Origin of the sequence: Nocardia sp. NPDC047654 (genome assembly GCF_043205035.1) — a bacterium.
Taxonomy (GTDB): Bacteria; Actinomycetota; Actinomycetes; order Mycobacteriales; family Mycobacteriaceae; genus Nocardia.
In genome coordinates this window covers 1,300,404-1,414,119 of sequence record NZ_JBIDDF010000001.1, presented here as the reverse complement: position 1 = coordinate 1,414,119, position 113,716 = coordinate 1,300,404, and the positions used below count along the sequence as shown (strand labels likewise).

General features: G+C 69.9%; 100 protein-coding genes and 1 pseudogene (1 of these 101 running past the window's edge). 49 read left to right on the top strand and 52 right to left on the bottom strand.

Annotated features, from left to right (window positions below; genetic code table 11):
• Window positions 1–93 precede the first annotated feature (93 nt).
• Both ACGF7Y_RS06655 and ACGF7Y_RS06650 read left to right on the top strand, forming a co-directional pair.
• Window positions 94–1,248 (top strand): acyl-CoA dehydrogenase family protein, encoded by a 1,155-nt coding sequence (locus ACGF7Y_RS06655; protein WP_393229993.1) that lies wholly within the window; start codon window positions 94–96, stop codon window positions 1,246–1,248.
• 34 nt (window positions 1,249–1,282) lie between these two features.
• Window positions 1,283–2,512, top strand: a complete 1,230-nt coding sequence (locus ACGF7Y_RS06650) for an acyl-CoA dehydrogenase family protein (protein ID WP_393229990.1) — start codon at window positions 1,283–1,285, stop codon at window positions 2,510–2,512.
• A 118-nt stretch (window positions 2,513–2,630) separates the two neighbouring features.
• On the opposite strand, the gene ACGF7Y_RS06645 is transcribed toward ACGF7Y_RS06650, so the two are convergent.
• Window positions 2,631–3,230 (bottom strand): TetR/AcrR family transcriptional regulator, encoded by a 600-nt coding sequence (locus ACGF7Y_RS06645; protein WP_393229989.1) that lies wholly within the window; start codon window positions 3,228–3,230, stop codon window positions 2,631–2,633.
• Window positions 3,231–3,244: 14 nt separating this feature from the next.
• Between ACGF7Y_RS06645 and ACGF7Y_RS06640 the strand changes: the two are divergent.
• Window positions 3,245–3,932, top strand: a pseudogene (locus ACGF7Y_RS06640) (zinc-binding dehydrogenase); the annotation flags it as partial.
• An 85-nt stretch (window positions 3,933–4,017) separates the two neighbouring features.
• On the opposite strand, the gene ACGF7Y_RS06635 reads toward ACGF7Y_RS06640, so the two are convergent.
• The 4 genes from ACGF7Y_RS06635 to ACGF7Y_RS06620 form a co-directional block, all read right to left on the bottom strand.
• Entirely contained in the window at window positions 4,018–4,329 is a 312-nt protein-coding gene (locus ACGF7Y_RS06635) for a 2Fe-2S iron-sulfur cluster-binding protein (RefSeq protein ID WP_393229986.1), read from the bottom strand.
• Window positions 4,330–4,486: 157 nt separating this feature from the next.
• The gene (locus ACGF7Y_RS06630; RefSeq protein WP_393229983.1) at window positions 4,487–5,254 is read right to left on the bottom strand and encodes an enoyl-CoA hydratase/isomerase family protein; all 768 of its coding nucleotides are present in this window, start codon (window positions 5,252–5,254) and stop codon (window positions 4,487–4,489) included.
• Entirely contained in the window at window positions 5,254–6,525 is a 1,272-nt protein-coding gene (locus ACGF7Y_RS06625; RefSeq protein ID WP_393229980.1) for an acetyl-CoA hydrolase/transferase family protein, read from the bottom strand. The genes ACGF7Y_RS06630 and ACGF7Y_RS06625 overlap by 1 nt, the downstream gene beginning before the upstream one ends.
• Entirely contained in the window at window positions 6,522–7,697 is a 1,176-nt protein-coding gene (locus ACGF7Y_RS06620; protein WP_393229978.1) for a CaiB/BaiF CoA transferase family protein, read from the bottom strand. Before ACGF7Y_RS06620 ends, ACGF7Y_RS06625 begins: the two co-directional genes overlap by 4 nt.
• 106 nt (window positions 7,698–7,803) lie before the next feature.
• Here ACGF7Y_RS06620 and ACGF7Y_RS06615 point away from each other — a divergent pair, with 106 nt between their 5' ends.
• The 7 genes from ACGF7Y_RS06615 to bfr all read left to right on the top strand — a co-directional run bounded on the left by ACGF7Y_RS06615 (window position 7,804) and on the right by bfr (window position 15,128).
• The gene (locus ACGF7Y_RS06615; protein ID WP_393229976.1) at window positions 7,804–9,342 is read left to right on the top strand and encodes a class I adenylate-forming enzyme family protein; all 1,539 of its coding nucleotides are present in this window, start codon (window positions 7,804–7,806) and stop codon (window positions 9,340–9,342) included.
• The gene (locus ACGF7Y_RS06610; protein ID WP_393229974.1) at window positions 9,339–10,115 is read left to right on the top strand and encodes an SDR family NAD(P)-dependent oxidoreductase; all 777 of its coding nucleotides are present in this window, start codon (window positions 9,339–9,341) and stop codon (window positions 10,113–10,115) included. The genes ACGF7Y_RS06615 and ACGF7Y_RS06610 overlap by 4 nt, the downstream gene beginning before the upstream one ends.
• Window positions 10,116–10,262: 147 nt before the next feature.
• Complete coding sequence (locus ACGF7Y_RS06605; RefSeq protein WP_393229971.1) at window positions 10,263–11,246, top strand: MDR family oxidoreductase; 984 nt, start codon at window positions 10,263–10,265, stop codon at window positions 11,244–11,246.
• Window positions 11,247–11,259: 13 nt separating this feature from the next.
• Window positions 11,260–12,453 carry a MaoC family dehydratase N-terminal domain-containing protein gene (locus tag ACGF7Y_RS06600; RefSeq protein ID WP_393229968.1) on the top strand — a complete coding sequence of 398 codons (1,194 nt, stop codon included), beginning with the start codon at window positions 11,260–11,262 and terminating at the stop codon, window positions 12,451–12,453.
• A gap of 29 nt (window positions 12,454–12,482) precedes the next feature.
• Window positions 12,483–14,192 carry a class I adenylate-forming enzyme family protein gene (locus ACGF7Y_RS06595; protein ID WP_393229966.1) on the top strand — a complete coding sequence of 570 codons (1,710 nt, stop codon included), beginning with the start codon at window positions 12,483–12,485 and terminating at the stop codon, window positions 14,190–14,192.
• Between the two features lie 206 nt (window positions 14,193–14,398).
• Entirely contained in the window at window positions 14,399–14,590 is a 192-nt protein-coding gene (locus ACGF7Y_RS06590) for a bacterioferritin-associated ferredoxin (RefSeq protein WP_040871767.1), read from the top strand.
• 58 nt (window positions 14,591–14,648) lie between these two features.
• The gene (bfr, locus tag ACGF7Y_RS06585) at window positions 14,649–15,128 is read left to right on the top strand and encodes a bacterioferritin (RefSeq protein WP_393229963.1); all 480 of its coding nucleotides are present in this window, start codon (window positions 14,649–14,651) and stop codon (window positions 15,126–15,128) included.
• 37 nt (window positions 15,129–15,165) lie between these two features.
• Here the strand turns inward: bfr and ACGF7Y_RS06580 are convergent, their stop codons facing one another.
• Genes ACGF7Y_RS06580 through ACGF7Y_RS06560 form a run of 5 tightly spaced genes read right to left on the bottom strand, consistent with a single transcriptional unit; the run spans window position 15,166 to window position 20,416 of the window.
• Window positions 15,166–16,293 (bottom strand): acyl-CoA dehydrogenase family protein, encoded by a 1,128-nt coding sequence (locus ACGF7Y_RS06580; protein WP_393231002.1) that lies wholly within the window; start codon window positions 16,291–16,293, stop codon window positions 15,166–15,168.
• Window positions 16,293–17,489, bottom strand: a complete 1,197-nt coding sequence (locus ACGF7Y_RS06575) for an acyl-CoA dehydrogenase family protein (protein WP_393229961.1) — start codon at window positions 17,487–17,489, stop codon at window positions 16,293–16,295. The genes ACGF7Y_RS06580 and ACGF7Y_RS06575 overlap by 1 nt, the downstream gene beginning before the upstream one ends.
• Window positions 17,486–18,262: an enoyl-CoA hydratase/isomerase family protein gene (locus ACGF7Y_RS06570; RefSeq protein WP_393229958.1), complete on the bottom strand. Its 777-nt coding sequence runs from the start codon at window positions 18,260–18,262 to the stop codon at window positions 17,486–17,488. Before ACGF7Y_RS06570 ends, ACGF7Y_RS06575 begins: the two co-directional genes overlap by 4 nt.
• Window positions 18,263–18,266: 4 nt before the next feature.
• A complete protein-coding gene (locus ACGF7Y_RS06565; RefSeq protein WP_393230999.1) occupies window positions 18,267–19,208 on the bottom strand; it encodes an acyl-CoA dehydrogenase family protein in 942 nt (313 codons plus the stop codon).
• A 32-nt stretch (window positions 19,209–19,240) separates the two neighbouring features.
• Window positions 19,241–20,416, bottom strand: a complete 1,176-nt coding sequence (locus ACGF7Y_RS06560) for an acyl-CoA dehydrogenase family protein (RefSeq protein ID WP_393229955.1) — start codon at window positions 20,414–20,416, stop codon at window positions 19,241–19,243.
• A 121-nt stretch (window positions 20,417–20,537) separates the two neighbouring features.
• Between ACGF7Y_RS06560 and ACGF7Y_RS06555 the strand changes: the two genes are divergently transcribed.
• From ACGF7Y_RS06555 to ACGF7Y_RS06520, 8 genes are all read left to right on the top strand, one after another.
• Entirely contained in the window at window positions 20,538–21,344 is an 807-nt protein-coding gene (locus tag ACGF7Y_RS06555; protein WP_393229953.1) for a FadR/GntR family transcriptional regulator, read from the top strand.
• 464 nt (window positions 21,345–21,808) lie between these two features.
• Window positions 21,809–23,419: an SMP-30/gluconolactonase/LRE family protein gene (locus ACGF7Y_RS06550; protein WP_393229950.1), complete on the top strand. Its 1,611-nt coding sequence runs from the start codon at window positions 21,809–21,811 to the stop codon at window positions 23,417–23,419.
• Window positions 23,420–23,426: 7 nt separating this feature from the next.
• Window positions 23,427–24,287 carry an SDR family NAD(P)-dependent oxidoreductase gene (locus ACGF7Y_RS06545; RefSeq protein WP_393229948.1) on the top strand — a complete coding sequence of 287 codons (861 nt, stop codon included), beginning with the start codon at window positions 23,427–23,429 and terminating at the stop codon, window positions 24,285–24,287.
• Between the two features lie 29 nt (window positions 24,288–24,316).
• A complete protein-coding gene (locus tag ACGF7Y_RS06540) occupies window positions 24,317–25,693 on the top strand; it encodes an SRPBCC family protein (RefSeq protein WP_393229945.1) in 1,377 nt (458 codons plus the stop codon).
• Between the two features lie 56 nt (window positions 25,694–25,749).
• Window positions 25,750–27,579, top strand: coding sequence for a flavin-containing monooxygenase (locus tag ACGF7Y_RS06535; protein ID WP_393229943.1), 1,830 nt, complete (start codon window positions 25,750–25,752; stop codon window positions 27,577–27,579).
• Window positions 27,580–27,624: 45 nt separating this feature from the next.
• Entirely contained in the window at window positions 27,625–28,551 is a 927-nt protein-coding gene (locus ACGF7Y_RS06530; RefSeq protein WP_393229940.1) for an SDR family NAD(P)-dependent oxidoreductase, read from the top strand.
• The gene (locus tag ACGF7Y_RS06525) at window positions 28,541–30,247 is read left to right on the top strand and encodes a thiamine pyrophosphate-binding protein (protein WP_393229938.1); all 1,707 of its coding nucleotides are present in this window, start codon (window positions 28,541–28,543) and stop codon (window positions 30,245–30,247) included. Before ACGF7Y_RS06530 ends, ACGF7Y_RS06525 begins: the two co-directional genes overlap by 11 nt.
• 2 nt (window positions 30,248–30,249) lie before the next feature.
• The gene (locus ACGF7Y_RS06520; protein WP_393229936.1) at window positions 30,250–31,686 is read left to right on the top strand and encodes an aldehyde dehydrogenase family protein; all 1,437 of its coding nucleotides are present in this window, start codon (window positions 30,250–30,252) and stop codon (window positions 31,684–31,686) included.
• Window positions 31,687–31,786: 100 nt separating this feature from the next.
• Here the strand turns inward: ACGF7Y_RS06520 and ACGF7Y_RS06515 are convergent, their stop codons facing one another.
• The 3 genes from ACGF7Y_RS06515 to ACGF7Y_RS06505 all read right to left on the bottom strand — a co-directional run bounded on the left by ACGF7Y_RS06515 (window position 31,787) and on the right by ACGF7Y_RS06505 (window position 34,149).
• Complete coding sequence (locus ACGF7Y_RS06515; protein ID WP_393229933.1) at window positions 31,787–32,632, bottom strand: patatin-like phospholipase family protein; 846 nt, start codon at window positions 32,630–32,632, stop codon at window positions 31,787–31,789.
• A 340-nt stretch (window positions 32,633–32,972) separates the two neighbouring features.
• A complete protein-coding gene (locus ACGF7Y_RS06510; RefSeq protein WP_393229930.1) occupies window positions 32,973–33,395 on the bottom strand; it encodes a hypothetical protein in 423 nt (140 codons plus the stop codon).
• Window positions 33,396–33,723: 328 nt separating this feature from the next.
• Entirely contained in the window at window positions 33,724–34,149 is a 426-nt protein-coding gene (locus ACGF7Y_RS06505; RefSeq protein ID WP_393229928.1) for a DUF4383 domain-containing protein, read from the bottom strand.
• A gap of 446 nt (window positions 34,150–34,595) precedes the next feature.
• Between ACGF7Y_RS06505 and ACGF7Y_RS06500 the strand changes: the two genes are divergently transcribed.
• On the top strand, window positions 34,596–34,778 hold the full coding sequence (locus ACGF7Y_RS06500) for a hypothetical protein (RefSeq protein ID WP_357128799.1): 183 nt from the start codon (window positions 34,596–34,598) through the stop codon (window positions 34,776–34,778).
• Between the two features lie 149 nt (window positions 34,779–34,927).
• On the opposite strand, the gene ACGF7Y_RS06495 is transcribed toward ACGF7Y_RS06500, so the two are convergent.
• Together ACGF7Y_RS06495 and ACGF7Y_RS06490 are read right to left on the bottom strand one after the other, a co-directional pair.
• Window positions 34,928–35,233: a hypothetical protein gene (locus tag ACGF7Y_RS06495; RefSeq protein ID WP_040871783.1), complete on the bottom strand. Its 306-nt coding sequence runs from the start codon at window positions 35,231–35,233 to the stop codon at window positions 34,928–34,930.
• A 174-nt stretch (window positions 35,234–35,407) separates the two neighbouring features.
• A complete protein-coding gene (locus tag ACGF7Y_RS06490; RefSeq protein WP_393229924.1) occupies window positions 35,408–35,998 on the bottom strand; it encodes an HdeD family acid-resistance protein in 591 nt (196 codons plus the stop codon).
• A gap of 214 nt (window positions 35,999–36,212) precedes the next feature.
• Here ACGF7Y_RS06490 and ACGF7Y_RS06485 point away from each other — a divergent pair, with 214 nt between their 5' ends.
• Window positions 36,213–37,199, top strand: a complete 987-nt coding sequence (locus ACGF7Y_RS06485; RefSeq protein WP_393229921.1) for a glycosyltransferase family 9 protein — start codon at window positions 36,213–36,215, stop codon at window positions 37,197–37,199.
• A 59-nt stretch (window positions 37,200–37,258) separates the two neighbouring features.
• On the opposite strand, the gene ACGF7Y_RS06480 is transcribed toward ACGF7Y_RS06485, so the two are convergent.
• Window positions 37,259–37,579, bottom strand: a complete 321-nt coding sequence (locus ACGF7Y_RS06480) for an ArsR/SmtB family transcription factor (RefSeq protein ID WP_393229918.1) — start codon at window positions 37,577–37,579, stop codon at window positions 37,259–37,261.
• Window positions 37,580–37,763: 184 nt separating this feature from the next.
• Here ACGF7Y_RS06480 and ACGF7Y_RS06475 point away from each other — a divergent pair, with 184 nt between their 5' ends.
• On the top strand, window positions 37,764–38,474 hold the full coding sequence (locus ACGF7Y_RS06475) for a M23 family metallopeptidase (RefSeq protein ID WP_393229916.1): 711 nt from the start codon (window positions 37,764–37,766) through the stop codon (window positions 38,472–38,474).
• A 254-nt stretch (window positions 38,475–38,728) separates the two neighbouring features.
• Window positions 38,729–39,811, top strand: coding sequence for a hypothetical protein (locus ACGF7Y_RS06470; protein WP_393229913.1), 1,083 nt, complete (start codon window positions 38,729–38,731; stop codon window positions 39,809–39,811).
• Here the strand turns inward: ACGF7Y_RS06470 and ACGF7Y_RS06465 are convergent.
• Complete coding sequence (locus ACGF7Y_RS06465; protein ID WP_040870108.1) at window positions 39,783–40,103, bottom strand: hypothetical protein; 321 nt, start codon at window positions 40,101–40,103, stop codon at window positions 39,783–39,785. The two genes, ACGF7Y_RS06470 and ACGF7Y_RS06465, sit on opposite strands and share 29 nt — an antisense overlap.
• 245 nt (window positions 40,104–40,348) lie before the next feature.
• On the opposite strand from ACGF7Y_RS06465, the gene ACGF7Y_RS06460 reads away from it, so the two are divergent.
• Window positions 40,349–40,684, top strand: a complete 336-nt coding sequence (locus ACGF7Y_RS06460) for an RNA polymerase-binding protein RbpA (protein ID WP_040779429.1) — start codon at window positions 40,349–40,351, stop codon at window positions 40,682–40,684.
• A gap of 70 nt (window positions 40,685–40,754) precedes the next feature.
• Here the strand turns inward: ACGF7Y_RS06460 and ACGF7Y_RS06455 are convergent, their stop codons facing one another.
• The 9 genes from ACGF7Y_RS06455 to ACGF7Y_RS06415 form a co-directional block, all read right to left on the bottom strand.
• The gene (locus ACGF7Y_RS06455) at window positions 40,755–41,537 is read right to left on the bottom strand and encodes an ABC transporter permease (RefSeq protein WP_393230996.1); all 783 of its coding nucleotides are present in this window, start codon (window positions 41,535–41,537) and stop codon (window positions 40,755–40,757) included.
• An 89-nt stretch (window positions 41,538–41,626) separates the two neighbouring features.
• A complete protein-coding gene (locus tag ACGF7Y_RS06450) occupies window positions 41,627–42,619 on the bottom strand; it encodes an ATP-binding cassette domain-containing protein (RefSeq protein ID WP_393229909.1) in 993 nt (330 codons plus the stop codon).
• On the bottom strand, window positions 42,616–56,259 hold the full coding sequence (locus tag ACGF7Y_RS06445) for an amino acid adenylation domain-containing protein (RefSeq protein ID WP_393229906.1): 13,644 nt from the start codon (window positions 56,257–56,259) through the stop codon (window positions 42,616–42,618). The genes ACGF7Y_RS06450 and ACGF7Y_RS06445 overlap by 4 nt, the downstream gene beginning before the upstream one ends.
• A 379-nt stretch (window positions 56,260–56,638) precedes the next feature.
• Window positions 56,639–58,288, bottom strand: coding sequence for an apolipoprotein N-acyltransferase (gene lnt, locus ACGF7Y_RS06440; protein WP_393229903.1), 1,650 nt, complete (start codon window positions 58,286–58,288; stop codon window positions 56,639–56,641).
• Between the two features lie 924 nt (window positions 58,289–59,212).
• Window positions 59,213–60,811 (bottom strand): amidohydrolase, encoded by a 1,599-nt coding sequence (locus ACGF7Y_RS06435; protein ID WP_393229901.1) that lies wholly within the window; start codon window positions 60,809–60,811, stop codon window positions 59,213–59,215.
• A 40-nt stretch (window positions 60,812–60,851) separates the two neighbouring features.
• Complete coding sequence (locus ACGF7Y_RS06430) at window positions 60,852–61,106, bottom strand: ribbon-helix-helix protein, CopG family (protein WP_040870117.1); 255 nt, start codon at window positions 61,104–61,106, stop codon at window positions 60,852–60,854.
• Window positions 61,107–61,163: 57 nt separating this feature from the next.
• Complete coding sequence (locus ACGF7Y_RS06425) at window positions 61,164–61,646, bottom strand: FxsA family protein (RefSeq protein WP_393229898.1); 483 nt, start codon at window positions 61,644–61,646, stop codon at window positions 61,164–61,166.
• Window positions 61,647–61,738: 92 nt separating this feature from the next.
• The gene (locus tag ACGF7Y_RS06420; RefSeq protein ID WP_043698749.1) at window positions 61,739–62,398 is read right to left on the bottom strand and encodes a response regulator transcription factor; all 660 of its coding nucleotides are present in this window, start codon (window positions 62,396–62,398) and stop codon (window positions 61,739–61,741) included.
• A gap of 135 nt (window positions 62,399–62,533) precedes the next feature.
• Window positions 62,534–63,706: a sensor histidine kinase gene (locus ACGF7Y_RS06415; RefSeq protein ID WP_393229895.1), complete on the bottom strand. Its 1,173-nt coding sequence runs from the start codon at window positions 63,704–63,706 to the stop codon at window positions 62,534–62,536.
• 239 nt (window positions 63,707–63,945) lie between these two features.
• On the opposite strand from ACGF7Y_RS06415, the gene ACGF7Y_RS06410 reads away from it, so the two are divergent.
• The gene (locus tag ACGF7Y_RS06410; protein WP_393230993.1) at window positions 63,946–64,713 is read left to right on the top strand and encodes a TSUP family transporter; all 768 of its coding nucleotides are present in this window, start codon (window positions 63,946–63,948) and stop codon (window positions 64,711–64,713) included.
• On the opposite strand, the gene ACGF7Y_RS06405 is transcribed toward ACGF7Y_RS06410, so the two are convergent.
• Entirely contained in the window at window positions 64,714–65,361 is a 648-nt protein-coding gene (locus ACGF7Y_RS06405; RefSeq protein ID WP_245660173.1) for a TetR/AcrR family transcriptional regulator, read from the bottom strand.
• A gap of 180 nt (window positions 65,362–65,541) precedes the next feature.
• Here ACGF7Y_RS06405 and ACGF7Y_RS06400 point away from each other — a divergent pair, with 180 nt between their 5' ends.
• Complete coding sequence (locus ACGF7Y_RS06400) at window positions 65,542–67,065, top strand: TldD/PmbA family protein (protein WP_393230990.1); 1,524 nt, start codon at window positions 65,542–65,544, stop codon at window positions 67,063–67,065.
• Window positions 67,062–68,450 (top strand): metallopeptidase TldD-related protein, encoded by a 1,389-nt coding sequence (locus ACGF7Y_RS06395; RefSeq protein ID WP_393229892.1) that lies wholly within the window; start codon window positions 67,062–67,064, stop codon window positions 68,448–68,450. The genes ACGF7Y_RS06400 and ACGF7Y_RS06395 overlap by 4 nt, the downstream gene beginning before the upstream one ends.
• 10 nt (window positions 68,451–68,460) lie before the next feature.
• On the opposite strand, the gene ACGF7Y_RS06390 is transcribed toward ACGF7Y_RS06395, so the two are convergent.
• Window positions 68,461–68,844 carry a PPOX class F420-dependent oxidoreductase gene (locus tag ACGF7Y_RS06390; protein ID WP_393229890.1) on the bottom strand — a complete coding sequence of 128 codons (384 nt, stop codon included), beginning with the start codon at window positions 68,842–68,844 and terminating at the stop codon, window positions 68,461–68,463.
• 68 nt (window positions 68,845–68,912) lie between these two features.
• Window positions 68,913–69,461 carry a PadR family transcriptional regulator gene (locus tag ACGF7Y_RS06385; protein WP_393229887.1) on the bottom strand — a complete coding sequence of 183 codons (549 nt, stop codon included), beginning with the start codon at window positions 69,459–69,461 and terminating at the stop codon, window positions 68,913–68,915.
• Between the two features lie 115 nt (window positions 69,462–69,576).
• On the opposite strand from ACGF7Y_RS06385, the gene ACGF7Y_RS06380 reads away from it, so the two are divergent.
• Window positions 69,577–70,293 carry a glyoxalase gene (locus tag ACGF7Y_RS06380; RefSeq protein WP_393229884.1) on the top strand — a complete coding sequence of 239 codons (717 nt, stop codon included), beginning with the start codon at window positions 69,577–69,579 and terminating at the stop codon, window positions 70,291–70,293.
• A gap of 16 nt (window positions 70,294–70,309) precedes the next feature.
• On the opposite strand, the gene map is transcribed toward ACGF7Y_RS06380, so the two are convergent.
• Entirely contained in the window at window positions 70,310–71,074 is a 765-nt protein-coding gene (gene map, locus ACGF7Y_RS06375) for a type I methionyl aminopeptidase (RefSeq protein ID WP_393229881.1), read from the bottom strand.
• Between the two features lie 103 nt (window positions 71,075–71,177).
• Between map and ACGF7Y_RS06370 the strand changes: the two genes are divergently transcribed.
• A complete protein-coding gene (locus ACGF7Y_RS06370; protein WP_040870129.1) occupies window positions 71,178–71,441 on the top strand; it encodes a helix-turn-helix transcriptional regulator in 264 nt (87 codons plus the stop codon).
• Here ACGF7Y_RS06370 and ACGF7Y_RS06365 read toward each other — a convergent pair.
• Window positions 71,438–71,833 carry a PPOX class F420-dependent oxidoreductase gene (locus ACGF7Y_RS06365; RefSeq protein WP_393229879.1) on the bottom strand — a complete coding sequence of 132 codons (396 nt, stop codon included), beginning with the start codon at window positions 71,831–71,833 and terminating at the stop codon, window positions 71,438–71,440. The two genes, ACGF7Y_RS06370 and ACGF7Y_RS06365, sit on opposite strands and share 4 nt — an antisense overlap.
• Before the next feature lie 128 nt (window positions 71,834–71,961).
• Entirely contained in the window at window positions 71,962–73,128 is a 1,167-nt protein-coding gene (locus tag ACGF7Y_RS06360; RefSeq protein WP_393229876.1) for an epoxide hydrolase family protein, read from the bottom strand.
• A 124-nt stretch (window positions 73,129–73,252) separates the two neighbouring features.
• Between ACGF7Y_RS06360 and ACGF7Y_RS06355 the strand changes: the two genes are divergently transcribed.
• Complete coding sequence (locus ACGF7Y_RS06355) at window positions 73,253–74,032, top strand: histone deacetylase (protein ID WP_393229874.1); 780 nt, start codon at window positions 73,253–73,255, stop codon at window positions 74,030–74,032.
• On the opposite strand, the gene ACGF7Y_RS06350 is transcribed toward ACGF7Y_RS06355, so the two are convergent.
• Entirely contained in the window at window positions 73,966–75,237 is a 1,272-nt protein-coding gene (locus ACGF7Y_RS06350; RefSeq protein WP_393229871.1) for a PucR family transcriptional regulator, read from the bottom strand. The genes ACGF7Y_RS06355 and ACGF7Y_RS06350 overlap by 67 nt on opposite strands.
• A 208-nt stretch (window positions 75,238–75,445) precedes the next feature.
• Here ACGF7Y_RS06350 and ACGF7Y_RS06345 point away from each other — a divergent pair, with 208 nt between their 5' ends.
• Window positions 75,446–75,823: a hypothetical protein gene (locus ACGF7Y_RS06345; RefSeq protein ID WP_393229870.1), complete on the top strand. Its 378-nt coding sequence runs from the start codon at window positions 75,446–75,448 to the stop codon at window positions 75,821–75,823.
• 10 nt (window positions 75,824–75,833) lie between these two features.
• Here the strand turns inward: ACGF7Y_RS06345 and ACGF7Y_RS06340 are convergent, their stop codons facing one another.
• Window positions 75,834–76,784, bottom strand: a complete 951-nt coding sequence (locus ACGF7Y_RS06340; RefSeq protein ID WP_393229867.1) for an FAD-dependent oxidoreductase — start codon at window positions 76,782–76,784, stop codon at window positions 75,834–75,836.
• Window positions 76,785–76,894: 110 nt separating this feature from the next.
• On the opposite strand from ACGF7Y_RS06340, the gene ACGF7Y_RS06335 reads away from it, so the two are divergent.
• Complete coding sequence (locus ACGF7Y_RS06335; RefSeq protein WP_393229864.1) at window positions 76,895–77,998, top strand: glutamate--cysteine ligase; 1,104 nt, start codon at window positions 76,895–76,897, stop codon at window positions 77,996–77,998.
• 41 nt (window positions 77,999–78,039) lie between these two features.
• Here the strand turns inward: ACGF7Y_RS06335 and ACGF7Y_RS06330 are convergent, their stop codons facing one another.
• The gene (locus ACGF7Y_RS06330) at window positions 78,040–78,765 is read right to left on the bottom strand and encodes an anti-sigma factor domain-containing protein (protein ID WP_393229862.1); all 726 of its coding nucleotides are present in this window, start codon (window positions 78,763–78,765) and stop codon (window positions 78,040–78,042) included.
• A 371-nt stretch (window positions 78,766–79,136) separates the two neighbouring features.
• Between ACGF7Y_RS06330 and ACGF7Y_RS06325 the strand changes: the two genes are divergently transcribed.
• The 7 genes from ACGF7Y_RS06325 (at window position 79,137) to ACGF7Y_RS06295 (ending at window position 84,112) form a co-directional block, all read left to right on the top strand.
• The gene (locus tag ACGF7Y_RS06325) at window positions 79,137–79,685 is read left to right on the top strand and encodes a TerD family protein (RefSeq protein WP_393229859.1); all 549 of its coding nucleotides are present in this window, start codon (window positions 79,137–79,139) and stop codon (window positions 79,683–79,685) included.
• Window positions 79,686–79,866: 181 nt separating this feature from the next.
• Complete coding sequence (locus ACGF7Y_RS06320; protein WP_357954060.1) at window positions 79,867–80,283, top strand: phage holin family protein; 417 nt, start codon at window positions 79,867–79,869, stop codon at window positions 80,281–80,283.
• Window positions 80,280–80,675 (top strand): DUF3618 domain-containing protein, encoded by a 396-nt coding sequence (locus tag ACGF7Y_RS06315; protein ID WP_393229856.1) that lies wholly within the window; start codon window positions 80,280–80,282, stop codon window positions 80,673–80,675. The genes ACGF7Y_RS06320 and ACGF7Y_RS06315 overlap by 4 nt, the downstream gene beginning before the upstream one ends.
• A complete protein-coding gene (locus tag ACGF7Y_RS06310) occupies window positions 80,672–80,929 on the top strand; it encodes a DUF4235 domain-containing protein (RefSeq protein ID WP_393229853.1) in 258 nt (85 codons plus the stop codon). The genes ACGF7Y_RS06315 and ACGF7Y_RS06310 overlap by 4 nt, the downstream gene beginning before the upstream one ends.
• 336 nt (window positions 80,930–81,265) lie before the next feature.
• Window positions 81,266–81,634 (top strand): STAS domain-containing protein, encoded by a 369-nt coding sequence (locus tag ACGF7Y_RS06305; RefSeq protein WP_357129869.1) that lies wholly within the window; start codon window positions 81,266–81,268, stop codon window positions 81,632–81,634.
• Window positions 81,635–81,750: 116 nt separating this feature from the next.
• Window positions 81,751–83,103 carry a cytochrome P450 gene (locus tag ACGF7Y_RS06300; RefSeq protein ID WP_393229851.1) on the top strand — a complete coding sequence of 451 codons (1,353 nt, stop codon included), beginning with the start codon at window positions 81,751–81,753 and terminating at the stop codon, window positions 83,101–83,103.
• A 49-nt stretch (window positions 83,104–83,152) separates the two neighbouring features.
• On the top strand, window positions 83,153–84,112 hold the full coding sequence (locus tag ACGF7Y_RS06295; RefSeq protein ID WP_393229848.1) for a helix-turn-helix transcriptional regulator: 960 nt from the start codon (window positions 83,153–83,155) through the stop codon (window positions 84,110–84,112).
• Window positions 84,113–84,205: 93 nt separating this feature from the next.
• Here ACGF7Y_RS06295 and ACGF7Y_RS06290 read toward each other — a convergent pair whose 3' ends face one another.
• The 3 genes from ACGF7Y_RS06290 to ACGF7Y_RS06280 all read right to left on the bottom strand — a co-directional run bounded on the left by ACGF7Y_RS06290 (window position 84,206) and on the right by ACGF7Y_RS06280 (window position 89,295).
• Entirely contained in the window at window positions 84,206–84,730 is a 525-nt protein-coding gene (locus ACGF7Y_RS06290) for a hypothetical protein (RefSeq protein ID WP_357031569.1), read from the bottom strand.
• A 172-nt stretch (window positions 84,731–84,902) separates the two neighbouring features.
• A complete protein-coding gene (gene cobN / locus ACGF7Y_RS06285) occupies window positions 84,903–88,478 on the bottom strand; it encodes a cobaltochelatase subunit CobN (RefSeq protein WP_393229846.1) in 3,576 nt (1,191 codons plus the stop codon).
• A 133-nt stretch (window positions 88,479–88,611) separates the two neighbouring features.
• Window positions 88,612–89,295, bottom strand: a complete 684-nt coding sequence (locus ACGF7Y_RS06280) for a TetR/AcrR family transcriptional regulator (RefSeq protein ID WP_393229844.1) — start codon at window positions 89,293–89,295, stop codon at window positions 88,612–88,614.
• 104 nt (window positions 89,296–89,399) lie between these two features.
• Between ACGF7Y_RS06280 and ACGF7Y_RS06275 the strand changes: the two genes are divergently transcribed.
• On the top strand, window positions 89,400–90,956 hold the full coding sequence (locus ACGF7Y_RS06275) for an MFS transporter (protein ID WP_393229842.1): 1,557 nt from the start codon (window positions 89,400–89,402) through the stop codon (window positions 90,954–90,956).
• 127 nt (window positions 90,957–91,083) lie between these two features.
• Here the strand turns inward: ACGF7Y_RS06275 and ACGF7Y_RS06270 are convergent, their stop codons facing one another.
• From ACGF7Y_RS06270 to ACGF7Y_RS06260, 3 genes are all read right to left on the bottom strand, one after another.
• Complete coding sequence (locus tag ACGF7Y_RS06270; RefSeq protein ID WP_393229839.1) at window positions 91,084–91,524, bottom strand: nuclear transport factor 2 family protein; 441 nt, start codon at window positions 91,522–91,524, stop codon at window positions 91,084–91,086.
• A gap of 9 nt (window positions 91,525–91,533) precedes the next feature.
• Window positions 91,534–92,334, bottom strand: coding sequence for an SAM-dependent methyltransferase (locus tag ACGF7Y_RS06265; RefSeq protein WP_393229837.1), 801 nt, complete (start codon window positions 92,332–92,334; stop codon window positions 91,534–91,536).
• 122 nt (window positions 92,335–92,456) lie between these two features.
• Window positions 92,457–93,509, bottom strand: coding sequence for a hypothetical protein (locus tag ACGF7Y_RS06260; RefSeq protein WP_393229834.1), 1,053 nt, complete (start codon window positions 93,507–93,509; stop codon window positions 92,457–92,459).
• Window positions 93,510–93,650: 141 nt separating this feature from the next.
• On the opposite strand from ACGF7Y_RS06260, the gene ACGF7Y_RS06255 reads away from it, so the two are divergent.
• The 3 genes from ACGF7Y_RS06255 to cobG all read left to right on the top strand — a co-directional run bounded on the left by ACGF7Y_RS06255 (window position 93,651) and on the right by cobG (window position 96,311).
• The gene (locus ACGF7Y_RS06255; RefSeq protein WP_393229831.1) at window positions 93,651–94,112 is read left to right on the top strand and encodes a hypothetical protein; all 462 of its coding nucleotides are present in this window, start codon (window positions 93,651–93,653) and stop codon (window positions 94,110–94,112) included.
• Window positions 94,113–94,189: 77 nt separating this feature from the next.
• Entirely contained in the window at window positions 94,190–95,074 is an 885-nt protein-coding gene (locus ACGF7Y_RS06250; protein ID WP_393229829.1) for an alpha/beta hydrolase, read from the top strand.
• 49 nt (window positions 95,075–95,123) lie between these two features.
• Window positions 95,124–96,311 carry a precorrin-3B synthase gene (cobG, locus tag ACGF7Y_RS06245; protein ID WP_393229826.1) on the top strand — a complete coding sequence of 396 codons (1,188 nt, stop codon included), beginning with the start codon at window positions 95,124–95,126 and terminating at the stop codon, window positions 96,309–96,311.
• 21 nt (window positions 96,312–96,332) lie between these two features.
• Here cobG and ddaH read toward each other — a convergent pair whose 3' ends face one another.
• On the bottom strand, window positions 96,333–97,178 hold the full coding sequence (gene ddaH, locus ACGF7Y_RS06240; RefSeq protein WP_393229823.1) for a dimethylargininase: 846 nt from the start codon (window positions 97,176–97,178) through the stop codon (window positions 96,333–96,335).
• A 136-nt stretch (window positions 97,179–97,314) separates the two neighbouring features.
• Between ddaH and ACGF7Y_RS06235 the strand changes: the two genes are divergently transcribed.
• The 5 genes from ACGF7Y_RS06235 to ACGF7Y_RS06215 all read left to right on the top strand — a co-directional run bounded on the left by ACGF7Y_RS06235 (window position 97,315) and on the right by ACGF7Y_RS06215 (window position 101,069).
• Window positions 97,315–97,752: an Lrp/AsnC family transcriptional regulator gene (locus ACGF7Y_RS06235; protein ID WP_040867149.1), complete on the top strand. Its 438-nt coding sequence runs from the start codon at window positions 97,315–97,317 to the stop codon at window positions 97,750–97,752.
• A gap of 100 nt (window positions 97,753–97,852) precedes the next feature.
• Complete coding sequence (locus ACGF7Y_RS06230) at window positions 97,853–98,488, top strand: precorrin-8X methylmutase (protein WP_393229820.1); 636 nt, start codon at window positions 97,853–97,855, stop codon at window positions 98,486–98,488.
• Entirely contained in the window at window positions 98,485–100,053 is a 1,569-nt protein-coding gene (gene cobJ / locus ACGF7Y_RS06225) for a precorrin-3B C(17)-methyltransferase (RefSeq protein ID WP_393229817.1), read from the top strand. The genes ACGF7Y_RS06230 and cobJ overlap by 4 nt, the downstream gene beginning before the upstream one ends.
• A 32-nt stretch (window positions 100,054–100,085) precedes the next feature.
• Complete coding sequence (locus ACGF7Y_RS06220) at window positions 100,086–100,481, top strand: hypothetical protein (RefSeq protein WP_393229814.1); 396 nt, start codon at window positions 100,086–100,088, stop codon at window positions 100,479–100,481.
• A 57-nt stretch (window positions 100,482–100,538) separates the two neighbouring features.
• Entirely contained in the window at window positions 100,539–101,069 is a 531-nt protein-coding gene (locus tag ACGF7Y_RS06215) for a PadR family transcriptional regulator (protein WP_393229812.1), read from the top strand.
• 16 nt (window positions 101,070–101,085) lie between these two features.
• Here the strand turns inward: ACGF7Y_RS06215 and ACGF7Y_RS06210 are convergent, their stop codons facing one another.
• The 4 genes from ACGF7Y_RS06210 to ACGF7Y_RS06195 form a co-directional block, all read right to left on the bottom strand.
• Window positions 101,086–101,835, bottom strand: a complete 750-nt coding sequence (locus tag ACGF7Y_RS06210) for a cobalt-precorrin-6A reductase (RefSeq protein WP_393230987.1) — start codon at window positions 101,833–101,835, stop codon at window positions 101,086–101,088.
• On the bottom strand, window positions 101,832–102,449 hold the full coding sequence (locus ACGF7Y_RS06205; RefSeq protein WP_040867153.1) for a hypothetical protein: 618 nt from the start codon (window positions 102,447–102,449) through the stop codon (window positions 101,832–101,834). The genes ACGF7Y_RS06210 and ACGF7Y_RS06205 overlap by 4 nt, the downstream gene beginning before the upstream one ends.
• A gap of 78 nt (window positions 102,450–102,527) precedes the next feature.
• Entirely contained in the window at window positions 102,528–103,811 is a 1,284-nt protein-coding gene (gene cbiE, locus ACGF7Y_RS06200; protein ID WP_393230984.1) for a precorrin-6y C5,15-methyltransferase (decarboxylating) subunit CbiE, read from the bottom strand.
• Window positions 103,790–104,545, bottom strand: coding sequence for an SDR family NAD(P)-dependent oxidoreductase (locus ACGF7Y_RS06195; protein WP_393229809.1), 756 nt, complete (start codon window positions 104,543–104,545; stop codon window positions 103,790–103,792). Before ACGF7Y_RS06195 ends, cbiE begins: the two co-directional genes overlap by 22 nt.
• A gap of 101 nt (window positions 104,546–104,646) precedes the next feature.
• Here ACGF7Y_RS06195 and ACGF7Y_RS06190 point away from each other — a divergent pair, with 101 nt between their 5' ends.
• On the top strand, window positions 104,647–105,078 hold the full coding sequence (locus ACGF7Y_RS06190; RefSeq protein WP_393229806.1) for a PPOX class F420-dependent oxidoreductase: 432 nt from the start codon (window positions 104,647–104,649) through the stop codon (window positions 105,076–105,078).
• Between the two features lie 33 nt (window positions 105,079–105,111).
• Here ACGF7Y_RS06190 and ACGF7Y_RS06185 read toward each other — a convergent pair whose 3' ends face one another.
• Window positions 105,112–106,239 (bottom strand): M24 family metallopeptidase, encoded by a 1,128-nt coding sequence (locus tag ACGF7Y_RS06185; RefSeq protein ID WP_393229804.1) that lies wholly within the window; start codon window positions 106,237–106,239, stop codon window positions 105,112–105,114.
• 84 nt (window positions 106,240–106,323) lie between these two features.
• On the opposite strand from ACGF7Y_RS06185, the gene ACGF7Y_RS06180 reads away from it, so the two are divergent.
• Window positions 106,324–107,289: a 5'-3' exonuclease H3TH domain-containing protein gene (locus tag ACGF7Y_RS06180; RefSeq protein ID WP_393229802.1), complete on the top strand. Its 966-nt coding sequence runs from the start codon at window positions 106,324–106,326 to the stop codon at window positions 107,287–107,289.
• Between the two features lie 555 nt (window positions 107,290–107,844).
• On the opposite strand, the gene ACGF7Y_RS06175 is transcribed toward ACGF7Y_RS06180, so the two are convergent.
• From ACGF7Y_RS06175 to ACGF7Y_RS06155, 5 genes are all read right to left on the bottom strand, one after another.
• Entirely contained in the window at window positions 107,845–108,537 is a 693-nt protein-coding gene (locus ACGF7Y_RS06175; RefSeq protein WP_040867164.1) for a DUF4333 domain-containing protein, read from the bottom strand.
• Window positions 108,538–108,700: 163 nt separating this feature from the next.
• Complete coding sequence (locus tag ACGF7Y_RS06170; protein WP_393230981.1) at window positions 108,701–111,382, bottom strand: DEAD/DEAH box helicase; 2,682 nt, start codon at window positions 111,380–111,382, stop codon at window positions 108,701–108,703.
• 24 nt (window positions 111,383–111,406) lie between these two features.
• Window positions 111,407–112,360: a twin-arginine translocase subunit TatC gene (gene tatC, locus ACGF7Y_RS06165; protein WP_393229799.1), complete on the bottom strand. Its 954-nt coding sequence runs from the start codon at window positions 112,358–112,360 to the stop codon at window positions 111,407–111,409.
• Window positions 112,361–112,458: 98 nt separating this feature from the next.
• On the bottom strand, window positions 112,459–112,716 hold the full coding sequence (tatA, locus tag ACGF7Y_RS06160) for a Sec-independent protein translocase subunit TatA (RefSeq protein ID WP_393229797.1): 258 nt from the start codon (window positions 112,714–112,716) through the stop codon (window positions 112,459–112,461).
• Window positions 112,717–112,780: 64 nt separating this feature from the next.
• Window positions 112,781–113,716, bottom strand: the 3' portion of a protein-coding gene (locus tag ACGF7Y_RS06155) for a 2-dehydropantoate 2-reductase (protein WP_393229794.1). The gene runs 114 nt beyond the window's last position; the window shows 936 of its 1,050 coding nt (coding positions 115–1,050); the start codon falls outside the window, past its right edge — the gene reads right to left on this strand; its stop codon occupies window positions 112,781–112,783.

Genomic DNA, 113,716 nt, shown 5'->3' with positions numbered 1-113,716 from the left:
GCCGGTCGACTTCCGTGATTGAGAATAAGCCTCTCATCTGTGAGTATGAGATTTCCATACCCAGCGCTGCGCGTCAACCGAAGGACCGGAACCATGAGCCTCGAACCCACCGCCGATCAGCGGTTTTTCCAGTCGACAACCCGTGATTTCCTCGCGGGCACCGTCCCGGTGGGTACCGTGCGAGCGCTCGGCGCGTCCGGAACCGGATTCGACCGGACCTGGTGGCGGCGCGGCGCGGAACTGGGATGGACGGCCATGCTGGTGCCCGAAGAATTCGGCGGCGGAACGGTTTCCGGGCGGCCGATGACCGAACTCGCTTTGGTGGCCGAAGAACTGGGCCGCGCCTGCGCGCCCGGGCCGTTCGTCACGACCAACGCGGTCCTGGCCGGGCTCACCTCGGACGCGAGTCGTTTCGCCGAGGCCCTCACCGCCATCGCCGCAGGCGAGACGATCGCCACGTGGGCGTTCTACGAACCGGGCCGAGGCTTCGACGCGCTCTCCCCCGGCTCCGGCGCCACCGGCCGGGCCGCGCGCACCAGGGCCGAACCGGACGGCCACGGTTACCGGCTCAACGGTGTGAAAGACCGCGTGGAGTCGGCCGACCAGGCGGACCTGTTCCTGGTAACCGCCGAGAGCGCCGACGGCCCGGTTCAGCTGCTGGTGCCCGCAGACACCCCGGGTGTGGGCGTCACACCGGCGTGGACCCTGGATCTCGTCCGCCGCACGGCGCGTGTCACGTTCGAGGACGTCGCGGTGCCCGCCGACGCCGTGCAGGTGGGCGCAGGCGCCGCCGACGCGATCCGAGCACAGGCGCGCACGGCGGCCGCGCTCACCGCGGCCGAGATGGTCGGGGCCACCGACACCGCGCTGGCCGCGACGTTGACCTGGTTGTTCGACCGCTACACCTTCGGCAGGCAACTGGCCTCCTACCAGGCGCTCAAGCACCGGATGGCCGACAACAAGACGTGGCTGGAAGCGTGCCGAGCCACCGCGACCGCCGCCGCGGCGGCCTGGGACGACGACCCGGCGAGCGCGGAGGAGGCGATCAGCATCGCGAAGTCGTACGTGGGAGCCAAGGCCCCCGTGATCGCCCAGGACTGTGTGCAACTGCACGGCGGCATCGGCGTCACCTGGGAACACGACCTGCACCTGTATCTGCGCCGCATCACCCTGGGCCGCACCCTCTACGGCACTCCCGAAGAGCACCGGCGCCACATCACCGATCTGCTCGACACGGCAGCCGCGTGAACCGAATCGAACTCGCTTGGAAGGCACCGACGCTATGACCACGGATCTGGAGCCCGTCGAAGACTTCCGCGCACGTGCGCGGACCTGGTTGCGCGACAACCTGCCCCCGGCTTCCGCCGCGGAATACAAATCCGACACCGAGGAGGCGTGGGACCGCGCCCGGCAACTGCAACGGATTCTCCACGACGGCGGCTTCGCCGGGATCCGCTTCCCCGCGGAGTACGGCGGACTCGGCCTCACCACCGCCCACCAGCGGGCGTTCACCGAGGAATCGCTTCCCTACGAGATGCCGCTGCTGCTGAACGTGCCGACGCTGGCCATCTGCGCGGCGAGCCTGCTCGATCTCGGCACCGAGGAGCAGAAGCGCGCGCACCTGCCCGCCGTGCTGCGCGGCGAGGAGATCCTGGCGCAGTTCCTGTCCGAGCCGCGCGGCGGATCGGATCTGGCCGGGCTCACCACCCGCGCGGAGCGCGACGGCGATCGCTGGATTCTCAACGGATCCAAGATCTGGAGCTCCGGCGCCTACGCCGCCGACTACGGCCTTTGCCTGGCTCGAACCAACTGGGATGTCACCAAGCACCGCGGGCTCACCATGTTCCTGGTGCCGGTGCACGCCCAAGGCGTGACGGTCCAGCGGATCAAACAGGTGACCGGCTCGACCGAGTTCTGCCAGGAGTTCTTCGACGACGTCGCGCTGCCCGAGGAGGCGGTGCTCGGCCAGGTGGACGGCGGCTGGGACGCCGCGTCCCGGCTGCTCTACCACGAGCGGGCCGCACTGGGCGGCACCTCGCCGTACACCAGCGGCGCCCGCCCGCATCTGGGCGGCGAGGCCGACCGGTTGCTCGAGCTCGCCCGCGCCACCGGCCAGTGGAACGACCCGCGGACCAGGGAGGACATCGGCGAGGCGCGGGCCATGAACGTGGTACGCGACCAGCTCATCGCGCACATCTCGCGGGCGATCGCCGGCGGCGAGCTGCCACCCTCCGCCGGCGCCATCACCCGGCTGTTCACCGCCGAGAATGCCTGGCTGCAGACGGATCTCGCGGTGCGCATCGCCGGGCCCACCGCGGCCACCCACAGCCCCGGGGACGCGGCCGACACGACCGACGTCGGCCTCGACTACCTGTTCCGCTCGGCGTGGAGCCTGGCGGGCGGCAGCACCGAGATGGCGCGCAACGTCATCAGCGAGCGCGTGCTCGGCATGCCCCGCGAGTTCGCCGCCGATCGCGACGTCCCGTTCAACCAGGTCAAGCACGGCCGATGACCCGCGCGAAGCGATACCCGCGGGGTGCGACGGCGACGATCACCCCGACGGCGGAGCCTTCCCGATCCCGGGGAGGCTGGTGCGATCACGCACCACGACGAATGCCGCGCGACGACGACTAGGGACGGATCGACTCCGGCCCCGGCGAGGTCAAGGCGCGCAGGCAGAAGGCCGTGATGCGCTCGACGTCGCCGGCAGCCGGTTCACTGCGCTGCCGCAACCGCTCGGCCAGCGTGCCGATGGTGGCGTGGGCGATCAGCGCCGCGTCCGAATCCGGTGCGGCGCTGCCCAACTGCGCGAGCGTGTCGCGCAACAGGACGGCCAGCGCGGCGTCCACCATGCCCGGGCCCGCCGCCGGCGCCGGTCCGGGCCCCGCCGCGTTCCAGAGGACGGCGAGCGTCGCGGCCGCGGTCTGCCCTTCGGCCTGCGCCAGGATCGCCGCGACCCAGCGCCGGACGCGCGCTCGTGGGTCGGCTTCCTTGCCCATCTGGTGCGCCACGTAGCGGGTCAGCCGCTCCGCTCCGTCTTCCAGCAGGGCGGCCACCAGCGCGTCCTTGGACGGGAAATGCCGATAGAACGCGTCGTTGGACAACCCCGCCGCGGCGACGATGTCGGCGACCCGCGGACGGCCCGTGGTTCCGGCCGCGCTGATCACCGCCGGCGCCGCGTCCAGTAGCTTACGGATCTCCACGGCGTAGTCGGCGCCGCGTTTGGCCAACGTCCGCCGGGCGATCCGGGCGGTTCGGCGCTTTCGCCGATGAGGTGGCGGTAGCCCACGCGACGCTGACCCGGGTACCGCAAGGCGTGGATCTGCGGACCGCCGCCGCCTTCGGTGTCGCCTACCACACCCTCCGCTCGATGGCGCGAGTCGGCGCGGGCGACCGGCTGATCGTGCTCGGCGCGGGCGGCGGTGGGACTTACCGCCGCGCAATCGGCCGCGCGGCTGGGGGTCGAGGTCACCGCGGTCGCCTCGTCATCGGCGAAGCTCGCCGCCGCGGAACGGTACGGCGCGCGGCGGCTCATCGATCACACCGCGGGGCCGTTACGCGCGGCACTGCGCGACGCGCTGCCCGATGGCGCCGACGCCGTCATCGACCCGGTCGGCGGTGACGTCGCCGAACCCGCCTTGCGATCACTGACGCGCCGCGGGCGTTTCGTCACGGTCGGCTACGCCTCCGGCGTCATCCCGCGCATCCCGCTGAATGTCGTGCTGATCAAGGGCGTACAGCTGGTGGGTTTCCAGTTCCGAGATCTCGATCCCGCCGAATACCGTCGCAACGAGGAGGAACTCGCGGCTCTGCCGGCCGGTGGCCACATCCGGCCGCACATCGGCGCGGCGTACCCGCTCGAACAGGCGGCGGCCGCGCTGCGGCATGTGGCCGACGGCCGTGCGATCGGTAAGGTGCTGGTCGACCTGTAGGACGGTCAGCCGGTGGACGGACGGCGGATCCGGCGGGACCGACCGTAATCGTCGCGCTGCGGTAGAAGTCGCACCGCGGCACGGATCATGCGTAATCGACTGTCACCGACGGGGTCTGCGGAACGGACTGACAGGTGAGCACGTAACCATCGGCCACGTCCTCGTCGGTCAACGCGTCGTTCACCCGCATCTCGACGCGGCCCGCGACGAGCCGCGCCATACAGGTGCCGCAATTGCCCTCCTCACAGGCGAACGGCGGGTTGAGCCCGGCTCGCTTCGCGGCTTCCAGCACCGTCTCGTCGGCGCGCACGTCGATGGTGGACTGCGCGCCGTCCAACAGGACGGTCGCCACGCAGGTGGCCGTCTTCGGCGACTCGGACAGTGGGGATACGGCCATGACGCACACTCCTGATCAATGGGGATCGCACAACGCCGATGTCGCGCCGACCGGCGCCGCCGGGGCGTAGATTGAGCACTCGCTCAGCATGCTGTGCACATGCGTAGCATGGTTATTCGGGCTGGGTCAAGAGGAGGACCGGGGCAGGGGGACCGAGTCAGCTGCCCGTCCAACGCGGGCTGCGCTTCTCGGCGAACGCGCGGGGACCCTCTTGCGCGTCATCGCTCGTGTAGCAGCGCACCGAGGCGTGCCGGGCGGCTCGCAACGCGGCCGAGCGGCCCATCTCGGTCGCGAGCATGACCGTCTCCCGTGCGGCCCGCACCGACAGCGGAGCGCCCACGAGGATCTCGGCGGCCAGCTCGAGCGCCGCGTCCAGCAAATCCGCCGGTTCGGCCAGCCGGTTCACCAGTCCGATCTCGTAGGCCCGCCGCGCATCGATCGGCTTTCCGGTCAGCAGCAGCTCCATCATGATCCGCTGCGGGATCATGTGGATCAGCGGCGCGGCCCACGGCGAACTGCGACCCACCTTGACCTCGGTGACCGCGAAGGTCGCCGCAGTGCTCGCGACACACAGATCGCATGCCTGGGCGATCATCCAGCCCCCGGCGAACGCCGCGCCGTTGACCGCCGCGATAGTGGGCTTGGACAGCTCGATGGTGTCGTATGGCAGCGGGTACATCTCGCGCGGCGGCACCGTCATACCGGTCGCCACCATCTCCTCGAGATCCCCTCCCGCGCAGAACGCTTTCGGTCCCGCGCCGGTCAGGATCGCGACGCGCAACGCGGGATCGCGCTCGAATCGGTCCCAGGCGTCGAACAGCCCCTCCCGCACGTCCCGCGCCAGGCAATTGCGCCGTTCCGGCCGATTGAGGGTGATGATCGCGATCCCGTCGGAGCGGGCGTCGAAGACAACGGCGTCGGACATCAGAAACCTCTCCGCTGGACGACGCGCGCCGCCCGCTCCAGTTCGTCGCGGAAATCGGGGTGCGCCACGGCGATCAGTCTGCGGGTGCGCTCGGCCAGCGTCCGGCCGGCGAGTTCGGCGGCGCCGAATTCGGTGACGATCACGTCCACGTCGCTGCGCGCCGTGGTGACCGGACCGGACAGCGCTGCGGTGATCCGGCTGACCGTCCCGCCTTTGGCGGTGGAGGGCAGCGCGATGATCGCGTGACCCCCGGGCGAACGAGCGCCTGCCCGGACGAAGTCCACTTGGCCTCCTGTGCCGCCGAGATAGGACGCACCGCTCTGTTCGGCGTTCACCTGCCCGGTCAGGTCGACCTCCATGGCGGAGTTGATGGCGACCAGCCGTTCCAGTCGCGCGAGCACGCCCGCGTCGTGGGTGTAGTCGGTCGCGCACATCCGGATCGCCGCGTTGCGGTCGGCGAACCGGTACAGCCGCTCGGTGCCGATGAGCGCGCCGGTGACCGATACCCCGCGATCAATGGCTTTGCGCGCGTTCGTGATCGCGCCCGACTCGACCAGATCGACCAGCCAGTCGCCGATCATCCCCGAATGCACGCCGAGATCGGTGCGGTCGTGCAGCAAGCGCATCACAGCGTCGGGTACGGCGCCGACCCCGATCTGCAGCACCGCGCCGTCCTCGATATAGGCCGCCGCGTGCGCGGCGATCGCTTCGTCGACCGGACCGATCCGGGCGGGTGGCACCTGAACCGGCGGCCGGGAAACGCGCACCGCGTAGTCGATCCGAGCGCTGGGCAGCCGTTCGCCCAGCGTGAAGGGCACTTGGTCGTTGACCTCGGCGACCACGACGCGCGCCGCCGCCACCGCCGCGCGCACATGGTCGCCGACCAGGCCGAAGCTGTGGTCGCCGTGTTCGTCGGCTGGACTCACCTGCACGAAAGCCACATCGCAGCCGAGGATTCCGGCTTCGATCATCGGCCCCACCCGGCTGACGTGGCAGGGGACGATGCCGAGCCGATGCTCCTTGGTCAGCGATCGCAGCGCGCCGATCGCGCCCATGCTGGACAAGGTGAAGGCTTCGGTCGCCGCCGGGGTGAACAGACCGGAGAAGCTCGTCGCGATGAACGCCGACACCCCGCCGATCGCACCGCCCTGTGCGATGAGCGCCTCGATCAAGGTCGCCGGCTCGCCGCACGCCTGCCCGACCACGATGCGGTCACCGGCCCGCAGGATCGTACTCAGGTCCAGGTCGGCGGCCTCGAGCAGCGCGGTCACCGCTGGACCCGGCCGTTCGGGCGGTCGTCGGCGGCGTGCCGCGACCGGCCGAGCACCTCGGCGGTGTCGGCGCCGAGCCTGGGTGCCGGCCCCGCGATGCGGCCAGGAGTGCGGGAGAACCATGTTGGCGGACCAGGAAAACGGACCGATCCATATGGTGAATCCACGGTTTCGAAGAAGTCCGTGTCGGCGAGATGCGGATTGTCGAAGAGTTCGTCCAGCGAGCGCACCGGTGCGACCGGAATGTCCAGCGAACGCAGCAGTTCCAGCCATTCGACCGTGGTCCGCTCACGGAACGTTTCGGCGAGACGGGCGTAGACGATGTCGATCCTGGCCGCGCGCTGCTCCAGCGTGGCGAACTCCGGCCCGGCCCACGGCGGGCGCACCGCCTCGACGAATGCCGTCCACTGCTTGTCGTTGTAGACCAGCGCGGACAGGTAACCGTCCGCGGTGCGATAGGGCTTGCGGTTCGGCGTCACCGCGCGCGGGTAGGCCGCAGGGCCGAGCGGGGGATCGAACATCGCCCCGTTGGCGTGCTCTACCAGCATGAACGCGGCCATCGTCTCGAACATCGCGACCTCGACTTCCTGCCCCTCCCCGGTGCGTTCCCGGTGGAACAGCGCCATCGTGGTCGCGTAGAGCGCGGTCATCCCGGCGATCTTGTCGGCCATGATGGTGCCGACGTACCCGGCGGCGCCGGTGAGCCGCTCCTGCACGAAGGGCAGTCCGCACTCGGCTTGGATCGTGTCGTCGTAAGCGGTACGGCCGGCATCCCGGCCACGGCGGCCGTAACCGTAGCAATTGGTGTAGACGATCGAAGGATTGAGCGCGGCCACCTCGTCGTAAGCGAAGCCCAGCCGGGCGATCGCGGAGGCGCGCATCGAGTGGATGAACACGTCGGCCTCTGCGGCGAGCTCGCGCAACGATCGCTTGCCGTCCTCGGATCGCAGGTCCAGCACCACGCTGCGCTTGCCCCGGTTGACGTTGACGAAGACGCCGCCCATCCCCCGCTCCGGGCCCACCGAGATGTAGCGGGTGTTGTCCCCGTCCGGCGGCTCGATCTTGATCACGTCCGCACCCATGTCGGCCATGATCTGCGTGCAGTACGGGCCCATGACCATCGCCGTCAGATCGACGACCCGGACTCCCACCAGCGGACCACGATGTTCCATCGCCACGCCTCTTTCACCACCCTCCACCGCCGCCGGATCGCCATCCGAGCAGCGGCCGTGAGCCTATCTGATGAATCTTTGCAAGGATAGTGATATCAAGGATGCCGTGGACGATTTCAACGCTGACGCCCCACTCCCTCGGCGTGCCCTCCGCCCGATCGCCGAGGTACTGGACGCCGCGCTCGGCTCCCACCCCGACGCCACGGCGGTGGAGGCCGCTTCCGGTGCGTGGACCTACGTCGAACTCGACGATCACGCACACCGTGCGGCCGGCGCCCTCTGGGCGCTCGGCGTGCGCCCCGGCGATCGCGTCGCGGCCTGCCTCCCCAACGATCTGGACATCGTCGCCGCCTTCCACGGCGCGCAGCGCATCGGTGCGGTGTGGGCGGGCATCGGCGAGGCGCTGACCGCGACCGAACAGCAGCACCTGCACGAACTGTGCGAACCGACAGTCGTACTCGCCGGATCCCGCTGCCGGGTGGACTCGCCCGGTGCGGTCGACCCCGATCATTGGGCGGCACTGCTGGATCGCGCGGCGCCCGCGCCACGGGTGGAGCACGACATCGATGCCCCGGCCGGAATCGCCTTCACCAGCGGCACCTCCGGCCAGCCGAAGGCCGTGGTGCACAGCCAGCGCAACCTGCTGCTGCCCGGCGCCGTGCTGACGGCCACTCGAGGCTGGGGGCCCGATCTGCGCAAGGGCGACAGCTTCCCGCTGACGATCCTCAATCTGATGGTCCTGTCCACCCTGCTCACCGCGCAGGCCCGCGGCTGCTCGGTCGTCATGGACCGCCGCGATGCCGACGGGGTGGCCGAATGGATCGCCGAGCATCGCGTCACGGTCTGGAACGGCGCACCCGCACAGCTCTACGACCTCGCGCGCAGGCCGGGGCTCGATCTCGGCTCGTTGCGCGAAGTCTGGAGCGGCGGCAGCGATACGCCCGACTCGGTGCGCGCGGCCTTCGCCGACGCGCACGGACCGGTGCCCCGCGCCACCTACGGTCTCACCGAGGCGCCGACGGTGGTCTCGATCGACCCACCCGGCAACGAATGGTTTCCGGGTGCCAGCGGCCGGGTGCTGCCGCACTACGACGTCGCCGCCTACGACGACGAGGGCCGCAGGCTACCGCCCGGTTCGCTCGGCGAGCTGCGGCTGAAGGCGGCCGCCACCGGCCCGTGGGCCCGATGGTGGACGCCGATGCTGGGCTACCGGGAGCGCGATGGAGTGCGACCGCCGCGACCCGGTCCGCTCCCCACCGGCGATATCGGCACCGTCGACGCCCAAGGCAGGCTGTCGATCCTGGACCGCAAGAAGATGGTCATCATCCGGGGCGGAGCGAACGTCTACCCGCAGGAGGTGGAGCGGGTCATCGCGACGCACCCCGGCGTGGCCAAGGTCGCGGTGTGCCCGGTGCCGGACGAGCGGCTCGGCCAGAGGGTCGCGGCGGTGATCGAAAGCGCCGATCCCACGGTGGATCTCGACGCCCTGGCGCGATTGTGCCGACGCGAGCTGGCCGGATACAAGGTGCCGGAGTTCTGGACCCGGGTGGATGCGCTGCCGGTGAACGCCATGGGCAAGATCGAGCGAACGCGGCTCACCGAACTGGCGACCGCCGCGCGGCGCACGCCGCGGGAGCAGCCGTGACCACGCGGTCCGCGCGCGCCCCGCGCCTGTTCGACCTCGACGGCCGGGTGGCGATCGTGACCGGAGCGTCCTCCGGGCTCGGCGCCGCGGTCGCGGAAACGCTGGCCTCGCTCGGGGCCCGCGTCGCGGTCGCGGCCCGCCGCGCCGACCGGCTGACCGAGCTCGCCGGGCGCATCGACGGACTGCCCGTGGTGTGCGATCTGACCCAGCCGCAGGGCATCGGCGCCGTGGTCACCGCGGTGGCCGACGGCCTGGGACCGCCGGAGATCCTGGTCAACGCGGCCGGAAACCGGTTCACCACCGAGCGCGCCGAATCCGAGCCGCTCGACGCCGTGCACCGGACCCTGGAACTGAACCTGGTGGCGCCGTTCCTGCTCGCCCAAGCGGTGTTCCCGCACATGCGCGCGGTGGGTCGCGGCTCGATCGTCAACGTCTCCTCCATCAGCGGCCGGGTCGGCGTGCCCGGCATCCCGCAGGCGTCCTACGCCGCGAGCAAGGCGGGGCTGTCCGGGCTCACCGCCGAACTCGCCGTGCAATGGGCGCGGTATTCGATCCGGGTGAACACCGTCGCGCCGGGCTTCTTCCGCAGCGAGATCACCGACACCCTTTATGACGACGAGCGCGGTGCCGCTTACCTGCGCCGCAACACTCCGCTGCCGACCGAGGCGGAGGCCGAGGACATCGTCGGAGCCGTCGTCTGGCTGTCCGGTGACGCCGCCCGGTACGTCACCGGACAGACCGTCGTCGTCGACGGCGGCTGGACCGCTCGATGAGCCGACGGCGCGAAGGGTGATTGCACGTTGACACCCGAATCTCACGGTGAAAGCATGACAACGTCGTAAGAGAATCCTATTCTCGAAATTGAAAACGTATGCACACGCTCAGCTGGACCACCCGTTCCAGGAAGGGAATTCTTCCGCATGTTTGCCGCAGTTCTGATCGAGAAGGGCGCGGCGGGACCGAAGGTCACGCTGACGAACGTGGACGAAGCGACGCTGCCAGAGGGGAACGTCACCGTCGAGGTCGCCCACTCCACCCTCAATTACAAAGACGCTCTGGCGATCACCGGAAAGTCTCCCGTCGTGCGCGCGTTCCCGATGGTGCCCGGCATCGACTTCGCCGGCGTCGTCACCGAGAGCAGCCACGCGGATTGGTCGGTGGGCGACGACGTGATCCTCAACGGCTGGGGCGTCGGAGAATCGCACTGGGGCGGCCTCGCGCAGCGGGCCCGCGTGAACGGCGATTGGCTGGTGCCCCGGCCCGCCGAGTTCACCACGCGACAAGCGATGGCGATCGGCACCGCCGGATACACCGCGAGCCTGTGCGTCGAAGCACTGCTGCGCCACGGCGTTCGGCCCGACCGAGGCGAGATCCTGGTGACCGGCGCGACCGGCGGCGTGGGCAGCATCGCGATCGCGCTGCTGAGCAGAGCCGGGTTCGCCGTCGCGGCCGCCACCGGCAAGACCACCGAGACCGCCTACCTCCAGCAACTGGGCGCGGGCACCGTGGTGGATCGCGCCGAACTGGCCGAGCGCGGCAAGCCGCTACAGAAGGAGCGCTGGGCAGGTGTGGTCGACACCGTCGGCAGTCACACGCTGGCCAATGTGTGCGCCCAGACCCGGTACGGCGGTGCGGTGGCCGCCTGCGGCCTGGCCCAGGGGATGGACTTCCCCGCCACGGTCGCCCCGTTCATCCTGCGCGGGGTCACGTTGTTCGGCATCGACAGCGTGATGGCGCCCAAGCAGCGGCGCCTCGACGCCTGGGCGCGGCTCGCCCGTGACCTGGACCCGGCCGCCCTGGACAGCATCGCCCAGGAGATCCCCCTCGGCGAGGCCGCCACCGCGGCCGGCCGGCTCATCGACGGCGCCGTGCGCGGCCGGATCGTCGTCGACGTGAATCGTTGATCAGGAGCATCCCGTGACCAGGAAATCGATGAAATCGACTGTGGAACTCGATCTGTCCGACGTCGACCACCGGGTCGGCAAGCCGGTGGGCGGCGGCCAACTGTGGGACCCGTGCAGTTCCTCCGACATCCGCCGCTGGGTGATGGCGATGGATTATCCGAATCCGCTGCATTGGGATCAGGAATTCGCTCGCGAATCGCGATACGGCGGAATCGTGGCGCCCCAATCCATGGCGGTCGCTTTGGATTACGGGCACGGCGCACAGCCGGCCTGCGTCGGTCACATCCCCGGCAGCCACCTGATCTTCGGCGGCGAGGAATGGTGGTTCTACGGCTGCCCGGTGCGCCCCGGCGACACCCTGTTCCAGGACCGGCGATTCCACGACTACAAGGTGGTGGAGACGAAGTTCGCCGGGCCGACGATGTTCTCCCGCGGCGACACCGTCCACCGCAATCAGCATGGCGTACTGGTCGCCCGCGAAAGGTCCACCGCCATCCGCTATCTGGCGTCGGAGGCCAACAAGCGGGGCATGTACGACAACCAACTCGGCGCGGTGCGGACCTGGACCGCCGCCGAACTGGCCGAAATCGAGTCGCTGCGGCACGAGTGGATCCTGACCAACCGCGCCGGGGTCTCGCCGCACTTCGACGAAGTGAAGGTCGGGGATCGGCTGCCGCGCCGGGTGATCGGCCCGCACACCATCGCCGGCTTCACCACCGAGTACCGCGCCTTCTTGTTCAACATCTGGGGCACATTTCACTGGACCGCACCGGCTGGCATCGACGATCCCTGGGTTTACCAGGATCCGGGCTGGACCGAAGGGTTCGCCTTCGACGAAGAGGGCGCACGCATCGACCCGCGCAAGCGCGACGGCCTGTACGTCGGCCCCTCCCGAGGGCACATCGACGCCGACAAGGCGGGCGAGGTCGGGATGGTACGGGCCTACGGCTACGGCGCCACCATGGGCGCCTGGTGCACCGACTACCTCTCCTACTGGGCCGGGCACGACGGCATCCTCCGCCACAGCAAGGCGGACTTCCGCCTCCCCGCTTTCGAAGGCGACGTGACCTACTTCGACGCCGAGATCATCGGCAAGGAAGCGGATTCGGTCTGGGGCGTACCGCTGGTGCAGGTGAAACTGCGGCTGACCAATCAGGACTTCGGCGTGTTGGTGGATTGCACGGCCGAAGTCGAGCTTCCGTACTGACGGCCACCGGAAAGAAACGGGAGAAGGCGATGCCCACCGACACCGACGACGTCCTCGCGCCTGCCGTGGCGATCGCCTCCGGGCCGCCGCTGTCCGAAGAGCCGGGTCTGGGACCGCTCACCCTGCCCGGCTTCCTGCGCGAAGTCACCCGCGGGTACGGCGACCGCGAGGCGCTCGTCGCGCACACCGGCACCGGCGTCGTCCGCTGGACCTATGCCGAGTTGTGGGAGCGCGCCACCGAAGTGGCGCGCGCTCTGCGGGCCTGCGGGATCGGCAAGGACGGCCGGGTGGGCGTGCTGATGACGAACCGGCCGGAGTGGCTCTCGGCCGTCTTCGGCGTGTCGCTGGCCGGCGGGGTGGCCGTCGCCCTCAGCACCTTTTCCAGCCCCGCGGAACTCGACCACCTGCTGCGGCTTTCCGGTGTGTCGATGCTGCTGTTCGAAAGGTCGGTGGCGAACAAGGATTTCGCCGACGTGCTCACCGGACTGGAACCCGACGTCGGCACCGCCGCGCCGGGCGCTCTGCGCTCGACGGCCTACCCGTTCCTACGTCATCTCGCGATGGTCGGCGAACCGGTGCCCGATGCGGCGATCGACTCCTGGCAGACGTTCCTTGCTCGCGGGCACTCCGAAGCACAGGAACTGATCGAGGCGACGGCCGCCGCGGTGCGACCCGCGGATACCGCTGTGCTGTTCTTCTCGTCGGGAACCACCAGCAAGCCGAAAGGCATCCGCAGCGCGCACCGCGGCGTCGCCATCCAGATGTGGCGGTTCCGGCGCATGTTCGGATTCGGCCCGGACGACCACGTGCGCTGCTGGACCGCCAACGGTTTCTTCTGGTCCGGCAACTTCGGCCAAGCGCTCGGCGCCACCCTGGCCGCGGGCGGCAGCCTGGTGCTGCAATCGACCTTCGACGCCGCCGAGGCGCTGGAGTTGATGCAGGCCGAGCGAGTGAACTTCCCGGTCGCGTGGCCGCACCAGTGGGCGCAACTGGAAGGCGCGCCCAACTGGTCGACGACCGACCTGAGCAGCCTGCGATTCGTGGACGTGAAGACGCCCGCGGCGCGGCACCCTCGCGTGTCGACCACCTGGACCGAGCCCGGGCACGCCTACGGCAACACCGAAACCTTCACCATCACCACCTGTTTTCCGGCCGCTACACCCGAGGACGAAATCGCGGGCAGCAGCGGCAAGCCGTTGCCCGGCAATACCGTCAAGATCGTCGACCCGCTCACCGGCGCGGTCGCGGCGCGCGGCGAGCGCGGCGAGATCTGCGTCAAAGGGCCGACGCTCATGCTCGGCTACCTCGGCACCGCATTGGACGAGACGCTCGACGTCGACGGCTACTTCCACACCGGCGACGGCGGCTACCTCGATGACGCGGACCGGCTGTACTGGGAGGGGCGGTTGACCGACATCATCAAGACCGGCGGCGCGAATGTCTCCCCGCTGGAGGTCGACGAGGCATTGGCCGGCTTCCCGGGTGTCAAGGTCGCGCGCACCGTGGGCGTACCGCACGAGACGCTCGGCGAGGTCGTGGTGGCGTGTGTGGTGCCGCACGCGGACGCGACCGTGGACGGCGCCGCGGTCCGCGCGTTCCTGCGCGAGCGGCTGGCCAGCTACAAGGTGCCGCGACAGGTGCTGTTGTTCGCCGAGGAGGACATCGCGCTCACCGGCAGTGCGAAGATCAAGTCCAGTGACCTGCGGCAGCTGGCGGTGAAACGGCTGGCCGACAGCTAGCGCCACGGGCCTTGCCGAGACTTCTCCCGCGCAGCGCGTCCAGTGCCGCGCCGACAGTCCCCGGGTCGCTCCGCCTGGCGACACTCGATACGGCGACACCGCACCGGGCTTCACACGGCCGGTCCCGGATGCTATACATTAGGGGAGGCTTACCTCGTTAGTCGAGGCTAACCTCAGTGGAACGGTGACCCTGGCTGTGAGGCTTCATGTACGTGTGCATCTGTAACGCGCTGTCCGAAGGTGACGTGCACACCTGCGTCGCAGCCGGGGCCGACAGTGTTCGCCAAGTGAAGAACGCCTGCGGCTGGAAGCCCGGCTGCGGCAGTTGTACGGCGCGTTTGGCCGAGGTCATCGGCCGCGCCCGCGCGACGACCGAGGCGCAACCCTCGGCCGCCTGATCCGACACACCAGGCGGTCTGCCTGCCGCTGCGCACAATCTGTGCCACGATCGCAGCTATGGACGGCGACAAGGACATCGTGGCGTTGCTCAACGAGCAACTGACGGCCGAACTCACGGCGATCAACCAGTACTTCCTGCACGCCAAGATGCAGGAGAACTGGGGCTTTACCAAGCTGGCGCGGCACACTCGGCACGAGTCCATCGATGAGATGAAGCATGCCGAACTCCTCACCGACCGGATCCTCTTCCTGGACGGCCTGCCGAACTACCAGAAGCTCAATCCGCTGCGCATCGGGCAGAGCGTGCCGGAGCAATTGCGGGCCGACCTGCAGATCGAGCTGGAGGCCGTCGAACGGCTTCGCCGGGGCATCGAGTTGATGCGGTCGCGCGGCGACGTGACCTCGGCTCGCATCTTCGAGCACATCCTCGAAGACGAAGAGCAGCACGTCGACTATTTGGAGACCGAACTCGACCTGGTGGAGAAGCTGGGCGAGCCGCTGTACCTCCAGCGCTTCACCGAGACCCCAGAGCACTGACCCGGTATCCGGGGCGCCTGCGAACGGCTGCCCGGCGCTACGCCGAGGCGTATCGCCGGGCCAGTCGTTTCCGATGCTCGGCGGGCGTCCCGAAGAGGGAACGATCGAGCGTGGCCCGCTTCAGGTAGGCGTGGATCCCGCTTTCCCAGGTGTAGCCCATGCCGCCGTGCAGTTGCATGGCCTTCCCCGCCACCCGCACCGCCGTCTCGGTGCTCAACGCCTTGGCCATCGACGCCACGTCGCCCGCGTCCGGCGCCGACATCACCTGGGCCCGGACGGCGGCCGCTACCACCTGCCGGGCCACCGTGACCTGCACCAGCATGTCCGCGCAGGCGTGTTTGACGGCCTGGAAGGAACCGATCGGACGGCCGAACTGTTCGCGCACCTCGGCGTAGCCGACGGTGGCCTCGAGCATGGCCTCGCTCAGTCCGAGGCTGTCGCAGGCCATCGCGACCGCCGCCCGGTCGTACAACCGCCGCAGGGCGCGCTCTCCGTCGCCACGGAATCGCCACACCGCCGCCGGCGCCACCGCGACGTCGTCGGCGGTCACGCGCCCGAGGCTGCGGGTCGCGTCGACCACCGGTCGCGCGGTGACGACCAACCCTGGCGCACCGGATTCGACTGCCGCGAGCCCGATCTCGCCGCCGGGATCGCGGGCAGGAACGAGCAGCCGGTCCGCGCCGGGCGCGTCGAGCACGAAGTCGGCGCGCCCGTGCAGACGCAGGCCGCCGGTACCGGTCACCAGCCGGAACGGCGCTTCCACCGGCGTGCGATCGGCGTGCGCGGAGACCGCACCTGACGACTCGGCGCGGACCCGCTGCTCCCCCGCGAGCGCGACAACCGGGACCACCGCACCGGCGACGGTGCCGCGAAACAGTTCGTCCCGTCGCGAATTCGGCTCCAGCATGGCGAGCGCGCCGACGGCGAGCACCGCCACCGACGGGTACGCCCCACGGGCGACCGCTCGGCCCACTTCTCGGAGCACCACGGCGACCTCGGCGAAAGTTGCTCCGGCACCGTCGAATTCGGCGGGTGCCTCCAGACCGAGCCACCCGGCTCGAGCGATCAGCGACCAGTCGACCGCCGACTCGGAATCGGCCTCGCCGAGCAGCTCACGCGCCACCGCGCGCAAATCGTCGTGGATCTCGGCGAATTCGTCGCTCATCATGTTCCCGTCGGTTCCCGGGGCAGGCCGAGTCCGCGCTCCGCGATGATGGTGCGCTGGATCTCGCTGGTCCCACCCGGAATAGTCCATTCCCAGGAGCCGACGAAGTCGAGCACCCAGGCGCCCGACTCCCAGCCGCTGGACATCGGTTTGCGCAGCGTCGTGTGCGCGGCCAGTCCCCCGACCTCCGTGCCGAAATCCGTCACCCGCTGCAACAATTCGCTGTAGTACAGCTTCACCACCGAAGCGTCGGCCGGGCCCGCGACACCCGCCTCGTGCCGCTCCACCAGGTCGCGGCACAATGCGCGCAATCCGAAGATCTCGATCTCCAGCGCGGCCAGCCGATCGGCCACCACCGCGTCGTCGAGCGCGCGCCGCCCACCGGGATCGGCTCGCTCGCACGCTTCGAGGAGCCATCGGAATCCGGCGTTGCCGAGCCGTTCGGCCAGCTCCAGCATGGTCAGGCCACGCTCGGCGCCGAGCGTCTGCTGCGCCACCTGCCAACCGGCGTGTTCCGCGCCGACCAGCCCGTCCGCCGGGATCCGCACCTCGTCCAGGAAGATCTCGCAGAAGTGCGATTCCCCGGTGGCCTGCCGGATCGGGCGCACCTGGATGCCGGGGCTGCGCATGTCCAGCAGGAAGTAGGAGATGCCGCGCCGCTTCGGGGCGACCGGGTCGGTACGGGCCAGCAGCAGGCACCAGTCCGCGTATTGCGCACCACTGGCCCACACTTTCTGCCCGGTCACGACATAGCCGTCACCGTCTCGGCGGGCGCTGGTCCGCAATGCCGCCAGATCGGATCCGGCGCCGGGTTCGGAGAAGCCTTGTACCCAGATCTCGCCGTCCAGGATCGCGGGGAGATGCCGCCGCCGCTGCTCGTCGGTCCCCGCCGCCAGCAACGTCGCGGCCGCGTGGTGAACGGCCACGAAGGCCAGCACCAGTCGCGGCGCGTCGTGGGCGGCGAGTTCCTGATACAGCACGATCTGTTCCGGGAGGGACATGCCGCCGCCGTATTCGCGCGGCCAATGCGGCACCGCGTATCCCGCACGGCGGAGCTGCTGGAACCACTCGTGCTGGAAACGGACGAATTCCGGGTCCGTGGCGCCGGTCTGCGACCGCCGCCAATCGGCAGGCACGTGCGCGCGGCACCAATCCCGGACCTCGCCGCGGAACCCGTCGAGGTCGTGACCGGTCACCGCGCCCGCTGTCGCAACGCCAGCAGCCGGTCCCGGTGTTCCGGTGACCGCATGGTGACCACCTCGGCGGCGAAACCGGCTTGCATCGGACCACCGAGCGCCTGGGACAGGTACATGTTCACCACCCGTTTCGTGCTGCGCAGCGCCTCCGGTGGCAGGGCGGCCAACCGGACGGCCAGTTTCCTGGCCTCGTCGAGCAATTCGTCCGCGGCGACGACCCGCGACGCCAGTCCGACCTCGACGGCGGTGGCGGCATCGATCCGGTCGCCGGTGTACAGATATTCCCGCGTCCGCAGGATCGGGGTGAGCAGCGGCCAGAACGCGGCGCCGCCGTCCCCGGCGACCAGCCCGACCGCCACGTGCGGGTCGGCCAGGTAGGCGCGATCCGACATCAGCACGACGTCGCACAGCACCGCCAGGCCGGCGCCGAGCCCGATCGCCGCGCCGTTCACCGCCGCGATCACCGGCAGCGGGAAGCGCAGCATCTCCTCGATGATCTGGGCGCCTTCGCGAATGCTCTCGTCCCGCGCGACCGGGTCGTCCAAGAAGGAGCTGATCCAGTCCAGGTCGCCACCCGCGCTGAAGGCTCGGCCGGAACCGGTGAGGATCACGACTGCGGCCTCCCGGTCCGCGGCAAGCTGCCGCCACACCTCGGCCAGCGCTCGGTGCAACTCGGCGTTCACCGCGTTGAGCTCGTCGGGGCGGTCGATGACGACGATACGGACGGGCCCTTCGGAGGCCACGGTCAGCACATCGGGCAGGTCGTAGCGCATGGCGTCACCCTTCCCCCGGATCGGAGAACAAACCGGTCAAGCCGCGGCGGCCTGCCAGCCGGGCCAGCAGATCCTCGGTGGCGACCGAGCCGAGCGGAAGTCGGCGCAACGGCAGGCTGTAACGCGACAGCCAGGACAGCGGCGACTCGTCGCAGAAGCCGAGGGCGCCGTGCAATTGGTGGGCGACGCGGAACACGGCCTCGGCCGCCTCGATGGTCGCGGAACGCAGAGCCAACGCGTCGATCAGCGCATCGCCGCGCTCGGCTTGGATGCTCCACAACGCGTAGCGGGCGAGCATGTCCACGCCGCGCCGTTCCACCTCGGCGTCGGTCAACTGGAACTGCACCGACTGGAACTCGGCCAGCGGTTTGCCGAACTGCTCCCGGACCAGCACGTGGGCCCGGGTGAGTTCGACGGCGCGATCGAGCATGCCGAGCAGGGTCCAGCACGGCAGCACCAGCGCCAACGCCAGGTCGGCGCCGCCGCCGGTGTCCACCGGCGACACCTCCAGCTCCGCGACGAACGCCGACTCACGCGCGGACACACGGGATGGTCGCACCACCGCCGCGCCCCGGGAACCGTCCACGGTGACCGCCGCCCAGCGCAGGTCGAGATGCGCGACCGCCGCGGCGGGCTCCTCATCCGACACCACCACCAACCCGTCGACGTCCAAGTCGACGGGGCGGGCCAGCCGCTCCGCGACCGGATAGGGCGTGGCCCAGTAGCCGGCGCTGCGGCACAGCGCCGCGGCCGCTTCCAGTTCGACCGGATCGTGCCGCGGCTCCAGCTCCCACGCGCCGAGTTCGCCGAGCACCGGCGCGACGAGCGCGCGGCGCTCGGGCTCGCGCTCGGCCCACCGCACCAGCTCGTCGCCGCCTGCCGCGCGCAACGCGCGCACGGCCTGCTTGCCGTATTCCGTTGCCTCGGCACACAGTTCGACGGTCATCGCCCGACCGCCCGCCGGGAACGACGCGGCGGTCATGCCGCCTCCCCCGCCCGGCGCGGCCCACTCAGCAACGAGCGCGCCAGCAAAATCTTCTGCATCTCGATACTGCCGGAGGCGACCGTGGCGGCATTCGCGTATCGCCAATGGTCATCCACCGCGCGCCGGAACCGGTGCCCGCGCTCGTCTTCCGCGCCCGCGAACGCGGCGAATTCGGCCAGAACACTCGCGCTTTCCTGATCGAGCCGGGTCACCGCGATGCGGTAGGCCGCGGCGTCACCCGGTGCGACCCGCCCGGCGCTCTGCATCGCGACCACCTGATACGCCAGCAGCCGCGCCCGCCGCGCCCGGGTGAGCATGCGGGCCCAGCGACCGCGCAATTCGGCCGGAACCGTCTCCCACCTCGGGCCGAGAACATCGGGCGCGGCCTGCAACAGCCGCTCACAGCGCGCGTAGCGGGCGATGCCGACGCGTTCGAACGCGAGCACCTCCCGCACCACCGACCAGCCCTCGTCGACCCGACCGAGCACGTCGGCTTCCGTCACGCGCACCCCGTCGAAGAAGACCTCGTTGAGGTGGTGCGGGCCGAGCATGGACCGGATCGGCCGGACCTCGATCCCCGGATCGGACATCGGCACCAGGAAGACGGTGAGCCCTTGCTGTTTCCGCGCCCTGGTCGCGGTGCGCGCGAGCAGGAAACACCACTGCGCCATGGTGGCGTAGGAGGTCCAGATCTTCTGACCGGAGATACGCCAGCCGTCGCCGTCGCCGTCGCGGCGAGCGGTGGTCCGCAAGGAAGCCAGGTCGGACCCGGCGTCCGGCTCGCTGAAGCCCTGGCACCAGATCGTCTCACCGCGCGCGATCGGCGGCAGGTGCCTGTGCTGCTGTTCCGCCGTGCCGTGCCGCATGATCGTCGGGCCCACCCAGTTGACGCCCATGTACTGCGCCCCGCGAGGTTCGTGGTGCGCCCACATCTCCTCGCGGACCACGGTCTGCTCCCACACCGAGGCGCCGCGGCCACCGAACTCCGCGGGCCAGGCCGCGCACAGCAGGCCCCGCTCGGCCAGCACCCGGCAGAAACGCTGAGCGACAGCCAGATCGGCCGGGTCGTCGGTGAACGCGCCGAGGTAGTCGGCGGGGACCTCTTCGGCAATCAGCCGCCGTAGTTCACCCCGGAGGCGGGTGGCGGCCTCACCCACAGTGAAGTCCATGTGGCGCACAGTACTTCAATCCTCATAAGGATAGCAATATTTGTATGGTCATCTCGCGGTGGCTACACTGCCGCCATGACGGAAAGGCGTGCGCGGTGAGGACCAACCAGAGGTGGACCGCATGACGGCCGCCAGACGCGGCCGGGTCCCGCAGCGTCGTATCGCGGAGACCGTCGCCGCGGAGCTGCGCACCCGGATCCTGGCCGGCGACGAGAACTATCGGCTTCCCACCCAGGATCAGCTGGTCCAGGACTTCGGGGTGAGCTACCCCTCGATCCGCGAGGCGCTGCGCATCCTGGAGACCGAGGGCCTCGTCACCGTCCGCCGGGGCAATGTGGGCGGCGCCGAAGTGCACCGGCCCGACGAGACGTCGGCGGCGTATCACCTGGGCCTGGCCCTGCAAGGTGCGCGCGTCACCCTCGGCGACCTCGCCGCGGGCCTGCGCACGCTGGAACCGCAGTGCGCGGCCGCCTGCGCCGAGCGGCCCGACCGCGCCGAGACCGTCGTCCCCGCGCTCACGGAGAACGTCGAGAAGTCGGCCGAACTCATCGATGACGGCGTCGCCTTCACGCACACCGCTCGCGAATTCCACGACCTCATCGTCTCGTTCACCCCGAACCTGACCATTCGCTACGTCGTGAGCACGCTGGTCACCCTGTGGTCGGCACAGGAGGAGGCGTGGGCGGAGGCGCTGACCCGGCGCGGGGAATACCCGTCCGAGGCCGAGTCGACCGAAGCCCTGCGCACCCATCGCCGCATCACCCGCGAGATCGCGGAGGGACGTGCCGCCGAAGCCGAACGCCTGTACCGCACCCATCTCGCCGCCACCCAGACACTCGTGTTGCAGCGATTCGACGACGGAGTGGTCAACGCTTCGTCCGCCGGTGCGCGGCTGGCGATCCAGTCGGGTCTGCGCTCGCAGATCTGAGTTCGTCGAGCCGCCGTCTCACACGTCGCCCGCTCCGTCCGGGCAAAAGCAAGTCGGTTGCGCATCCCCCTGCCCGCTGTACGATAATGGCATTTTCACAGCGTGAAATCGATTTGCGCGAATTCGGCTATGGCCAGGTAGCGCACCGTCCGGTCGGCCACAGAGCGTCCATCCGGCAGCCGAACCCACAGCCGGCGCTGTCCGCCGAAATTCGTGGCGCACAGTGCGAACCCTGACGCGGAACTCTGCGGTCGTAGCGAGGCGCCCGGCGGCGACGCTCCGATGACGCTCGACAACCCGCGTGCGAATCTACTCGGAGGCGGCTAATCGATCAAGTATTGCTATCCTTACGAGGATTGAAGTAGCGTGGCCCACGACACACGGCCCGCCCACGTGGGTGCCGGATTCCCGTCGCCCTGACCTCCGGGCCGGGCTGTGTCAGTGGATATCGACTTTCTCATCGCATGGGAGGCCCCGCCTTGACTCGAGGGGCGCGCTACAGCACCACCACACCGATAACCGTCGCCGAGGGGTGGAGCGTTCGACGACTCACCCCGCCGAGCCGACTGTTCGGTGCGAACGGCCTGCGGACGGGTGCCGACGGCCGGATCTACGTCGCCCAGGTGGCGGGCAGCCAGATCAGCGCACTCGACGTCGCCACCGGCGACCTCGAGACCATCAGCGCCAAGGGCAGCGACATCATCGCCCCCGACGACCTGGCCTTCGATCCCGAGGGCAATCTCATCGCCACGGAGTACATGGACGCGCGGGTCAGTATGCGCGGCACCGACGGCCGCACCCGCGTGATCCGCGACGATCTGCCGGGCGCCAACGGCATCACGGTGCACAACGGCCGGTTGTTCGTCAACGAATGCCGGGTCGGCGGTCGCCTCATGGAGCTGCCGCTGGACGGCGGCGCACCGCGCATTCTGCAAGACAACCTGCCGATGCCCAATGCCATGGAGGTCGGCCCCGATGGTCTCCTCTACTACCCGGTCATGGGAACCAACGACATCTGGCGGATCGATCCCGACGGAGGTGCGCCCGAACGAGTCGCCGGTGACCTCGGCGTGCCCGACTCGGTCAAGTTCGACTCCGCGGGTTTCATCGTCTCCACCCAGGTGCAGACCGGCGAGGTGCTGCGAATCAACCCACGCACCGGGGACCGTCAGGTGCTGGCGAGCCTGGATCCCGGATTGGACAACTGCACCTTCGTCGGCGACCGCCTGTTCGTCTCGAACTTCTCCGGCGAGATCACCGAGATTCTCACCGGCGGCCGGACCCGGCCGGTCCTGGAAGGCGGCCTGCTGTGGCCGCTGGACCTGACCGTCGGCCACGACGGCGATCTCTACGTCGCCGACGGCACCTTCTTCTACGTGTTGCGTGACGGCAGATTGCACACGGTCGCCTCCCTTTTCAGCGCGGGCAACCCCGGCTATGTACGCGGCGTCAGCGCCGTCGGATCGGGCGAGTTCCTGTGCGCCACCTCCACCGGGCAGATCGCGTACTACCGCCCGGGCGCGGACGAGGAGCCCGAGATCGTCGCCGACGGGTTCGATCAGCTCTACGGGGTCGCGGCAACCCCGAACGGGATGATCGTGGCCGCGGAACTCGGCGCGGGCCGGGTGCTGTCGATCCGGTCCGGCCAGGTCGAGGTGCTGGCCTCCGGGCTGAACGCCCCGATGGGTGTCGCGTTCGGCCCGGACGGCACGCCCCTGGTCTCCGAATCCGGAGCCGGGCGGATCGTCTCGATCAGCGGCGCCGGAGTCGACACCGTGGTGGACGGACTGGAGACGCCGCAGGGAATTCTGGTGCGCGGCAGACAATTACTGGTCCTCGACGCCGGTTCGCAAGCCTTGGTCTGCGTCGATCTCGAGACCAAAGCGCGACAGACGCTCGCCGCGAACCTTCCGGTCGGCGCGCCGCCCGGCGTCGTCGCCAAACCCTTGCGCGGCACTCCCCCGTTCTCCGGACCCATGGGCCCGTTCGCGGGGCTCGCCGCCGGACCGGACGGCACGATCTATCTCTCCGCCGACGCCGAGGGCAGTGTGCTGGCACTGCGCGGGAAGGCATGACCCGGCCATGACCGATGACGGCCTCACACACGACTTCTTCGGACTGACCGGGCGCGTCGTCATCGTCGCGGGCGCGGGCGGCGGCGGCATCGGCACCGCCGTCACGCGCCTGATCGCCAGAGCAGGCGCCACCGTGATCGGGGTGAGCCGCTCGCAGGAGAACCTCGCCGAGCATGTCGAACCCCTTGCCGCGGAGGGGCTTTCCGTGCTGTCCGTCGCGGCCGACGTCGGCACCGATGAGGGTGTCGCGACCGTGCTCGAGCACGCCCGCTCGGCGCCTGGCGAGTTGCACGGACTGGTCAATGTGGCGGGGGGCGCCGCGGTGCGCACCTGGATGCCCGCCACCCGGGTCACCCGGCAAGACTGGCGGGCGTTGTTCGCCCAGAACCTGGAGACGATGTTCTTCATGAGCCAGGCGGTGGCCGCGGAGCTCAAATCTCAAGGCAGGCCCGGTTCGCTGGTATCGCTCTCCTCGATCAGCGGCATGAACACCGCACCGTTCCATATCGCCTACGGCACCGCGAAGGCGGCGCTGGTCGCGGCAACCCGGACCTTGGCGGTGGAGCTGGCCCGGGACGGCATCCGGGTGAACGCCATCGCGCCGGGCGTCACCGAGACACCGGCCTCCGGCACCTACGTCGACGACGATCCCCGGCGCGACCGCCGGGCCATCGCCATGGGCAGACGCGGGCGACCGGAGGAGCAGGCGGGACCGATCCTGTTCCTGCTGTCGGATCTGTCGACCTACGTCACAGGCCAGACCCTGCTGGTGGACGGCGGCCTGAACCTCAGGTGGACCCATCTCGGGGACGACCACACCTCGCTGTTCCTCAAGGACGAAAACTTCCGCGCATCCATCACCCGCTGACGCACCCGAGTTCTCACCAGGAGCATGTCATGAGCGAAACGACAAACGGGGCAACGACTTCCGCGACTGCCGAACCGTTGTCGACGCCGATGACGATCGGCGTCGAGGCGTACATCTCGGAGGAATACGCACGCGCCGAGGGCGACAAGCTCTGGGCCAAGGTGTGGCAGCAGGTCGAACGGGTCGAGGAGATTCCCCGTGTCGGTGACTTCCTCACCTACGAGATCCTCGACGATTCGATCATCGTCGTGCGCACCGCACCGGACACCATCCAGGCCTACCACAACGTGTGCGCGCACCGCGGCCGCAAACTGATCGACACCCCGGATGGCGCGCACGACGCCCGCGGCAGTCGCAAACAGTTCGTGTGTGGTTTCCACGGGTGGCGTTACGACCTGGAGGGCCGCAATACCTTCGCGGCGGAGCGCGAGGATTGGTCCTGCGGTCTCACCGAGCGCAACGACGGGCTGAACCGGGTGCGGGTCGACACCTGGGGCGGTTGGATCTGGATCAACATGGACCCCGACGCGGAACCGCTGCGGGAGTACCTGGAGCCCGCGGCCGGTCTGCTCGAACACTTCGAACTGGAGAACATGCGCTACCGCTGGCGGCGGTGGCTGACCTTCGACTGCAACTGGAAGGTCGCCTTCGAGGCGTTCATGGAGACCTACCACGTGCCCTACACCCACCCGGAGTTCATGAACTTCGGCACTTTCCTCGGATGGTCGCGGGCGCAGGGCAAGCACAGCAATATCGGCTACGACGCTCCCAAGGGCATGGAGGAGAACCAGGCCAAAGTGCGCGTCGGCAGCGGTCCGGACGCGCGCGTCTCCACCGCCACGCTACAGAACTTCACCTGGGAGAACGCCAATACCAATACCACCCGCACGCTGGTCGACGTCGCCAATCGGCTGGTCGACGAACTGCCCGAGGGCACCCCGGCCGGCGAAGTGCTGCGCTACTGGCTCGACACCGCGCGGTCGGAGGACGAGGCACGCGGCGTGGTCTGGCCGAAGGTCGACCCCGACATCGTCGCCAGGGCGGGCACCGCGTGGCAGATCTTCCCCAACTTCCAGATCGGCCACGCACTGAACAACATGCTGTGTTACCGGTTCCGGCCCTACGGCTACGACCCGGACAAGTGCATCTTCGAGGCCGCGGTGTTCGAACTCTTCCCGCCCGGCCAGGAGCCGCGGACCGAGTGGGAGTACACCCCAGTCGGCGACCCCGGCTGGCGGACCGTCCTACCGCAGGACTTCGCCAATATGGCCGCGGTCCAGCAGGGCATGAAAAGCCGCGGCTTCTCCGGCCCGAAACCCAACCCCTATCGCGAACGCAGCGTGGTGAATCTGCACCGCAACCTCGCCGAGTACATGGGTACCGGCGAGCCGCGCGATCTGACCTGACGAGCGGGACCCGCCGGTCCGCCACCGATGACCGAGTTAGAGATCCAGGAATCCGAATGCAAGAGTGCAAGCCCACGGTTACGCCCGATGTCGATCGGGATGCCCTCCGCGCGAAATATCTCGCCGAGCGCGACAAGCGCGTGCGGCCCGAGGGACAGAAGCAATATCTGCTGACCGAGGGCGAATTCGCGGATTACTACGAAGAGGATCCTTACACGCCGGTCGAGCCGCGAGACGAGATCACCGACGAGATCGAGGTGGCGATTCTCGGTGGCGGTTTCGCGGGTCTCATCGCCGCGCACCGGTTGCGGCTGGCCGGTGTGGACGATTTCCGGATCATCGAATTGGGCGGTGACTTCGGCGGGGTCTGGTACTGGAATCGCTACCCCGGCATCCAGGTCGACTCGGACAGCTACTGCTATCTGCCATTGCTCGAGGAGACCGGCTACATGCCGAAGGAGAAGTTCTCCTTCGGCGACGAGTGCTACGAACACGCCCAGCGCATCGGAAAGCACTTCGGCCTGTACGAGAAGGCGATCTTCCACACGCTGATCCGATCGCTGGAATGGGACGAGCAGATCGGACGGTGGCGGATCGCGACCAACCGGGGCGACGACATCCGCGCCCGGTTCATCGTGATGTGCCAGGGTCCGTACAACCGGCCGAAACTTCCCGGCATCCCCGGCATCACGCAGTTCCAGGGCCACACGTTCCACACCGCGCGCTGGGACTACACGTACACCGGCGGCACGCTGAAGGGCGGCCTGGACAAGCTCGGCGACAAGAAGGTGGCCATCATCGGCACCGGCGCCAGTGGTATCGGGACGATCCCACATCTGGCCGAAGGCGCCGGACACCTGTACGTGTTCCAGCGGACGCCGTCCTACATCTTCGAGCGCGGCAACACCGCGACCGACCCCGAATGGGTGAACTCGCTGCGGCCGGGCTGGCGGGAGGAGCGGCAGCGGAATTTCCACAACGCCGCTTACGCGTTCTACTCCCCGGGCGAGCCGGACCTGATCTGCGACGGCTGGACCGAGGTCGCCCGCAACGTGGCCGCCCACCTGGACGCTACCGGCGGCTGGGCCGAACTGGCGACGAATCCGCTGAAGGTCATGGAACTCAAGGAGGCCGAGGACTACCGCGCGATGGAGCGTGTGCGCCGCCGCGTCGACGAGATCGTGACGGACGAGGCGACGGCCGAGGCGCTCAAGCCGTACTACCGGCACCTGTGCAAACGACCGGGCTTCAGCGACAACTACCTGCCGGCGTTCAACCGCCCGAACGTCACGCTCATCGACGTCTCGGACACCAAAGGGGTGGAGCGCATCACGGCGAAGGGCATCGTCGCGCACGGTGTCGAATACGAGGTCGACTGCATCGTCTTCGCCAGCGGCTTCGAGATCAGCAGCGACATCGACCGCAGGCTCGCCATCCAGCCGTTCGCCGGGCGAGGCGGCCGGTCGCTCTACGAGCACTGGAACGCGGGATTCCGCACCCTGCACGGGATCATGTCGCACGGGTTCCCGAACCACTTCGCGACCGGGTTCGTCCAGGGCGGGGTGACCGCGTCCACCACGCGGATGTTCGAGCAGCAGGCCGATCACATCGCCTACATCATCACCGAAGCCCTGGCCCGGGGGGCCACCACGGTGGAGCCCAGCGCGGAGGCCGAGGAGGCGTGGATCGCGACCATCCGGGCGAATTCGTTCGACAACAGCAACTTCGTCCGGGAATGCACCCCGGGCTACTACAACAGCGAGGGCGAGCCGAACGGGCGGTCGTTCCTCGGTGATCCCTTCTGGGGTGGCTTCTACGTGCTCGAGGACCTGCTGCGGGACTGGCGCGACACCGGCCGGCTGGAGGGTCTCGTCCTCGGCGCATGACGAGTCCCCAGCCATCACGACGCACCTGCGAGAGGACCGACCACCTTGCCAGAACTCAGATTCGACGGTCGCGTGGCCGTGATCACCGGCGCCGGAAGGGGGTTGGGCCGCGCTTATGCCCTGCTGCTCGCCTCCAAGGGAGCCGAGGTGGTGGTCAACGACCTCGGCAGCAGCGTGCGCGGCGACAGCGTCGAGGCGAACCCGGCCGCGGAGGTGGTCGCCGAGATCGAAGCGGCGGGCGGCACCGCCGTCGTCTGCACCGAGTCGGTGGCCACGGCCGAGGGCGGGCGCGCGATCATCGACACGGCGCTCGACCGGTACGGCCGCCTGGACATCCTCGTGCACAACGCGGGCAATGTCCGTTACGGTTCGCTGCGGCAACTGAGCTACGAGGATTTCGACGCGGTGCTCGACGTGCACCTGCGCGGCGCGTTCCACGTCGTCCGGCCCGCATTCCCGGTCATGGCCGACGCGGGGTACGGCCGCGTGGTGCTCACCTCGTCCATCGGCGGGCTGTACGGCAACAAGGGCGTGGCCAACTACGCCGTGTCGAAGGCGGGCATGATCGGCCTGTCGAATGTGATCGCCCTGGAGGGAGCCGAATTCGGCATTCTCGGCAACGTCATCGTGCCCGCCGCGGTGACGCGACTGGCCGACGGACTCGACACCTCGTCCTATCCGCCCATGGGGCCGGAACTGACGGCGCCGGCCGTCGGCTGGCTCGCCCATGAGTCCTGCTCGATCACCGGCGAGATGCTGGTGTCGGTCGCCGGACGGGTGGCCAGGGCCTACATCGCCGAGACCCCCGGGGTCTACCGCCCCTCGTGGACGGTCGAAGAGATCGGCGAGCAGATCGACGCGATCCGCGATACGACCGGCTCCTGGATTCTGCCTGCCGTTCCCTCGGGGCACAGCGATCACATCAGGAAGAGTTTCGAGTCAGCCACGGAAGCAGGACAGCATGCCCGTTAAGGTCTACGAACGTATTCTTCAGCTCTTCGAAGCCGAGGGCATCAATACGATATTCGGTATTCCCGACCCCAATTTCGTGCACATGTTCCACCTCGCCGAGGAACGCGGCTGGAATGTCGTCGCGCCGCATCACGAGGAATCGGCCGGTTTCATGGCCGAGGCGGTGTCGCGGATGACCGGTAAGGCCGCGGTGTGCATCGGCACCCTCGGGCCGGGCGTCGCCAATCTGGCGGGCGCGATGATGTGCGCGAAGGTCGAGAATTCGCCGGTGATCTTCCTCGGCGGGCAGCGCGCCCGGATCACCGAGCAGCGGGTGCGGCGCGGGCGTATCCAATTCGTCAAGCAGGCCGAACTCTTCGCACCGTCGGTGAAGTACCACGCCAGCATCGAATACGCCGACCAGACCGACGAGATCATTCGCGAGGGCTTGCGCCGGGCACTCACCGGAACACCCGGGCCGGTCTACATCGAGTGGCCCAAGCACATCATCCAAGAGGAACTCGACGTTCCGGAACCATTGCCGCCCAGCCGGTATCGGCTCGTCGGCCAGACCGCGGGCCAGGACCGGATCGAGGAGGCGGCGCGGCTGATCCGCGCGGCGCGACAGCCGGTCCTGCTCGTCGGGCACGGCGTGCACACCACGCGCGCCGGGAACTCGGTTCGCGCGCTCGCCGAGCTGATGGCCTGCCCGGTTATCCAGACCTCCGGCGGTACTTCGTATATCGAGGGACTCGAGGACCGCACCTTCGCTTACGGCTTCTCGCCGTCGTCCATCGATGCGGTGGTGCGATCGGATCTGTGCCTGGCCGTCGGCACCGAACTCGGTGAGCCCGTCCACTACGGGGTGGGCCGGCACTGGGCGGCCAACGAGGCGAACCGGAAATGGATTCTGGTGGAACAGAATCCCGAGGCCATCGGGGTCAATCGCCCCATCGATGTGCCGCTCGTCGGTGACCTGCGCGCGATCGTTCCGCAGCTGGTCGAGGCGCTGAAGGACACGCCTCGCACGCCGTCGCCCGAGCTCGCGGGCTGGATCGAGCAGGACGCCGCCCGGCTCGCCGAACTGTCCGAAACCGCGCCGTCGGGGCGGTCCCCGGTACACCCCGCGCGACTCGTCGTCGAGGCGACCGCAGTGTTCCCCTCCGACGGCATCATGGTCCGCGACGGTGGCGCCACCACGATTTTCGGCTGGACCTATTCGCAGGCCAAGCCGCACGACGTGATCTGGAACCAGAACTTCGGGCACCTCGGTACCGGACTGCCCTACGCCATCGGAGCCTCGGTGGCCGAGGGCAGGAAGCGGCCGGTCATGCTGGTCACCGGCGACTCGTCGTTCCTGTTCCACATCGGCGAACTGGAGACCGCGGCGCGGCTGAACCTTCCGCTGGTCTGCGTGGTGGCCGTGGACTACGCGTGGGGCCTCGAAGTCGGGGTCTACAAGGGGCTCTTCGGGCCCGGCTCGCTGGAGACCGGTACGCACTGGAGCACCGACACGCGCCTGGACAAGGTCGCCGAGGGCTTCGGCTGCTACGGCGAATTCGTCGACCACGACCAGGACATCGCCCCCGCCATCAAACGGGCGTACGCCAGCGGCAAACCGGGCGTCATCCACGTGGCCGTCGATCCGAAGGCGAACTCCGAGGAGATGCCGAGTTACGACGAGTTCCGCACCTGGTACGCGGAAGGGACACAGTAGTCATGCGCGAGTATTCCCAGTTCTACATCGACGGCGCCTGGGTCGCCCCGGCCGAGGCCCGGTCCTTCGAAGTCGTGAACCCGGCGACCGAAGCGGTGTGCGGCACGGTCGCCAACGGGTCGGCCGCGGACGTGGACCGTGCGGTCTCGGCCGCCCGCGAGGCGTTTGCCGCCTGGTCGGCGTCCTCGGTGCCGGAACGGATCGCGTTGCTGCGCGCCATCGGCGCGGAGTACGGCGAACGCGCGGGCGACCTCGCCGCTGCGCTGACCGAGGAGATGGGCGCACCGAGCGCGCTGGCCTGCGGATTCCAGGTGGATCTCGGGGCCGGGCACCTGGCGACCGCCATCGAAGTCCTGGAGAATTTCGCCTTCGAGCAGCGGCGCGGCGCCACCCTGGTCGTCAAGGAGCCCATCGGCGTGTGCGGCCTCATCACGCCCTGGAACTGGCCGATGAGCCTGATCGCCGTGAAGGTGTTCCCCGCCCTCGCCACTGGCTGCACGACGGTGCTCAAGCCGTCGGAACGCTCGCCGTTCACCGGGCAGATCTTCGCCGAGATCCTCGATGCCGCAGGCGTTCCGGCCGGCGTCTTCAATCTGGTCCAGGGCGATGGTCCCAGCGTCGGGGTGCCGCTGTCGGCACATCCGGACGTGGATCTGATCTCCTTCACCGGCTCCACCCGCGCGGGCATCGAGATCGCGCGCAATGCCGCGCCCAGCGTCAAGCGGGTCACCCAGGAGCTGGGCGGCAAAAGCGCGAACATCGTGCTCGACGACGCGGACTTCACCGATAATGTCGCCGCCGCGATCGGCCCGATGATGATGAACTCCGGCCAGACCTGCAGCGCGCTGTCGCGCATGCTGGTTCCCCGTGCCCGCATGGACGAGGCCATCGACACCGCGCGCCGAGCCGCTGCCCAGCTCAGCGTGGGCGACCCCACCGGGGATGCGGCACTGGGCCCCGTCGTCTCCGGTTCGCAGTTCGACAAGATCCAGGCGTTCATCCAGAAGGGCATCGACGAGGGAGCCACGCTGGTGGTGGGCGGCACCGGCCGCCCCGACGGACTCACCAAGGGCTACTACGTGCGGCCCACCGTGTTCGCGAACGTCACCAACGACATGACCATAGCCCGCGAGGAGATCTTCGGCCCGGTGCTGGCCATCCTCGGCTACGACAGTGTCGACCACGCGGTCGAGATCGCCAACGACACCGAGTACGGACTCGCGGGCAATGTCGCGGGCTCCGATCTGAACCAGGCCCGCTCCGTAGCCCGCCGCATCCGGTCGGGCTGGATCACCATCAACGACGCCTTCGACTTCCACGCCCCCTTCGGCGGCTACCGCAAGAGCGGAAACGGCCGCGAATGGGGCGAATTCGGATTCAACGACTACCTGGAGATCAAGGGCATCCTCGGGTACGCACCGGAAGAAGCCGGGTCGTAGCGGAGCGCGCACGGGAGGGGACGGGTGGCCGGGATGGCGGGGACGCATGTGGCCGTGCTGGGCGCCGTCGTGCTGGTGCTGAAGCCGGCTCGGCAGTCTGTCAGGGGTTCGGCCAGACATCCTTCAGTCGCAGCGCCGCCTCGGCGGACTGGCGCACACCGGCCGCATGGGCGGGGGCCAGCACCGCCGGGTCGAACACGTCGAGTCCGAATGCGGCGATGGCGGCGTCGTCGGGCACTATGGATACCTCTGTGGCCGAACCCAATTCGCGATCGCTGGCGATGCGCGGGAACATGTGCGCCAAGGGCTCGGCGATCACCACGACGTCCGCGCCCGCGGCCAGGTCCGCGTTCACCGGTGAGCGCAACCCGCCGTCGATGTAGTGGCGGCCGTCGATCGGAATCGGCGGGAAGACACCCGGCACCGCGGTGCTCGACGCCAGCGCGGCGGGCAACGACGCCGCGCCGTCCCTGGTCCACGCGCGCAACTCGCCGGTGGTGATGTCGATCGCGGTGATGACGAGGTCACGCGCGGGCCACTGCGCCACACCGGCCAGCCCGCCCATGCGCGCGACGTGCTCGTCCGGATCACCCACCCGCGCGGCCAGCGCCAGCTCACCCGCCCGGCGGCGCGCCTGGGCGGGATCCTGTCCGGGGGCGCGCAGGACGGCGAATATCTCCGCCATCCGCGCCGGATCCGCCTGCACCGGCGCCGACGTCGACGTCGATGGCGGACGCAGCAAACGCGCCGGATCACCGCCGTCGGCCAGGACCGCGCCGACCACCGCCCCCGCCGAGGTGCCGACGAACCGGTCCGCCAGCGCCAAGTCGATCCCGCTGTCCCGCAGCCCGGTAGCCAATCCCGCCAACCACGCCAAACCGACCGAACCACCTCCACCGAGCACGAGCGCGACCGAGAATCCGTTGGGTGACACCGTTTCCGACATACCGCCAGCCTATCCGTCCCGGTCGCGACAACCGCCTACGCTCGATAGGCCGCACTTCGCTACCAGCGGTGATAGGGCCTCCACGTGGGCGTCGGTGACGACCCCGACGAGACCGGGACCCTGATTCACGTATCCGGCGCCTGACCCGTTGTCCGGCGGCGACATACCCGTACGCACCCTGGCGCCTGGGTCACCCCGACGACGACGCGGCCCCTTGTGCCACAGCCGGGAAGCCCGGATCATCGACACCACCGATCTGCGACCACGTCGAGTCGGGACCCGCATCGCTATCAGCGCGGGCCTGCCCGTCGGCTGAGAACGCTCGCCGGCGCCGGACGATCTATGCCCAGATGCGCGACAGCGCCGAGCGGGAGTATGTCCGCTGGGGCGCGACCGTGATCAGGTCGCACACCTCGACGAGTTCGGCCGGTACCGCGTTGCCGAAGTGCTGCAGCCCCGGTGCGATGACCGCGTCGACACCGAAGCCGCGTGCGGCTTCGACCAGGCGATCGACCGGTGCGTCGGTACCGGCGCCGAAGGTCACGGTCTTGCACAGCTCGTAGCCCAGCCGCTTCGCCAAACTCCGCATCTGCGCTTCGTCCCAATCCTGGGACACACCCGAGACGTCCTTGCGGAGATATCCCAGCGCGGGTGGTTTGGCCCTCATCGGTACTCCCTCGGCGCGGTCGTTGCTGAAGTGGTCGAAGCGCCTGCACTCCCACAGCTCGAGCGGCGTCGGCGCATCGAGGAACGGGCTGAGCAAGGTATTGACATCATATGTTGTCTACAGCAGCTGATGTCAACATGTGCGGCGTGCGACAAGTGCAACTGTTTTTCCGGGCCGGACACGGCCTCCCGCAGAGCGTATCGCCGCCCCTCCGGCATTGCCGGGCTCGTGGACGGACACCGAGATCCATTGGCCCGGTGGCGATCTCCCAGCGGCAAGACACCGGCCCTCGACTAGAGCGTGTTCCAGTCGAGGGCCGGTGTCGAGCGCTCCTGCGCCAACTTCCCGCTACCGGAGGCCTCCCGCTCCACCGCCTTCTGCCATCCCGGCGCGGGCGGCTCGATCGGGCTGGGTCGGGCCCGCTCTATTCCAGAATCCCGGACTGCCTGCCCGCTCCGGGCGCTTGGGTCGCGGGCCGCCGCGCCAAGATCACTCCCAGCGCGATCATGCCGGCGCCGAGCACGAAGTGCAGCCAGTTGTCCGCCGTGTCGAGCGGCACGAAGTTGGCGTCGCTGTCGGGGTTCACGACGAGTCCGTACAGCCACAGGATCAGATAGACGACACCGCCGCCGATGAGGTACGCGCGCGCCGATGCGGCGGTGCGTGCGGCCAGCACTCCGGCGACACCGAAAGCCAGATGGACCACGTTGTGCAGCACGGACACGCTGAACAAACCGAGCAACTGAGCCCGGGAGTGATGTCCCGCCCAGTCGAGTTCGCTGTATTCGGTGGTGATCCCCGGAATGAATCCGAGGATGCCGACCAGGAGGAATACCGCTCCTACGGCCATGGCGGCGACCTGAAGAGGAGACCGCCGATCTGTTGTCGCGCCTGGTGGGGAAGTAGCAGACATCGCCGAGCCGACCCTTTCCGCTGGTAGTGGGTACTTCGTCCCCGTGCTACCCCAGCGGGAAGCGGGCAAACAAGAGGCTGCACGCTTGTCGGCGCACGCGGTGGTCGACGGCCCGGCCCGCATACCAGGGTCACCGGTGGCGCGCCGTGATCCTTGTCTCCTGCGCCGACCACACCGGAGCCGTGCCGCAAGGAGGAACCGGCGTCCACGCTGGTGGGACGCGCCGGGCAGACGTCGATGGCGGCTTCGGTCGCGGCGCGCGGCGGCCACCGTCGACTCGCGTAGGCCACTCGCTCGGGCGATACTGTGCACGACTCGAAAACAACTGTCCGCCTTGGTAAGCCAACGCAGTCTGTCAGCCGGATGGGTGATGCCCGGGAGGCATGGCAGTGTTGGTGTGGTGCGTTGTGGCGATGATCGTCGCCGTCCTGTTGGGCACAGCGGCAACGGCGATGGTGTGGGATCCGCGCGGCCGTCGCCGCGCGGCCGTCGCCGCGCCGATTCCGGTGCGGGCGACCGCGGAGTCCGCGGTGCCGAGCGCAGGCGATTGGCCGCGCACGCGCTGAACGGCACACGGCGCTGATCCGGGACACCGGATCGGCGCCGTCCGCGAGTTCGGGCGATCAGGCGGCGAGGCGGTGTTCGCGCGGCCGGGTCGGAACAGCAGCAAGCGGCCGAGGCGGTGTCACGCCTCGGCCGCCGCCGCGGTCATTCGTCAGCTGACGGAGACGCTGCCACCCTTGGGCAGGTAACCGATCTTTTCCACCGGCAGCTCGCCGACCACGGAGCCGGTGCAGTCCCGGCCGGAGTACAGCGTGACGGCACGATCGGTGCTGTTGACGACGGTGATCTGGAACGTGGTGTAGAAGGTGCCGTCGGTGTTCAAGCAGCCCACCGGATCCGCGTGCAGCTCACCGTTGATCGACAGCGTTCCGACCGCGGCCTGCGCCGTCCCCGCCGACAGCATGGCCGCGGCCCCCGCCAGGGCCAGCGCACCGACAAACCCAGCAGTACGAATCATTCGTGCCTCCAGTTCTTTTCGATGTCGACCAACCCCGAAGCCGACGTCTCGTGAAAATGCGCCTGTGATTCTGTCACGAGTTCCAGCGGGACGGAACCGTGCTGGTCGAGGCACCGGAAGACATGGCATCGCCCGGCCGGGCACCGGTAGCGCTCGGCCGAGCGAATTCCGTGATCAGACGGTGGCGTGTTCCGCGCCGAGCGCCGCGGCGTCCTTGCGAACCCCGAACGCCACGATGATTTCCATGATGCCGAGGATGATCAGCCACACCCCCGCCAAGACGGCGAGCGTCACCACCGATCGCACCGGCCAGACGATCAGTACGACACCGGCGGCCGCGGTCACGACGCCGAAGAACACCTGCCACCAGCGCCCCGGCAGCCGGGGTTCGGAGATCGCGCCGACCAGCAGCGCGATCCCGCGAAACAGCCAGCCGATGCCGATCCACAATGCCAGCAGCAGGATCGAGGCCAATTCATCGCGGAAGCAGAAGACGCCGACCACGATGGACAGCAGACCGATGATGAACGACAGCACCCGCAGACCGGCGCCGACAGGCGCACCGAACGCCGCGATCAGCTGCAGGAAACCGGTGACCACGAGGTAGACGCCGAAAATGATGCCGGCCGCCCGCAGAGTGATGTCCGGCCAGGCCAGGATCAGGATGCCGAGGATCACCGCCAGAATGCCGGTGAGCAGAATCGTTTGCCACGCACGGCGGGCAAGAGACTGCAGGGGACCCTCTACCACGCTGTTTGTCGTCATGCATTGATGCTATAGCTCACCCCCTCGCGTTTACTGACCATTTGCCCAGTGGGCCGCAACATGCCGGATCGGCCGGTACCGCGGCGTTGCCCGAAGTTCACGTTTCGCCGCCCGTGCGGTCGGGTAGTCATCTCTGAGTGACTCTTCGTTGGCGCCCCCGGGGGTGAACGGGTGGGTCGGGGTTCGGTGAGACTCGGGTGGCTAGGAGAAGAGGGTGGCGGTTCTGCTCGTGTTGCAGGCGCGTGGGCTGGGTGACTTACTCACCGCGGTCCCGGCTCTCCGCGCACTGCGCCGGGCCAAACCGCACGATCGCATCGTTTTGGCGGCACCGCAGCGACTGAAGCCGATCGTCGATCTGATCGCCTCGGTCGACGCGCTGGCGCCCACCACCGATCCGGGCAACCTTCGCTGGGACGCACCGCCCCCCGAGTTGGCGGTCAACCTGCACGGCGCGGGCGCCGAAAGCATCGTCGCGCTGTCCAAGACCCGGCCCGGACGCATCCTCTCCTTTCGCAACGCCGCGTTCCCCGAGCTGTCCGGCCCGGAATGGGAACCCGACATGCACGAGGTGGACCGCTGGTGTCATCTGCTGGAGTACGGCGGCATCGGAGCGGATCGCCGCAATCTCGGACTGGTTCCACCGGTGTCGACGACCAGCCGCCGCGACTGCGTGGTCGTGCACGTCGGCGCGGGCGCACCGGCCCGCCGCTGGCCGCCTGATCGTTTCGCCGCGGTGGTCCGGCACCTTTTGATGCTCGGGCGCGAAGTGGTCATCACCGGCGACGAGTACGAACGCCAGCTCGCGCTGGCCATCGCCGCTCGGGCGGGGCTGCCCGTCGGCCGGGTGCTCGCCGGAGAGCAGAACCTCATCGATCTGGCCGCCACCGTCGCCGAGGCCGCCCTGGTGATCTGCGGGGACACCGGGGTCGTAGGCCTGGCCACGGCGTTCGGCACCCGCACCGTCCTGCTGTTCGGCCCCACCCCGCCCCGGCGGGCCGGTCCGCCCGCGCACCTGCTCGGCCGGCACGCGGTGCTGTGGACCGGCCACGTCGGCGACCCGGACGCCGACGCCCCGGACCCGGGTCTGCTGCAGATCGGGGTCACCGAAGTGATCAATGCCGTCGACAAGCAGCTGAGCAAGCGCAACTGGCCCGGCACGGGCTCCGACCGCCGTAAGGCGGCGTATCGACGCGTCGGCTGACCGCCGCCGCCCCCGACGCCATTCGGGGAGCCGATCGCGGCGCCCGGTTCCTCCCGCGGTCAGGCTTCCGCCGTCGCGGCCGTCCTGAGCGCCGCGGAATAGGAAGCGAGCGCACTCGGCCAGAACTGCTCCAGGTAGTCGCGGGCGTCGGCGAGGCCGCGCGGGTCCAGCGAATACAGCCGCCGGTTGCCTTCCGGCCGCATCATGACCAACCGCGCGTCACGCAGCACACGCAGATGCTGGGAGACCGCCGAACTTGTCACACCGACCTCGTACGCGAGTTCACCGACCGAGCGCGCGGCCTGCGGCAAGGCCTCGAAGATCGCACGGCGAGTCGGGTCCGCGAGCGCAGTCAAGGCCTGAACTCCATTAGTCGCCACTCACACAGTGTGGGCGTCCGGCGTTTCACTGGTCAACTCCTGGGAAAGGCGTCATATCCCCAGCTCGCGTGGCCAACGACCACATGTCGTTACCTCGCCGTGACCGTCGAGCTGGGCTTTTATCGCCGGTGATGGTTGCCACAAGATAGCGGACCGGTGCGGCAGCTACCGTACGTTCGACTCCATGCCCGTGACCTTTCCGTTACCAATTCGTCGCGGCGTGACCCGGTTACGCCGCGACCGCACCGTCACCCGAGTGGTCGCCGCCTCCGCGGTCGTCACCGCCTCCTTCGGCATCATCGCCGCAGCACAGCAGGACCCGGACACCGACGCGTCCGCCCGGCTCGTCGCCGGGAAGATCGCGTCGGGTGAGATCCGCCCGGCCGAGGGCACCGCGCAGTTCGCCCTCTTCACCCCGCCCGACAACCCCGCGCCGCAGGCAGCGCCGGTGCCCTGGGATCCGAATCGCGTCGCGCAGGAGTTCACCCGCCCGAAGACCGTCCGCCCGGTAGCCGGTGTGCTCACCTCCAATTTCGGCGCTCGCTGGGGCGCGATGCACGCCGGCCTGGATTTCGGTGACCCGCTCGGCGCGCCGATCGCCACGGTCACCGACGGCGTCGTGATCGAGGCAGGCCCCGCCTCCGGCTTCGGTCTGTGGGTGCGCGTGCAACAGGACGACGGCACCGTCGGCGTCTACGGCCACGTCAACGACATCCTCGTCGACGTCGGCCAGCCGGTCCGCGCGGGCGACGTCATCGCGACGGTCGGCAACCGGGGCAACTCCACCGGCCCGCACCTGCACTACGAAGTCCATCTACCCGACGGCGTGAAGATCGATCCGCAGCCCTGGCTGGCCGAGCGCGGCATCGACGTCGGGCATGCCCCCGAGGACTGATCCCGATCCTTCTCGCGGGACATGAGGGGCTCGCGAACGAACTCGGCGACAGTGCCGTCGCCCGCGGCGGGCCGCGAACGCAATGACGCGTTCGCGGCCCGATTCTTTTCCTCTCGCCCGCCAGACCCGCTGCGGCACTTGGTTCCGCCGCCCCTGCGGTAGCGCCCGCGAGAGCGACCCGGTACCGAAGTACTAGACGCGAATAGCGCCGCGGCGGGACGCCACACAGCGTGCGCGATTCCTACTTTCGGTCCATGTCCACAACACGTTTCGTCGCCGTGGCCCAGGACGGGTCGTCAGCGCCGCGGTCGCGCCCGAGCACGATGGCGGCGATGGGCGCGCGGCTGCATCGACCGCTGCTCGGCACGGTGGCCGCGATGGCCGCGCTCGTCTTGCTCTCCCTCGCGGCGATGCTGGTCGACGACCGCGAACTGCTCGGCGAGTCGGTCTGGCTCAAGCCGATGAAGTTCGGCCTCGCGTTCTTCCTCTACAGCCTCACCCTGGCGTGGCTGCTGTCGTTGCCGCACAAGGGGAGCCGCGCCACCTGGTGGCTCGGCACGGTGTTCGCGGTGACCGGGTTCATCGACGTCGGCTTCATCGTATTGCAGGCGGCCCGCGGCACATTCAGCCACTTCAACACCGAGGGCGACCCGGTGAACTCGATCGGTCAGGTGGTATTCGCCTCCGGCGTGCCCGGCCTGTTCCTCGCCAACCTGCTCATCGTGCTGATCCTGGCCTGGCAGCGTTTGGTGGACCGCCCGACGGCACGGGCCATCCACGCAGGCCTGGCGCTGGCCGTCGTCGGCATGGCGCTGGGCTACCTGATGGGTTTCACAGGAAAGCAGCTCGTGCGCGACAGTGCCGGGCGGATCGTCGAATTGGCCGCCGGGCACACGGTCGTCGCCGATCCGGGCGATCTCGCGCCGCGCGACGCCATGGGCGGCATGCCGATCACGCACTGGAGCACCGTCGGCGGTGACCTGCGCGTTCCGCACTTCGTCGGACTGCATGGCATCCAGGTGCTGCTGGTGATGGCCGTCACCCTCACCTGGCTCGCGCCGCGCTACCGCTGGCTGCGTCCGGAACGCGCCCGCGCGGCCGTCGTGGGTGTGCTCGCGGCCGGGTACGCCGGTCTGCTGACCCTGGTCTTCTGGCAGGCGATGCGCGCTCAGTCCCTGGTCCACCCGGACACGGTCACCTGGCTTGCGGCAGGCGGACTCGCCGCGACCGTCGGAGCATTGCTCGGTGGGGTGTATCTCCGCCACCGCGACACCGGCGCGGCACACCGCCGCACGGCAGTGGGGCCGGTCAGCGCAGACGTTCCGCGTCACGGGTGAGCGCGACCAGAGTCCGGCCGAGCGCGGCCAGCTCCTCGGGCGTCGCGCCCTCCCCGATGGCGGTGGCGACGTCCTCGGCGGCGCAGCGGGCCGCGAACCAGCGATCGGCCAGGTCGGCGGCCTCCTGGGCACTGAGCACGACCGCGTCGTCGGGAATTCCGGTTCCCTTCAAGCTGTTGCGGTGTTCGTAGGCGCGTTGGCGACAGGACTGGCGGCAGTACCGGCGACGACGGCCGGCCTCCGATTCCACGATCTCCCGCCCACACCACTGGCAGGACAAGCGGCGCGACATGACGCAGAACACTAATCGCTCGCCCCCCGCGATCCGCTCAGCGACCCCCGCCGCGAATCACCCGGCATCGGGTGTGGCGAGGCCTGCGCGACGCGAGCACTACAATGGAACGGTTCACCGCGGCCGCGTCGGGAACTATCGGCGCAGGCCCGATCGTTGTACGTAAGGTCCGGCGGGTGCCCCGCGCACTCGCGCGGACACGGTCGCAGCGCACGAAGACTCGAGCACACAGGGAGAGGCACACCATGGCAGATCGCGTACTCCGAGGCAGTCGGCTCGGAGCGGTGAGCTACGAGACCGATCGCGACCACGACCTGGCTCCGCGTCGGATCGCCCGGTACCGGACCGACAACGGCGAGGAATTCGACGTTCCCTTCGCCGACGACGCCGAGATCCCGCCGACCTGGCTGTGCCGCAACGGCCAGGAGGGCGTCCTGATCGAGGGCACCAGCCAGGAGACCAAGAAGGTCAAGCCGCCGCGCACGCACTGGGACATGCTGCTGGAGCGCCGCAGCAAGGAGGAGCTCGAGGAGTTGCTCAAGGAGCGCCTCGAACTGCTCAAGACCCGCCGCCGCGCCTGACGGTCCGCGCTTCACGGAAAACGGCCGCCGCATCGTCGGATGCGGCGGCCGTTCGTGTCTCACACGCCGGTCAGCGACTGGCCACCTTGCGGTAGCGCAGCAGCGCCAGCGGCACGGCGACCACGAGGATCGCCACCGAGCAGGCCACCGCGTATTCGACGCAGTGGTCGGCGGCCCAGCCGGTGGGCGGGACGAACGTGGGCGGCGAGTCGTTGTCGAACAGCTTGCGTCCCGCCGCCGAGACCGCGGTGATCGGATTCCACTCGGCGATCGCGCGCAGCGGGCCGGGCAGCGTCTCGGCCGAGATGAACGCCGAGGAGATGAACGTCAGCGGGAACAGCCAGATCAGCCCGGCGCTCTGCGCCACCTCGACGGTCGGTGACAGCAAGCCGGTCAGCGCGCCGATCCAGGACATCGCGAACGCGAACAGCAGGATCACCGCGAACGCCAGCACGGCATCGGTGACGCTGCCGTGAATGCGCCAGCCGACCACGTACCCGCATCCGACCATCACCGCCAGGCTCAGGATGTTCACCACGAGGTCCGACAGCGTGCGGCCCATCAGCACGGCCAGCCGCGACATCGGCAGCGCCCGCATCCGGTCGATGATGCCCTTCTGTAGGTCCCCGGCCAGTCCGACCGTGGTGAACGCGGCGTTGAACGCGACAGTCTGGGTGAAGATGCCTGCGAGCAGGAATTCCCGGTACTGGCCCCCGCCCAGTGAGGCGCCGAAGATGTAGGCGAACAGGAACACGAACATCAACGGCTGGATCGTCGCGGTCACCAGCAGCGTCGGCACGCGCAGGATGGTCAGCAGATTGCGGTGGGCGACGATCGCGCTGTCCCGGAACAGCCGCAGGCGCGGGGCGGAATTCGGCTGCGCGGCGGCGTTTCTCGGCTCCGGCTCCGCCTTCGGGGTGGCCTCCCCAACCATTGCCGTGCTCACGACATGATCTCCTCTTGTACGTCGTCGTTCTCCGGTTCCGTGGCGGGCGCGCTTCCCGGTTTGCCGGTGAGGGAAAGGAATACGTCGTCGAGGCTCGGCCGGTGCACGTTCGCGTCGACCACGCAGACACCCGCGTCGTCGAGCCTGCGCAGTGCCTCCACCATGGTGCGCGAACCGTCGCCGACCACCACCGACACCTCGTCGGTGCCCGCCTCGTGGCCGGGCTCGCCGACGCCGATCTGCGCCAGGACGACCAGCGCGGGCTCGGCGGCCTGCCCGGCGGCCAGGGTGACGGTGAGGCGGTCGCCACCGATCGAGGTCTTCAGCTCGTCGGCCGAGCCGCGGGCGATGACCCGCCCGTGGTCGATGACGGTGATGCGGTCGGCCAGCAGGTCGGCCTCTTCGAGATACTGCGTGGTGAGCAGCACTGTGGTCCCGTCGTCGACGAGTTCGCCGATCACCCGCCACATGTCCAGCCTGCCGCGCGGGTCCAGACCGGTGGTCGGCTCGTCCAGCACCACCACGGCGGGCCGGGCGACCAGCGCGCCGGCGAGGTCGAGCCGCCGGGCCATGCCACCGGAGTAGGTTCCGGCCCTGCGGTGCGCGGCGTAGTCGAGCCCGAGGACGTCGAGCAGTTCGGTGGCACGGGCCGACGCCTGGCGTGGCGACATCCCGTACAGCCGGGCCACCATGCGCAGATTCTCGTAGCCGGACAGGTTGCCGTCGACGGCGGCGTACTGGCCGGACAGTCCGATCCGTTTGCGCGCCGCCGCGGGATCGCGCAGCACATCGATCCCCGCTACCCGCACCGACCCGGCGGACGGTTTCAGCAGCGTGGTGACGATCCGCACGGTCGTCGTCTTACCCGCGCCGTTCGGGCCGAGCAGGCCCATCACGGTGCCGGTGGGGATTCGTAGGTCGACCTCGTCCAGCACGCGGACCCGGCCGTAGTTCTTCACCAGGCCGGTTACCTCCACCGCGAAGCTCACCTGGGCGTCTCCTTCGTCTCCAGCCACCTCCGCAGCACCGGCCCGATCACCGCCAGCGCGCCCGGCGTGGTCATCGCGGAGTGCGCGCAGCGCAGCTCGTGGTCATGGACGGCACCGGTGACGTGCGGCTGCCATGCGTCGGCGCGCCGGTCGGGATCGTTCCGGTTGACCGGGTCGTCGCCCGCGGTGAAGAACAACAAATCGCCGTCGAACGGCCGGGGCCGGAAGCTGTGCGCGAGCACGGTGCCGTTCTCGTAGCCCGCGTAGAGCCGCTCCAGATGCTCCACGGTCAGCGCCGCGAACGGCCCGGACCGGGCGCGCAGCAGTTCGGCCGCGTCCCGCAGGCTCATGTCCGGATCGATCTCGCCATCGAGGTCGTCATTGCCGAATTCGCCGACGATCTCGGCGACGCTCGGGGTCGCGTGCGCGAGCAATTCGTCGGACAGCCGGTAGCTGTCCATCATCGACAGCAAGGCGACCTCCTCGCCCGCCTCTTGCAGCTGCACCGCCATCTCGTGGGCGATCAGTCCGCCGAGCGACCAGCCGAGCAAGTGGTAGGGACCCTCCGGTTGGATCTGCTTGATCGCGGCCACGTAGTGACCCGCGGCCTCGGCGATCGACTCGTAGCTGTCCTCCCCCGCGACGTGCGGAGCCTGCAAGCCGTAGACCGGACGGTCCGCGGGGAGGTGCGCGAGCAACCCCGAGTAGCACCATGCCAATCCGATCGCCGGATGCACGCAGAACAGCGGCGCCTGACTCGCCGCGGTACTCGGCCGGATCGGCAGCACCGGCGCGAGCATCGCCGCCACCGCGCTGCCTGAGGACGCGTCCGCCCCGTCCAGCCGCGCCGCGATCGCAGCGGGCGTCGCGTCCCCGAACATCAACTGCACCGGCAGATCGATGCCCGTCTCTCGCACGTGCGCGACCACTTTCGTGGCCAGCAGCGAGTTGCCGCCGAGTTCGAAGAAGCCGTCGTCGACGCCCACCGACTCCACACCGAGTACCTCGGCGAAGGCCGCGCACAGCGCCTCCTCCGCGGGGGTGGACGGTGCGCGGTAGCCCTCGCCCGCGGTGAACACCGGCTCCGGCAGCTTCGCGCGATCCAGCTTGCCCACCGGGCTGAGCGGCACCTCGTCAAGCAACATGATCGACTGCGGGACCATATAGTTCGGCACCAATCCGGTCAGGTGCCCGGTCAACTCGGCCGCGGTGAGCGTCACCCCGTCACGCGCCTTCACATACGACACCAGCGCCGTCGCGCCGGCCGGGGTGCGATGCCCGATGGTGGTCGAGAACGCCACCGCGCCATGACGGGCGAGCGCGGCGTCGACCTCCCCGAGTTCGATGCGGAAGCCGCGGATCTTGACCTGATGGTCGGTGCGGCCGACGTACTCGATCTCCGGCGCGGCATCCACCACCGCCCCGTGGTCGCGCGACCCGGCCCACCAGCGCACCAGATCGCCGGTACGGTACATCCGCTCGCCCGGCTTGCCGAACGGATTGGCGACGAACCGCTGGGCGGTCAATCCCGGACGGTTCAGGTAGCCGCGGGCCAGCGCGTCACCGGCCAGGTGCAATTCACCGGTCACCCCGAGCGGAGCCGGATGCAGCCGCGCGTCCAGGATCGCCGCGTTCACGCCACGGATGGGTCCGCCGATGGTGATCGGCTCGCCGGGTGTCATCGGCTGGGAGATGACCGTGACGATGGTGGTCTCGGTGGGGCCGTAGACGTTGTACAGGCTGCGGCCGGGCGCCCACCTGGTCACCAGGTCCGGCGGCAGCGCTTCACCGCCGACCAGCACGTGCTGCAACTCGCGCAGCCCGGTGGGGTCGACCGTGCCGAGGGCGGAGGTGGTGATGAACGCGTGGGTTATCCGTTCCGCGGCGAACACCTGCCGCAGATCGTCGCCGCCGACCACGCCGCCGGGCGTGATCACCAGGGTCGCCGCGCCGCCGAGGGACAGCAGCAGATCGAGCATCGCGGCGTCGAAGCTCGGGGTGGCGAAGTGCAGCACGCGGCATCCCGGCTGGACGTCGAACCGGTAAGCGGTCTCGGCGGCGAAGTTCGACAATCCGCCGTGCGTGACCATCACGCCCTTCGGTGTGCCGGTGGAGCCGGAGGTGTAGATCACGTACGCCGGGTTGTCGATTCGCAGGGGAGCCAGGCGCTCGGTGTCGGCGATCGGCGCGTCCGGCGCATCGAGCACCCGCGCGCGGAAGGCCGGATCGTCCAGCACGATCCACTCCGTGCCCTCGGGCAACTCGCCGCGGTAACCCGCCAGCGTGATACCCAGCGCCGCACCGGAATCCGACAGCATGTGCGTGATGCGCTGCTGCGGGTACAACGGGTCGACCGGCACGAACGCCGCCCCGGCCTTGGCCACCGCGAGCACCGTCGCCACCGACTCGATCGATCGCGGGATACCGAGCGCCACCAGGGTTTCCGGGCCGACACCACGGGCGATGAGCACCCGCGCCAGCCGGTTGGTCCAGCGATCCAACGCGTCGTAGGTCACCTCGGTACCGTCGGAGACCAGGGCGACGGCGGCGCGATCGACGCTCGCGGCCTGCTCGAAGACCTCGGGGAAGGTGATCGGCCGGTCCGGTTTTCCTCCGCGTACCGGAGCCAGCCCCGACCACTCGGCGGGGTCGAGCAGCTCCAGATCGCCCACCGCGGTGGTCGGGTTCGCGGCGATCGCGGCGAGCAGCCGGGCGAGGCGCTTGCCGAGCCGCTGGGCGGTCGGCTCGTCGAACAGATCCTTCGCGTAGTTCACCGACACCGTGATGCCGGCCGGATCGCGGTGCGCGGTCTGCGTTTCGGTCAGGGTGAACTGGAGATCGAACTTCGCGACCCCGGTATCGATGTCGGCGGCCTCGATGCGCATCCCCGGCAGGTCCAGTCCGCCGACCGGCTCGTTGCGGACCGAGAGCATCACCTGAAACATCGGATGGTGCGCCTGGGACCTGGCCGGATTGAGCACCTCCACGAGCCGCTCGAACGGCAGGTCCGCGTGGGCGAAGGCGTCCAGGTCGGCTTCGCGCACCGCGTGCAGCAGGTCGGTGAACCGGGCGCCCGGGTCGATCCGCGTGCGCAGCACGAGCGTGTTGACGAACATGCCGACCAGCCGGTCCAGCGCGGGATGACCGCGGCCCGCGATCGGGGTGCCGACGGTGATGTCGTCGGTAGTGGTCATCCGGTGCAGCAGCACCACGAGCGCGGCGTGCAGGACCATGAACAGGCTGACGTTGTTGCTGCCCGCGATCGTCTGCAGCTCGCGGTGGGTGACCGGGTCCACCGCGCACTCCACGGTGCCGCCCCGGTAGGACGGAGCGGGCGGGCGCGGCCGGTCGGCGGGCACGGTCAGCAACTCGGGGATGCCGTCCAGGGCCTGCCGCCAGTAGGCCAGCTGCGCACTCACCGCCGAGTCCGGGTCGTCCTCGCTGCCGAGCACGTCCTGCTGCCACAGTGTGTAGTCGGCGTACTGCACCTCCGGCTCCGGCAAGTCCGGCGCGCCGCCGCCGCAGGCCGCCCGATAGGCCACCGCGACGTCGGCGGCCATCGGCTCGAGCGACCAGCCGTCCATCGCGATGTGGTGCACGACCACGACGAGAACGTGCTGCGCCGGTTCGTCGGCGCCGGTCGGCACCGAGATCAGCGCCGCGCGAATCGGCACGGTGGTGGCCAGATCGAACCCCGGTGCGACGAAACGCCGTACGGCGGTCTCGACCTCCTCCGGACGCGCGGTCACCCGCGCCAGCGGGATCGCCGCCTCGGCCGGGTCGAGCACGACCTGCGCGGGTGCGCCGTCGGTCTCCGGGAACACCGTGCGCAGGGTTTCGTGCCTGACCTGTACCGCACGCAGCGCCGAGACCAGCGCGCCGACATCCAGATCGCCGGTCATCCGCAACACGAGCGGGATGTTGTAGGCGCCCGCCGACTGTCCCTCGCTCGACCCGCCCGCGTTGAACCGGTTGAGGAACCACAGCCGCCGCTGCGCGGCCGACAGCGGTATGCGCTCCGGGCGTTCCCTGCGCACCAGCGCGGGGCGGTCCGCGTCGGACGCGGCGCCCGTGTCCAGCAGCTCGGCGAGTCCGGCGACCGTCGGCGTGGCGAACACGGCGCGCACGGCGAGCCGCACGTTCGTCGCGGCGGCCAGCCGCGCGACGAGTTGGGTCGCCAGCAGCGAGTTGCCGCCGATGTCGAAGAAGTTGTCGTCGGCGTGCACGCCCTCGGCCCCGATCAACTCGCCCATCACGGCGGCGACCAAGCGCTCCGCGTCGGTCCGGGGCGCACGACCGGTCGAATCGCCGACGGACTGCGGTTCGGGCAGTGCGCTGACGTCCAGCTTCCCGACGGGGGTGAGCGGGATGGTGTCCAGCACGGTGACACCGGAAGGCACCATGTGCGTGGGCAGCCCGCGCGCGACGAAGGCGCGCAGCGCTTCGGTGTCCACCCCGGCCGCGCGGTCGGCGGGCTGGACGAAGGCGATGATCCGGTCGGCGCCCGCGATGCGGCGCACCTCGGTGTGCGCGAATCGCACCGACGGGTGTTCGCCGAGCGCGGCGGTGATCTCGCCGAGTTCGACACGGAAACCGCGCAGCTTCACCTGATGGTCGCTGCGCCCGAGGTAGACCAGCTCGCCCGAGGCGTTCCAGCGCACCACGTCGCCGGTCCGGTACATCCTGGCGCCGGCGGGGCCGTGCGGATCGGCCACGAAACGTGTCGCGGTGAGACCGAATCGATCGAAGTACCCGCGCGCGACGCCATCCCCCGAGAGGTACAACTCGCCGGGGACGCCGACCGGTACCGGGCGCAGCCGCTCGTCGAGCACCGACGCGCGGGCGCCCCGAACCAGGGTGCCGATGGTGATCGGATCACCGACGCGCATCGGGCCGGAGATGGTGATGACCACCGTGGTCTCGGTGGGCCCGTATACATCGCACATCACCCGTCCCGGCGCCCAGCGCGTCACCAGGTCCGGCGCCACCGCCTCGCCGCCGACCATGAGCGCCCGCATGTGCGGCAGCGGCCAGCGTTCGTGGTCGATCGTCGCCAGCGCGGCCGGGGTCATGAAGCCGTGCGAGACGCGCTCGCGTTCCATCAGCGCGGCCAGCTCGTCACCGCCGTAGATGTCGGTCGGGCAGATCACCATCGCCGCGCCCGACCCCAGTGCGATCAACAGGTCCAGGATCGCCGCGTCGAAACTCGGCGTCGCGAAGTGCAGTGTGCGGGAATTCTCGTCGACGCCGATGCGGTCGCGGATTTCGTCGGCCAGGTTGGCCAGACCGCTGTGGGTCACCGCGACGCCCTTCGGCGTTCCGGTCGACCCCGAGGTGTAGATCAGATAGGCCAGATCGGCCACCTGGATGGCGCGCGAACGCTCGTGGTCGGGGATCGGCGCGTCGTCGTGGCCTTCGAGTTCGGCGGCGAACTCGGGGCGGTCCAGCAGCAACCACTCGATGTCGCGCCCTGCCGGGGCGCCCTCGCGCAGGTGCTCCACATGCGCGGTGATCGCGACGCCGGTCGCGCAGCCGGAGTCGGCGAGCATGTGCCGGATGCGGTCGGCGGGGTACTTCGGGTCGACCGGGACGAACGCCGCGCCGGACTTCGCCGCCGCCAGCATTGCCACCACCGAGTCGATCGAGCGGATGAGCCCGAGCGCCACCCGCGTCCCCGGACCGAGTCCGCGCGCGATCAGCGCGCGCGCCAGGCGATTCGAGCGCCGGTCGAGCTCGGCATAGGTGAGTGACGTCGTGCCCGCGCACAGCGCCGTGTGGTGTGGATACCGCCGCGCGGTCGCGGTGAAGTACTCGGCCAGCGTGCACGGCGGGGCCGCCTGGCCGCCCCGTGCGGGGGCGAGGGTACGGCGCTCGTGGTCGGTGCGCGCGTCGACGTCGCGGATCAGCACGCGCGGATCGCCGGTGACGGCGGTGAGCACGCGCAAGAATCGGTCCGCCAGCGTCTCGATCGTCATCGCGTCGAAAAGCTCGGCGGCGTAGACGAATTCGAAAACGCTGTCCGCCTCGCCCGCGATAGACCCCGGTCGGCCGGTGTCGTTCGCGACGCGCAGCTCCAGATCGAACTTCGCGGACGCGATGTCCAGCGGCTCCGCGCGCAGTGCGAGACCGGGCAGTTCGAGCGTCGGCGCCGGACCGTCCTGCACGCTCAGTGCGACCTGGAACAGCGGGTGCCTGCCCGAGGAGCGGGCTTCGGCGCCGAATTCGTCCACGATGCGCTCGAACGGGATGTCGGCATGCGCCAGCGCGGCCAGCTCGGTGTCCCGATCCGCGCGCAGCAGGTCGGTGAAGCTGCGGTCCGGATCCACGTCGGAGCGCAGCACCAACGTGTTCACGAACATGCCGACCAATCGGTCGAGCTTGGTGTCGGTGCGCCCCGCCACGGGGGTGCCGATCACGATGTCGCGACCACCGGTGACGCAGCGCAACAGCACCGCGAACGCCGAACGCAGCACCATGAACTTGCTGACGCCGCGCTCGCGGGCCAGCGCGGCGAGCTCGCGCTGCACCTGTTCCGGCACCGTGAAACGCACCGTCCCGGCCTGCTGGGTCGGCTCAGCGGGCCGCGGCCGGTCATACGGCAGCGGCAGCTGATCGGGGAGGTCGGTCAGCGCGGTGCGCCAGTACTCCAGTTGGGTCGCTGCGGCGCTGTCCGGATCGCTCTCCTCACCGAGGCAGGCACGCTGCCAGAGTCCGAAGTCGGCGTACTGCACCGGAAGCGGCGTCCACGCCGGCGCCGCGCCCTCGTGCCGTGCCGCATAGGCGGCGGCCAGGTCCCCGGTCAGCGGGCCGAGCGACCAGCCGTCGGCCGCGATGTGGTGCAGCACGACTCCGAGCAGGTAGCGCTCGGGCGAGGTGCGCAGCAGCGACAGCCGCAGGGGCGGCTCAGCGGTGAGGTCGAACCCGGTGTGCGCCAGCGCTTCCAGCGCGGCCTTCGCGCCGGAGTCGTCGATGTCGGTGACCGCCACCTCCGGCAGTGCGCGCTCGACCGGCAGCACCACCTGCTGGGCGCCTTCGGCGTCCTCCGGGAAGACGGTGCGCAGCACCTCGTGCCTGCGCAGCACATCGGCGAGCGCTTCGCGCAGTGCGGGCACGTCGAGATCACCGGCGACGCGGATCACGAAAGCGATGTTGTAGGCACTCGATTCGGGCGCGAATCGGTTGAGGAACCACAAACGCTGCTGCGGCAGGGACAATGGGATACGTCCCGGACGCGGTGTCCGCACCGCCAGCGCCGGCCGCTGCGTCCGGGGCGCTCGATCCAGTTGCCCGGCGATCCCGGCGACCGTGGGCGCCTCGAAGATCGACCGCACCGGCAGCTCCACACCGAACTCCGCGTGCAGCGCGGCGGCGAGCCGGGTGGCCAGCAGCGAGTTGCCGCCGAGATCGAAGAAGCTGTCCTCGGCTCCGAGGACCGGGCGTCCGAGCACCCCGCCGAACACGCCCGCCACGCCCAGCTCCAGTGCGGTGCTCGGCGGGCGGGAGGTCCCCGCGGCCGCGAACACCGGCGCGGGCAACGCCTTTCGATCCAGCTTGCCCGCGGGGGTGACCGGGATCTCGTCGAGCACCGCCACCGAGGCGGGCACCATGTAGCCGGGCAGCTGCCTGCGCGCGGTCTCCAGCACGGCCCGCGTCTCGACCGGCCGGTCGGCCGTGACATACGACGCCAGCCGAACCTGACCTTGCTCGTCGGTGTGCACCACGGTGAGCGCGAACCGGATGCCCGGATGCAGGCGCAGCACGTTGTCGATCTCGCGCAGTTCGATGCGGAAGCCGCGGATCTTGATCTGGTCGTCCGCGCGTCCGAGGAACCGCAGCCGCCCCGTCCGCTCCACGACGACCAGATCGCCGGTCCGGTACATCCGCTCCCCGCGCCTGCCGTGCGGGTTGGCCACGAACCGCTGCGCGGTCAGGGCGAAACGTCCGTGGTAGCCGCGAGCGACACCGGGACCCGACACGTACAGCTCGCCCGGCGTGCCCGGCGGCACCGGGTGCAAACGGTTGTCCAGCACGAACAGTCGCATGCCGCGGACGGGCGAACCGAGCGGCACCGGGCGGCCCGGCTCCATCGGCCCGCTCGCCGTCGCCGCGACGGTGGCCTCCGAGGGACCGTACATGTTGTGCATGCGATGCCCGGCGGTCCAGGTCTCGACGAGTTCCTCCGAGCAGGCGTCACCGCCGACGATGACCGTCTCCAGCTCGTCGAGCCCCTCGTTCGGCACGGTGGCCAGCGCGGCGGGAGTGACGAAGGCGTGGGTGACCCGCTCATCGCGCAGCAGTGTGGCCAGCTCGGCGCCGCCGTACATGCCCGAGGGGGCGATCACCATCGTGGCGCCCGCGGCGAAGCCGAGCAGCATCTCCAGCACCGAGGCGTCGAAACTGGGCGAGGAGAAGTGCAGCGTACGCGCCGCGTCCGAGATGCCGAACAGGTAGTTCTGCTCGGCGGCGAGGGACGCGATGCCCGCGTGGGTCACCACGACCGCTTTCGGCATGCCGGTGGACCCGGAGGTGTAGATGAGGTAGGCCGGGTGACTCACCCGCATCGGGTGGTGGCGCTCGTCGTCGGTGATCGGGTCCGCCGGGCGGCCCGACGACTCTGCGGTCAGTTCGCCGGAGCCGAGGACCAGCCAGTCGACCTGACCCTTGCGGTGCTTGCCCCGCGAGGGCCAGGCGGGCAGGGCCGCCAGGCAATCGGGGTCGGTCAGGCCGAGCATCGCGCCGGAGTCGCCGATCATGTGCGCGATGCGCTCACTCGGGTAGTTCGGGTCGACGGGCACATAGGCCGCACCGGTTTTGGCGACGGCCCAGATCGCGGTGATCGCGTCGAGACCGCGCGGCAGTGCGATCGCGACGACCGTTTCGGGCCCGGCGCCGTGCTGGATGAGGGCGCGCGCCAGCGTGTTCGAGCGCTCGTCGAGTTCGCGGTAGGTGGTGTCGGCGCCGAGGTAGCGCACCGCCACCGCGTCCGGCAGCCGGCGCGCGGTGGCGGTGAGCAAGGTGGCCAAGGTGATCGGCGGCTCGGCAGGCGCGCCCGCGATGGGCACGAGGTTCTCGGTTTCCCTGCGGTCCAGGATCGGCAGGTCGCCCACCGGAAGCTCCGGGGCCGCCACGCCGCCCGCCAGCACCGCGATGAACCGGCGGGCGAACGACTGCACCGTGGATTGGTCGAAAACATCGGTGGTGTAGCCGAATTCGGCCGACAGCGGGCCGTCGCCCGAGTCGTCGTGGACGACCAGCTGCAGATCGAACTTGGCGACGTCCGAAGCGATCGGCAGCACCTCGGCGCGCACCCCGGGCAGATCGATCCGCAGGTCCGGCGCGTGGTCGTAGGACAGCATCACCTGGAACAAGGGGTGCCGCGACGGGGAACGCTCCGGGTTGACCACCTCGACAAGCCGCTCGAACGGCACATCGGCATTGGCGAAGGCGTTGAGATCGGTCTCGCGCACCACGTCGAGCATGCGGTCGAATCCGACCGCAGGGTCGACCGCGGTGCGCAGGACGAGGGTGTTGACGAACATGCCGACCAGGTCGTCGAGCGCCGGATCGGAGCGGCCCGCGATCGGGGTGCCGATCGCGATGTCATCGCTCGCGCACAGCCGCGACAGCAACGTCGCCAGCGCCGCGTGCAGCACCATGAACATGCTCACGCCCCGGCTGGCCGCGAGTTCGATCGCGCCCCGGCGGATCTCGGCCGGGATGGCGAACTCGACCCGGCCGCCGACGGTCGATCTGCGTAGCGGGCGCGGGCGATCCAGCGGCAGGTCGAGCTGCTCGGGCAGGCCGGCCAGCGCCGAGCGCCAGTGGGTGAGCTGCCTGCTGAGCGCGCTGCCCGGGTCCGACTCGTCGCCGAGCAGTTCGCGCTGCCAGAGCGCGAAATCGGCATACTGCACCGGCAGTTGCGTCCACTGCGGCGCGACACCGTTCGCGCGCGCGGCCACCGCCGTCATCAGGTCCTTGGCCAGCGGTGCGATGGACCACCCGTCACCGCAGATGTGATGCAACACGATGAGGAAGACGTGCCGCTGCGGGCCGGTGCGGTAGAGCGCCACCCGGATCGGGGCCTGGCGGCGCAGATCGAAGCCGTACCCGGCGAATTCGGTCGCCAGCTCCGCCACATCGGCTTCGGCCGCATCGATCGGGTCGAGTGTCAGCGGGATCGCCTCGGCCGGGTGGATCAGCTGGTAGGGCCCGTCCGGCGACTCCGGGAAGGTGGTGCGCAGGCTCTCGTGCCGTTCGATGACGTCCACCAGACCCGCCCGCAGCGCGGCCACATCCAGCGGTCCCTCCACCTCCACCGCCAGCGGCATGTTGTACGCGGCGGCATGCTCGGAGAACCGGTTCAGGATCCACAGCCGCTGCTGCGCCTGCGACAGCGGGATCCGCTCCGGTCGTTCGGCGGGCGCCAGCCGCGGCGAGGAGACGTCGGCGGTCTGCGTGGCGAAGCGACGGGTGAGCGCGTCGATCGTCGCGGCCTCGAACAGATCCCGGATGGTCAGCGCGGTGCCGAGCGCGGCGTTGATCCTGGATACCGCCCGCGCGGCGATGAGCGAGTTGCCGCCCAGATCGAAGAAGTTGTCCTCGACGCCGACCTCGGTGTCGAGCACCTCGGCGAAGATGCCCGCGAGGACCCGCTCCACCTCGGTGCGCGGCTCGGCGATCGGCCGGATCGACCGCACACTCGGCGCGGGAGCGGGCAGCGCTTTGCGATCGATCTTGCCGTTGGCGCTCAGCGGCAGCTCGTCGAGTTCCATCAGCGCGGAGGGCACCATGTACCCGGGCAGCGTGTGCCGCAGCGCGGTCAGCAGCGCCGCCGTGTCCAGCGGAGCGTCGTCGTCCTCGTGCTTCGCCGCGACCACGTAGGCGACCAGCTCGTCACCGGTGCGTCCGGTGTGCGCCACGCACACCGCGCGAGCCACCTTCGGGTCGTCGAGCAGTGCGGCCTCGATCTCGCCGAGCTCGATGCGCAGGCCACGGATCTTGACCTGGAAGTCGCTGCGGCCCAGATATTCCAGCACACCGGGCTCGCCGCCGGAGCGGCCGATCTGCCAGCGCGCCAGGTCACCGGTGCGGTACATCCTGGCGCCCGGGGTGAACGGATCGGCCACGAAGCGGTCCGCGGTCAGCCGTGGTTGCCTCAGGTAGCCGCGGGCCAGCTGGACTCCGGCGAGATACAGTTCGCCGACCACGCCGGGCGGGACGGGCTGCAACCGGTCGTCCAGCACATAGGTCTCGGTGTTCCACACCGGCGAGCCGATCGGCACGACGCTCGCGTCGGGCGGGCACGCCCAGTAGGTGACGTCCACGGCGGCCTCGGTCGGGCCGTACAGATTGTGCAGTTCGGCGGCCGGTAACGCCGCGTAGAACTCCCGCACGGTGGCGGCGGGCAGCGCCTCACCGCTGCAGAACACCCGGTGCAGGCAGGCGCAGCCGCTCAGATCGGCCTCGGTGACGAACACCGATAGCATGGACGGCACGAAATGCGCTGTCGTGATTCGTCTTTCGGAGATGATCCGGGCGAGGTACGCCGGGTCGCGGTGCCCGTCGGGGGCGGCGATCACCAATCGCGCGCCGATCTGTAAGGGCCAGAAGAATTCCCACACCGAGACGTCGAAGGTGGCCGGCGTCTTCTGTAGCACCGCGTCACCGTGGTCGAGCGGATACTCGTGCTGCATCCAGCGCAGCCGGTTGACGATCGCGGCATGAGTTACGCCGACGCCCTTGGGTTTTCCGGTGGATCCCGAGGTGAAGATGACGTAGGCGAGGTGATCGGGACGCAGTGTGCCCTTGCGGTCGGCGTCGGTGATCGGCGCGTCGTCGAATCCGGAGACCCGGGCGGTGTCGATCTCCAGCCGGGTGACGGTCGCGGGCAGTTCGACATCGTCGCGGGCCGCCGTGAGCACGCACAGCGGTTCGGCCTGACGCACGATCTGCCCGATCCGCTCGGCCGGATGCTCGGTGTCCAGCGGCAGGTACGCCGCTCCCGCCTTGACGATGGCGTACATGCCGACCACCAGGTCGAGGCTGCGGCGCAGGCACAGACCGACCGTCGTATCGGGTCCGGCGCCGCGCGCGATCAGCAGCCTGGCCAGGCGGTTGGCGCGGGCGTCGAGTTCGGCGTAGGTCAGCGCCTCGGCACCGAATTCGAGCGCGACCGCGTCCGGGTCCGACGCGACGCGCTCGGCGAAGAGGCTCGCGAGCGTGCCGTCTTGCCGGGGCGCCTTGGTGGCGTTCCAGCCGTGCAGGACCTGTTCGCGCTCGGCGTGCGTGATCGCGCCGAGCGACTCGGCGGCCGACATCGGATCGGCGGCCAGGAACCGGCCGAGGAAGTCCAGGTAGCGCGCATGGTGCACGCTCACTTCTGCCTCGCCGTAGAGGCGGGGGTTGGCTTCGAAGTCGACGTGCAGGCGGCCGCCCGCGCCGTTGTAGACGTTGACCGAGAGGTCCTCGACCGGGCCGGTGGCCAGCACGTGCATGGAACCGACCAGGCTGCCGAAACGCAGTTCGTCATGGAACAGCATCAGGTTGACCATCGGGCCGAAGAATCCGCGCGCGTCACGGGAGTAGCCGCTGTCGCGCCGGATGTCGTCGTGGCGGTAGCGCTGATGGCGTAAGGCGCCGGTGATCTGCAACTCGGTCGCCTTCACCAGGTCGCCGATCGTGGTCGCCTCGTCGAATCGCAGCCGGATCGGCACGACGTTGGAGATCACGCCCGCCGAGCGGCGCAGCGACACCGTGGTGCGCGCCGAGACCGGCAGGCTCAGGACCACGTCCGAGTTGCCCGTCACCGACCGCACGTACGCGGCCAGCGCGGCGACGAACACCGCCGAGTCGGTGGTGTTCCACGCGCTGGTCGCCGCCTCGATCGCGGCATGGTGGTCGTCGTCCAGCACGGCGGTGGCCAGCCTGCGGCCCGCGTCGTGGGTGATGGTGCCGAGGCGGGCGCCACCGAGGCTCACGGGCTCACCCACGCCCGACAGCTGCCCGAGCCAGTACTCGCGATCGTTCTGGAAACGACTGGAGTCGTGGTAGCGCGCCTCGTCGGCGTAGATCTCGGCCAGGGAGGTCGCGCGGGACGCGACCGGCTCGGTCCGATTCTCCAGCGCGGTGTAGATCTCCGCCGTACGGGTGAGCGCGTTCATCGCGCCGTAGCCGTCGATGACGATGTGATGGGCGAACGAATACCAGAGGTAGTCGGAGTCTCCGATCCGCAGAACCGCGTTGGAGGTCAGCGGGTCGCGTTCCAGGTCGATGGGCGAACTCGTGTGCTCGTGCATCCAGCGCAGCGCCGCCGCGTACGGATCGGCCTCGTCACGCAGGTCGATGCGGACCCAGCCCGGCCGGTGCACCGGATCCACGATCTGATACGGAGTGCCATCTATCTCCACCATGCGAACTTGACCCACCTGGGTCTCCGCACCGAAACGCTCGATCGCGTACAGCAACCGCCCCTCGTCCAAGTCGCCGTGTATCTCGACGTACTGGGAGATGGTCAACGGTACGTCGGGGCGAATGCGCTGCGCGTACCAGAGGGCGGTCTGTGCGGGTGACAGAGCAAACGGTTGTGCAGAGAATTCGCCGGATGAACATTGGTCGACGCGATCCGTGGCCAATGAACTCATCAATCACTCCGTTCTGCCGCTGTTGACGCAACTCCCCGAGCACCACCCCAGCAAGCGCGCGCGCCAGCTGTAGGACGTGATCCACGCCCTATGATTCGGAGCGTCGCATCAACCGGATTGCCGACGTTTTGGATTTGTGTCACATCCAACGTCCTTGGCAGAAGGCCACTTTGGTTGGTTACATTTCCGCAAACATTGCGACTCAACTAGGGCGATCCGAAGCAAAACGGGCCCTGACCAGACCGTTCGATGATACCCCGGCCATCGTCTACATTGCCTGGCGAACAGTGCGCAACTTAATTACGCACCTTCACTTCCGGGACAAGGGGGGCAAGAACATACCGAATGTTCGGTTAACGTCCGGTCGGCGGGGAATAATCTAGCGTTCGCCGACAAGACCGGGCGTCGGCCGGGCCCCGCGCGCAGCTCGCCGCCGAGCGACCGCGGCCAGCGCGGCGGCAGCCGTCAGAATAACGAAAATCCGCTCCGGCGCAGGCCCTATTCGCGTTGCGAGAGTGGTGTCGTCACGCAACGGAAGCTCCGCGACCAAAGCGGCGGGCACGAATAACGCGGTTTCCTGCCGGATAGTGCCGTCGGCGCTGATAATGGCGCTCACCCCCGAGGTGGCCGCGACGACCAGCGCTCGGCCGTGCTCGACGGCACGGATGCGAGACATGGCCAGTTGCTGATAAGTCATCTCGCTGTCGCCGAAGGTCGCGTTGTTCGTCGGCACGGTGAGCAACTGCGCACCTGCGCGCAGCGCGTCCTCGAACGACCGGTCGAAGGCCACTTCATAGCACGTCGCGACACCGATGTCGATACCCGCCGCGTGCACAACTCCGTCACCATTTCCCGGTACGAAATATCCGGCCCGATCGGCGTATTCGGAAAAAAGCCGGAAAAAATTCCGCATCGGCAGGTATTCCCCGAAGGGCTGGATGATCTTCTTGTCGTGGCGCTCACCCGGGCCCGCCGCGCCGTTCCACACCATCACCGAGTTGGTCGTCGTCCGGTCCTGGTTGATCAGCACGGCACCGACCAGGATGGGCGCGCCGATCCGCTCGGAGGCCGCGGTGATCAGGGCGGCGGCGTCGGCATTGCGCAGCGGATCGATGTCGGAGGAGTTCTCCGGCCAGATCACCACATCGGGGCGCGGCGCGCGGCCTGCCGTCACTTCGTCGGCCAGTTCTTCGGTGCGCCGGACGTGGTTGTCCAGCACGGCCCGCCGTTGCGCGTTGAAGTCCAGCCCCAGCCGCGGCACGCTGCCCTGGATCGCCGCGACGGTGACCGTTCGGACGCCGACGTCCGGCTCGGGCAGCGCGGATCGCAGCAGCAAACCGGTGAGCGGCATGACGAGCAAGGTGCAAATCACCGCGGCGTATCCGAGTCGGGTCGCGGGCCCGCGCACGGCGCCCGGTCCGAGCGGACCGGTCTCGTCAGCGCCGGTTTCGCGCCTGCCTTCGGGGGTAAGCGAGGACTGGAGCAGGGCGACCAACGCCGCCGTAGCGGTTCCGGTCAGCGCCACCGCGAACCCGACCAGCGGGGTGCCACCGATCGCTGCCAGCGACAGGAACCAACCGTCGGCCTGACCGAACGCCAAACGCCCCCACGGGAACCCGCCGAACGGGAAGCTGGATCTGCCCCATTCGGCCGCCGTCCATGCCGATGCCACCCACAGCGGCCAGCCGGGCAAAGTACCGACGAGCCGGCCGAGCAGACCGAAGACGCCCAGGTACAGCGCGCAGGCGAGGGACAGCGCCAGCCACGGCAGCGGCCCGACGTAAATGCCGGTCCACGGCAGCAGCGGCACGAAAAACGCCAGCCCGGCCAGGAATCCGTAGCCGAAGCCCGCCCGCAGCCGACCGTCGCCGCGTACGGCGAGGGTGAGTATCGCGACGCCGAGCGGTGCGAGAAACCACCACGGCCTGGGCGGAAAACTGCCGAACAACAGCAGTCCCGCGACGATCGCCGCCACCGAGCGCGCCGTCACCGGATGCCCGCGTAACACCGCGGACACCTCCCGCCCCATCCCGAGCGCTCGCTCTCGCACCATCACTCGGCCACTGCCTGCCATCGGACCGGCGACCGCCGGTCAGCCGCCGGCCGCCGTTGAACCTTCCCGCACGACGCAAAACGCACCCCACCGAAGGATCGCCGCTCGGCAAACCCCAACCGACGAGATGATGTGGCGTTCGTCACACCAGAAGTCGAGGTCGCCACGAACAGCCCGGCCGGGCAGCCCTCGGCGCACCGGTCGGACCGAGTCGGACCGGCGGCGATCTCACGCCGCACGACCGGCTCGACCCGAGCGCGGCGCAGAACTACGCGAGCCACGACCGTATCCGGGTAATCGGGCGTCCACCTGAGAATCGTCACCCGCCACCGGATCGTTAACCGTCGCTGCCACGCGGTCGGCTTCCTGGTCGCACTTCCCCGGACAAACCGGCAACTCCCGGCCGGAACCCGCGAACCGGTAGGCCGAATTCGCGCCGGGTGAACTCGCCACTCGAACGCGCGAGGCCGCTGCCTCGCAGTCCCGTCCGCGCTCGCACCGCCACTCTTCCGCGACCCCACCCATCTGGCACTCAGTGCCATGTCGGCCCACGTGCCGGTGCGGTAGCGCCCCGCGGCGGACAGGTGGCGGCCCGAGTTCCGCCGGGTCATCGAGCGTAGGCATCCCGCTGCCCGGCGATCAGGATCGAGAAACCCGGTTACCGCACTCCGGCAAACGCACTCCGCACGGCGGACTGCATCTTCTGTGATTGTCCTCAACGCATGCTCCGGGCTGGACGCCGGCTCCCCGGCGATCGTCGGCTGGAGATACGGCGTCCGCCGTTCGGCCGACCTGGGGCCGGTAGAGGGAAAGCGAGATGGGAATGTCCGGCCGAGTTCGCGTACCCGAAGGCCGGGCATCGAATGGCCGGGAGCCGCAGCGGGCTCCGCGGCCGCCCGCTCATCGCGCATAGATCGTCACTCCTCGGTGCACGGTGCGCAGGCACGTGGGCAGCGGTGCGTCCGGTTCGAGCGCGGGCAACCCCGGCACGCGCGAGCGCGGGTCGGTGGACCAGCGCTGTACCGAATCGGCGGCCGCGGCGACGACGAGTTCACCGGTATCCCAGATCGCGTAGGAAGCGGGCGCGCCGGGTACCAAGGTGCCCGCCACCCCGTCGCGGACGCCGCCCGCGCGCCAAGCGCCGCGGGTGGCCGCTGCGAACGCGGCGCGCGGGGACAGGCCGTGGCCGGGGGTGCGGTGAGCGGCCGCGGCACGCACCGCCGCCCACGGGTCGAGCGCGGTGACCGGGGCGTCGGAGCCGATCGCCAGGGCGACGCCCGCGGAGGCCATGGCTGCGAACGGGTTCGACGCCGCCGTGCGCTCGGCGCCGAGCCGCGCGGCGTACATGCCGCCCGGCCCACCCCACGCGGCGTCGAATCCCGGTTGCACACTGGCGATCACACCCCAGCGCGCCATGCGGGCGATGTGCTCGCCGTCGACGAGTTCGGCGTGTTCGACGCGATGCCCGAGCGCCGCGACCGCCGGGACGCCGAGTTCGGCGACCACCCGTTCGATACCGGCGAGGACGGCGTCCATGGCGGCGTCGCCGATCGCGTGGAATCCGGCCTGGATACCGGCGACGGTGCAGGCGCGGACGTGGGCGGCGATCGCCTCGGCGTCGAGATAGCTTCGGCCGCAGCCGGATTCGTCGACATAAGGCGCACGCAGCCATGCGGTGCGCGAACCGAGGGAGCCGTCGACGAACAGGTCACCGCCGAGGGCGTGCACCCCGAGTTCATCGATCAGGGCGCGGGCCTGCTCGGCGCTGCGCACCGCCTCGCCCCAGTAGGCCCGGACCTGGACACCGTGTTCGAATTCGAGCAGTTCGCGCACGTCGGCGCGGCCCGCGATCTCCGGGCCCGCGCACTCGTGGACCGCGACGACACCGCGCGCGGCGGCGTGGTCGAGTGCCGCGGCGCGTGCTCGATCCCGTTGCGCCCGGGTGAGATTCGCGAGCGCGGCGGCGCGCACGGCGTGATGGGCGGCGGCGCGCACGGGCTCGCCACGGGTGAATCCGTCGGTCGCGGGCAGTTCGGGCAGCGCGTCCAGCAACGCCGAAGACGCCACCGCGGAGTGCGCGTCCACCCGCGAGAGGTAGACGTGCCTGCCCGCACCCGCCGCCGTGTCGAGCTCCTCGACGGTGGGCGGCCGTCCCTCCGGCCAGGCGGTCTCGTCCCAGCCGTCGCCCAGGATCGCGCCATCAGGGTGGGCCTCGGCGAACTCGCGCAGCAACCGCAGGCAGTGCTCGAGCGACCGGGTAGCCGAGAGGTCGAGCCCGGTCGGTTTCAGGCCCAGCGCGGTGACGTGCACGTGCGGATCGACAAACGCGGGCGCGACGAAGGCGCCGTCGAGGTCGACGATCTCGGCCTCCGGGTGCAGCGCGCGCCCCGGTTGCTCGGCGCCCAGCCAGACGACGGTGCCGTCACTCACCGCCATCGCCGTGGCGTCGGGTGAACTGGCACTGTAGAAACGACCGCCGATCAGCAACTGGGTACTCACGAGGCACCAGTCTGCCGTATGCCCGATCCGGCGGTTTCGGTCAGCCGTTCAGCAGGGGGTGGCGCGCCAGATCCTCCGGCTGCGCCAGCACCGCCATCACTTCCGCGTATTCCGGCGGCGCACCGCCGGTTGCCGCGGCCGCGGGGGGCAGGCAGCCCGCCTCCACGGCGATCAGCTCCAGCCGCAGCGCCGCGGCCGTGAATCCGGAAATCGACTGTCCCGCAGCGGCCGCCGCTCGTTTGACCGCGGCAGCCAGCTCCTCGCTCACCGTTACGGTGAGTTGCTCGGTGGCCATCGCGCCACGATAGCCCTTCGCGGCGCGACAGGGAACCGGGTACGCCGACTCCGACGCTCAGGCCGAGGTGATCGCGCGGCGTGCGTTGCCCTGGCCGTCGTCGTACCACTGCCCCATGACGGCGCCGTCGACCACGTCGCCTCCGTCGACGACCACGCCGCGATAGGGCGCGGCCGCGACGAACCTGCGGAAGCGGCGCGCGGCGAAGGCCATCACGAGGGGGCGCACCAGGACTCGTGTGGGAGGCAGCAGCAGGAGCAGGCCGAACAGCGAGGTGACCAGGCCGGGCACGAACATCAGCACCCCGCCCGCCGCGACCAGGGCGCCGTCGGCCACGGCGGTCCCGGGCGCCACTTCCCCCCGCGCGGCCCGGCGGAACTGCTCGAAAACCCGCCGCCCTTGGGAGCCGACCAGCAGCAGGCCCGCGGCCGATCCGGCGATCAGCACCAGGATGGTCGGCAGCACGCCGATCAGCTGACCGGCCGCGACCAGGGCGGCGACTTCGACGACGACGTACAGCACGAACAACAGGGCGGGCATGGCGATCCTTTCGGACGATCTACCCGGTCAACGTTCCGCACCCGGGTTTTTCTCCCCGACCCGCCTGACAAGGCGCTGAGATCCGCCTCGCATCAGCCGCCCGGCCGCACCAGCCCCGTCTCGTAGGCCAGCACGACCGCCTGAACCCGGTCGCGCAGACCGAGTTTGGTGAGCACCCGGCCGACATGCGTCTTGACCGTCGCCTCCGACAGGTACAACTGTTCGGCGATCTCGGCGTTGGAGCGTCCGGCCGCGATCTGCTCGAGCACTTCGCGCTCGCGGGCGGTGAGCACGTCGAGCACGCCCGGGTCGCGGGTCCGTGCCGGGTTCTCCGCGATGAGCCGGTCCAGTAGGCGTTTGGTGACCTTGGGCGAGACCACGGCGTCGCCGGCGGCGACGCTGCGGATGGCGGAGACGAGATCCTCCGGCGGGGTGTCCTTCAACAGGAATCCGCTCGCGCCCGCCCGAAGCGCGCCGAGCGCGTGCTCGTCGAGGTCGAAGGTCGTCATCACCAGCACCCGGCTGCCGTGCCCTGCCTCCACGATGCGGGTGGTGGCGACGACCCCGTCCACTACCGGCATCCGCACGTCCATCAGCACCACATCGGGGCGCAGTTCGGCCGCTCTGGCGACCGCGGCGGCGCCGTTGGCCGCCTCGCCGATCACTTCGATGTCGGGGTGCGCGCCGAGCACCATCTTCAATCCCATCCGCATGAGTTCCTGGTCATCGACGACGAGCACGGTGATCGGCACGTTGCCCAATGTAACGTGACCGCTTCGGCGCGCTGGGCGACCTGTGCCGTGACGGCTCGCGCGCACCCGGCCTGGGGGACGAAACCCTATGCGGCGCAGCGCTCTACACGTCGCGGAAGAATCCGGTTGCCCGGCTCACTCCGCGGCGACCGGTCGCAGCGGGATGCAGGCGTGCACGCGCCAGGCTCCGTCGGCGTCGCGGCCCGCTTCCAGGCTGCCGCCGAGCACGGCGACGCGTTCGCGCATCCCGACCAAGCCGAGCCCGCTGCCCTCGATGCGCGTGCCCGATTCGTGCAGCGGGACCCCGCCGGTGTCGGTGACGTCGATCAGCACGTCGGCGTCGGTGCGACGGACCCGCACCCACGCCTTCGGGTGCGGCCCGGCATGCCGCAGCGTGTTGGTCAGCGATTCCTGCACGATGCGATGCACGCCGAGGCTGACCTCGGGGGCGATGTCGTCGAGTTCGCCGGTCAGCTCGAGTTCCACGGCCAGACCGGTGCCCCGCATCATCTCCACGACCTTGGCGATGCCCGCGGTGCCGTGCTGGGGCAACTGGTCGGGAGCGTGTTCGGTGCGCAGCAGAGCCACGGTTCTGCGCAGTTCGCGCAATGCTTCGCGGCCGGTGCCCGCGATGGTGGAGAGCGCCTGTTCGGCGGCGTCCGGGTCGCGGCGCAACGCGTATCTCGCGCCGTCGGCCTGCACGATGATCACGCTCACCGCGTGGGCCACCACATCGTGCAGTTCCCGCGCGATGCGGGTGCGTTCGGCGGCGACGGCGTCGTGCGCGCGACGCTCCCGGTCGTAGTCGGCGACCGCGAGCCGGGCCGCCACCTCGGCGTCGTAGGCGTGCCGCGCGCCGATGAACTCCGCGAGCGTCCAGCACAAGGCGTAGAACATGATGGTGAACACGCTGTCGGAACCGGAGGGTTTCCCGATCGCCACGATCGAGAGCGCGAGATCCACCGCCAGGCCGAGCCCGTACCACAGTCCGTCCCGCCTGCCGACGTAGGCGACCAGGGTGTAGAGCATGATGCCGTGCGACAGCATCGCGATGTGGTCGGCGTCGTCCTCGGACAGGAAGCCCACCAGCGTCGCCGTCAACGACAGTGCCAAGGTGGTGGCCGCCATGGCCCGGGGGTACACCCGGCGCAGGGTGAGCGGCAGCGGGAGCAGCACCCCGATGGCCAGGTAGGCGAGCTTGTTGTGCGCGTTACCCACGCCGATGATCTCGAGCAGCACGAAGACCGCCGCGAGCACCGAATCGGCCACGACGGGCTTGCCCCGGAGCCACAGACTGAAACGACGCACGCGATCAGCCTAGATGCGCCCGGCTGGAAGGCAGGCGGGCTCCGTCGCGGACGGTGGGCGCGATTTCCGGCGCGACACGGCCGTCGAGATCTGGTCGAGGGGCGTCCGAGGGTGCCCGCGCACGATATCGCGGCCGCACGCGCGCCGATCTCTCCCAGGGCGACGCGCATCCGGTCAGGACCGGGAAACCGATGGCAGGCGGAACACCCGGTCAGGCCGGGGTCTGGTTGTCTACCGGGGTGGAGATCGGAGACTGGGCGGTTCTGTTGACGGCGGCGACGGCCGCGGGCTGGGTGGACGCGGTGGTGGGTGGCGGCGGGCTGATCGTGCTGCCGACGTTGTTCGTGGTCGCCCCCGGCATCGCGCCGCAGACCGCGCTGGGCACCAACAAGCTCGCCGCGGTCGCCGGGACCAGCGCCTCGGTGCTGACCTTCGCGCGCAAGGTGCCGATGCGCTGGCGGGTGCTGCTGCCCGCGGCGGCGATCGCGGCGGCGGCGGCCGCGGTGGGCGCCGCGGCGGTCTCGCTGATCGACCGCGAATTGTTCGTCCCGATCGTGATGGTGGTGCTGGTCGGCGTCGCCGTGTTCGTGACGCTGCGTCCGTCGATCGGCGTCACCTTGGCCACTCATCCGCCCACCCGGCGCAAGATCGTGCTCACGGTGGCGCTGGCGGCGGGGTTGATCGGCTTCTACGACGGCCTGCTCGGTCCCGGCACCGGCACGTTCCTGATCATCACCTTCGCGACCCTGCTCGGCACCGAGTTCGTGCGGGCCGCCGCCATGGCGAAGGTGATCAACTGCGGCTCCAACGTCGGAGCGCTGATCTTCTTCGGGGCGACGGGCCACATCCTGTGGGCGCTCGGCGCGGGAATGGCCGTGGCGAACGTTCTCGGTGCCGTGGTCGGCGCGCGCATGGCGCTGCGCAAGGGCGCCGAGTTCGTGCGCGTCGTACTGCTGGTGGTGGTGATCGGGATGGTGATCCGCTTGGGTTGGCAGCAGTTCGGCTGATCAGCCCACCGGCTCGGCGCGCTGGGTGGCGAGCCAGGGTTGCAGCACCCGCGATGTCGTCTCGTGAATCCTGCGCTGCAGACGCTCGGCGTCCTCGACACCGGCCACCGGCTGCTGGAACAGCACGGTCAGCGCACCCGACACCGCGCCGACGACCGCGCCGACCAGGGCGGCGGCGCCGACCTCGTCGAGTTCGGCGGGAAACGCCTTGTGCAACTGTCTGGCGATCTCGCGCTGGGTGACCAGTTGGGCGTGCGCGGCGCGGCCGCTCACCGCGGGCACGGTCCGTGACACCTGGGCGCGCAGCGCGCCGATCCGGGCATAGAGGTCGTCGACGAGATGCTCGCCGGGATTGTCACCGGCGGCACGCAAGGCGCGCAGCAAGACCTCCACCGGCCGTTCCCCCGGTCGCCTGCTGGCGATGGCCGCCACCGCGGCGCGCACCCGCTGGTCGGATTCCGGGAAGAGCAGCTCTTCCTTGCTGGCGAAATAGTTGAAGAACGTGCGGGTGCCGACGTCCGCCGCGGCGGCGATGTCGGCCACCGTGGTCTCCTCGTAGCCTCTGGTCTCGAACAGCTCGGCTGCGGCTTCCAGGATGGCTCGGCGGGTACGTTCGCGTTTGCGGTCACGAAGGGCGGATGGCGGCACGCGGGCACAGTACGGCATCCGGCGAGCAACACGCCGGAGGTACGAGTGTCGCGCGCGCCGTTCGCCCTGCGGCAGCGGCGTATTCCGTGCGAACCGGCACGGAATGCATTCTCGCACGGCGTGTGATCACCGCGCCCGTACGCACGTGCGGCGCCACCGGCTAGGTTGGTGCGGGTGAGCATCGCGACATCCAGAGACGTGGACGCCGAGTTCCTCGACCTGCCGCTGGCCGCGCTCGCCGACGCCGCCCTGGCCGCGGCGACGGCAGCCGGCGCCCAACACGCCGATCTGCGGGTGCATCGCCTGGTCACCCAGTCGATCCGCTTGCGCGACGGCCGGGTCGAGGCGGTCACCGACAGCACCCGACTCGGCTTGGCCGTGCGGGTGATCGTCGACGGCACCTGGGGTTTCGCCTCGCACGCCGCGCTGACACCCGACACCGCCGCCGAGGTGGCGCGTACCGCGGTCACCGTCGCGACCACGTTGCGGGCGCTCAACCGCGAACGCGTCGAGTTGGCCGACGAGCCGCGCTACGCCGACGCGCGCTGGGTCTCGGCCTACGACATCGACCCGTTCACCGTGCCGACCGGCGAGAAGCTGGCACTGCTGCAGGATTATTCGGAGCGGCTGTCGCACGCCGAAGGGGTGGACCACGTCACCGCGAGCGTGCTGCAGGTCAAGGAGCAGACCTTCTACGCCGACACCGCGGGCTCGTCGATCACCCAGCAGCGGGTGCGGCTGCACCCGAGCCTCGAGGCGATCACGGTGGACACCTCGGCGGGAGTGTTCGAGACGATGCGCACGCTGGCCGCGCCGGTGGGCCGCGGATGGGAATACGTCACCGGCGCCGACGGCGTGTGGGACTGGGACGGCGAACTCGCGCGTATCCCGGAGTGGCTGGCCGAGAAGGTGAAAGCGCCCAGCGTACAGGCCGGGCCGACCGATCTGGTCATCGATCCGACCAACCTGTGGCTGACGATTCACGAATCGATCGGTCACGCCACCGAGTACGACCGGGCCATCGGTTACGAATCCGCCTACGCGGGCACCTCCTTCGCCACGCCCGACAAGCTCGGGTCGCTGCGCTACGGCAACCCGATCATGCGCGTGACCGGCGACCGCACCGAATCGCACGGGCTGGCCAGCGTCGGCTACGACGACGAGGGCGTCGCCGGGCAGCGCTGGGACCTGGTCCGCGACGGCGTCCTGGTCGGTTATCAACTGGACCGGGTTTTCGCGCCGCGCCTGGGTCTGCGGCGGTCCAACGGCTGCTCGTACGCCGACTCGGCGCATCACGTGCCGATCCAGCGGATGGCCAACGTCTCGCTGCAACCCGATCCGGACCGCGACACCAGCACCGAGGAGTTGATCTCGCGGGTGGACGACGGCCTCTACATCGTCGGCGACAAGTCGTGGTCGATCGACATGCAGCGCTACAACTTTCAGTTCACCGGCCAGCGGTTCTTCCGCATCCGCGGCGGAAAGCTGGACGGCCAGGTGCGCGACGTCGCCTACCAGGCCACCACCACCGAGTTCTGGGGTGCGATGGAAGCCGTCGGCGGACCGTCCACCTGGCAGCTCGGGGGCGCGTTCAACTGTGGCAAAGCGCAGCCAGGCCAGGTCGCCGCGGTCAGCCACGGCTGCCCGTCGATCCTGGTGCGCGGCGTGAACATTCTCAACACCCGGACGGAGGCCGGCCAGTGAGCGACGATCTGTTCCCCGCGAGCGTGACCGTAGAGCGGGCGCTGGCGCTGTCCCGCGCCGACGAGGCGATCGTGATCGTCCGCGACGAGCACGAGGCGTCGCTGCGCTGGGCCGGGAACTCCATGACCACCAACGGGTCGTCGGTGTCACGGCACTGGGCGGTGGTCTCGGTGTTCCGCGAGGGACCTACCCTTGCCCGGGTCGGCACGATCGCCTCGACCAGTGTCGATCCCGGCGATATCGAGGCCGTGGTGCGGGCGAGTGAGGCGGCGGCGCGCGACGCCGAGCCCGCACGAGACGCGATGCCGCTGCTCGAGCCGGACGCCGCCGACGACGACTGGACCGCCCCGGCGGGTGGCACCGGCATCGAGGTGTTCACCGATCTGGCCGAGGGCCTGGCCGCCGGATTCGACAGCGCCGACCGGCTCTACGGCTTCGCCCACCATCAGATGCACACCACGTGGCTGGGCACTTCGACCGGAATCCGCCGCCGCTTCGTGCAGCCAACCGGTTCGGTGGAGATCAACGGAAAGCGCGGCGAAGGCGCGGATCTGGCCAGCGCGTGGGTAGGGGTCGGCACCGCGGACTTCACCGACGTCGACGTATCCGGCCTGCTCGCGGACCTGTCCCGCCGCCTGGACTGGGCCAAACGCAAGGTCGAGTTGCCCGCGGGCCGCTACGAGACGTTGCTTCCTCCCTCGACCGTGGCCGACCTGATGATCTATCTGGCCTGGTCGATGGAGGGCCGGGGCGCGCAGGAGGGCCACACGGCGTTCGCGCGGGCGGGCGGGACCCGGGTCGGCGAGCGCCTGAGCGATATCCCGCTCACCCTCTACTCCGACCCGCACGCCCCCGGCCTGGAATACCGTCCGTTCGTGGCGGCGACCGCGTCGTCGGAATCGATGTCGGTGTTCGACAACGGCTTGTCCGCCGAGCGCGTCGACTGGCTGCGCGACGGCGTGATCTCCGCGCTGATCTATCCGCGCGCCAGCGCCGCCGAGTTCGACGCCCCCGCCACGGTTCCCGGCGAGAACCTGCTGCTCACCGGCGGTTCGGAAGCCACGATCGATGACATGATCGCGCGCACCGAGCGCGGTCTGCTGCTGACCACGCTGTGGTACATCCGCGAGGTCGACCCGGCGACGCTGCTGCTCACCGGACTCACCCGGGACGGGGTGTACCTCGTCGAGAACGGCGAGGTCACCGCCGCGGTGAACAACTTCCGGTTCAACGAGAGCCCACTGGACCTGCTCCGGCGGGTGAGCGAGGCGGGCGCGACCGAACTCACGCTGCCACGCGAATGGAAGGACTGGTTCACCCGGACCGCCATGCCGCCCTTGCGGATTCCCGATTTCCACATGTCGTCGGTCAGCCAGGCGACCTGATCGGCGCGGGTCAGGCAGCGGGGGTGATCTCTATGCCGATGGTGCCGGACTTGCCGCGCCGCAGGTTGCTGCCGAGAATGACCAGCGGCCCGGTGAGCCAGTACTTGCGGCGCAGCAGTTTGCGCACCCGTTCGGTGCCCTCGGCGTCGAGCAGCCGCCCGGTCCCTTCGATCACCACACCGCGCGGCTTGCCGGTGGCGTTGCACGCTTGCAGGGTGACCGCCGGATTGCGGCGCAAGCGCTTGACCTTCCAGCTGTCGGTGACGGTCCAGACGTACAGTTTGCCGTTCTCGGCCACCGCCCACACCGCGGTGCCGACGGGAGTCCCGTCCTTACGGAAGGTGGTCAGCAGCACGTAGTCGGCTTTGGCGACGGCGTCCAGCGAATTCGTCATGCCGGGCAGCGTATCCCGCATCCCGGCGCGGGGAGTTGGGCGGGAAAGGCGGCCTGCTCGCCGACGACCTATTCCGGCATCCGGTACTCCCCCGCTTCCAAGCGCGCCAGCACGCCCTCGGTCCACGTCGACAGGTTCGAGAACACTCCGCTCCACAGTTCCAGCAGATCGGTCGCGTGCGGCGCTTCGTATCGCCCGGGGTGGTCCGGGATCATGGCCAGCAGATCGGCACGCACCGCCGCACTGCGGCGGCTCTGTTCGCGCAGCTTCGCGATGACGTGCGCCCTGGGCAGCGCGTCCATGAAGGCGATGCCCGCCCCGAGTTCCTCCATGTCGACGCTGACCAGCGCCTCGTCCATCAGCTCGCGGAATTCGGCCTCGCCCGATTCGGTCAGCTCGAACAGCGTGCGCCCGGGGCCCTGGTCGCTGTTCTCGGTCGCGAACGCGCTCAGCTTCCCCTCCCGCGTGAGCTGTTTCAGTGCGTGATAGATCGAGCCGGGCTTGACATTCGTCCAGGTCTCGGCGCGCCAGGACAGCAGTTCCTGGCGCAGGGCGTACCCGTGTACGGGCTGACGCAGGCGCATCACCCCCAGCACCAGCAGGCGCACCACCGACATCGTGAACTCCTTTCGCCTCCCCGAACCGCATGGTAGTCAAGTTTGACTTCCCGGCGGACAGGGGCCTACCCTCAGCTAATCAAAATTGACTACCGCAGGTAATCGGGAGGATTCTATGGCCGACACGGCGGTACCGCAGCTCTGGACCGACGATCTGTCCAGCACGCTGGATTTCTACAAAGCGTTGGGTTACACGGTGACGCATGAGCAGACCCGCCCCTACGTCTACGGCGCGGTGGAAGACCACGGCTGCGCCCTGCACTTCGTGCCCACACCCAAGGACGGCGACGTCCCCACCGAACGCGCGGGCTGTCTCGTCATGGTCGACGACGTCGCGAGCAGGCATCAGGCATTCAGCGCGGCGCTGCGCAACCGCTACGGCAAGGTACCCGCGAAGGGGCTGCCCCGGATCACCCGCTTCCGGCCGGGCCAGTCCCGGTTCACCGTGGTCGATCCGGCGGGCAATCAGGTGATCTACATCCAGCGCGACGAACCCCCGGAAGTCGAATACGGCGGATCGAAGAAGCTGGACGGGCTGGCCAGAGTGCTGGACAACGCCCGCATCCTGCGTGATTTCAAGACCGATGACAAGGCCGCGTTCCGCGTGCTCGAGGTCGGTCTCGGCCGGTTCCGGGCCGAGGCGCCGCGGCTGGACGTGGCCCGTGCGCTGGCGGCGCTCGCCGAACTGGCCGTCGCGATCGGAGAACCGGGTCGCGCCGAGCAGTTCCGCGGCGGGTTGCGCGCGATGGAACTGTCCGCCGCGGAACGCGCGTCCATCGCCGGGGAGCTGCGCGCCTCCGACGACCTGACGGACTGGCTGTCGGAGACATAGCCGCCCGTCGGCGCACTCACGCCGCGGTCAGCACCTCCGGTCCGTCCGGGGTGATCGCGATGGTGTGTTCGGAGTGGGCGGTCCGTGAGCCGTCCGCCGAGCGGATGGTCCAGCCATCGGGATCGGTGACGATGCGGTCGGTCGTGCGCGCGAACCACGGCTCGATCGCGATGGTGAGTCCGGGCCGCAGCCGATGGCCGCGCCCGGGCCTGCCCGCGTTCGGCACGTGCGGGTCCTCGTGCATGGTGCGGCCGAGGCCGTGTCCGCCGAACTCGGTGTTCACCGGGTAGCCGTACGCACGCGCCACCGCGGCGATGGCGGCGGAGATATCGCCGATGTGGTTGCCGGGCACCGCGACCGCGATCGCCGCCGACAGCGCCCCCTCGGTGGCCCGCACCAGCCGCGCGTCCTCGTCCGCGGCGCGACCGGCCACCACCGTGGTCGCCGCGTCCGCGACCCAGCCATCGATCCCGACCGCGAGGTCCATACTCAGCACGTCGCCGTCGCGCAGTGTGTAGTCGAACGGAAGTCCGTGCAGCACAGCGTCGTTCACCGACAGGCAGACGGTGTTGCGGAACGGCCCGCGCCCGAACGAGGGCGCGTAGTCCCAGTAGCAGGACTGCGCGCCGCGTTCGCGGATGCGCTCGCGGACGTGGGCTTCCAGGTCGAGCAGATTGACTCCCACCCGCGCGCGCTCACGCAACTCGGCGAGCACGCCGGCGACGAAACGCCCTGCCACTCGCATTCGCGCGATCTCCGCGGGGCTCTTCAACTCGACCATCGATCCTCCGTACATCGGTATTTTAATACCACGATAGCGTGCCGGTATTTTAATACCAATCGGGTCGCTTGCGGTGCTCACAGGCCGTCCGTAGCCTGAGCGCATGGTCCGGCTCCCGTTGACTCCCGCGCAGATCGAGGCAGGCCGCCGCCTCGGCACCGCCTTGCGCGCCGCTCGCGCGGACCGCGAACTCACCGAGGTCGCGCGGGCGGCCGGGATCTCCCCGGAGACGCTGCGCAAGATCGAGACCGGCCGGCTGCCCTCTCCGGCTTTCGGCACCGTCGTCGCGTTGGGACAGGCGCTCGCGGTCCCGCTCGACGATCTCGCGGACATCTGGCGCTCGGCGGGGCTCGCCGAATCCGCCTAGGGCGGATCGCCTTCCGTCCTCGGCTCGATCGCGATGCCGACGGACGCGTCCGCGCCGCGCAGCAGCTTGTGGCCGCGAATGGCGAGCCGGCCGATGAGGCCGTATTTGCTCGCTACCAGGTCCCGGACCCGTTGCGTGCCGTCCGCGTCGAGGATGCGGGCGCTGCCCGGCAAGACCTCCTCCGCGGTCGGGCGGCCGCGCCCGTCGCAGACCTGCAACGTGACGTCGGGATTGCGGCGGATCCGCTTGACCTTCCAGGTCTTCGGATTGGTCCAGACGACGATCCGATCCCCCTCCGGAGCCACCCACACCGGTGTGCCGACCGGCGTCCCGTCCTTCTTGAAGGTGGTCAGCAGGACGGTCCTGCTCTGGCTCATCTCGTTCCACGTCATAAGGGAAACGGTAGACCTGAACACCGGCGCGGACATCCGACCGGAGAACGGTTCACCACTACGCGTTCGCGCGTAGCTCTCCGACGGACGTGGGCGGCGACGCGCTCGCTCCGCCGCCCTCTCGACCGCTACCCGCGATGCTTGCGGAAGAAGGCGCGAACATCGGCCACGAACAGCTCCGGTTGCTCCGCCGCGGCGAAGTGCCCGCCCTCGCTGTATTCGGTGAAATGCTCGATGTGCCCCTCCGGATTCATCACCCGGCGCATCAACGGGTGCGTGCCGAACACCGCCCATCCCTGCGGCACTCCGGACGGCATCACCCAGTCCATCCCGGAATGCGCGTTTTCCCAGAGGAATTGCGCCGCCGACGCCCCGCTGCGGGTGAACCAGTAGATGCTGACATTGGCCAGTAGCAGGTCACGATCCACCGCCTCACCCACCGGCCGCGCCGGGTCGGTCCAGGCTTGGAACTTCTCCGCGATCCAGCCGAGCTGCGCGATGGGCGAATCGGTCAGGGCGGCCGCTATGGCGTTCGGCTGAGTGGTCTGCAGCGTCAGGTATCCCTTCTGCTGGGCCCACTTCTCCCGTTCGGCATCGATGGCGGCAAGCTCGTCGCCGGTGAGCCCGTCCGGCATCGGCAGCTGCTCGCCCACCAGCCCGAGTGTGCCCGGATCGCTGTTCACATGCGTCGCGATCACCCGCTCCGGATGGGTGGCGGCCAGGCGTCCTGTGACGCCCGCGCCGATGTCGCCGCCCTGCGCCAGGAACTTCTCGTAACCCAGCCTGCTCATCAGCTCCGCGAACGCCTCGGTCGTGCGCGCCAGCTCCCACCCCGTCGAGACGAGCGGCGTGGAGAACCCGAACCCGGGCAGCGAGGGGATCACCACGTGGAAGGCATCCGCCGGGTCACCGCCGTGCGCCCGCGGATCGGCCAGCGGGCCGATCAGCTCCAGGAATTCCACCACCGATCCCGGGTAGCCATGGGTGATCAGCAGCGGAATCGCGTCCGGCTCGGGCGAGCGCACATGGAAGAAGTGGATGGTCTGCCCGTCGATCTCGGTGGTGAACTGGGGGTGGGCGTTCAACCGCGCCTCCTGCGCGCGCCAATCGAATTCGTCACGCCAGTACCGCGCCAGTTCTCGCAGGTAGTTCGGCGCGATCCCGCGGTCCCAGTCCCCCTCGGTGCCCGGCACCACGTACGGCGAGCGCGCCCGGCCGAGCCGCTCCCGCAAGTCGTCGAGGTCGGCCTGGGGAATGTCGATGCGGAAAGGCCGGATCTGCTTCGTGTTCGTCATGAGAGCTACTGTCGCGGCCATTGCGGAAGACTTGCTTCCGCAATCTTCCGACTTTGTCGCACCGGTTTCCGACCTGGCGCCGCGGGCGCTGTGCGGGTACGGCGAAGAGCCGAGAATGGGAGTCATGATGACGCGGCATCTCGAGGGCGCGGCCGGCTCGGCGCCACCCCGAGCGGCATCGGACGCGGATCGGCACCGCTCGCGCGGCGATCTGGTCTGGTACGCCGCGTACGGCTCCAATATGAGCCTGACCAGGCTGCGCACCTACCTTCGCGGCGGCAGGCCGGAGGGAGGAGCGCTCACCCTGCCCGGCTGCCGCGACCACGCCGACCCGATCCGCTCGATCCCCCTCCTGCTCCCGGGCGTGCTGTATTTCGCCACCGAATCGCTGACCTGGACCGGCGGCCGCGCCTTCTACGACCCGGGCTGCCCCGGCGAGATGGCCGTGCGCGCCCACCTGCTCACCACCGCCCAGTTCTCCGACATCGTGGCGCAGGAGATGTATCGCGCCCCGGGCACGGAGCTGAGCTTGACCGAGGTGCTCGAGACGGGGACGACAACGCTCGGTCCCGGCCGGTACGAGACCCTGGTCTGCACGGGAACACATGCCGGACACCCGGTGCTCACCTTCACCGCACCGTGGCGTTGTCGCGACGTGCGGGGCAATCCGCCCGCCGCCGCCTACCTGCGGCACCTGGCCGCGGGCCTGCGTGCCGCGCACGGCTGGTCCCGCCGGGCGACCGCGGGCTACCTCGCCACTCGTCCCGGCGCCGACCGGCGGTGGACGCCCGAAGCGGTTCACGAACTGATCGGCGCGAAGGAGCCGCGGCGGCGAACCTACGAGGAGACCGCGGCCGCCCGGGACCAATCCCCGACCGGCGACTCGTCCTCGTTGTCCCGATAGCTGCGGGCGACCAACGCGGCGCGCAGATACCAGACCCCGGAGGCCTGAGCGGGGTCGAATCCGGTGAGCTGACCGATGCGCTTGAGCCGGTAGTCCACGGTGTTGGTGTGGATGTGCAGCGATCGCGCGGTGCGCTGGCGATTCAGGTTCGTGCCGATATGCCGTTTGAGTGTTTCGAGGAGTTCGGGGTGCTCGTCGAGCGGATCGAGCAGCGTCCGGAGGGTTTCCAAGCCGGGGCCCGGCCGGGTGAGCTGGTATTCCAGCGCCAGGTCGTCGAATCGGAACAGCCCGCGTCTCCAGCGCAGCCGCTGCACCATGTCGAGCAGCTCGTGGGCGCGGTCGGCGGCCGTCGGCACCTCGACCGGCGCCGCGGCGATCACCGTCGCGACGATCGGCACCTGCGCCGCACGGCCGAGCCCCTCCACCAGGTCGTCGAGGGCCTTGTCCTCGGGCGAGGCGGACGGCAACAGGACGGTGCCGCCGTCCACGCTCAGCAGCGACAGCACCGCCTCCCCGCAGCGGGTCGCGAGTTCGGATTGCACCCTGCGCAGCTTCCGCCGCGCCACCACCGCACCGTCGAGTTGCGGATTGCGTTCGTCCGGATGGGGTGGAATCGCCAGCGCGAGAACCGAATACGAGTCGGCGATCTGGATGCCGCACTCGCGGGCCATAGTGAAGGTGGGGTGTCCGCCGAGCAGGGCAGAGGCGAGGGTGTGCGCCGCCGTGTGATGCTCGCCGACCACCGCGCGCAACTCGGTCACGTACGCGCGCGAGACGGTCGAGGTGATGGTGTCCAGGATCTCCAGCAGGCGGCGGCTGATGTCCTTGAGGCTGTCGAAGTCCGCGGCGGTCGCGTTCGCGACGATCAGGTCGAAGCCGAGCTTGAACCCTTCGTGCACGGCGTGGTGGATGGTGTCGATCGGGATGCCCTCACGCGCCCAGCCCGCCGCGGCGTTGCGCAGCAGCAGGGTCTTCTCCGGGATGTCGCTGCCGTCGAGCATGCTGACGGCCAATTCCAGGCACAAGCGGGTGATGTTGGTGATGTCGCCGTTGAGCGCCTCGCCGGGGAGGGTCCGGCAGTGCGCGACGGTCTCGATGAAGTGGCCGACCATTTTGCGAGACAGATTCCGCACATCCCGCAGTGAAGAACTGGCCGGGCGGCCCGAGAGGGTCAGATCCGGGCCTGCCGAATCGGTGATGGACATGTGACTCCTTCAGTCCCCGATCACGGAAAGTACTCCACGGTAACTTGACCGCGTCGACGTGCCGAGGGTCGCGCCCCCGGTTGGGGACACCACCCGAACCGCGCGGTGCGCGTCTGTGAAGCCTCACAAGTCGTATTCGCGCGGTCGAATTCTTTCGATCCCCGTCGTAACGTCGGTAGCAGCAGGGTCGCCGGGCGGAGGGAGGGCCATGAATATCGGCCCGCACGAAAAAGATCGGGACATCGCCGAGGTGTCCGCGAGATCCGATCGTGGCACCCGTCGCAGCGGTCCCGACGCGCTGATTCGAATGGGGCTGGAGTTGGCCCTCGTGCTGGTCGACGCGGCCGAGGCGGCCGGGAATCTCGCCCTGGGCCGATTCGAGCACGCGACCACCCGGTGCGCCCAGGCGGGCATCCCGATCGAAGCGGTGCACGCCGTTCTGCGCGACAGCGTCGATGCGGGCCTCGCCGGGCCCGTAGCCGATTCGCCCGAGCGACGCACCCCGCGTGACCAGGTCGAACCCGGCGTTCTCAGCGAATTCCTCGAGGCGCTGAACTCGGTCGTGGCGCGCAGTTACGCCAACTGATCCGACCGGGTCACAGCGCGGCGACGAGCGCCGCGCTCTCCAGCGCGCACCCGTACCCGATGGTGATGCCGGAGCCGCCGTGGCCGTAGTTGTGGACGACGGGCGTGCCGGGCAGCACGGCGGTGTCGAGTTCCACGCGGACTTCCCGGCGACCGGGGCGCAGTCCCACCACGGTTTCCAGCACTTCGCTGCCCGCGAGAGCGGGAACCAGATCGCGGCAGCGCCGCAGAATCGATCGAGTGAGGTCGGGAGCCGGCGCCGTGTCCCACTCGCCGATGTCCAGGGACCCGCCCAGCACGCAGTCGTTCGCGCGCGGATGGACGTAGGCACGGCCGAGCGGATGCGCCTCGTCGCGGACCGAGACGGACAGTCCGGGATTCGCGACCCGCACGATCTGACCGCGGATCGGATACGCCTCCCGGTCGCCGACCAGCTCGGCGGCCCGCAGGCCTGCGCAGTTGATCACGACGTCCGGCGACAGGTCGGCGAGCTCGTCGAGCCGTCGCACAGTGCGCGGCACGCGACGCGCGCCCGCCGCGTCCACTTGCGCACTGAGGAAGGGCAAATAGGTCGGCATCTCCACCAAGGGAACTTCGAAACGGAACCCGAATCGGTAGCCCGGCGGCAGTTCGGCGCGATCGGCCGACCGGAACGAGCGCACCGATCGCGACCACGCCGGTATCGGGGGTTCGTCACGATACAGCGCCATCGACGAGCACATCCGCACACCCGGCGCGCCCGCGGCAGCCAACCCCGCCAAGTGCTCGAAAGTGATCTCGCCCCAGGCCCGCACACGATCGGCGGGGCCCGCGGCGGTCGGAAACCAGACCGCGGCGGCCAGGAAAGACGTCGTCGCCGTGATCGGCTCCGCGCTGACGACGACGACCTCGTGTCGCGCGCGGAGCAGTTCGGCCGCGGTGGACAGGCCCGTGATGCCCGAGCCGAGGACGACGATCCGCATGAGGGCGACATTATCGACCCCCGCCCGCGGGGGCTGTTGCCGCAGCACCGCCCCTGGGGAGCCGTGCGTTTCGGCTGACTAGCCGGGGCGGTCCTGGGTATTGCCTGCACATGGACGATGGGCGCCTGACGGTCGGCGTAGAAGAAGAGTTCCTGCTTGTCGACCCCCGTACCGGCGCGCCGCTGGCGCGCAATGTGGAGGTGGCGCGCACCGCCGAGGAGATCGGGGTCGACCTGCAACTCGAGCTGACGCGCTGTCAGGTGGAGACCAGCACGGCGGTCCACACCGATATCGGCGCACTGCACCGGCAGTTGCGGGAATTGCGCCGCGATATCGCCGCCTGCGCCGAGCGCAACGACGCACGCCTGCTCGCCGTCGGCATCCCGCCCACCGTCCCGCACGACTTCCCCGTCACCGATACGCCGCGCTACCAGCGCATCGCCGAGAACTTCGGCATGCTCGCCCACGAACAGGGACTGTCGGGCTGCCATGTGCACGTCGGCGTCCCCGACGCCGAAACAGCGGTCCAGGTCAGCAACCACCTGCGGCCGTGGCTGCCGCAACTGCTGGCGATGACCGCGAATTCGGCCATCTACCGCGGCACCGAAACCGGATTCGCCAGCTGGCGCAGCATCCTGTGGCGGCGCTGGCCCAGCGCGGGGCCACCGCCGTATTTCGAGTCGGCCCGTGACTACGAGGCGATGGTCGCGATGATGCTCAACAGCGGCAGCATCCTGGACAAGCAGATGGTCTACTGGGACGTTCGTCCGTCGGTCTCGTTCCCGACCGTCGAAGTGCGGGTGAGCGACATCCCTGCCACCGTCGAGGAGACCGCGCTCTTGGCGGCGCTGGTGCGCGCCATCGTCGTCACGGCGCGGAAATCGTTGGCCGCGGGGCAGATCGCACCGCCGGTCCCCGCCGAAGTGCTGCGGGCGGCGTACTGGAAAGCCGCCCGTTCGGGATTGGACGGTGACGGTGTCGATCCCTATGACAGCAATGTGGCGCCGGTGCGCGACCTGCTGTTCCGGCTGATCGAGCACGTGGCCCCCGCGCTGGACGAGGCAGGCGACCGGCAGTTCGTCGACGAGGCGTTCGCACACCTGCTCGCGCGCGGCAACGGCGCGCATCGGCAGGTCTCGGCGCTGCGGGCGCGCGGCGAGATCGATGACGTCGTCGAGGAGGTCGCGCGCGCGACCCTCGAAGGGTGCGACTAGCCAGGGGCGTCTCCGCGCAGGCACCGGCGACTCGAAGACGCTCAGCCCAGCGTGACGGCGGCGATCTGCGGCGAGGTCGGCCGCGGCGATCCTTTCGCGGGTTCGATCGTGACGGCGACGATGTCCGCGGGATCGAACCCGGTCGCCACGCCCGCCTGCGGCACGCCGGTCAACACGCCCGCCGAACGCGGCGTACCCGCGGACGACACGACCCAGAGCTGATATGCCCGGCCGGGCGGTGGCGCGGGTACCGCGTCGAAGGTGACCGCGACCGCGCCGAGCCGGTCGGAGGTGCGCACTGTCAGCGTGCCGCCGACGGACAGTTCGATCACCCGGGAACGCGCGTCCGGTTGCCTCGAGACCTGGTCGGCCGTGACCGCCGCGGCATGCGACCCCGCGATCCGCTCGGCCACCACCACGCCGCCCGCTCCGGTCGCGACGGCCACCGCGGCGGCCACCACCAACTGTGCGAGGCGGCGGCGGGCGAGGATTTCGCGACGGCGGCGCGCGGCGGGACGCGAGTCGCCGATCGCCCCGAGGATCTTCGACTCCAGGGTCGGTGGTGGATTCACCGCGGCGGTCGCGCTCAGTGCCGCCAGGGTCTCTCGGATCCCGTGCACCGCCGCCGCGAACGCCGCGGCCGTGCCGGAATCGGTCTTCGCAAGCCGGTTTTCGATGCGCCTGCGCTCGATCTCGGCGACCGCGTCCATCGCGTAGGGGTACGCCAGGTCGAGCAGATCCGCGCGCGAGGTCTCTGTACCGGTCATCGCCGGTCACCTCCGGTCGGTAGCCGTGGGTGCGCTCCACTCACCCGTAGAGCGCTCGCCGCTACCTCCGCACGCGAACCGTCTCCGGACTCCGCAGGCGAACGACCGCGCGTGGTGGGACCCGCGCCGCGGTTTCGGCGCACCTGCCCTGTGCCAACCCGCATGCCTTGACTTCGCGGCGAACGGCCTCGCGGATTGGATTCTCGCCCATATCCGGCACGAACACGGGTACGCTGCTCGTCCGCCGGAATCGTCCCTATCGTCTCGGTCATGGCGTTGCCGGGCGCACGGAAGGCCGCGCGCTACGACCCGGGGCACGTCCACGCTCGACGGCGGAACCCGACCGCTTTCCGACGCAGAGGAGAATACCGATGCTCACCGTGCTCCGCGATGAACGCGACGTCCCGCTCGAGCACGTCACCGTGGCGCTGGGCTGGGACCCCGCTACCCGTTCGCGCCTGCTCGGCCGGCGCAAGGAGATCGATCTCAACGTCGCGGCCCTGCTCTTCGCCGCGGACCGGCTCGTCGACGTGGTGTATCACGAGCAGCTCACCTCGACGGACGGGGCCGTCCGCCTGCACGGCGACAGTCTCACCGGAGAGGGGGAGGGCGACGACGAGGTCGTCAGCGTGGACCTGTCGCGCCTCTCCCCACACGTCACCACCGTGCTGTTCCTCATCACCAGCTACACCGGCCGGACGCTCGATCGGATCGCGAACGCCTACTGCCGGGTGATCGACACCGCGGCGGGTACCCAGCTCGCCCGCCACGAGCTGACCGGCGGCGGCTCGCACACCGGCATGGTGCTCGGTCGAGTGCGTCGCGCCGGTGGCGGCTGGCACTTCGATGGCATCGGCGCGGGCTTGCAGGCGCGGCACCCGGTCGAGGCCGTTGCGCAGATCGGCGCCTACATCGAGTGACCTCCTAGCGATTTCGTTTGCACCGCAATCGCTTCGGAGACCGCCGGCGCCCGGCGATCACGGGTCGGTCCTCCCCGCGCGCCGGCTACCCGAGCCGCGTCCGACCGGCCCGATGTCCGATTGGAATCCGGTCGCGCGGGTAGTCGCGGTGGAGGAGGTGTGACATGCCGAAGGAGGTCTCATGACCGACACGACACAGATTCGGCCGCCCGCGAACGCTCGGTCGGTCACCGAACTGGTGGAGGACGCCACCGCACAGGTGTCCCGGCTCATCCGCGACGAACTGCAGCTCGCCCGTGTCGAGATGCGGGAGAAGGGCAAGCGGTTCGGGCTCGGCGCCGGCTTGGCGGGGGTCGCGGCGCTGCTGGCGTTCTACGGCGGCGCGGCGTTGGTCGCCGCAGCGGTGCTCGGCCTCGCCGAGGTCCTGCCGGGCTGGGCGTCCGCGCTCATCGTCGCGGGCGCGCTGCTGGTGGTCGCGGCGGTCCTCGGGCTGTCCGGGAAAAAGAGCGTGGAGCACGCGGCGCCGCCGATACCGCAGGAAGCGGTCGAGGGCGTGCGCGAGGACATCGAGGTGATCAAGGACAGGAGGCGGGGATGAGTGACAGCCGACCCCGGGCCGGGCAGCCCACCGACGAGGTCGCGGCCTTGCGGCGCGACCGCGACGAGGCCAGAGCGGAATTGGGCAGGACGGTCGAAGAGCTGGGCCACAAGCTCGACGTGCCCGCGCGGAGCAAGGAGAAGGCGCACGAGGCTGTCGAGGCGACCCAGCATGTGGCGTCCGAGGCGGCGCTCGCCGTCGCGGACAAGGCGCAGCAGGCTCGCACGGGCGCCGCGAATCTCGCCCACCGGGTGGCGGCGGCGGCGCCGGAGCCGGTCGCCGCGCGCGGCAGGCAGGCCGGTGGCGCGTTGCGCGCCCACCCGATCCCGGCGGCCCTCGGCGCGGCGGTGATCGCGGCGGCGGTGTGGCAGATCGTGCGGAGGCGGCGATGAAGACGCTCTACAAACCGCTCGGCCTGGTGATCAGCGTGCTCGGCGGCCTGGCGGCGAACGCGGTGTTCACCAAGGTGTGGGCGCAGATCACCGGTGAGGACCAGGCCCCGTCCTCCACTGCGCGAGACCATTCCTGGCGCGAGGTGCTGTTCGCCGCGGCCTTACAGGGCGCGGTGTTCGGCCTGGTCAAGGCCGCGATCGATCGGGCGGGCGCGAGCGGTTACGAATCGCTCACCGGAACTTGGCCGGAATAGCGCCACCGTGCCGGAGCGGCAGTCCGCCGCCGCTCGAAATCGCTGCCGCCGCCGTGAGTTCGGACACTCTTCCCAGGGGCCTGAACTCACGGCGGCGGCATTCGTTGTGCACGGGGACCGATTTCCGTACCCGCGCGGCAGCGCCCTCCGGCCCCTGATACCGCCTGGTCTGGCGGGACGCGGCGCACAGGGTGATTGCACCGGAGCGCGATGGGGTAAGTTGGCCGCGGAATGCTCGCTCTCTGCGCCGTGTCCGACTGCGCAAGAGATGCGAACCTGAGCGGAGGTCGACGTGGCGTACTGCCGAGGACGCGTGGCCGGCACGGGAGGTGGATTGTGAGTTCCGAAAGCGCGCCCCGGGCGCTGGAGGTCGAGGTGCGGTCGGCGGAGGGCACGGTGGTCGTCACCGTGCACGGCGAGATCGACATGGCGTCCGCGCCACGCTTGCAATCGGCGCTCGACGAGGCGCTGCGCGACACACCGGCCGCGGTCGTGGTGGACATGTCGAACGTCGGGTTCCTCGGCTCCGCTGGGCTGAGCGTCCTGCTGGCGGCCTCGGAGGCCACCGGTTCCGGTGGCTTGCGTGTGGTCCCCAGCGACGCGGCGCGCAGGCCGATCGAGGTCACCGCGCTGGACCGTCTGCTCACGGTATTCGACTCCGTCGAGGCCGCGCTGGCAGTCGACGAGACCCAAGCCCCCAGCTGAGCCTCCGGCGCCGCATCGGTGCCGCTCGGACCCCGCCACGGTTTCGACCCCGCGTCGCCGGGTATCTGCCCGGTCGTCGGCACCGTGCCGATCTGAGCGCACCGGGAGGAGGCCGTATGGCAGACAACCGCGAACACCGACTGGTGGGAGTGCCCGCGGTGGCGGCACTGGCGGATCTCGGATTCGCCTCGGTCGCCTCGGGGGTCATCGCGCGACGTCGGCCGGTACTGGGCCTGCTCGAACGCACCGGGGCCGATTCGCGGGCGATCGAGCGCGTACGACAGCTGCGGCGGGAGTTCGGTGCGGGTCCGGTTGAGCTGGTGGTGCCGGGGCGCCGGATCGTGGTCGTTCTCGACCCGCAGGACGTCGGGCGGGTCCTGGCCGACGCGCCGACGCCGTTTCACCCGGCCAATCGCGAGAAGCGCGCCGCGCTGCGCCAGTTCCAGCCGCACGGTGTCCTGTTGTCCGAAGGCCCGATCCGCGATCAGCGCCGGGCCGTGAACGAGGCGGCGCTGGAGTCTGCCGAGCCGCTGCACCGCCTGGCGGGGCCGTTCGCCGAGGCCATCGCGGAGGAGGCACGCGAGATGATCGCGTCCGCCCTGCACCGCGGTCACCTGGACGCGCGGCAGTTCACCACGCGATGGTGGCGGCTGGTGCGACGGATCGTGCTCGGTGAGCGGGGCCGCGACGACACGGTGCTCACCGACGAGCTGTCCCGGCTGCGCTCGGCGGGCAATTGGTCGTTCCTGGCGCCCGCGCATCGCAGGCAGCGCGATCAGTTCACCAATCGGCTCTACCGTCACGTCGAGTCCGCTCCCCCGGACAGCCTCGCCGGGGCACTGGCCGCGGTGCCCGCGGGCGGGGCGACCGATCCGGTGGGGCAGATACCGCATTGGTTGTTCGCCTTCGACGCGGCGGGCATCGCGCTGAGCCGGGCGCTGGCGGTGCTGAGCACCCATCCCGAGCACCACGCCCGCGCGCTGGCGGATGCCGTCGACCCGGACCGCGTCGACCTGCGCGGCTATCTGCGCGCCTGCGTGCTCGAGTCGGTACGGCTGTGGCCGACCACGCCCATGTTGCTGCGCGACATCACCGCCGATACCCAATGGCGCGACGGCGACGAGCGCTTTACCATCGCGGCGGGCGCAGCACTGATGATCGCGGTCGCGGCGTTCCACCGGGACGCCGAGCTGCTGCCGTTCGCCGACCAGTTCGTCCCGGAGATCTGGCTCGACGGCCGTGCGGAGCAGTACCCCCAGTTGGTGCCGTTCAGCGCGGGCCCCGCCGACTGCCCGGGCCGCAACCTGGTGCTGTTCGTCACCAGCGCGCTGCTCGCGCACCTGTTGACCTCCGCCGACTTCCGGCTGCGGTCCACGCCCCGGCCGAACCCGGACGCTCCGCTGCCGGTGACCTTGAACAATTTCGGGCTCGACTTCACCGTCGAGCCGTGCATGACGCAGGCAGGCTGATCGGCTGTCGCGGAAGGCTCGCTTCCGCGACAGCTGCCATGATCGAGCCATGCTGGAAACCTCCGCACGCCTGTTGCGGCTGCTGTCACTGCTGCAACTGCGGCGCGACTGGACCGGGCCCGCGCTGGCCGAACGGCTCGGCGTCTCCACCCGGACCGTGCGCACCGACATCGAGCGCCTGCGGACGCTCGGGTACCCCGTGCATGCCACGCCGGGCGTCGCCGGGGGTTACCGGCTCGGGGCCGGATCGGCGCTGCCACCGCTGCTGCTGGACGACGAGGAAGCCGTGGCGGTGGCGGTCGGACTGGTCACCGCCGCCAACGGTGCGGTCACCGGCATCGAGGAGACGTCTGTGCGGGCGCTGACGAAACTGCGGCAAGTGTTGCCGTCCCGATTGCGGCACCGCGTCGACACGCTGACCGCGGCCACCGTGCACGTGTCCGGCGACGGACAATCCACCGTGGACGCGGCGGTGCTCACCGCGGTCGCGGACGCGATCCGGGCGAGCGAGCGATTGCGCTTCGACTACGAAAGTCATGGCGGCGCACCCTCCAGCCGGGATGTCGAGCCGCACCGGATGGTGCACTGGTGGGGCCGCTGGTATCTGGTCGCGTGGGATGTGGGGCGCGGCGACTGGCGTACCTTCCGCGTCGACCGGATCGCGCCGAAGGTTCCGTACGGGCCACGATTCACGCCCCGCGCCGTCTCCGAGGAGGAGATCGCCGAGCGAGTGCAGCGCGGCGTGGGAGCCGCCACGTGGCGCTACCGTGCCCGGGTCCGCATGGCCGCCCCGGCGGAAGTGATCCGGGCCCGGCTGCCCGCGGCGGTGGAGGTGATATCGGACGGGCCGGAACACTGTGTGGCGCTGGTGGGTTCGGATTCCCCTCGGATGCTGACGTGGTATCTCGGCCTCGCCGATGTCGAGTTCGAGGTGCTCGACTCCCCCGCGCTCGCCGAACACCTGGTCGCCACGGCCGACCGTTTCCGGCGGGCGGCCGGGAAGAAATGACGTGAGATCGCGAGCCTTCGCACAGACGAAACGGCCGCGCACGATGCCAGAGCACCGAGCGCGGCCGACAGCGCCCCGCGAATCAGTCCCGCACTACCGGCTGGCGCCCGCGGCGGCACCGATGAGGCCGCCGACCACGCAACCGGGGAAGACCCCGACGATGAAGAACACGAGACCGACCAGCGCCCCGATGGCACAGCCGATCGCCACCCCGCCCAATGTGGACCCCGCGTCACCGATGAACTGCGGCGCGCCCGGTTCCGGGACGGCGGCTCCGATGGGGCTCAAGGTCAAGGTCGTCCCGGCCGCATCGATGTCGGGCGCCACTTCGACCTGCTGGCCGAACATGGACACCATGGTCGTGGGCACCGTGGTCACGACCGATCCGTCGGGCCCCAGCACCGCGATCCCCCCCGGCGTGCGGGCGAACGTACCGGAGTCGAGCGTGACCACAGCGCTCGTCCGGTCCGGCGCGACGGACGTGGTGTAGGAGACACCGCTCTCGTTCCCGCTCACCACGGGGTCGTAGATCTCGGCCTGCCCGTACGCCGTCGCCGCGGTCACGCCGGTGGCGGCAATGGTCAGCAGCGTGGTCGCAACCAATTCTCTGAACTTCATGAGCCTTCCCATCCTCAGCAGATTCGATCTGTCGTTACCTGGGTACAGCCGTGAAACACTAGCGATTATAGGCGTTGGACATCACCATTTCCGGCACTTGAGAATGTCCGAAATGTCTTGCCCGCCAAGCTGTTCGGCGGTCATCCAGGGGAGGACGGGAAGGCGGCTCCCGCTACTCCAGCTCCCCTTCGGTCTCCAAGTAGACCTGCCGCAGTCGATCGAGCGTGTCCGATTCGGGGTGTTCCCACAGTTTGCGCTCGGCCGCCTCCAGCAGCCGCTCGGCAATGCCGTGCAGCGCCCAAGGATTGGACTGCTCCATGAACTTCCGGTTCACCTCGTCGAAAACGTAGCTCTCCGAGAGCTTCTCGTACATCCAATCGGCTACCACGTTGGTGGTGGCGTCATAGCCGAACAGGTAGTCGACGGTCGCCGCCATTTCGAACGCGCCCTTGTAGCCGTGCCTGCGCATCGCCTCGAGCCACCGGGGGTTCACCACCCGGGCCCGGAACACTCGCGCAGTCTCCTCGGACAGCGTCCGGGTGCGCACCGCGTCCGGGCGGGTGCTGTCGCCGATGTAGGCCTCCGGGTTCTTGCCCGTCAGCGCCCGCACCGTCGCGACCATGCCGCCGTGGAACTGGAAATAGTCGTCGGAGTCGGCGATGTCGTGCTCGCGGGTGTCGGTGTTCTTGGCCGCCACGGCGATCCGCCGGTACGCGCCGCGCATGTCCTCGGCGGCGGGCGCGCCGTCGAGGTCGCGTCCGTAGGCGTAGCCGCCCCAGGTGGTGTACACCTGCGCGAGGTCGTCGTCGGTGCGCCAGCTCTTCGAATCGATCAGCTGCAACAGGCCGGCCCCGTAGGTGCCGGGCTTGGAGCCGAAGATGCGGGTGGTGGCGCGCCGCCGGTCGCCGTGCTCGGCGAGATCGGCTTGGGCATGCGCCCGCACGTAGTTCGCCTCGTCCGGCTCGTCCAAGTCGGCGACCAGGCGGACCGCATCGTCGAGCAGGGCGAGCACGTGCGGGAACGCGTCGCGGAAGAAGCCGCTGATGCGCACCGTCACATCGATGCGGGGACGGCCGAGTTCGGCGAGCGGGATCACCTCGAGCGTGCTGACGCGGCGGCTCGCCTCGTCCCAGACCGGCCGGACGCCCAGCAGCGCGAGGACTTCGGCGATGTCGTCGCCGGAGGTGCGCATGGCGGAGGTGCCCCAGATCGACAGGCCCACCGACCGCGGGTACTCGCCGTGATCGGCGCGGTAGCGCTCCAGCAGGGATTCCGCCATGGCCTGCCCGGTCTCCCAGGCCAGCCGGGACGGCACGGCCTTGGGATCGACCGAGTAGAAATTGCGTCCGGTCGGCAGGACGTTGATCAGGCCGCGCAACGGCGAACCGCTCGGGCCCGCCGGGATGAACCCGCCGTCGAGCGCGTGCAGCACCCGCTCGATCTCCACGCCGGTCTGCCGCAGGCGCGGCACCACCTCGGTGGCCGCGAACCGCAGTACCCGGCGCACCTCGGGGTTGTCGGTGATGCCGTCCACCGCCTCGGCCGACCAGTCCGCCGCCTGCAACGCCGCGACCAACGCGCGGGCGCGGTCCTCCACGGCGTCCACGCGCTCGCGCGCCTCCCCGCCCGACTCGTCCAGGCCGAGGGCTTCGCGCAGACCGGGCACGGTGCGCTCGCCGCCCCACAGCTGGCGCGCGCGCAGCATGGCCAGCACCAGATCGAGTTCGCTCTCCCCCGCCGGGGCTTGTCCCAGGATGTGCAGGCCGTCGCGGATCTGCACGTCCTTGATCTCGCACAGCCAGCCGTCGACGTGCAGCAGCATGTCGTCGAAGGAGTCCTCGTCCGGGCGCTCGGTGAGGCCGAGGTCGTGGTCCATCTTCGCGGCGCGCATCAGCGTCCAGATCTGCTGGCGGATGGCGGGCAGCTTGGCCGGGTCCAGCGCGGAGATGTTGGCGTGCTCGTCGAGCAACTGCTCGAGACGTGAGATGTCGCCGTAGCTTTCGGCCCGGGCCATCGGCGGGATCAGGTGATCCACCAGGGTGGCGTGCGCGCGCCGCTTGGCCTGGGTGCCCTCACCGGGGTCGTTCACCAGGAACGGATAGATCAGCGGCAAGTCGCCGAGGGCGGCATCGGTTCCACACGAGGCGGACATGCCGAGCGTTTTGCCCGGCAGCCACTCCAGGTTCCCGTGCTTGCCCAGGTGCACCATCGCGTCCGCGCCGAAACCGTCGGGCGATCCGAGCCACCGGTAGGCCGCCAGGTAATGGTGGCTGGGTGGCAGATCGGGGTCGTGGTAGATCGCGACGGGGTTCTCGCCGAAACCACGCGGCGGCTGCACCATCAGCGCGACATTGCCGAAACGCAGCGCGGCGATGACGATCTCCCCGCCCGGGTCGGACGAGCGGTCGACGTAGAGTTCGCCCGGCGGCGGGCCCCACGCTTCCACGACGGCGTCGCGCAGGTCGCCGGGCAGGGTGTCGAACCAGGCCGCGTAGGTGGCCGCGCCGATGCGGATCGGGTTGCCCTCGAGCTGTTCGGCGGTCAGCCAGTCGGGGTCCTGGCCGCCCGCCGCGATCAGGGCGTGGATGAGGGCGTCGCCGTCCCGCTCGTCCAGGCCGGGGATCTCGCCGGGTGCGCCGAGATCGTAACCGGCGGCACGCATTTCGGTGAGCAGGCGGATCGCGCTGGCCGGGGTGTCGAGGCCGACGGCGTTGCCGATGCGGGCGTGCTTGGTCGGGTAGGCCGACAACATGACCGCGATACGCTTGCGCGCGGCGGGGATGTGGCGCAGCCGCGCGTAGCGCGTCGCGATGCCCGCGACCCGGGCGGCGCGCTCGGGATCGGGGACATAGGTGGACAGGCCGTCGGCGTCGAATTCCTTGAACGAGAACGGGACCGTGATGATCCGTCCGTCGAATTCCGGCACCGCGACCTGGGTGGCGACGTCCAGCGGTGACAGCCCGTCGTCGTTGGCCTCCCACTGCGCGCGGCCGGTGGTCAGGCACAGCCCTTGCAGGATGGGCACGTCCAGGTCGGCGAGCGCGCCGACATCCCAAGCCTCGTCCTCGCCGCCCGCCGACGCGGTGGCGGGCTTGGTGCCGCCGGCGGCCAGCACCGTCACCACCAGCGCGTCGGCGCGGCGCAGGGTCGCGATCAACTCGGGTTCGGGGGTGCGCAGCGACGCGCAGTACAGCGGCAGCGCCCGCGCACCCGCCTGTTCGATCGCGGTGCACAGCGCGTCGACGTAGGCGGTGTTGCCCGCCAGATGCTGAGCGCGGTAGTAGATCACCGCCACCGTCGGCCCGTCGGCCTGCGCGGCGGCGACCCGGTCCAGTTCGCCCCAGCTGGGCAACTGGATCGGGGGTTCGAAACCGTGGCCGGTCAGCAGCACGGTGTCGGACAGGAAATTGTGCAGCTGGCGCAGGTTCTCCGGGCCGCCGGCGGCGAGGTAGTTGTGCGCGTCGGCCGCGACACCACCCGGCACGGTGGAGCACTCCATCAATTCGGCGTCCGGGGCGATCTCGCCGCCGAGCGCGACGAGCGGGATCCCGCTCGCGCGCAGCGCCTCCAGCCCGTCCTCCCAGGCCCGCTTGCCACCGAGGATGCGCACGATCACCAGATCGGCGCCGTCGAGCAGGCCGGGCAGGTCGTCGACCAGCAGGCGAGCCGGATTCCCCCAGCGGTAGTCGGCGCCGCTGGCGCGGGCACTGAGCAGATCGGTGTCGGACGTGGACAACAACACAATCACGGGTGGCAGCCTTCCTCGGGTGACGCGCCCATCGGGGGGTTCGCTGCTCGCCGGGGAGGGTCTGGCTTTCTACAGTGGCGCGACCGCACCGGACTTCCACCGGTTTCCTCGTCGTCCGCCGAGCACGCCGATGCTACCCGCCGTTCGGGCCGGGCTCGTCCACGCGTCCGCCCCGCTGCACCGTCCGGCGTTCGCGGTCGCTCGACCGGGCGGCCAGGAAGTCGTCGACGAGCCGCGCGCATTCGGCCGGGGTGGTCGGCGCGAGTCCGACCAGCCTGGCGAAGACGATCGGGCCGACGAGCTGGGTCAGCGCCAGCGTCACGTCGAACTCGCCGAGTTGGGCGCGCACCTCCGGATCGCCGAACAGCTGATCGAACGGCTTGCGGTACTGCTCGATGAGCCGCTGGCGCAGCGAGGTGAACGCCGGACCCGCACCGGACGCGCCGCGCTCGCCGGTGGCCAGCCACGCCAGCGTGGACATCTGCAACGGGGCCTCGTTGACGACCGCGGCCTGCCTGCTGAGCAATTCGGTGAGCCGTTGCCGCAGCGGACCGTCCGGCGGCGCCTCGATGACCGGAGGGAGCAGCCGCTCGAGCGTGGCGGCGCGCAACTGCACGGCGTTGTCGAAATGCCGGTACAGCGTGGTGCGCGCGACCTTGGACATGGTCGTCACCGCTTCGACGGTGACCGCTTCCAGCCCACCGGATTTCAACAGCGCCGTCGCGGCGTCGAGCAGCCTGGCCCGGGAGCGCAGCTTGCGCGGATCGACCTCGTCACCGGGGTCAGGGTGCGGGGGCGGTTCTGCGGCACCGGTCATGGGTCGAACATTCCTCCTTCGCGACGCCTATCGCCACCCCGCCCACTTATGCTACTGATAGTAGCGTAGCGATACTGACAGTTTTGTTCTGCCGGGGAGGCGCCATGGAGTCCACCACGAGACGTTTGTCAGCCGCTCAGCGCTGGATGTTGACGATCTCCTGTGCCACCGTGGCCCTGGTCGTCGCGTCGATGGCGGCTTTGTACACCGCACTGCCGGAGATCGCCGCCGCCACCGGAGCCAGTCAGCAGCAGCTCACCTGGGTCATCGATGGGTACACCCTGGCGCTGGCCTGCCTGGTTCTTCCGGCGGGCGCGCTCGGCGACCGGTACGGGCGGCGCGCCGTCCTGATCACCGGGCTGTTCGTGTTCGCGGCGGCCTCGGCAACGCCCGTACTGCTCGATACGCCCGGCTGGTTGATCGCGGGCCGGACGGTGGCCGGTGCGGGGGCCGCTCTGGTCATGCCCTCGACGCTGTCGCTGATCACCGCCGGATTTCCCGAGTCACGGCGGAGCAATGCCGTCGGGCTGTGGGCGGGTGTGGCCGGCGCGGGAGCGGTGCTGGGCATCCTCGGGTCGGGCCTACTGCTCGAGCAGTGGTCGTGGGCGTCGATCCTGCTCGCCATGTCCATCGCGGGCCTGCTCCTGATGATCGCGGGGTTCACGCTGCCGGAATCGGTCGACCGGGCACGTCCCGCGGTGGACCTGTGGGGCGCGCTCACCTCGGCCGCGGCCGTCGGATCGCTGGTAGTGGCCGCGATCGCGGCGCCCGAGCGTGGCTGGCTGGATCCGCTGGTGATCGGCACGGCCGTCGTCGCGGTGCTGGCGGCGGCGGCGTTCGTGGTGGTGGAGACACGGGTGGCACACCCGCTGCTGGATGTGCGCCTGTTCACCCATCGAGGCTTCGGTTCGGGGACCGCGGCGGTGACCCTCCAGTTCCTCGTGTGCTTCGGGACCTTCCTGCTGATGGTCCAGTTCCTGCAGCTGATCCTCGGGTACGGGCCACTGATGTCGGCGCTGGCGATGGCGCCGATGGTCGTGCCGATGGTGGCGATCTCCGCGGTGGCGCCCCGGCTGGCCGAACGGACCGGACTGCGGCTACCGATGGCCGGCGGGCTGGCGATCATCGGAATCGCGCTCATCGCGCTCTCCGGCCTCGACGTCGACAGCACCTACGTCGATCTGCTCTGGCCGTTCCTGATCATGAGCAGCGGTACCGGACTGTGCACCGCACCCGCGACGGCCGCGATCATCGCGGGCACCCCGGTGGAGAAACACAGCGTCGCCGCCGCGGTGAACGACGCGGCGCGCGAAGTCGGCGCGGCGGTCGGCATCGCCATCGCGGGCAGCATCCTGGCCGCCGGCTACAGCACCCGCATCGCGCCCGCCTTGCCGCAGGTGCCCGAACAGATTCGCGAACCGGTCGGCGACTCACTGGCCGCGGCGCTGCAGGTCACCGAGCGGGTGGGCCCGCAAGCCGCGCCCCTGGCCGAGTTCGCCGAGTCCGCCTTCGTCTACGGCGCCCAGCAATCCGCGCTGGCGCTGGGCATTCTCACCCTCGTCGCCGCGATACCGATCGGCGTGTGGGCGCCGGGACGGTCGCGCGCGGAAGCGAAACCCGCGGTCGCGCGGCCGGAAACGCAACCGACGACGCCCCGATGACAGCTCGCGATGCCGCCGCGGCACGACCGAACAGCACGACACCGTCGCCGATGTGACAGCGGCACGCGAGACGATTGCGCGAACCCGATCCGGGTCGCCGAACGGTCCCCCCGCGCACACACCGGACCTACACCAGGTCCGCGTTCCCGTCGATCACCTTGAGGTGGTAGTGGAATCGGTTGACCCGCCACCCGTCCGCCGTGCGTTCGACGCCGAGGGAGTAGCTGCCGACGAAGGTGCGGGTCTTGCCCTCGACCGCGGCGTTCTTGACGTGCACCGCGATGGCGTCCGCGTGCACGCGCGCCGTGTCACCGTCCAGATCGATGAGATGGTTGCCCGACTGGTGATGCACCCCGTCGAGGTCGGCGAGGCCGGTGCGCCAATCCGCGATGATGTCGGCGGCGGCCCGCTCCCCGACCGGCCCGCCGAACCCGCCGTCGAAATCCACGCTCGGCGTGAAGACCTCGGCCGACAAGTCTTCCCAGCGCTTCTGATCGGTGTACACGAACATTTTGGTGATCACATCGATGATGGCGAGCCGGTCGGCGAGGGTGGAGATTTCGGACATACGGCGACCTTAGTCGGCGCGGGCGTGCGAGGTCTTGCGGACCATCCCGCCCGGCAGCACGAGTCCGGTGTCCGGAAGATCGTCGTCGAGCCACCGTTGCAGCGGAACCACACCGGGACCGATCATTTCGAAGCCCTGGAACAACGACTCCACCACGGCCGGAGACCGGTAGACCACCTGGGCCGAGGAGTTGGCGGTATCCGACGACGACTGCGTGATGAAGTCCGGATCGCTGTCGGCGGAGCCGTGGGTGAACGCCAGGTGGCTTCCCGGCGCCATGGCCGCACCGAGGCGGGCGACGATCCCGGCCGGGTCCTCGTCGTCCATCACGAAGTGCAGGACCCCGACGAGCGTGATCGCCACCGGTTCACCGAAGTCGATCACCCCTTCGTCGCGCAGCCGATCGAGAATGTCGTCCGGCCTGCGCACGTCGCCCAGCATGGCCGTGACCCCCTCGGCCCCGGCGAGCAGGGCTCCGCAGTGCGCGTACACGACCGGGTCGAAATCGACGTACGCCACCCGCGCCGACGGATCGATTCTGCGGGCGACCTCGTGCACGTTCGGTGAGGTCGGGATACCCGCGCCGAGATCGATGAACTGCCGGATCCCCGCCTCGGCGGCCAGCTCGACTGCCCGCACCAGGAACTTCCGGCTGAACCAGGCCAACGTGCGGGTGTCCGGTGCGATGGACAGCATGCGGTGCGCGACCACCCGGTCGACCTCGTAGTTGTCTTTGCCGCCCAGCAGATAGTCGTATACCCGGGCGGAATTCGGCAGATTCGGATCGACGCCCCGCGGTGCTCGCTCCATGCCGCACACCGTACCGTTTCGATCACTCCGGTCGGGTTCGTAACGAACTGCCCCTTCCCCTCGCCGCCATTCGTTCCGGCGCAGCGAACATCTGCCGGTCGAAAGCGCTGTGGGAGAGTCAATTACCGTTGCCTCCCGGACCAAGTCGCCGCCGCGAGCACCTCGGCCCTCGCCATGAGTAGGTCCGCCACCGGGCGGGGGCGACGGCCCAGACCGCACGCGCAGGCGACTCCGTCGACCGGGCGGCCCAGCGCATGCTCCAGAGTCCGCAACGTCTCCAACTGCTGTGCCTCGGCAGGAACATCGTGCACCAACCCGGCATAGAAATCGGTGCCCGCCGCCAAAGCCAGATCCACCAGCGGCGCATAGAATTCCGGATCGGCCGACGGCGGTATGTCGCCCGCGGCGACCGGGCCGTGTACGAATTGCAGGATGCGCCCCCGCGGCCAATTCCGGACGACGGAATTGGCCAAATCGACCAGCGGCCGGGCATCACGCAACTTTCCCCGGGCTTTGTTGCGCAGGCTGCCGAGGCACAGGTGCACACCGAAACGGGTCCCCTCGGGAGCGGCCGCGGCCAGCGCGGCGATCCCCTCGCCCAGTCCCAGCGCCCGATCGACCAGCCGGTGCGACGGCTGCGCCCTCGCCGTGAGCACCAGTTCCGCGGTGGCCTCCAACTGCACGACGACGTCGTCGCCGGCCAGCGCGCGGATGGCCGCGATCTCGCGCACGGTGGCGTCGAAGAATGCTCGGCGATGGCGCCGCAGACCGGCGGCTCCCATGGCGATGAACGTCAGGGTGAAATCGGTCGGCATGCCGATCTGGAGCGCGAGGCCGGGCAACTCGCGCATGCCACGCAGTTCGCGGAAAATCGGCAGTGCCTCCTCTGCCTCCCGGAGATATCCGAGATCCATGATTTCCCCGCGTAATTCGGCGCCGCGAGCGACGCGATGAATCGTCCGGTCCCGGCTCGACCGCCACGTCCCCGGCTTCTTCACCGCCAGGACACCCTGGGTGACAAGGTCTTCGATAATCGGCTGGATGTAGAACTCGTAGCGCCGCGTCTCCCCGGTCGGCAGGGTACGCAGCCGCGCCCCCACGCTGTCCAGCATGGCCTTCATCGCGACATCCGTGCTCTCGGCCGGAAAGCTACCGACGAAGTGCACCGTTCGCATACCCGCCCCTTGCCCCGTCGCACCCATGTTCCCGCGCTCCTCGTTCACCGCGTCGTCCCGGACATCCGCTCCCGACGCGATATCGGGCGCGGCCGGGTGCACGCGTGCGGCATCAACTATGCGACAGCCACCGACCATTCTGTGCGGTATCGTCATTCGCCGACAGTCACCAGGCATGACCGGCTCCGGCTCGGAAGGCGCTTCATCGATCGGCAGGACAACACCGTCTTCTCGATCACGATCTACGACACTCGCGAAGACCTCGACAACGCGATGCGCGAAGCCGACAGTGAGTACCGGTTCGCCGGTCTCGCCGCGCTGGGGTGTACCGCCATCGACGCCCGCTCGTTCGAGGTCGTCGCCGAAGCGGTCGACGACGGAGCCGCCGAATTCGACTTCGCCACACTCGTTCCGCCGGAGGGCGATCGACTGCTCGAGTCCGGAAATCAATTGCCGCGACGGCTGTTGTCACATCCTTCGGGTGAAGTCCGGGCCGTCGGCGACAGGTATTGCGCGCCATGGCATTCGGGCATAGCCTGCGTCGCGTGCGAACCTCGCTACGGTCGATCGTCGCGTCCGCGGCCGCAGTACTGCTCTGCCTGACACCCGGTACCGCCCACGCAGACGACACCGCGCCGGGCCGCTGCGAAGCGGTTTTTCTTCCCGTGCCGCTCGGGGAAATGGCCGGTTCCTTGTGCACTCCCGCCGCGGGCGCCACCGATACCGTCATGGTGCTGATCGCGGGCTCCAACTACAACCACACCTACTGGGATTTCCCCTACGCGCCGGAGACCTACAACTTCCGGCGCGCGATGAACGCCGCGGGCATCGCGACGCTGGCGGTCGACCGGCTCGGCAACGGTGCGAGCACCAGGCCGCCGAGCACGCAGGTCACGGCGACGGTTTCCGCTCGCGCCCTGCACGACATCGTGCAAGCCCTGCGCCGGGGACTCGCGGGCGCACCGCCGTTCGGCAAGGTCATCACCGGAGGCCATTCGCTCAGCTCGGGCATCGACGTCCTGGAGGCGACCACGTACCAGGACGTCGACGGCGTCCTGCTCACCGGCTTCTCCCACGCACTCAACGTGCCCGAAGTCCTCGGCGTGATCGCGACCTACCACCAAGCCGCCGAGGATCCGCTCTTCGGCGGGCGCGGCTACGACCCCGGCTACCTGACCACTCGGCCCGGTACCCGCGCGGGCGACTTCTTCGCCCCCGAGACGGCCGATCCCGAAGTACTCGCCGTCGACGAAGCGACCAAGGAAGTCTTCTCGCCCACGGAGTATCCCGACGGTTTGACCTCCACCCTCCCGCCGATGACCAACTTCATCGACGCCCCGGTGCTGGTCGTCGACGGCAGTCTGGACCGGCTCTCCTGCGGCCCCGGCTACGCCGTCTGCGCGGATGCCGAGACCTTGCGCGCCACCGAAGCGCCGTTCTTCGGCCCGGCGGCACGACTGCGCACGTACGTATTGCCCGGCAGCGGGCACTCGGTGAATCTCGCGCGCAACACCGCGGAGTATCGAGCCGCCGTCATCGACTGGGTGCGTTCGATCGGCGGGTGACCGGCCGTTCGCTGTGCCGGGCTCGCGCGACCGTAGGCTGGATGCCGCTATGACACGACGCGCTCCTGACTCCTGCCCGGGCGTGCTGCGGCTGCACGAGGCCGCCGACGGGCCGCTGGCACGAATCCGCGTGCCCGGCGGTCGCCTGGATCCCGCCCAGGTGCAAGCGCTGGCCGAGGCCGCGCTCGACCTGGCGGACGGGAACATCGAACTCACCTCCCGGGGCAACGTCCAATTACGCCGGGTGCGCGACGCCGGGACGCTGACCGACCGGCTCGCGGCCGCGGGCCTTCTGCCGAGCACCACGCACGAACGGGTGCGCAACATCATCGCCTCGCCGCTGTCCGGCCGGATCGGTGGCCTCGCGGACGTGCACCCCCTGGTTCCTGCGCTGGACACCGGCCTGCTCGCGTCGCCGCGGCTGGCCGGCCTGCCCGGCCGGGTGCTGTTCACCCTCGACGACGGACGCGGAGATGTCAGTGGGCTCGGCCCCGACATCGGGGTACACGCGACCGGGACCGACGAGTTCGCCCTGCTGCTGGCAGGCGGCGACAGCGGCCTGCGGCTGCGCGCCGCCGACGCGGTGGACGTCGCGCTCGCCGCCGCGCACGCGTTCCTGGACCTGCGCGGCGACGACGCGGGCCGCTGGCGGCTGCACGAGATCGAACACGGCGCCGAACGCGTCGTCGATCGCCTCGGCTTGTCCCCGACCGCCGAAAGACTCGAATTCTCCACCACACATCGCGTACCGATCGGATGGCTGGAGCAGGACAACGGAGCGGTCGGGCTCGGCGCGGGCGTGCGCCTCGGCTCGCTGCCCGCCCGCACCGCCGAGTTCCTCGCCGCGGTGCAGCGACCGATCTTCGTCACTCCGTGGCGCAGCCTGGTGATCACCGACCTGGCGGAGTGGGCCGCCGAACAGGTGGTGCGCGTGCTGGCGCCGATGGGTTTGATCTTCGACGCCGACTCGCCGTGGCTGCTGGTCAGCGCCTGCGCCGGACAGCCCGGCTGCGCGAAGTCGCATACCGACGTGCGGGCCGATGCGGCCGACGCGGTCGACACCGGAAGGGTGCTGCCCGGGGCAGCCGATCCGGCCGACGGCCCGCGGACGATATCCGCGACCGAGGTCACCGTCGCCGGACGTCAGCACTGGTCGGGGTGCGACCGCCGCTGCGGCCGCCCGCAGGGCGAGGTCACCGACATCGTCGCGACCGACGAGGGTTATCGCGTCGATTGACTCTCCGGCGGCACCGGCCGGTCACCTGCCGTGGATCTCGAGCGTGCAGCACTTGACCGAGCCGCCGGCCTTCAGCAACTCGGACATCTCGATCCCCACCGGATGGTAGCCACGAGCGCGCAAGGCTTCGCTCAGATCGGTGGCCGCGCTGCTGAGGAACACGTGGAAACCGTCGCAGACTCCGTTCAACCCGAGCACCGCGGCGTCCGCGTCGGTGGCAACGATCGCGTCGGGATAGAGCGCGGCGAGCACCGCGCGCGCCGCCGGGCTGAAGGCGGGCGGGTAATACGCGATGGTTTCGGCGTCCAGCGGGAGCAGCACCGTGTCCAAGTGGTAGAAGCGCGGATCGACCAGTTCCAGCGACACCACGGGCAGCCCGAAGTGGCGCGACACCTCCTCGTGCGCGGCGAGCGAGCTGCGGAAGCCCGTTCCGGCCAACAGCCGATCACCGACCAGGAGGAAGTCACCCTCGCCTTCGTTGCATTCGGCGGCGGCCACCAGATTCGGCAAGCCGTATCCGGCGAACCAGGCGTGGTAGGCCGGGCCTTCCGCGGCACGCTCCGGGTGGGTGAAGCGGGCCGACATGGCGCGGTCGCCGACGATCAGTCCGCCGTTGGCGGCGAACACCATGTCGGGCAGGCCCGCGATGCCGGGCACCACCTCCACGACGTGCCCGTATTCGGCGTAGGTGGCGCGCAACGTCTCCCACTGCGTCAGCGCCAGCGCGCGGTCGACGGGCTCGGCGGGATTCATCCAGGGATTGATGGCGTAGGCCACCTCGAAGTGATCGGGACGGCACATCACGAACCGGCGCGGCGACGAACGGCGAGCGGCGGACTCGACAGGGAGGGTGGCTACAGAGGTCAACGGAACTCCCGGTATGAGCGTGGGTTTTCGGCTGATTCGACGGTAGAGCGCCTAGCATTGCACCAGAAATGACGATCCGTTGCGCATATCGGCCCGAAAACAGCGAATCATTGCTTCCATAGCGAGAAGGTGTGATGTGGACGACCTCGATCGGCGAATTCTCGCGCAACTGCTGAAGAACGCCCGCGCTTCGTTCCAGGAGATCGGTGGCGCGGTCGGATTGTCCGCGCCCGCGGTGAAACGGCGGGTCGACCGGCTGGTCGCGGCCAAGCAGATCACCGGGTTCACCGCGCTGGTCAATCCCGCGGCGCTGGGCTGGAAGACCGAGGCGTACGTCGAGGTGTACTACCGCGACAACATCTCCCCGGCCGAACTCAAACGCAGTCTGGAACCGATCCCGCAGGTGGTCGGTGTCTGGACGATCGCGGGCGAGGCCGACGCGCTGGTGCACGTGATGGCCACCGACATGGCCGAGATCGAGGTGACCGTGGAACGGATCCGGGAGAACGCTCGGGTCGGGCGTACCCGCAGCGCCATCGTCATGTCCCGGATTCTGGAGCGCCCGCGCACCTGATCCGGCGGCGCCCGCGCGGCGGTAGCCGGTGGCAGTCCCGGAATGCGGAGCGCCCGACCCGGACCGATCTGTCCGGACCTGCCCCCATAGGGTGGACCGCATGTCCGACGTACGTGCCAGCTATCTGACCGACGGGGCCGAGATCTACCGTCGCTCGTTCGCGACGATCCGCGCCGAGGCCGATCTCAGCGGTTTCCCGCCGGATGTGGCGCAGGTGGTCGTACGGATGATCCACGGCTGCGGTCAGGTGGATCTCGCCGCGGATATCGCCTACTCCCCCGGTGTGGTCGCCTCGGCGCGGGCGGCGCTGCGCGCGGGCGCGCCGATTCTCTGTGACGCGACCATGGTGGCCTCGGGTGTGACCAGGAAACGACTGCCCGCGGGCAACGAGGTCGTATGCACCCTCGCCGATCCGCGCGTGCCGGAGCTGGCCGCGGCCAAGGGCACAACCCGCTCCGCCGCCGCGCTCGACCTGTGGCGCGACCGTCTCGACGGCGCCGTCGTCGCGATCGGCAACGCGCCGACGGCGCTGTTCCATCTGCTCGACCTGCTCGACGCGGGAGCGCCCCGGCCCGCCGCCGTGCTCGGCATCCCGGTCGGATTCATCGGTGCGGCCGAATCCAAAGACGCGCTGATCGATTTCGGCGGCGTCGAATTCCTCACGGTGCGCGGCAGGCGCGGCGGCAGCGCCATCACCGCGTCCGCGTTGAACGCGATTGCGAGCGAACAGGAATGACCACTCCGGGCAAACTGTGGGGCGTCGGGCTCGGACCGGGCGATCCCGAATTGGTGACGGTCAAAGCGGCCAACGTGATCGGCGCGGCCGACGTCGTCGCGTTCCACAGCGCGCGCCACGGCCGCAGCATCTCCCGCCGCATCGCGGCGCCGTACATGCGCCCCGGCCAACTGGAGGAGCATCTCGTCTACCCGGTGACCACCGAGACCACCGATCATCCCGGCGGTTACCAGGGCGCGATCGACGAGTTCTACGAACAGGCCGCCGAGCGGCTGGCCGGGCACCTCGCCGCGGGCCGGTCGGTCGCGCTGCTCGCCGCGGGCGACCCGCTGTTCTACAGCTCGTACATGCACATGCACCGGCGGCTGGCCGACCGGTTCGACGCCGAGATCATCCCCGGCATCACCTCCGTGAGCGCGGCGTCGGCAGCGCTGGGAACCCCGCTGGTCGAGGGCGAGCAGGTGCTCACCGTGCTGCCCGGCACCATGCCGGTCGACGAGCTCACCCGGCGGCTGCGCACGACCGACGCGGCCGCGATCATGAAACTGGGACGCACCTATCCCGGTGTGCGCCGAGCGCTTTCGGATTCCGGACGGCTCGCCGGCGCGTACTACGTCGAGCGCGCGAGCACCACCCAGCAGCGCGTGCTGCACGCGGGCGCGGTCGACGACGCGGAGGTGCCCTACTTCGCCATCGCCCTCGTGCCGGGCCCCGAACCGACCACGCCGCTGCCGCGCCTCGAAGCGGAGACGGCCGCGGCCCAGCGGGTCGCCGACGCGGAGACGACCGAGGGCGTCGGTGAGGTCGTGGTGGTGGGACTCGGTCCCGGCGCGCCGGAGTGGACCACCGACGAGGTGCGCACGGCGTTGGCGGACGCCACCGATCTGGTCGGCTACACGACCTACTTGAACCGGGTGCCCGAGCGCCCGGGGCAGCGCCGGCATGCCAGCGACAACCGGGTCGAGTCCGAGCGCGCGGCCATGGCCCTGGATCTGGCCAAGCGCGGCGCGCGGGTCGCGGTCGTCTCCTCGGGAGATCCCGGCGTGTTCGCGATGGCGGCGGCGGTGCTGGAGGAATCCGGCGATCCGCAGTGGAGCGGGGTGCCGGTCCGGGTGCTGCCCGGCCTCACCGCGGCCAACGCGGTGGCCAGCCGGGTGGGCGCGCCGCTCGGGCACGACTACGCGATGATCTCGCTCTCCGACCGGCTCAAGCCGTGGGAGGTCGTGGCGCAGCGGCTTTCCGCCGTCGCGGCGGCCGACATGGCGATCGCGGTCTACAACCCGGCGTCCTCGCAACGCACCTGGCAGGTGGGCGCGATGCGGGACCTGCTGCTGGAGCATCGCAAGCCGGACACGCCCGTCGTCGTCGGGCGCGACGTCGGCGGACCCACCGAATCCGTCCGGGTGGTGTCGCTCGGCGACCTCGACCCCGACGAGGTGGACATGCGTACGCTGCTGATCATCGGCGCGTCCACCACCACGGCGCGCGAGACCGACGCGGGCACACGGGTCTACACCTCCCGCCGTTACGATCGCGCGCACGACGCGGCCGTCGGCAGCGCGTAAGATCGCCAGACGCACCGACGATCGGAGGGACCTTGGCCGCGACACTGCCGGAGCTGACGCTGCGCGCCCGCGCCTTGGAGGCCAGGGCCACCGCGAGCGAACAAGCGCTCGACGAGCAGGGCGAGGTCCTCAACGAACTCGCGGCGCTGACCAGGAAGGCGCTCGACGGCATCGGCCGGATCGACCGGCGCGCGGAGAGCGTCGGGGAAGCCGTCGGCGAGCTTCGCCGGGAGGTCGGGAACCTGCGCGAGAATGTGGGTGAACTCAACCGCAGGGTCACCGTGCTCGAACAAGGACAGATCCGGCTGGAACAGGGCCAGACCGCGCTGGCCCACGGCCAGGCGCAGCTCGAACAGGGACAGGCGCGACTGGAGCAGGGCATGGCGCGGGTGCTCGCCCGGCTCGACAAGTTGACCGGCGACGCCTGACCCGCCCCGTTCCGGTAACATTCCACTATGGAATGTTGAGAGCGAAGGGAGCAGTCGTTGACCAACACCGCGACCAAGCGCAAACCACTGAACTCGACGGCGGCGTCGTTGCTCGGATTTCTGCACGAAGGGCCCATGTCGGGATGGGATCTGGTGACCCAGGCCCAGGACCGGATCGGCGACTTCTGGACGATCACGCAGAGCCAGGTCTACCGGGAACTCGCCACGATGGACGCGGCGGGACTCGTCGAGAAGGGCGAGACCGGAGCCAGAGAACGCACGCCCTATCGCATCACCGACGCGGGGCGCGAAGCGTTCCTGGAGTGGGTCGCCCGCGATCCCGGCGGGGAGACCATCCGGGTGCCGTTGCTGCTGACGCTCTCCTTCGGTGAGCATCTCGATCGCGGCCGGCTCGACGGCATCGTCGCGGCCAACCGCGAGATCCATCAGGCGCGGCTCACGCGGTATCTCGCCGAAGATCCGGAGGGAAAGCCCACGTTCGCCCGCGCCACACTGGACTTCGGGATCCGCTACGAGCGGGCGGTGCTGGAGTGGTTCGACCATCTGCCGGAGCTGCTCGACGGCTGAGCGGTGCGAGACCGCCTCATGAGCGCCGGGTTCGCCTGTCGCGCAACCAATTCAGTGCCTGCTCGGGTGATTCCACGACCGGCGCGCCCTCGGGCAGCGGCGGGCGGTCCACCACGACGACCGGAATTCCGGCCGCGCGAGCGGCGGCGAGTTTGGCTTCGGTCTGCTCGCCGCCGCTGTCCTTGGTGACGAGCACATCGATCCGATGCTCGGCGAGCAGCCGCGATTCGTCCTCCACCGCGAAGGGCCCACGGGCGAGGAGCACTTCGCGTCGCGGCGGCAGCGCGCCTTCGGGCGGGTCGATGGCGCGGATCAGAAACCATTGCCGGACCGATCCCGCGAACGCGTCGACGCCTTGCCTGCCGATGGTCAGGAAGACTCGCTCGCCGAGAGCGGCCGTTTCCCTCGCCGCGGCGGGGAGATCGGGTACCCGCACCCACCGGTCCCCCGGCCGCTCCACCCATCTGGGCCGCCGCAGGTGCACCAGCGGCACACCGGAGGCATGCGCGGCCGCCGCCGCGTTGGCGCTGATGGCCGCCGCGAACGGATGGGTGGCGTCGACGATCGCGGCCGTCTCGTCGGCCGCGAGCCAGGCGCGCAGTCCCTCGGCGCCGCCGAAACCGCCGACGCGGACCGCGCCCTCCGGTAGCAAGGGTGCGCGCACACGACCGGCGAGCGAGGAGACGATGTCGAATCCTCGCTCGCCGGAAGCGATATGGGCCAGCTCCCGCGCTTCCCGGGTGCCGCCCAGAATCAGAACTCTCAGGGCTGGCCGCTGAAGTAGGCGATACCCGCGTTCAGCAGCGACGGCCCGCCCGCGACGGCCAGACCGATCAGAGCGCCGAGCACCGCGCCCGGCAGGATGCCGACACCGAAGAAGACGATGCCGATGGCGGCGCCGATCAGGCCGCCGACCAGAGCGCCGAGCGAGGCGCGCTGCAGCTCGGCGAAGAACCACTCCTGCGCGCCGATGAACTCGGCGGCGACCGGTGCGTTCGCGGTCGGCGCGACCTGCGGGGTCAGCGTCAGCTGCCTGCCCTCGTCGGCGACGGCCGCCGCGATGTTCACCTCTTGGCCCTTGGCCGTCGCGGTGAGCGGAATGCTGGTGACGGTCTCGCCCGCGGAGTTCTTCAAGGTGACCGACCGGTTGTCGGTGTCGACGCTGAACGCGCCGCCGGTCACACTGGTGACGACCGACTTGCCCGCGTCGGCGAGCTGCAACGCGTAGCCGACGCCCTGGTCCGTGCCCGTGACGGTGGGCGCGGCCGCGGACTGGTCCTGCGCCGCGGGGGGCGTGGGAGCGGCGTAGGAGGTACCGGCGGTGACGCCGGTGGCGGCGACGGCCAGCAATGCGGTAGCGGCGAACTTCTTGTATCTCATCTATCTCCCCAACAGGAATCGGATTTCCGGTCGTGACCGGAACTCGGCCCCGACCCTACCGCGTGACCGGTAACGTGTTCACCCCTCTGCGGGGAACGCCGCCGCGGTTTTCACCACCGACCACTGCGTGACGGGAAGCTGGGGGCGCCAAGCGGTGAAAGACCCCAGGGGCTCCCCGCGATAGATCTGGAACTTCCGCAAGACGCCGCCCTGGGCACTTGACCAGCTGAGCAGCAGCGATTCCGATTCGGCGGTCACCGCGTTCGCGACGAGCCTGCCGCGTGGGCGCAACTGCGCCCAGCATGTCTCGAGCAGGCCATCCTGAGTCAGGCCCCCACCCACGAAAATTGCGTCGGGAGCGATGATCTCGCTGTCGGCGGCGAGTTCGGCACGCACCTCGCCGCGCACCAGGATGTGCGGCACGCCCAGAGCCTCCGCGTTGCCGGAGATCTGCCGCCGCCTGCGCTCGAGCCGTTCGAACGTGACGGCCCGGTTGCCCGGATGCGCCCGGCACCATTCGATGGCGATACTGCCCGAACCGCCGCCCACATCCCACAGCAGTTCGCCAGGGGCGGGCGCCAGCGCCGCCAGTGTCAGCGCACGGATCTCGTGCTTGGTGAGCTGCCCGTCGCCCCCGAACAATTCGTCCGGCAGTCCGGGCAAGCGCGTGGCACGCGGCTGGTCCGGGTCGGATGCGCAGGTGATCGCCACGATGTTCAACGGGTCGCCCGGCGGATGTTCCCACTGCTTCGCGATTCCGGCGCGGTGCCGTTCGGCGGAACCGCCCAGTTGCTCGAGGACCGTCAGCTCGGAACCGCCGAAACCGTTCCGGCCCAGCAACTGCGCCAGGCGTTGCGGCGTGTGCTCGTCGGCGCTGAGCACCAGCAGCCGCCTGCGGTCGGCCAACTCGGGCAGCACCGTCGCCAGCGGACGCCCGACCACGCTGACCACCGGCGTCTCGGCCAGCGCCCATCCCAGCCTGGCGCAGGCCAGCGAAGCCGAAGACGGCTGGGGCAGCACCCGGAGCGCCTGCGGGCCCAGCAGCCGGGCCAAGGTGACGCCGATCCCGTAGAACATGGGATCGCCGCTGGCCAGGACGCACAATCGCGCGCCGGAATGCCGTTCGAACAGGCCGGGCAGCGCGGGCAGCAAGGGCGACGGCCAGGTCATCCGCCGCGCCGCCGCGGTGGGCGGCACGAGTGCGAGCTGACGCGCGGAACCGAACAGGAATTCGGCGTCGCCGACCGCCTCCCGCGCGGCGCGACCGAGACCGTCCCACCCGTCGGCGCCGATGCCCACGACCGCGATCGGCGCGCCGGTCCACGACGCGGGCGTCGCGCTCACCGCGGCATCCGACGCCAGATCGGTTGCGGCAGCAGACGCATCGCGAAGAACACCGGTCGCAGGATCCGGGGTACCCAGACCCGGCTCGCGCCGCTGCGCAAACCCGCGACCACGGCGCCAGCGACCTGATCGGGAGTACTGGAGAACGGCGCCGGAGACATCCCCTCGGTCATCCTCCCGATGACGAATCCGGGCCGGACCAGCAGCAACCGAACCCCGCTGCCGTGCAGGGCATCCGCGAGACCGGAAGCGAATCCGTCGAGTCCCGCCTTGGCCGACCCGTAGACGTAGTTGGCACGCCGGACGCGCACGCCCGCTACCGAACTGAACACGACGAGCTGTCCCGCCCCCCGCGCGCGCATCAGGTTCGCCAGTGTGGTGAGAACACTCGCCTGGGCGACGAAGTCGGTGTGCAGGATCGCCGCCGCGTGCGCGGGATCCCGCTCGGCGCGTTGCTGATCGCCCAGCACGCCGAAGGCGAGCACCGCGATGCCGATCGGCCCGTGCTCGGCGGCGATCTTCTCCAGCAGCGCCGGATGACTCGCCACGTCGTCGGCGTCGAATTCGACGGCGTGCACTTCGCTCGCGCCCGCCGCGGTGATCTGCGCCCGCTGCGCGTCCAGCTCGCCACTGCGCCGGGCCGCCAGAACCACCGCGCGCCCGGGCGCCAGCCGCCGCGCCACTTCGAGCCCGATCTCGCTGCGACCGCCCAGCAGCAGTACCGTGCCGTCGGCCAATCCACGCGTTCCCATGGGGTCAGTCTTTCATTGCCATGGGTGCGGCCCGTCATCGCTCACCTGTCGCGGACCGGGCTGGTGCGGCGCCGACGCGCACCGACGGCTACGGTCGGGGGATGCCGACGAGTACCGCTGAGTTGTCGCCCGCCGCCCTCGAGTTCGTCGCCGAACGGCATCTCGCCACGCTGACGACATTGCGGGCGGACGGAACGCCCCATGTGGTGGCGGTGGGGTTCACCTGGGATCAGGACGCCGGGATCGCGCGCGTGATCACCAACGACGGGTCGGTGAAGGTGCGCAACGTGCGCCGCTCCGGATACGCGGCGGTCAGTCAGGTCGACGGGATCCGGTGGATCACCTTGGAGGGCCCGGCCACCGTGCTCGACGCCCCGGACGACGTCGCCGAGGCGGTCGAGCGGTACGCGGGCCGCTATCGCGTGCCGCGGGAGAACCCGACGCGTGTGGTGATCGCCATCCAGGTCCGGCGCGTCCTGTCCAGCAGCACGCTCGTCGCACCGGCCGCCGGCGGGAACGGCGCAGGCGCCTAGCACCTCCGCCGCGGCTGGGCCTTCAGCCGTCGATCACAGGACCGTGAGGCCGTGCGGCCGCTTGTTCAGGGATTCGCCGCCCTCGTCGGTGACCACCACGATGTCCTCGATGCGCGCGCCCCACTCGCCGCGGAAGTAGATGCCGGGCTCGACGCTGAATGCCATGCCGGGCCGCAGGACGAGGTCGTTGCCCGCGACGATATAGGGCTCCTCGTGCACCGACAGGCCGATGCCGTGGCCGGTGCGGTGCACGAAAGCGGGCCCGAAACCGGCTTCGGTCAACGGGTTTCGCGCCGCGGCGTCCACCGCGGCCGCGGTGACGCCGGGACGGACGGCCGCCACCGCCGCCGCCTGGGCGCTTTCCAGTTCGGCGTACCGGGCGGCCACCTCCGGGTCGGGTTCGCCCAGGACGTAGGTACGGGTGGAGTCGGAGTAGTAGCCGGGCTCGACCGGGCCGCCGATATCGACGACCACCACGTCCCCGGCCTCGATCCGGCGTTCGGACACGCCGTGATGGGGGTCCGCGCCGTGCGGACCGCTGCCCACGATGACGAACGCCGCCTCGGTATGCCCCTCGGCGAGGATCGCGGCTTCGATATCGCGGCCGACCTCCGCCTCGGTGCGCCCCACCTGCAAGAACTCCCCCATCCGAGCGTGCACCCGGTCGATCGCGGCACCGGCCCGGCGCAGGGCGTCCACCTCGGCCGGGTCCTTGATCATGCGCAGTTCGCGCAGCACGGGGGTGGCCGACACCGGCAGACCGGTGAACGACTCGGCCAGCGGCAGCAGATGCAGCGCGGGCATCACATCGGCCACGGCCACCCGGGAGCCGACGTGCAGCGCGGACTTCACCAGGCCGTACGGGTTCGTGCCGTCGACCCAGTCCAGCACTTGCAGGCCCAGTTCACCCGCCGCGGAGCCTTCCAGCGACGCCAGCTCCAGTTTCGGGATCACGACCGACGGCGTGGCCCCGTCCGCCGGGATCACCAGGCAGGTCAGCCGCTCGAACGACTCGGCCGCCGAGCCGATCAGATAGCGCAAGTCCGGCCCGGGGGTGATCAGCAGAGCGTCGAGATGGGCGGCCCGCATCAGCTCCACTGCCCGCTCCAGCCGGGCACCGTAGACGTCCGCCGCGAACCTCGATTCCGTATGCGAGCTCATTCGTCCGACGTTACCTGCCGGGCGCGTGGGAGGAACGCCGAACTTCGCCCGGGCGCTGTCGGCGCAGGCGAGTAGCCTCAGCCCGTGACCTCTGCTGCCGGTGGACCCCTGTTGCTGTTGGACGGCGCCAGTCTGTGGTTCCGCGCGTTCCACGCCATCCCCGACAAGATCACCGCTCCCGACGGGCGGTCGGTGAACGCGTTGCGCGGTTTCACCGACATGGTGGCGTCGCTGATCACCAAGTTCGCACCGAGCAGGCTGGTGGTGTGCCTGGATCTGGACTGGCGCCCGGCGTATCGGGTCGAGCTGGTGCCGTCCTACAAGGCACACCGGTTGGATACCTCACCGGACGCCGCACCCGGCGCCGAAACCGTTCCGGACACGCTCACCCCGCAGGTGGACATGATCCTGGAGGTGCTCGCCGCGGCGGGCATCGCGACCGGCGGCGCGGAGGGCCTGGAGGCCGACGACGTGCTGGGCACCTTGGCCACCCGGGAGCGCACCGACGAGGTGATCGTGGTCAGCGGCGACCGCGACCTGTTGCAACTGGTACGAGACGAGCCGACGCCCCAGGTGCGGGTGCTCTACGCCGGACGGGGGCTGGCCAAGGCGGAACTCTTCGGCCCGGCCGAGGTATCGGCGAAGTACGGCGTACCGCTGCGAAACGCGGGCCCGGCCTATGCCGACATGGCCACGCTGCGCGGCGACGCCTCCGACGGTCTGCCGGGGGTGGCGGGCATCGGCGAGAAATCCGCCTCGATGCTGATCTCCCGTTTCGGTTCCCTCGAAGCACTGGTCGCGGCGGTCGAGGACCCGGATGTCGACCTGTCCCAAAGCGTGCGCGCCCGGCTGCGCGCCGCCGAGGACTATCTGAAGGCCGCCGCGCCGGTGGTGCGAGTGGTCCGCGACGCCGAGGTCACCCTGTCCCGCAGTGACGCTCTCCCCGCCGAACCCGCCGACCCGGACCGTCTGCGCGCGTTGGCCACCGCCTACAACGCCGAGAGCCCGGTCACGCGCTTGATCACCGCCCTCGCGGCCCGCTCCAGATGAATCCGGGAGACGCGGAAGCCCCACCGCACACCGCATTACGCACGACAACTCCGCCCCGACCGAGCGAAGCGCTGAGCAGGCGCCGTTCGCGGCCCGGCTAAGGGTCCGAGAGGCGACTACCCCCGGCGCGATCACACCGGATCAACTACAGGTTTCGAGAGAAGCGAGACCGAGCATCCACGGTTCGCGGCCCGGCTCGCGTCCGAGTGGCCGGCGCGCAGACGACGAAGGAGCAGGCGGCGAGTCGCTCGGATGCGAGCAAGAAGGGGCCGCGAACACCCAGTGCCGCAAGCGCCAAAAAAACCAACACAGCCTGGCTCGCGTCCGAGTAGCCGGCGTGTAGGCGACGGAGGAGCAAGCGGCGGGTCGCTCGGATACGAGCCAAGAAGGGGCCGCGAACACCCGGCGCCGCGGGCGCTCGCAAAACGAACGCAGCACGGCTCTCGTCCGAGTAGCCGCCGCGTACCAACGAAGGAGCAAGCGGCGGTCGCTCGGACGCGAGCCACCAAGGGGCCGTGAACGTCCAGCGCCGCAAGCGCTGGACAAACCGACACCCTAGCTGGGGCGACCGACCTCATAGGTGCCGTCGTCCTTGGTGATCTTGATGTTCACCTTCTTGGCCTCGCCGCTGACCTTCACGCTGCATTCGAAGGTGGCGTCGACCTTGACTTCCTGTCCGGAGGGGCAGGAGACGTCGCTGATGTCCTGGATGCCGTAGGAGTCCGACAGCACCTTCTTCACGCCGTCCTGCACCGCGGCCTGGTCCAGTTGGTCCTTGGCGGTCAGCACGAGCACGAGTGCGACGATCGCGCCGACCACCGCGACACCGAGCAGTGACAGACCGATGATCAGGCCTTTACCCTTGCCGCCCTGCTGCGGCGGCTGCTGGCCGGGAGCGCCCCACTGCGGCTGGGGCTGCTGCGCCTGCCCCCACTGCGGCTGCTGCCCCTGCTGACCCCAGTCCTGCTGCGGCTGGCCCCATTGCGGCTGGCCCTGTGCGGGCTGCTGACCCCACTGCGGCTGCTGCGGCTGCTGGCCCCACTGTTGCTGCTGCGGCTGACCCCACTGCTGCTGCGGTTGCTGCTGCTCACCCCAGTGCTGGGTCGGCTGGGCGGAGGCCGGGGTCTGCGGCTGACCACCCCACTGCTGCGTGGGACCGGCTCCGCCCGGCGCCTGCTGTCCACTCCACTGCTGGGTGGGATCGTTGCGTCCCTCCCCGGGGTCGTTCGGTCCGTACGGGCCGCTCATCTGCTTGCCTCCACTCGCATCGTTGTACACACGGTAGCCCCCCGCGTGGGCCTCGTCGCATGACACGACTATTCCGCCACGGTCGGTACGCGAAAGAAATCAAATCACAATCGAATCCGCCGTGTTGTTATTGCCGCCGCCGCGCGCCCGACGCCCACGCCGCTCAGGCGGCGTCCACCGCCACGACGCCCCGGCGGATCGCCCGCACCGCCTTGGCCGCGGTGGCCGCGACCTCGGGATCGTCGGCGGTGCCGTGGATCTGGTCGAGCAGATCGATCACCTGCCTGCACCAGCGCACGAAATCACCGGCCGACAGCGGGGCGCCCTGGTCACCGCTGGCGAGCAAAGACTCGGCCAATCCATCGCCCCGCGCCCATTTGTAGACGCCGTCGACGAAACCCAGATCGGGCTCCCTGGTCGGGGGCAGTTTGTGCCGCGCCTCGTCGGATCGCAGTTCGGACCAGACCCCGATGGTCGCGCCGACCGCCCGCCGGATCGGCGCCGTCGGACCGCTCGCGCCGAGATAGCCACCCTCCTGGCGGGATTCGTACACCAGGACCGACACCACACCGGCCAGTTCGGCCGGGCCGAGTCCGCGCCACAGCCCCTTCCTGAGGCATTCGGCGACCAGCAGGTCGCTTTCGGCGTAGAGGCGAGCCAGCCTGCGTCCGTCCGGAGTCACCTCGCTCTCCTGCACGAATCCTCGTTCCTCCAGCAGGCCGAGAATGCGATCGAAGGTGCGCGCCAGCGAATTGGTGGTCGCGGCAACCTTCTGGCGCATCGCCTCCGTCTCGCGCAGCAGCCGGTTGTAGCGCTCACCCACCCGGGCCAGTTGCTCGCGATCGGGCCGCGAGTGCGCCGGATGCGCGCGCAGGCTGCGGCGCAACGTGGCCAGTTCCCGGTCGTCGGCAGCGGCGGACTGCCTGCCGCGCCGCGGCCTGCCCGGCACCGAGATCCCCGTGCTGCGCAGCGCGGAGGCCAGATCGCGGCGGATGCGCGCGGTCCGGTGATCCACCCGGCGCGGCAGCCGCATGTGCCCGAGCGTCTCGGCGGGCACCGGGAAGTCGGCGACCGACACCCGGCCGGCCCACTTGTCCTCGGTGAGCACGAGCGGCCGCGGATCGCCGGGGGTCGCGTCCGGCTCCAGGATCACCGCGAGCCCGGCGCGGCGGCCGGAAGGAATCGCCACCACGTCGCCACGCCGCAGCGCGCCGAGCGCGTCCACCGCGGCGCCTCGCCGATCGGCGCGGCTCTGCTGGGTCAGCTGCCGCTCGCGCTGCTTGATCCGGTCGCGCAGCGACAGGTACTCCAGGAACCCGCCCTCCGCGCCGCCGATCTGGTCGCGCAGCTTGCGCAGCGCCGCCTCGTTGCGCTCGATGCCGCGCACCAGGCCGACCACCGACCGGTCCGCCTGGAACTGGGCGAACGACCGCTCCAGCAGGGCGCGCGATTCGTCGGCGCCCATCCGGTCGATGAGGTTGATCGACATGTTGTAGCCCGGCCGGAACGAACTGCGCAGGGGGTAGGTGCGCGTCGAGGCGAGACCGGCGACCGCGCTGGTGTCCACCTCTGGCTGCCACAGCACCACCGCGTGGCCTTCGACGTCGATGCCGCGCCGCCCCGCGCGCCCGGTCAGCTGGGTGTACTCGCCGGGCGTGAGTTCGGCGTGCGATTCGCCGTTGAACTTGACCAGCCGCTCCAGCACGACGGTGCGCGCGGGCATGTTGATGCCGAGGGCCAGCGTTTCGGTGGCGAAGACGGCACGCACCAGCCCTTTGACGAACAGTTCCTCGACGGTGTGGCGGAACGCGGGCAGCATCCCGGCGTGATGCGCGGCCAGGCCGCGGTGCAGCGCCTCGCGCCACTCCCAGTAACCGAGCACCTCGAGATCGGTCTTGGGCAGATCGCCGGTGTGCTTGTCGATGATCGCGTCGACCTCGTCGCGCTCCTCCGGACGGCTCAGGTCGAGCCGCGAACGCAGGCACTGCGCGAGCGCGCCGTCGCAACCCGCACGGCTGAAGATGAACGTGATCGCGGGCAGCAGGCCCTCTTCGTCCAGTTTGGCGAGCACCTCCGGCCGCGGCAGCGGACGGAAATCCCGGCGCGGGCCGCCGCGACCGTTGCGCTGGGGGCCCCAGTTGTTCATCCGGTCGGCGGCCTCGCGGTGGCGGATGAACCGCACCAGGTCTTCGTCGACGAGCACCTTCTGTTCGGTGGATTTGGTGTCGAACAGGTCGAACATCCGCCGCCCCACCATGACGTGCTGCCACAGCGGCACGGGCCTGGTCTCGTCGACCACCACCGCGGTGTCGCCGCGCACGGTTTCCATCCAGGCGCCGAACTCCTCGGCATTGCTCACCGTGGCCGAAAGGCTGACCAGCCGCACGTCCGGAGGCAGGTGCAGGATGACCTCTTCCCACACGGCGCCGCGGAACCGGTCGGCGAGGTAGTGCACTTCGTCCATCACGACGTAGGACAGTCCGCGCAGCGCGTCCGAGGAGGCGTAGAGCATGTTGCGCAGCACCTCGGTGGTCATCACGACCACCGGAGCGCCCGGGTTGATCGATTGGTCGCCGGTCAGCAGTCCGACGCTGTCACGGCCGTAGCGCTCGGTGAGGTCGGCGAATTTCTGGTTCGACAGCGCCTTGATGGGCGTCGTGTAGAAGCACTTCCCACCGGCCGCCAGCGCCAGGTGAACGGCGAACTCGCCCACGACCGTCTTGCCCGCGCCCGTCGGCGCGCAGACCAAGACGCTGTGGCCTTCCTCGAGCGCCGCACAGGCAGCACGCTGAAAGGGATCCAGCCGGAACTTCAGCTCGGCGGAAAATACGGCCAACTCGCCCATCTGCGACCGGTCATCTGTCACTCGTCAGAGCGTATCGGAGTAGTCCGACACCGGTCGTGTGGATTTCTCCGCGGGGGTGGTGAGCGACTCGGCCGGATCGATCGGCTCCGGGGCGCCCAGATCGGAGGCCTCCTCGTCGGACAACGCACCAAGGCCCTCGCGCTCCTTGCGCGCCCGGCGGCGATCGTTGATCCGGGAGAACTGGATCGCCACTTCGAACAACACCGTCAGCGCCAACGCCAGCGCCAACATCGAGAAGGGATCCTGCGGCGTCACGATCGCCGCGAACACGAACAAACCGAAGGTGATCCCGCGCCGCCACGCCTTGAGCCGCTGATAGGTCAGCACTCCCACGAGGTTCAACCCGACGATCAGCAACGGCGTCTCGAAACTGACCCCGAAGATGATCAGCAACTGCAGGATGAAACTGAAATATTGCGACCCACTCAGCGCCGTGATCTGCACGTTGTCGCCGATGGTCAGCAGGAAGCTCAACGCGTGCGCGATCACCACATAGGCCAGCACCGCTCCCGAGGCGAACAACACCGTGCCCGAGGACACGAACCCGATCGCGTATTTGCGTTCCTTGGCATACAGCCCCGGGGTGATGAACGCCCAGAGCTGGTACAGCCAGATCGGCGCCGCCAGCACGACGCCCGCGGTCATGCCGACCTTCAATCGCAACGTGAACTGCTCGAACGGCGCGGTCGCCAGCAGACGGCACTCCCCGTCCTGGCTCAACGTCGCTCGCGCCGAGGCGGGCAGCGAACAGTACGGCCCGCGCAGGATCTCACCCAGGCTCTCCACCCCGAGGAACCCATGCCCGTACCACAGGAACCCCAGCACCGTCGTCGCGATCACCGCCGCGATCGACACCAGCAACCGGTACCGCAGCTCCTGCAGATGCTCGACCAACGACATCGTGCCGTCGGGATTCGTCCTGCGCTTGCTACGCCGCGGATCGAACGGGATTCGCATGGTTGGTGATCGCCCCTGGGTTCACGTGCCTCGCTCAGCTCGGCAACAGCACTGAGTCCGGAGTGAGCTGTTCCTCACTCCGGCGCGAGCGGATCCGCTCAGACCGACTTCGGCTCGGTACGGGGCTCGGTGGCCTGCGGCGACTGCTGCGCGGCGGGCAGCTGCGGTGTGGGCTGCTGAGCCGGCGCGCCGCTGTCGGACGCGTTGCTCTCGTGCTGCATCTGACTGACCTCGCTCTTGAAGATGCGCAACGACCGGCCCAGGCTGCGGGCCGCGTCGGGCATCCGCTTCGCGCCGAAGAACATCACGAAAACCACCGCAATGATCAGCCAGTGCCAGATGCTCAGACTGCCCATGATCTACCTCCCAAGACTGTGATGCCTCGATGCTACCGGACCGTGACGTGCGCGAACGCTGCCGTCACCGCTCGTTCGCCCCGGGTCCGGTCACGGCGCCCGCCGCGGCGGCCCGCAACTGGCCGAGCAATTCCCGGCCGGTCCACGCGCGCCTGCCGCCCTGCTCGGCGGCCACGATCAATTCGATCAGCCGCTGATTCACCGGCGTGGGCATCCCGACCATCGCGCCCAGTCCCACGATTTCACCGCACAACCAGGAGATCTCGGTCTTTCGGCCCAGGTCCAGGTCGTCCGCCATGGACGAACGCGCCATCGGATCGATGGCCAGCACCTGTCCGGCCACCCACTGGAACAGGCCGTCGGGGACGGTCAGCAGCGTGGCCATCAGCCGGGGCGGCAGCGGAGTCAGCCGGGCCGGGCGAATTCGCGCTCTGTTCATCACCGCGAGCGCTTCGCGCTGGGTCAGCGCGAGACAGCGGCGGTAGTCCCGCTCGGCGAGCTCCTCCCGCAGCGGGCGCCCCGACAGCGCGTTGATCGGGTTGTTGAGGTTGAGCAGGAGCTTCGCCCACTGCACCGGGCGCAGGTCGGGATACCGCCGCAAGCCGAGTCCCGCCCGCTCGAACACATCCAGGTACGGCGCCAGCGCCGGGTCGTCCTGCACCGCGAGCCCGCCCTCGGTGCCCCGATGGAAACGGCCGCCGGGATGGTGCACGACATTGAACATCACCATGCCTGCCAGCACCACGCAATGCGGCAGGATCTCGCGGATCACCGAGTCGTTGCCGATACCGTTCTGCAGGCTGAGCACCACGGTGCCCGGCCTGATCTTGCCCGCGAGATCGCGCACCGCCGCCGCTGTCGCCGCCGATTTCACCGTGACCAGCACCAAGTCGGCCGATCCGACGTCATCCGGTTCGGTGGCGCGGTGGAATCGATCCGCGGGTAACGCCTCGTCACCGCCGTCGAGGTCGGTGAGCCGGAGCCCGGACGAGCCGAGGCC

What these genes read in the sequence shown, in the direction of transcription:
- ACGF7Y_RS06265 (WP_393229837.1), bottom strand. Translation starts at nt 92,334, where the DNA reads ATGGAGCGAGCACCGCGGGGCGTCGATCCGAATCTGCCGAATTCCGCC.
- ACGF7Y_RS06580 (WP_393231002.1), bottom strand. Translation starts at nt 16,293, where the DNA reads ATGAGCGACGAATTCGCCGAGATCCACGACGATTTGCGCGCGGTGGCG.
- ACGF7Y_RS06525 (WP_393229938.1), top strand. Translation starts at nt 28,541, where the DNA reads ATGCCCGTTAAGGTCTACGAACGTATTCTTCAGCTCTTCGAAGCCGAG.
- ACGF7Y_RS06170 (WP_393230981.1), bottom strand. Translation starts at nt 111,382, where the DNA reads ATGGGCGAGTTGGCCGTATTTTCCGCCGAGCTGAAGTTCCGGCTGGAT.
- ACGF7Y_RS06340 (WP_393229867.1), bottom strand. Translation starts at nt 76,784, where the DNA reads ATGCGGATCGTCGTCCTCGGCTCGGGCATCACGGGCCTGTCCACCGCG.
- ACGF7Y_RS06430 (WP_040870117.1), bottom strand. Translation starts at nt 61,106, where the DNA reads ATGGCCACCGAGCAACTCACCGTAACGGTGAGCGAGGAGCTGGCTGCC.
- ACGF7Y_RS06360 (WP_393229876.1), bottom strand. Translation starts at nt 73,128, where the DNA reads ATGACGAACACGAAGCAGATCCGGCCTTTCCGCATCGACATTCCCCAG.
- ACGF7Y_RS06620 (WP_393229978.1), bottom strand. Translation starts at nt 7,697, where the DNA reads ATGGAACATCGTGGTCCGCTGGTGGGAGTCCGGGTCGTCGATCTGACG.
- ACGF7Y_RS06390 (WP_393229890.1), bottom strand. Translation starts at nt 68,844, where the DNA reads ATGACGAATTCGCTGGACGCCGTCGCCAAAGCCGACTACGTGCTGCTG.
- ACGF7Y_RS06335 (WP_393229864.1), top strand. Translation starts at nt 76,895, where the DNA reads ATGGACGATGGGCGCCTGACGGTCGGCGTAGAAGAAGAGTTCCTGCTT.
- ACGF7Y_RS06490 (WP_393229924.1), bottom strand. Translation starts at nt 35,998, where the DNA reads ATGACGACAAACAGCGTGGTAGAGGGTCCCCTGCAGTCTCTTGCCCGC.
- ACGF7Y_RS06320 (WP_357954060.1), top strand. Translation starts at nt 79,867, where the DNA reads ATGACCGACACGACACAGATTCGGCCGCCCGCGAACGCTCGGTCGGTC.
- ACGF7Y_RS06425 (WP_393229898.1), bottom strand. Translation starts at nt 61,646, where the DNA reads ATGCCCGCCCTGTTGTTCGTGCTGTACGTCGTCGTCGAAGTCGCCGCC.
- ACGF7Y_RS06310 (WP_393229853.1), top strand. Translation starts at nt 80,672, where the DNA reads ATGAAGACGCTCTACAAACCGCTCGGCCTGGTGATCAGCGTGCTCGGC.
- ACGF7Y_RS06545 (WP_393229948.1), top strand. Translation starts at nt 23,427, where the DNA reads ATGACCGATGACGGCCTCACACACGACTTCTTCGGACTGACCGGGCGC.
- tatA (WP_393229797.1), bottom strand. Translation starts at nt 112,716, where the DNA reads ATGGGCAGTCTGAGCATCTGGCACTGGCTGATCATTGCGGTGGTTTTC.
- ACGF7Y_RS06565 (WP_393230999.1), bottom strand. Translation starts at nt 19,208, where the DNA reads ATGACCGTCGAACTGTGTGCCGAGGCAACGGAATACGGCAAGCAGGCC.
- cobG (WP_393229826.1), top strand. Translation starts at nt 95,124, where the DNA reads ATGACACGACGCGCTCCTGACTCCTGCCCGGGCGTGCTGCGGCTGCAC.
- map (WP_393229881.1), bottom strand. Translation starts at nt 71,074, where the DNA reads ATGGTCGAGTTGAAGAGCCCCGCGGAGATCGCGCGAATGCGAGTGGCA.
- ACGF7Y_RS06190 (WP_393229806.1), top strand. Translation starts at nt 104,647, where the DNA reads ATGCCGACGAGTACCGCTGAGTTGTCGCCCGCCGCCCTCGAGTTCGTC.
- ACGF7Y_RS06475 (WP_393229916.1), top strand. Translation starts at nt 37,764, where the DNA reads ATGCCCGTGACCTTTCCGTTACCAATTCGTCGCGGCGTGACCCGGTTA.
- ACGF7Y_RS06540 (WP_393229945.1), top strand. Translation starts at nt 24,317, where the DNA reads ATGAGCGAAACGACAAACGGGGCAACGACTTCCGCGACTGCCGAACCG.
- ACGF7Y_RS06230 (WP_393229820.1), top strand. Translation starts at nt 97,853, where the DNA reads ATGTCCGACGTACGTGCCAGCTATCTGACCGACGGGGCCGAGATCTAC.
- lnt (WP_393229903.1), bottom strand. Translation starts at nt 58,288, where the DNA reads ATGGGGCGGGAGGTGTCCGCGGTGTTACGCGGGCATCCGGTGACGGCG.
- ACGF7Y_RS06505 (WP_393229928.1), bottom strand. Translation starts at nt 34,149, where the DNA reads ATGGCCGTAGGAGCGGTATTCCTCCTGGTCGGCATCCTCGGATTCATT.
- ACGF7Y_RS06350 (WP_393229871.1), bottom strand. Translation starts at nt 75,237, where the DNA reads ATGTCCATCACCGATTCGGCAGGCCCGGATCTGACCCTCTCGGGCCGC.
- ACGF7Y_RS06535 (WP_393229943.1), top strand. Translation starts at nt 25,750, where the DNA reads ATGCAAGAGTGCAAGCCCACGGTTACGCCCGATGTCGATCGGGATGCC.
- ACGF7Y_RS06560 (WP_393229955.1), bottom strand. Translation starts at nt 20,416, where the DNA reads ATGGACTTCACTGTGGGTGAGGCCGCCACCCGCCTCCGGGGTGAACTA.
- ACGF7Y_RS06365 (WP_393229879.1), bottom strand. Translation starts at nt 71,833, where the DNA reads ATGACGTGGAACGAGATGAGCCAGAGCAGGACCGTCCTGCTGACCACC.
- ACGF7Y_RS06270 (WP_393229839.1), bottom strand. Translation starts at nt 91,524, where the DNA reads ATGTCCGAAATCTCCACCCTCGCCGACCGGCTCGCCATCATCGATGTG.
- ACGF7Y_RS06595 (WP_393229966.1), top strand. Translation starts at nt 12,483, where the DNA reads ATGCCCACCGACACCGACGACGTCCTCGCGCCTGCCGTGGCGATCGCC.
- ACGF7Y_RS06630 (WP_393229983.1), bottom strand. Translation starts at nt 5,254, where the DNA reads ATGTCCGACGCCGTTGTCTTCGACGCCCGCTCCGACGGGATCGCGATC.
- ACGF7Y_RS06635 (WP_393229986.1), bottom strand. Translation starts at nt 4,329, where the DNA reads ATGGCCGTATCCCCACTGTCCGAGTCGCCGAAGACGGCCACCTGCGTG.
- bfr (WP_393229963.1), top strand. Translation starts at nt 14,649, where the DNA reads ATGGACGGCGACAAGGACATCGTGGCGTTGCTCAACGAGCAACTGACG.
- ACGF7Y_RS06295 (WP_393229848.1), top strand. Translation starts at nt 83,153, where the DNA reads ATGCTGGAAACCTCCGCACGCCTGTTGCGGCTGCTGTCACTGCTGCAA.
- tatC (WP_393229799.1), bottom strand. Translation starts at nt 112,360, where the DNA reads ATGCGAATCCCGTTCGATCCGCGGCGTAGCAAGCGCAGGACGAATCCC.
- ACGF7Y_RS06550 (WP_393229950.1), top strand. Translation starts at nt 21,809, where the DNA reads ATGGGAGGCCCCGCCTTGACTCGAGGGGCGCGCTACAGCACCACCACA.
- ACGF7Y_RS06570 (WP_393229958.1), bottom strand. Translation starts at nt 18,262, where the DNA reads ATGCGCTACGACCTGCCCGATGTGCTGACCGTGGCCTCCGAAGGGCCC.
- ACGF7Y_RS06300 (WP_393229851.1), top strand. Translation starts at nt 81,751, where the DNA reads ATGGCAGACAACCGCGAACACCGACTGGTGGGAGTGCCCGCGGTGGCG.
- ACGF7Y_RS06500 (WP_357128799.1), top strand. Translation starts at nt 34,596, where the DNA reads ATGGCAGTGTTGGTGTGGTGCGTTGTGGCGATGATCGTCGCCGTCCTG.
- ACGF7Y_RS06380 (WP_393229884.1), top strand. Translation starts at nt 69,577, where the DNA reads ATGGCCGACACGGCGGTACCGCAGCTCTGGACCGACGATCTGTCCAGC.
- ACGF7Y_RS06650 (WP_393229990.1), top strand. Translation starts at nt 1,283, where the DNA reads ATGACCACGGATCTGGAGCCCGTCGAAGACTTCCGCGCACGTGCGCGG.
- ACGF7Y_RS06290 (WP_357031569.1), bottom strand. Translation starts at nt 84,730, where the DNA reads ATGAAGTTCAGAGAATTGGTTGCGACCACGCTGCTGACCATTGCCGCC.
- ACGF7Y_RS06385 (WP_393229887.1), bottom strand. Translation starts at nt 69,461, where the DNA reads ATGTCGGTGGTGCGCCTGCTGGTGCTGGGGGTGATGCGCCTGCGTCAG.
- ACGF7Y_RS06590 (WP_040871767.1), top strand. Translation starts at nt 14,399, where the DNA reads ATGTACGTGTGCATCTGTAACGCGCTGTCCGAAGGTGACGTGCACACC.
- ACGF7Y_RS06280 (WP_393229844.1), bottom strand. Translation starts at nt 89,295, where the DNA reads ATGACCGGTGCCGCAGAACCGCCCCCGCACCCTGACCCCGGTGACGAG.
- ACGF7Y_RS06655 (WP_393229993.1), top strand. Translation starts at nt 94, where the DNA reads ATGAGCCTCGAACCCACCGCCGATCAGCGGTTTTTCCAGTCGACAACC.
- ACGF7Y_RS06445 (WP_393229906.1), bottom strand. Translation starts at nt 56,259, where the DNA reads ATGAGTTCATTGGCCACGGATCGCGTCGACCAATGTTCATCCGGCGAA.
- ACGF7Y_RS06175 (WP_040867164.1), bottom strand. Translation starts at nt 108,537, where the DNA reads ATGAGCGGCCCGTACGGACCGAACGACCCCGGGGAGGGACGCAACGAT.
- ACGF7Y_RS06345 (WP_393229870.1), top strand. Translation starts at nt 75,446, where the DNA reads ATGAATATCGGCCCGCACGAAAAAGATCGGGACATCGCCGAGGTGTCC.
- ACGF7Y_RS06185 (WP_393229804.1), bottom strand. Translation starts at nt 106,239, where the DNA reads ATGAGCTCGCATACGGAATCGAGGTTCGCGGCGGACGTCTACGGTGCC.
- ACGF7Y_RS06495 (WP_040871783.1), bottom strand. Translation starts at nt 35,233, where the DNA reads ATGATTCGTACTGCTGGGTTTGTCGGTGCGCTGGCCCTGGCGGGGGCC.
- ACGF7Y_RS06465 (WP_040870108.1), bottom strand. Translation starts at nt 40,103, where the DNA reads ATGTCGCGCCGCTTGTCCTGCCAGTGGTGTGGGCGGGAGATCGTGGAA.
- ACGF7Y_RS06470 (WP_393229913.1), top strand. Translation starts at nt 38,729, where the DNA reads ATGTCCACAACACGTTTCGTCGCCGTGGCCCAGGACGGGTCGTCAGCG.
- ACGF7Y_RS06275 (WP_393229842.1), top strand. Translation starts at nt 89,400, where the DNA reads ATGGAGTCCACCACGAGACGTTTGTCAGCCGCTCAGCGCTGGATGTTG.
- ACGF7Y_RS06205 (WP_040867153.1), bottom strand. Translation starts at nt 102,449, where the DNA reads ATGAGATACAAGAAGTTCGCCGCTACCGCATTGCTGGCCGTCGCCGCC.
- ACGF7Y_RS06195 (WP_393229809.1), bottom strand. Translation starts at nt 104,545, where the DNA reads ATGGGAACGCGTGGATTGGCCGACGGCACGGTACTGCTGCTGGGCGGT.
- ACGF7Y_RS06260 (WP_393229834.1), bottom strand. Translation starts at nt 93,509, where the DNA reads ATGCGAACGGTGCACTTCGTCGGTAGCTTTCCGGCCGAGAGCACGGAT.
- cobJ (WP_393229817.1), top strand. Translation starts at nt 98,485, where the DNA reads ATGACCACTCCGGGCAAACTGTGGGGCGTCGGGCTCGGACCGGGCGAT.
- ACGF7Y_RS06515 (WP_393229933.1), bottom strand. Translation starts at nt 32,632, where the DNA reads ATGTCGGAAACGGTGTCACCCAACGGATTCTCGGTCGCGCTCGTGCTC.
- ACGF7Y_RS06250 (WP_393229829.1), top strand. Translation starts at nt 94,190, where the DNA reads ATGGCCGGTTCCTTGTGCACTCCCGCCGCGGGCGCCACCGATACCGTC.
- ACGF7Y_RS06370 (WP_040870129.1), top strand. Translation starts at nt 71,178, where the DNA reads ATGGTCCGGCTCCCGTTGACTCCCGCGCAGATCGAGGCAGGCCGCCGC.
- ACGF7Y_RS06325 (WP_393229859.1), top strand. Translation starts at nt 79,137, where the DNA reads ATGCTCACCGTGCTCCGCGATGAACGCGACGTCCCGCTCGAGCACGTC.
- ACGF7Y_RS06555 (WP_393229953.1), top strand. Translation starts at nt 20,538, where the DNA reads ATGACGGCCGCCAGACGCGGCCGGGTCCCGCAGCGTCGTATCGCGGAG.
- ACGF7Y_RS06355 (WP_393229874.1), top strand. Translation starts at nt 73,253, where the DNA reads ATGATGACGCGGCATCTCGAGGGCGCGGCCGGCTCGGCGCCACCCCGA.
- ACGF7Y_RS06460 (WP_040779429.1), top strand. Translation starts at nt 40,349, where the DNA reads ATGGCAGATCGCGTACTCCGAGGCAGTCGGCTCGGAGCGGTGAGCTAC.
- ACGF7Y_RS06520 (WP_393229936.1), top strand. Translation starts at nt 30,250, where the DNA reads ATGCGCGAGTATTCCCAGTTCTACATCGACGGCGCCTGGGTCGCCCCG.
- ACGF7Y_RS06330 (WP_393229862.1), bottom strand. Translation starts at nt 78,765, where the DNA reads ATGACCGGTACAGAGACCTCGCGCGCGGATCTGCTCGACCTGGCGTAC.
- ACGF7Y_RS06315 (WP_393229856.1), top strand. Translation starts at nt 80,280, where the DNA reads ATGAGTGACAGCCGACCCCGGGCCGGGCAGCCCACCGACGAGGTCGCG.
- ACGF7Y_RS06605 (WP_393229971.1), top strand. Translation starts at nt 10,263, where the DNA reads ATGTTTGCCGCAGTTCTGATCGAGAAGGGCGCGGCGGGACCGAAGGTC.